This is a genomic window from Actinokineospora bangkokensis, assembly GCF_001940455.1.
GTDB classification, from domain to species: Bacteria; Actinomycetota; Actinomycetes; order Mycobacteriales; family Pseudonocardiaceae; genus Actinokineospora; species Actinokineospora bangkokensis.
Genome location: NZ_MKQR01000028.1, coordinates 602916 through 718258 on the forward strand (window position 1 = coordinate 602916; position 115343 = coordinate 718258).

Sequence of the window (115343 nt, forward strand, 5' to 3'; positions counted from 1 at the left end):
TAGCCCCCCAGCGCCCCCAACCCGCCCCACAGTCTTTTCCCACCGCACCCCCCAAGCAGCAGGCGGCCCGGCTACCCAGCTGCTCGATGGGGTGGTTGTGCTTGGTCGGGGGAGGCGATCATGTGCTACCCAACGGGACGGGCGGGCGTCTTTTCAGCCCGCCTTTTCCCCGCCCGCAGCGCATGATCGCCGTAGGGGCCCCGACCAAGCGCAACCACCGCATCGAGCCGCCCCCGAAAGACCGGAGATCGGGCGAAGCCCGATGCTCACCCCCCCGAAGCCGAAGGCGAGCCGAATCACACCCCAGGCACCCAGTACCGGTACCGGTGCGACTCCGAGTACCCCAATCCCGCGTACAACGCGTGCGCCGCCACGTTCCCCGTGGCCACCTGCAACACCCGCCACCGCACCCCCAACCCCCCGGCCCACGCGTCCAACGCGCCCAGCAACCGCCGCGCCACCCCCGCCCGCCGCCACCCCTCCCGCACCTGCAACGCCCCGATGTGCAGGTAGTCCTCCACCACGCACCCCCTGATCCCGCCCACCACCTCGCCGTCCACCTCGACCACCGCGAACCCCAGCCGCGGCCCCGAGGTCAGCACCGCGACGGCCGCGGGCTCCGCCGGTCCACCCAGGACGACCTCGAACCACCCGGCAGGCGGCTCCGCGCGCACCACCACGTCCGACCCCACACCTGCCTGCCCGGGTTCCAGCGCGGACACCAGCACCGACGACTCCGCCCCGCGCGGGTGCGCCAGGTTGACGACCCACCCCTCGCCGGGCAGCCGTTCGTCCCACTCCGACCCCACCACCACCTGCGCGGTCGGTCGGATGCCGTGCTCGGCGGAGAACTCGACCACCCGGCTCAGCGCCTCGGGCAGGGGGACGCCGGGAGATCCCGTGGTCAGGGCGCTGTTGGCCCGGCCGGTGTACCCGCCGGAGGCGCGCAGCAGCCACGAACCCAGGGGGCGGGTGCTGGTCGCGGGCCAAGCCTGGGCGCAGATGACCTCAAGGGCCTCGGTGGTGCTCACCCCGGCAGTCTCGCGGTGGTTTGTGAGCTATCCGGCACCGGGTGCGCCCGGGGTTGCCCAGCGCGGGATACTGTCGGTCGTCGCGCATCCTCCCGAAGTGCGCGCAGTACACCACGAAGGAGCAGGAGAGCGCAGTGACCTACGTGATCGCCGAGCCCTGCGTCGACATCCTCGACAAGGCGTGCATCGAGGAGTGCCCGGTCGACTGCATCTACGAGGGCGAGCGGATGCTCTACATCCACCCCGACGAGTGCGTTGACTGCGGTGCCTGCGAGCCCGTCTGCCCGGTCGAGGCCATCTACTACGAGGACGACGTCCCCGACCAGTGGACGAACTACACCAAGGCCAACTCGGACTTCTTCAACGAGATCGGCTCGCCGGGCGGGGCGTCGAAGGCGGGCAAGACCGCGGGCGACCCGGACTGGATCAAGGCCCTGGACCCGCGCGGCGAGTGAACGCCCCCGCGCTCCCGGACTTCCCCTGGGACACCCTGGCCGACCACGCCGCACGGGCACGGACGCACCCGGACGGCGTGGTCGACCTGTCGGTGGGCACCCCGGTGGACCCGGTTCCCCAGCAGGTCCAGCAGGCCCTCGCGGCGGCAGCGGGCATCCCCGGCTACCCGACCACGCACGGCACGCCGGAGCTGCGCCGGGCCGCGGTCGGCGCCCTGTCCCGCCGCTTCGGCGTGACCGGGGTGGACGAGGCCGCGGTGCTGCCGACCATCGGCTCCAAGGAGCTGGTGGCCTGGCTGCCGACCCTGCTGGGCGCCCGCGGCCGCGTGGTCGTGGTGCCGGAGCTGGCCTACCCCACCTACGACGTCGGCGCCCGCCTGGCGGGCGCCGAGGTGGTCCGGTCGGACAGCACGGTGTCGCTGGGCCCCCGGGCCCCGGCGATGATCTGGCTGAACTCCCCGTCCAACCCCACCGGCCGGGTGCTGCCCGCCGAGCACCTGCGCAAGGTGGTCGACTGGGCCCGCGAGCGCGGCACGGTCGTGGTCTCCGACGAGTGCTACCTGTCGCTGCACTGGGACGCCGAGCCGGTCTCGGTCCTGCACCCCTCGGTCAGCGGCGGCGACCCCACGGGCCTGCTGGCGGTCCACTCGCTGTCCAAGGTCTCCAACCTCGCGGGCTACCGCGCGGGCTTCGTCTGCGGCGACCCCGCCCTGGTCAAGTCCCTGCTGGAGGTCCGCAAGCACGCGGGCATGATCGTTCCCCACCCCGTGCAGTCCGCCATGCGCGCCGCCCTCGACGACGACACCCACGTCGCCGAGCAGAAGTCCCGCTACGCCACCCGCCGCGCGGTCCTCAAGCCCGCCCTGGAGCAGGCGGGCTTCCGCGTCGACCACTCCGAAGCGGGCCTCTACCTCTGGTCCACCCGCGGCGAACCCGCCGACGACACGATCGCCTGGCTGGCCGACCGGGGCATCCTCGCCGCCCCCGGCACCTTCTACGGCACCGCGGCCCCCGACCACGTCCGCATCGCCCTCACCGCCCCCGACGACCGCATCGCCACCGCCGCCGCCCGCCTCCTGACCTGACCTGCCTGTCCTGACCTGCTCAGCGGCGTTCGAGGAGGTCGGCCATGGGGGGTCGGTCGGTGAGCAGGACCGGGGTGTGGGTGGGGACCCACTCGTCGACCACCTGGGTGAACTGGGTGTAGTCGGCCGCGGCGGAGTCGATGCCGCAGCGGGAGAGGGCGGTGCCGAGGATCTGGCGGGACATCACGCCCAACTGCGCCAGCGACCGGTTGCGGTGCTTGCGGACGCCGAGGTTGACCTGGGCGAGGCCGTCGAGGCCGTAGCGGGCGTGGGCGTCGAGGAGCAGGCCGATCTCGACGCCGTAGCCGGGGGCGAAGGGGACGGTGGTGAGGAAGTCGCGGGTGGCCGCGTACTCGCCGCCGAGGGGTTGGACGACGCCGGAGAGGTCCGGGCGCAGGGCGTTGAGCAGGGGGCGGGCCATCAGCTCGGTGACCCGGCCGCCGCCGCCGCTCTCCAGGCGCAGGGGGCGGCGGTAGAAGCCCTTGACCAGGTGCACGCCGTCGACGGTCAGCAGCGGGCCGAGCAGACCGGGGGCGAAGGACGGGTCCGGGTCGACCAGGTCGGAGTCGAGGAAGACGAGCAGGTCGGCGTCGGTGGCCGCCAGCGAGCGCCACAGCACCTCGCCCTTGCCGGGGCGCACCGGCAGGTCGGGCAGCACGTCGTCGCGGTGGACCACCCTGGCGCCCGCGCGCGCCGCCGCGGCCGCGGTGCCGTCGGTGGACCCGGAGTCGACCACCACCAGGTCGTCCACCAGCACCCCGAGCAGCGGGCGGACGGACTCGACCACGGCGCCGACGGTGGCCTCCTCGTCCAGCGCGGGCAGCACGACCGCCACCGTGCGCGCGCCCTTGGCCGCCGCCAGCTCGCGCACCGACCAGTCCGGGCACTGCCAGGTGCGGGTGGCCAGCAGCCGGTCCACCGGGGTCACGCCAGCGCCCGCAGGGCCCGGGTGGGCGGGCGGGTGCCCGCGATCGAGGCGGCCATCTCCACCACCCGGCGGGTGGCGCGCACCTGGTGGGCGCGGAAGACCCGGGCGCCCGCCCTGGCCGCGATCGCGGTGGCGGCCAGGGTGCCCTCCACCCGGTCGGCCACGCCCAGCCCCAGCGCCTCGCCGATGAAGTCCTTGTTGGACAGCGCCATGAGCACCGGCCACCCGGTGCCGACCAGCTCGTCCACCCGGCGCAGCAGCTCCAGGCCGTGCCAGGTGTTCTTGCCGAAGTCGTGCGTCGGGTCGATGAGGACCCCCGACGGGGGAACCCCGATCGAGACCATCCGCTCCGCGCGGGTGACCAGCTCGTCAACCACCTCGGCCACCACGTCGGCGTAGCGGACCCGGTGCGGGTCGGTGCGCGGGGCCGCGCCGCCGGTGTGCGAGCAGACGATGCCCACCCCGAACTCCGCGGCCACCTCGGCCAACCGCGGGTCCGCGCCCGCCCAGGTGTCGTTGATCAGGTCGGCGCCCGCGGCGCACACCGCCCTGCCCACCTCGTGCCGCCAGGTGTCGACGCTGATCACCAGGTCGGGGTGGCGCTCGCGGACCGCGGCGACGAACGGCACCACCCGGCGGGCCTCCTCGGCGGCGTCCACCGGCTCGCCGTGCGAACCGGCGCGCACCCCGCCGATGTCGACGATGTCGGCACCCTCGGTGACCGCCCGGTCCACCGCGGCCAGCGCGGCGTCCTCGGCGAAGGTGGCACCGCCGTCGTAGAAGGAGTCCTTCGTCCGGTTCACGATCGCCATGACCAGCGCGCGGTCGGGGGCGACCGGGCGCGGGCCGAACCGCAGTGCGGGCATCACGGCTCCCGATCGTGCCACGAGCGCCGTCACCCGGGGTGGTGACCGGGGTCTCCGGTGCGCGGCGCGGCCCCCGCGCGGGACTACAGTGCTTGTCGGTGCCTGCCACCACGGGGCCGACCTACGGAGGGATCGCCGTGTTCTACCGCGCGCTGCGCTCGGTGCTGTCGTTCCTGGCGAAGCTGTACCTGCGCCCGACCGTCGTCGGGGCGAACCTGGTGCCCACCAGCGGCCCGGTGATCCTGGCCATCAACCACCTCGCGGTCGTCGACAGCTTCGTCGTGCCGCTGATGCTCGACCGCAAGGTCGCCTTCCTGGCCAAGTCGGAGTACTTCACCGGCACCTCGGTCAAGGGCAGGCTCGTCGCCACCCTGTTCCGGGCGCTGGGCGCCATCCCGGTTGACCGGGACAACAGCCGCGCGGCGCTGCACTCGCTGGAGGTCGCGGGGGCCGTGCTCGACCGGGGCGAGGCGTTCGCCATCCACCCCGAGGGCACCCGCTCGCTCGACGGCAAGCTGCACCGCGGCCGCACCGGCGTCGCCCAGCTCGCCCTGGAGCACAAGGCCCGCGTCGTCCCGGTCGCGCTCATCGGCACCGACCGCGTGCAGCCCGCGGGCACCCGCGTCCCGCGCCCGCACCGCATCCGGGTCGTCTTCGGCGAGCCGCTGGACTTCTCCCGCTACGAGGGCCTGGGCAACTCGCTGCCCATCCGCCGCGCGGTCACCGACGAGGTCATGTACGCGCTGATGGAGCTGTCCGGCCAGGAGTACGTGGACAGCTACCACAAGCGCCCGGCCGCCTGAGCTGTGTCCACTTCTCCCGCCACCCGCCCCCTCGTCCCCGCCCGGCATCGTTCCCGACCTGGCACCACGGCCGCCTGAGCTGGGTCGATCACTCCCGCCGCCGGCCCCTGTGTTGTCTTATCCCGCCGCCCGCCCCCTCGTCCCCGCCCGGCATCGTCCCCGACCTGGCACCACGGCCGTGCGTCGCCCACGGGGTTGACCCGTCACACCGGCTGGGCGGGGGCGACGGCGTCCAGGGCCTCCTCGACGTCGCGGGTCACCCGGAGGAAGTCCAGCGACTCCGGGGACACGAACCCCTTGGCCGCCAGCGACCGGCACCACTCCAGCAGCCCGGCGTAGTGGTCGTCCGGGTCGAGCACCACCACCGGCTTGGCGTGCATGCGCAGGTAGCCCGCCGTCCAGACCTCGAACAGCTCCTCCAGCGTGCCCAGCCCGCCGGGCAGCGCCAGGAACGCCTGCGCCCGCTCGTCCATGACCCGCTTGCGCTCGCGCATGGTGTCCACGACGACCAGCTCGTCGGCGCCCGGGTCCGCGACCTCCAGGTCCACCAGGCCCTGCGGGATCACCCCGAGGGTGTGCGCGCCGCCGCGGCGGGCGGCCCGCGACACCGCGCCCATCATCGCCACGCTGGCCCCGCCCCACACCAGCGACCAGCCGCGCGCGGCCAGCCCGGCCCCCACGTCGTCGGCGAGGTCGAGGTAGTGGCGCGGCACGCCGGAGTTGGACGCGCAGTAGACGCAGACGGCGTGGCTCAATGCGCGTCGCTCCACGCCTGGTACGCCTCCTCGACCACGCGCACCGCGTCGTCGACGTCGTCGGTCAGGTGCAGCAGCGCCATGTCCTTTTCCCCGACCTTGCCGCCCGCGAGCACCGAGTCGCGCAGCCAGTCGTAGAGGCCCTGCCAGTACTGGGTGCCGAAGAGCACCACGGGGAACTTCGTGACCTTCTTGGTCTGCACCAGCGTCAGCGCCTCGAACAGCTCGTCGAGGGTGCCGAAGCCGCCGGGCAGGCAGATGAAGGCCTGGCTGTACTTGATGAACATGGTCTTGCGGGCGAAGAAGTAGCGGAAGTTCACGCCCAGGTCGACCCACGGGTTGAGGCCCTGCTCGAACGGCAGCTCGATGCCCAGCCCCACCGAGAACCCGCCCGCCTCGGACGCGCCCCGGTTCACCGCCTCCATCGCCCCCGGCCCGCCCCCGGTGATCGCGGCGAACCCGGCGTGCGCGAGCGCCGCCCCGATCCGCATGCCGAGCTGGTACTCCTCGTGCTCGGGCTTGGTCCTGGCCGAGCCGAACACGGTCACCGCGCGCGGCACCTCGGCCAGCGCCCCGAAGCCCTCGACGAACTCGGCCTGGATGCGCAGCACCCGCCACGGGTCGGTGTGCACCCAGTCGCTGGGCCCGCGCGAGTCGAGCAGGCGCTGGTCGGTGGTGGTCGGCTCGTGCGACCGGTCGCGCCGCAGGGTCACCGGTCCGCGCTGGCGCTCGCGGGGCGTGCCGTTGTCGTTCAGGTCCGTGCTCACGGCCGCGAGTCTAGGGTGATCACGCCCGCCCCGTCGGCCGAGCGGCGGCGCACGGCGGGGGAACACGGGGCGAACTCGACGGGGCGGGGCTGGGTGCCCTGGCCCGCGCCGGGGGAGGGCTGGACGCGGCGACGGCCGCCACCGGGGGTCCGGTGGCGGCCGTCGCGCGGGTGCTCAGTTGGCGTGCAGGGCGGCGTTCAGCTCGATGCCGGTGCCGGTGCGCGGCACGGCCTCGACGGCGCCGGTGGTGGAGTTGCGGCGGAACAGGATGCCGGACTGGCCGGAGAGGTCCTTGGCCTTGGCGGTGGTGCCGTCGGGCAGGACCACCTTCGTGCCCGCGGTGACGTAGAGGCCCGCCTCGACCACGCAGTCGTCGCCCAGCGAGATGCCGATGCCCGCGTTGGCGCCGAGCAGGCAGCGCTCGCCCAGGGAGATGACCTCCTTGCCGCCGCCGGAGAGGGTGCCCATGATCGAGGCGCCGCCGCCGACGTCGGAGCCGTCGCCGACCACCACGCCCGCGGAGATGCGGCCCTCGACCATGGAGGCGCCCAGGGTGCCCGCGTTGTAGTTGACGAAGCCCTCGTGCATGACCGTGGTGCCCTGGGCCAGGTGCGCGCCCAGGCGCACCCGGTCGGCCTCGGCGATCCGCACGCCCGCCGGGAGGACGTAGTCGACCATGCGGGGGAACTTGTCGACCCCGTACACGGTGACCTGGCCGCGGGCGCGCAGCGCCATCCTGGTCCGCTCGAAGCCCTCCACCGGGCACGGGCCGTGGTTGGTCCAGACGACGTTGGACAGCAGGCCGAACACGCCGTCGAGGTTGGTGCCGTGCGGGCGCACCAGCCGGTGGGAGATCAGGTGCAGGCGCAGGTACACGTCGTGGGCGTCGGCGGGCGGGGCCTGGAGGTCCTCGACGTCGACCCGCACCGCGACGACCTCGACCCCGCGCGCGGCGTCCGGGCCGAGCAGCGCCGAGGTGCCCGCGCCCAGGTGCTCGACGGCCTCGTCCTCGGACAGCCTGCGCACGCCCGAGGGGCCCGCGCCGCCGAGCCTGGGGTCCGGGAACCACACGTCCAGGACGGTCCCGCCGCTGGTCACGGTGGCCAGGCCGACGCCGTGCGCGCCGGTGCTCTCAGTCGCTGCGCTGCTCACAGGCGCCACCGTAGCCGGTGCGGCGGGCGGGTAGCGTGCGCACCCGTGACCCCCGTGCTCGATCTCACCGCCGACCCGATCGACCTGACCGCCGCCCTGGTGGACGTGTTCAGCGAGTCCGAGCAGGAGGCGGAGCTGGCCGACGCGGTGCAGGCCGCGCTGACCGCCCAAGCCCCGCACCTGGAGGTGGTGCGCTCGGGCAACGCGGTGCTGGCGCGCACGGACCTGGGCAGGCCCACGCGGGTGGTGCTCGCCGGTCACCTCGACACCGTCCCGGCCAACGGCAACTGGCCGTCGCGCCGCGAGGGCGGGGTGCTGCACGGGCTGGGCACCGTCGACATGAAGGGCGGCGACGCGGTGCTGCTGCACCTGGCCGCGACCGCCACCGAGCCGGTGCACGACCTGACGTTCCTGTTCTACGACTGCGAGGAGATCGCCGCCGACCGCAACGGCCTCGGCCGGGTGGAGCGCGAGCTGCCGGAGTGGATGCGCGGCGACCTGGCGGTGGTGGCCGAGCCGTCCAACGGCGTGGTGGAGGCGGGCTGCCAGGGCACGATGCGGGTGGTGCTGGGCACCACCGGCGCCCGCGCGCACACCGCCCGCGCGTGGATGGGGCGCAACGCGATCCACGCCCTCGGGGAGGCGCTGCGCAGGCTGGAGGCGTACGAGGCGCGGGTGGTCGACATCGACGGCTGCACCTACCGCGAGGGCCTGCAGGCGGTGCACGTCTCGGGCGGGGTGGCGGGCAACGTGGTGCCGGACGCGGCCCAGCTCAAGGTCAACTTCCGGTTCGCCCCGGACCGCTCGCCCGCGCAGGCCGAGGAGCACGTGCGCGCGGTGTTCGACGGGTTCGACCTGCGGGTGGAGGACCTGTCGGCGGGTGCGCTGCCCGGCCTGTCCGCGTCCGCGGCCCAGCAGCTGGTGGCGGCGGCGGGCGGGCGGCCGGTGGCCAAGCTGGGGTGGACGGACGTGGCCCGGTTCTCCGCGCTGGGCATCCCCGCGGTGAACTTCGGGCCGGGCGACCCGACCCTGGCCCACACCCAGCAGGAGCACGTGCCGGTCGAGCAGATCACCCGGTGCCACGAGGTGCTGCGGCGCTTCGCCCTCGGCGACGCGTGAGCGGGGCCGGGAACCGGCGGCCGCTTTTTGCTCAGCATCACCGCAACACCGCCGCAAATGTGCTCCGACCATTGCCGCAGCTCTGGACACGCAGGTATTTCTAAGAGCCATGCGCATCGTCCGCGGCCTCGCCGCCCTGGCCGCCGCGGTGGCGGTGGTCCTCACGGTCTCGCCGTCGGGCGACGCTGCGCCCACGGGCACCTTCTGCAAGGCGCTGCACGTCTACGCGGTGCGCGGCAGCGAGGAGGCGGGCCCGTACGGCAGCCAGATCGGCCCGCTGGTCGCCGAGCTCCAGCGGCAGCGCCCCGGCGAGGTCAGCGCGCAGGGCAACGGCTACCCGGCGGTGGTCTGGGAGCTGAGCTGGGGCCGCCCCGACCTGGTGCACACCTACGCCGAGAGCGTGCGCGACGGGGTGAACCGGATGCTGTCCGACCTGGGCGCACTGCGGTCGTACTGCCCGAACAGCACCATCGCCATCGTCGGCTACTCGCAGGGGTCGGACGTGGTGCGCCGCGCGCTGCAGAACCAGCGGCCCGACCCGCGCATGCGGGTGCTGCTGCTGGCCGACCCCGACTTCACCAGCGAGGACCGCTACCTGCCGATGTTCAACGACGTCGGTGAGGGCCTGTCCAACCTGGTGTTCCCCACCTTCGGCATCAACCACCTGTACTTCGGGCTGTTCCCGGAGAACCCGATCGCGCTGAGCAAGATCCCGCCGTTCCCGCCCGGGTGGACGGCCAGCTCGCTGTGCTGGCGCAAGGACCCGGCGTGCGGGGGCGGGCAGGGCGGGCTGCCCTTCCGCTGGGGCCCGGACGGCGCGCACACCGACTACCACCTGGCCGCGCCCGCCCTCGCCCGCGACATCCTGCGCTGGTCGGACGGCGTGCGCGCGGCGGGCATCGTCCGCTGAGGCCCGGGGCTCGCCCAGGCCGGGGACGACGCCGGGTGGGGACGCGGTGGTGGGTGGCGGGTTCGGGTCGGCTCAGAGCGGCAGCGCCAGCTCCAGTTCGAGCTGGTCGGTGAACACCGGGTTGGGTTCGGAGAACCCGGTCGGGACGAAGCCGACCCGCTCGTAGAACCGCTTCGCGCGCTCGTTCTCCGCCCACACCCACGCCGTCACCGCGTCCACCCCGGTGCCGCGCGCGTGCTCGACCACGGCGTCGACGAGCTCCTGGGCGACCTTGCCGCCGCGGTGGGCGGGCGCCACCCACATCGAGATGAGCTCCAGCCGGTCGTCGTCCGGGCGCACCCCGGTGACCCCGGTGGACCCGACGGCGAAGACCGCCGCGTCGGCCAACCAGTCCCGCCAGTCCCGCTCGCTGAAGGCCAGCTCGCGGGCGTAGGTGGAGGCGAACGCGCGCGGGCTGTCGGCCAGGGCGGTGAGCCGCAGCGAGCGGAACCGCACCCAGTCGGCGGGGGTGAGTCTGTCGGCCATGTCCCCATCGTCCGGACCGGCGCGCTGTGTCGGCAACCCGGGGCGCCCGGGTCGTGCCACGATCAGGGTGTGACCACCGCACTCATCTACCTCGTCGTCATGGTGCTCGTGGCGGCGGTGGTGTTCCTGCTGGCCTCGGTCGTGTTCGGCCGGGGTGAGGAGCTGCCCCCGCTGCCCCCCGGCGCCTCGCCCACCCGCCTGCCCGCCGAGGCCATCACCGGCGACGACCTGCGCGGCGTCCGCTTCCAGCTGGCCCTGCGCGGCTACAAGATGAGCGAGGTCGACTGGGTGCTGCGCAGGCTGGGCACCGAGCTGGACGACCTGCGCGCCCGGGTCGCCGAGCTGGAGTCCGAGCGCGCGGGGGAGGTGGCCCAGTGACCGACGTCACCGAGCGCGTGGAGGTCGCGGCCCCGCCGGAGGTCACCTGGGAGGCCCTGGTCGACTGGGAGCGCCAGGGCGAGTGGATGCTCGGCACCCGCGTCCGCGTCACCGGCGGCGACGGCAAGGGCGTCGGCTCGTCGCTGAGCGCCTTCACCGGCGTCCTGGGCCTCGGCTTCACCGACACCATGCGCATCACCACCTGGCAGGCCCCCCACCGCGTCGAGGTCGAGCACACCGGCCGCGTCGTCCGCGGCACCGGCCTCTTCGAGGTCCAACCCCGCGGCACCGACGCCTCCACCTTCATCTGGCACGAACGCCTCGACCTCCCCCTGGGCAAGCTCGGCCAGTGGGGCTGGACCCTTGCGGGCCCCGCCTTCCGCCTCGGCGTCCGCCACTCCCTCACCCGCTTCGCCCGCTTCGCCGAGTCCCGCCGGTGACGGAGAAGCCCCGCTGCCCCTGGGCCGACTCCTCCGACCTCTACCAGCGCTACCACGACGAGGAGTGGGGAGTCCCCCTCCACGGCCGCGACGCCCTCTTCGAGCGCATCAGCCTGGAGGCCTTCCAGTCCGGCCTCTCCTGGATCACCATCCTCCGCAAGCGCGACAACTTCCGGAAGGCCTTCCAGGACTTCAACCCCGACCACGTCGCCACCTTCACCACCCCCGACATCGACCGCCTCATGGCCGACGAGGGGATAGTCCGCAACCGCGCGAAGATCGCCGCCACCATCACCAACGCCAAAGCGGTCCTCGCCCTCGAAGAAGACCTCGACACCCTCCTCTGGAGCTTCGCCCCCAACCCCCCACCCCCACCCCCACAACCCCCGCCGACGTCCCAGCCACCACCGACCAGTCGAAGGCCATGTCCAAAGCCCTCAAAAAGCGAGGCTTCACCTTCGTCGGTCCCACCACCTGCTACGCGCTCATGCAAGCCACAGGAATGGTCAACGACCACATCTCGACCTGCTGGCGCACCCCCACCCCCATCCCCTAACCCCTCTCCTTTCTCCTTTCTCCTTTCTCCCTTCTCACCTCCCTCCCACGAAGCCGAAGGCGAGCCCACTGGTCGTTAAAGCCGTCGTTCGGCCAACGCCACCCCCACCCCGCAACCCCACGCGCCCAGCCCCCACAACAGGCCGGCACCCCGACACCGCTCAACTGAGCCAAACAGTCACGGCGTTGCCTACACCCCGGCCTGACCCAGTCCTGGCCGCTCGTAGCTCGGGAGGTGGTGTGTCAAGGGTGGGCGCAGCCCATCGCGAAGCGACGCCGAAGGCGCCCTTGACGCGCCACCTCCCGAGTTACACACTCGCGGCCCCCGAGGACAGGCCCCCACTAAGCCCAGCAACCCCGTCCACACCAAGCCAAGATCAACTCCACACGCCCCCACGCGTCACCATCCGCAGCCCCCACCCACCCAAGGGGCTCTGGTCCCTTGCGGCCATTCTACCCGCTGACCAGCGCAAACAAAGCCGCAACGATCTTGCCTGTGGACAACTCCACCCGAAATGCCCGAAACAACCATCACTGAACCGGGTGATCTTCTCCAAGCGCCACCAAGCGCCACCAAGCGCGGCACACCGATCACCGCCCCAGGAACCGCGCCTCCCGCTTGGCCACGAACGCCTCCACCGCCTCCCGGTGGTCCGCGGTCGACCCCGCCCGCCGCTGCGTGTCGCCCTCCACGGCCAACCCCTCCGCCAACCCGCCCCCCGCGGAGGCCAGCATCGCCTCCTTGATCAGCCCGTACGCCGTGGTCGGCCCGGCGGCCATCCGGCCCGCGAGGGCGAGCGCCGCGGGCAGGACCTCCGCGGCGGGCAGGACCTGCCCCACCATGCCGATCCGGAGGGCTTCCTCCGCGGTGACCGGCTTGGCGAGCAGCATCATCTCCATGGCGCGGCCGTAGCCGATGAGGCGGGGCAGGGTCCAGGCCGCGCCGGAGTCGGCGGTGAGGCCGACGTTGGCGAAGGCCATGAGGAACTTGGCGGAGTCGGCGGCGATGCGCAGGTCGCAGGCGTAGGCGAAGGAGGCGCCTGCGCCCGCGGCCATGCCGTTGACCGCGGCGATGACGGGCTTGGGCATGGTGGTGATGGCCGTGACGATCGGGTTGTAGTGGCGCTCGACGGTGGAGAGCGGGGCGGGGTCGTCGGCGCGCAGCAGGGCGATGTGCTCCTTGAGGTCCTGGCCCGCGCAGAAGGCGCGGCCCGCCCCGGTGAGGACGACGGCGCGCACGGCGTCGTCGTCGGCGGCGCCCTCCAGCGCGGCGCGCAGGGCCTCCTTGAGCTCGACGGTGAGGGAGTTGAACGAGTCCGGCCGGTTCAGCGTCAGGGTGCGCACCCCGTCGGTGTCGGTGACCAGCAGCGGGTTCTCGGACATCGGGCCTCCTCGTCGAACGGCGTCGGGTGCCTGCATACCACCCCCGGCCGACCCCGCCCGACCGCCGCGCAGGGGGTGCGGGGGACGCGGACGGTGACCGGCCCGCCGGGGCCGGGGGCCCGCGACCACCCGGGCGGACCCATCCTGGCCGGTCACCCGACACGCGATGATCGGTTCGATTTCACCCGCCGCGACCGGATGGGGGACAATGTGGCTCGACCCCGCTGGTCCGCTGCGCGCGGTGCGGCGGCGGGTGGGCAGGCGATGACGGAGGGAGCACGCTATGGCGGCCATGAAGCCCCGGACCGGAGACGGTCCCCTTGAGGTGACGAAGGAGGGCCGGGGCATCGTGATGCGCGTCCCGCTGGAGGGCGGTGGGCGCCTGGTGGTCGAGATGACCCCGGAGGAGGCGGTCAACCTCGGCGAGGCGCTGAAGGCCGCTTCCGGCTGAGCCCCGCCCCAGCACCACCCCACGCCGCCGCCCCACCCCCGCCGCTCGGAGGAACCTTGTCCACGCCGGTGCCCACCCTGCCGACGACGCTGCCCGCCGTGGAGGTCGCGGCCTCGGCCAGGGCGGGGCACGCGCGCGTCGTGCTCAGCCGCGCCGCGCCGGAGGGCCCGCCGCTGCTCGGCCCGGGTGGCGACGACCTGACCGCGGACTGGGTGGGCGACGTGGCGCTCACCGGGTCCGCCGGTGAGGTGCGGGCCGCCCCGGCGGCGTCGGCGGCGGACTGGGTGCTCGGCGTCGGCGGGGGCACCCCGGCGGACTACCGCGCGGCGGGGGTGGCGCTGGTGCGCGCCGTGGAGGCCGACCGGGACGGCGACGGGCCCGGGCGCGGGCTCGCGCTGGCCCTGCCCCCCGACGCCGGACCGGACGAGGCCGCCCAGCTCGCCAGGGGGCTGGCGCTGGGCGGCTACCGGTTCACCGTCACCGCCGAGGAGCGGCCCGCCCGGCTGCGCACCGCCCGGCTGGTGGTGCCCGACGCCGAGCAGCGCGCCCTGGTGGCGGCCGCGGTGCACCGGTCGGTGGTGTTGGCCTCGGCCACCGCGTTCGCCCGCGACCTGGCCAACACCCCGTCCAACGTCAAGGACCCCGCCTGGCTCGCCCGCACCGCCGCCCGCGCGGCGGGCCGGGTGCCCGGGTTGACCGCCACCGTCCACGACGAGCGGTGGTTGACCGCCAACGGGTTCGGCGGGGTGCTCGCCGTCGGCGGCGGGTCGACCCGCCCGCCGCGGCTGCTGCACCTGACCTGGTCGCCCCCCGGTGCCACCGGCCCGCACCTGGGCCTGATCGGCAAGGGCATCACCTTCGACACCGGCGGCATCTCCATCAAGCCCGCCGACGGCATGCACCTGATGCGCACCGACATGTCCGGCGGCGCCGCCGTCATCGCCGCCACCCTCGCCGTCGCCCGGCTCGAACTGCCGGTGCGGGTCAGCGCGCTGGTGCCGTGCGCGGAGAACCACGTCTCGGGCAGCGCCTACCGGCCCGGCGACGTCGTGCGCCACCACGGCGGCAAGACCTCCGAGATCAGCAACACCGATGCCGAGGGCCGCATCGTGCTGGCCGACGCGCTGGTGCACGCGGTGGACACCCTCGGCGTGGACGTGCTGGTGGACGTGGCCACGCTGACCGGGGCGATGAAGGTGGCGCTGGGCCTGCGCACCGGCGGGCTGTTCGCCAGCGAGGACGCGCTGGCCGAGCGGGTCCGGGCGGCGGGGGAGCGGGCGGGCGAGGCGTGGTGGCGGATGCCGCTGCTCGACGAGTTCGCCGACGCCGTGGTCAGCGACCTCGCCGACGTCCGGCAGGGCCCGCCGGGGCCTGGGGGCATCACGGCGGCGCTGTTCCTGCGGGAGTTCACAGCGGGCCTGCCGTGGGCGCACCTGGACATCGCGGGCCCGGCGCGCGCGGACAAGCACTACGACGACGTCAGCCCCGGGGGCACCGGCTTCGCCGCGCGCACCCTGGTGGAGTTCGTCGCCTCCTACGCCGCCGAGTAGGTCCGCACGGCGGGCGGCTCGGGGGCGGGGGCGAACAACCGGTCCAGCACCGCGTACTTCGCCAGGAACACCGGCAACCCGCTCAGCACGTACGCGGCGTTGAGCACCAGGGCGCGCGCGTCCGGGTCGGCCACCAGCGGCCCCACCAACCAGTCCGCGCCCGCGGTCAGCGCGACCGACACCAGCCCGCCGAGCGCGGTGGTGACCGCGTACCCGGTGAGCTGGCCGGTCAGGTGCGCGCGGCCGTGCCGGTCCCAGGCCCACCAGCGCAGCAGCACGAAGCGCGGCACGGCGCCGACGACGAAGGCGACCAGCCCGGCCAGGGCGGCGTCGACGCCCGCCCACCGGTAGAGCGCGAACAGCACCAGCTGGCTGGTCGCGGTCGCGGCCAAGGACGCGACCGCGTACCGGGAGAACGCTGGTTTGCGCAGGTGGGGACGCACTCCTCCACCCTACGTCCGGCTCGCTGACGCCGTCCTCAGCCGCCGTGCGACGTTCGCGCCGCCTCGTAGACCGCCACCGTCTGCTCGGCCACCGACGCCCAGGAGAACTCGCGCACCGCGCGCTCCCGGCCCGCCTCGCCCATCGCCCGCGCCCGCTCCGGGTCGGCCAGCAGCTCGTTGACCGCGTCGGCCAGCCCGCTGCGGAACTGCGGCTCCGCGTCCGGCGCGTAGTGCACCAGCAGCCCGGTGCCGCCGTCCACGACCACCTCGGGGATGCCGCCCACGTCGGAGGCCACCACCGCCGTCGAGCAGGCCATCGCCTCCAGGTTCACGATGCCCAGCGGCTCGTACACCGACGGGCAGACGAACACCGCCGCGCGGCTGAGCAGCTGCCGCACCTCCGCGGGCGCCAGCATCTTCTGGATCCAGAACACCCCCGGCCGCGCCGCCGCCAGCTCCGCGACCGCGACCCTGGTCTCCTCGGCGATCTCCGGGGTGTCCGGGGCGCCCGCGCACAGCACGACCTGCGCGCCCGCGTCGATGTGGTGGGCCGCGGCGACCAGGTGGGCCACGCCCTTCTGCCGGGTGATCCGCCCGACGAACAGCACGATCGGCCGGTCCGGGTCGATGCCGTGCGCGCGCAGCGCGTCCACCTCGGTCACCGGGCGGTAGGCGGTGGCGTCGATGCCGTTGCGCACCACGTGCACCTTGGCCGGGTCCAGCGAGGGGTAGCAGTCGAGCACGTCGGCGCGCATCCCGTCGCTGACCGCGATGATCGCGTCGGCGGCCTCGTAGGCGGTGCGCTCCACCCAGGACGACAGCCGGTAGCCGCCGCCGAGCTGCTCGGCCTTCCACGGCCTGCGCGGCTCCAGCGAGTGCGCGGTGACCACGTGCGGGACGCCGTGCAGCAGCTGCGCCAGGTGCCCGGCGTGGTTGGCGTACCAGGTGTGCGAGTGCACCAGGTCGACCGCGTCCACCGCGGCCGTCATCGACAGGTCCGCCGAGAGGGTGCGCAGCGCGGCGTTCGCACCGTCCAACCCGGGCGCCGGGTTGTGCGCCACCGCCCCCGAGCGGGGGGCGCCCATGCAGTGCACGTCGACCTCCACCAGCTCCCGCAACCGGGGCACGAGGAACTCCACGTGCACGCCCGCCCCGCCGTAGACCTCCGGCGGGTACTCCCTCGTCAGCAGTCCGATCCGCACGCGCACACGGTAGCCGCTCGCCCCCGGCCCCGAACGCACTGCGGCTGCCGGGTGAACGCCTCGGCAATCGAGGCGATCACGTGTGGCACCGCACCCCCACCGCCCGTTAGGGTCAACGCTGTGAAGGGCCAGCCGCGGGTACTCGGGATCGTGTTGGCGGGCGGTGAGGGCAAGCGGCTGTGGCCCCTGACGGCGGACCGCGCCAAACCCGCCGTGCCGTTCGCGGGCAACTACCGCCTCGTCGACTTCGTGCTGTCGAACCTGGTGAACGCCGGGTTCCACCGGCTGTGCGTGCTGACGCAGTACAAGTCGCACTCGCTGGACCGGCACATCTCGACCACCTGGCGGCTGTCGAACGTCCTGGGCCAGTACGTCACCCCGGTGCCCGCCCAGCAGCGCCTGGGCCCGCGCTGGTACACCGGCAGCGCCGACGCGATCTACCAGTCGCTCAACCTCGTGCACGACGAGGACCCCGACTACATCGCCGTCTTCGGCGCCGACCACGTCTACCGGATGGACCCGGGCCAGATGCTGGAGCGGCACATCGAGACCGGCGCGGGCGTGACCGTCGCGGGCATCCGGGTGCCGCGCGCGGAGGCCCGCGCGTTCGGCTGCATCGACTCCGACGAGACCGGCAAGATCACCCGCTTCCTGGAGAAGCCCGCCGACCCGCCCGCGGTGCCCGACGACCCCGACGTCACCTTCGCCTCGATGGGCAACTACCTGTTCTCCACCGGCGCCCTGCTCGACGCGCTGCGCGCCGACGCGGCGAACAAGGACTCCGTGCACGACATGGGCGGCGACATCATCCCCATGCTCGTGTCCACCGGCGAGGCCTACGTCTACGACTTCGCCGACAACCAGGTGCCCGGCGAGACCGAGCGCGACCGCGGCTACTGGCGCGACGTGGGGACGCTCGACGCCTACTACGACGCGCACATGGACCTGGTGTCGGTGCACCCGGTGTTCAACCTCTACAACCAGAAGTGGCCGATCCGCACCGCCACCCCGCCGCTGCCGCCCGCCAAGTTCGTCAACAGCGGCAGCGCGACGGAGTCCATCGTCGGCCCGGGCACCATCGTCTCCGGCGCCCGCGTGGTCGACTCGGTGATCAGCGCCGACGTGACCATCGAGGACGGCGCCGTCGTCGAGGGCAGCGTGCTGCTGCCGGGCGCCCGCGTGGGCAAGGGCGCCACCGTGCGCCGGGCCATCCTGGACAAGAACGTCACCGTCGCCGACGGCACCACGCTGGGGGTCGACCTGGAGGCCGACCGCGCCCGCTACACCGTCAGCTCCAGCGGCGTCGTCGTGCTCGGCAAGGGTGCCAGTACGGCGTAGGATTTCTCCCGCCACCCGCCCCCTCGTCCCCGCCCGGCATCGTTCCCGGCCTGGTGTGACGGCTGGCGGTTGGGTGGGTGGTTACTCGCGGGGCGGGGTGGTGTTGTTGGGTGCCGCTTGCCCCCCGCGTCCCCGCCCGGCATCGTTCCCGGCTTGGTGTGACGGCTGGCGGTTGGGTGGGTGGTTGCTCGGTGGGTGGGGTTGGCGTTGTTGGCTGCCACCTGCCCCTGTGCGCATCTGGCGTCGTTCCCGGCTGGTGTGCCAGGAAGGTGGTGTGCAGGAGGGTGGGGTGGGTCAGGCCTTGGCGGCTACCAGGAGGCCTTCGCCCACGGGGAGCAGGAGGGGGACTAGGCGGGGGTCTTCGCGGATGGCCTTGGCCGCCTCGCGGACGCCCAGGGTGTCCGGGTCGCGGTGGGCTGCGGAGGCGATGCGGCCCTCCCACAGGACGTCGGCGAAGGCGAGCACCCCGCCCGGGCGCAGCAGCCGCACGCCCTGCTCGTGGTACTCGGGGTACTCGGGCTTGGAGCCGTCGACGAACAGCAGGTCGTAGCCGCCGTCGGTGAGCCGGGGGAGCACGTCCAGCGCCCGGCCCATGATCAGCCGGGTGCGGCCGGGGGCGATGCCCGCGGCGGTGAAGGTGCGCTTGGCCAGCCGCTGGTGCTCGGGGTCGAGGTCGATGGAGGTCAGCACCCCGTCCGGGGCCATCCCGCGCAGCAGGTACAGCCCGGACACGCCCAGCCCCGTCCCCACCTCGACAACGGCCTTCGCGCGCAGCACACTGGTGAGGAACCGCAGGACCGCGCCGGTGCCCGGGCTGGTCGGGACCGAGCCGAGCCGCAGGGCGGTGGCGCGCGCGGCGGACAGCGAGTCGTCCTCGGGCTGGAAGCCCCCGACGAACGCGCGCAGGTCCGCCGGGTCCACGGCGGGCGATTCCGGTCCCACGGGAACGCAGGTTAGCGCCGTCGGTGGGGAATTCGGGTGAACTCGACCGGAAGGTCACCCCGGGGTCGTTTTCTCAGGCTCTCCTCAGCCGGTTCTCACCGGGGGCACATGGGGGTACCCCACAGTGGAGGCCATGGCGAGGACGGGGTCGACCCGGGAGCGGGGGAACACGATGGCACGCGCGGGCGTTGTGAAGGACGAGGACACGTCACTGGAGGTGCGCATCCCCGCCACGAAGACCCCGGGCACCGCGGCCGCGGAGCCCGCCCCGGTCCAGATCGACGACGCGGCGTGGACGCCGCCGTCGTGGGACGAGGTCGTCCGCGAGCACGGCGACCGCGTCTACCGGCTGGCCTACCGGCTCACCGGCAACGCCCACGACGCCGAGGACCTCACCCAGGAGACCTTCATCCGGGTGTTCCGGTCGCTGGCGTCGTACAAGCCGGGCACCTTCGAGGGCTGGCTGCACCGCATCACCACCAACCTGTTCCTCGACATGGCCCGGCGCCGCTCGCGGCTGCGCATGGAGGCGCTGCCCGAGGACACCGACCGCCTCGCGGGCGACGACCCCAGCCCGGAGCAGGTCTACGGCGAGACCCACCTCGACCCCGACCTGCAGGCCGCGCTGGACGAGCTGCCCCCGGAGTTCCGCGCCGCCGTCGTGCTGTGCGACGTGGAGGGGCTGTCCTACGAGGAGATCGGCGCCACCCTCGGGGTGAAGCTGGGTACCGTGCGGAGCAGGATCCACCGGGGCCGCCAGGCCCTGCGCGCGTCGCTGGAGCGGCGCCGCGCCCTCTCCCAGGAGGCACTGGCATGACGTTCGGGCTGTCCGACCAGCACCTGATGCCGGACGCCGTCGTCGCCTTCGTCGACGGCGAACTCGGCCGCACGCCGCACGACCGGGCCACCGCCCACCTCGCCCGCTGCCCCTTCTGCGCCGCCGAGGTCACCGCCCAGCGCCAAGCCCGCGCCGCGGTCCGCACCGCCCCGGCCCCCAGCATGCCCGCGGGCCTGCTCGCCGCCCTCCAGGCCATCCCCCAGGAGGTCGACCTCCCCTCGGCCCCCGACAACCTCGCGGTCACCGACGACGGCCAGCTCGTCGCCGTCCAACGCCCCGAGGCCCTCCCCACCACCCCCGACAAGGTCCCCTTCGGCGCCTCCGCCCCCCTCGGCTCCTCCCCCCGCCTGGGCCAAGGCCCCACCGTCCTGGGCCGCAAGCCCAGCCGCCGAGCAGCCCAAGGCGCAGGCGTCGTCGTCTCCGGCCTCGTCCTGGGTGCGCTGGCCCTGGTCAACACCGGCCCCAGCACCCCACCCACCCCCGCCCAACCCCAGCCCGACATCGAACCCGCGGGCTTCCTCAGCACCCCCACCCCGCCCCTGGCCGCCCAAGCCCCCACCTTCGGCCTGGTAGCCGCCAGATAAGCCCCACCCCCAGCAGAAGCCGCCTCCTGCCCTCCGGAGGCGGCTTCTCGCGTACCCCCACCTATCCCCACCCCCTCACGACGCCGAAGGCGAGCCTCGGTCCCTAAAAGCCGTCGTTTGGCCAGCCTCACGCCCACCCCGCAATCCATGGTGCCCAGCCCCACCAACCCCCCGGCACCCCCAACACCGCTCAGCTGAGCCAGTGGTCATGGGCTGTGCTCACACCTGGGCCTGACCCAGTCCTGGCCGCTCGTAGCTCGGTGGAGGCGGTGTCAAGGGTGGGCGAAGCCCATCGCGAAGCGACGCCCGCAGGGCGCCCTTGATTCCGCCTCCACCGAGTTACACACTCGCGGCCCCCGAGGACAGGCCCCCACCGAACGGGCACCAACGCGAACGGGCCCAACGCACGCCCCAAGGACAAGCCCCACACCCACTTCACCAGCCATTTGGCACTGTTCACCCTTGATGACTCAGCAGAACCTCGACCCCGACCAGCAGCGGATCGGACCCAGGCCGGTGGACCGGCCCGCGGTCGACCCGGCTGCCGCGGCCGCGTTCGGGCGGCCTGCCGGGGTGTCCGGTGCCTTCTCCCCGCACGCGCCCGCCGCGCCCGCGCTGGGGTCGCTGCCCGCCGCCCCGCCCACGCCGGAGTCGCTGGCGTCGGCGTTCGGGCGCACGCCCGCCGACAGCGGTGTGCGGTTGCAGCGCCCGCCCGCCGCGGGGCACGGCGGTGCTGAGGACCCCGAGCACGTGTGGGGCGAGGACGAAGACCCGTGGCGCGACCCGTCCGCGGGCGCGGTCATCGGCCCGCCCGCGGTGCCGAAGGACCCCGACGCCCCCGACGGCGCGGCCGGCCCGGGCGGCGTCGGCACGCAGTTGAGCCTGCCGGAGGTGCTGTTCGGCAGGCGGGTCAAGCCGCTGGCGCTGGTGCTGCTGGGCGTCATCGCGCTGGTGGTGGGCGCCGCCGGTGGCCTGGTGGGGTGGGCGGTCGCCCGCGGCGGGGACGCGCTGACCAGCGACGTCACCCTGGCCCAGGTCGAGGAGAGCGTGGAGCGCGCGCCCGGCTCGGTGGCCGACATCGCCCAGCGGGTGCGGCCCGCGGTGGTGTCGATCGAGGTGCGGGTGGACCAGGGCGGCGGGTTCGGCTCCGGGGTCATGATCGACGGGTCCGGCTACATCGTCACCAACTGGCACGTGGTCACCCTGGAGGGCCGCGCGGACGGCAGCGCCAAGATCACCGCGCTGTTCACCGACGGCACCCGGGCCGAGGCGCGGGTGGTGGGCACCGACCCGAAGACCGACCTGGCCGTGATCAAGGTCAACGTCACCAACCCGACGGTGCTCCAGTTCGGCGACTCCGACCGGTTGCAGGTGGGCGACTCGGTGATCGCGATCGGGTCCCCGCTGGGCCTGGCCGACACCGTCACCCAGGGCATCGTCTCGGCGCTGCACCGCCCGCTCACCGCGGGCGGGGAGAACGGCGAGGCGCCGATCACCTACGACGCCATCCAGACCGACGCCTCGGTCAACCAGGGCAACTCCGGCGGCCCGCTGGTCGACTCCACCGGCGCGCTGATCGGCATCAACTCCGCGATCCGCTCCAGCGAGGGCAACACCGGCTCGGTGGGCCTGGGCTTCGCGATCCCGGGCAACGACGCCAAGCGCATCGCCGAGACGATCATCCGCGACGGCGCGGTCAAGCACGCCGACCTCGGCGCCAACGCCAAGTCGGTCTCCGCCGAGACCGCCGAGGGCGCCCAGGTCGTCAACGTCACCGACGGCGGCGCCGCCGCGGCGGCGGGCATCGCCGAGGGCGACGTCATCCGCAAGGTCGGTGACCGCCAGGTCCGCAACGCCGCCGAGCTCACCGTCGCGGTCCGCCAGCACCAGCCCGGCGACACCGTGCCGGTGGTGCTGGCCAGGCAGGGCCGCGAGCTGACCGTTCAGGTCACCCTGCGCTCGGACTGACCGGCTACCCTGGGGTCGGCGGCAAACCGGAAGGTGGAGCAGCGGTGTTCGAGAGCGTCGGCTGGGCCGAGATCCTGGTCCTGGGCATCGCGGGCCTGTTCATCCTCGGCCCGGAACGCCTGCCCTCCGCCGCGGCCTGGGTCGGCCGCACCATCCGCAAGGTCCGCGAGTACGCCACCGGCGCCCGCGACCAGCTCAAGAACGAACTGGGCCCGGACTTCGAGGAGCTGCGCAAGCCCCTCCAGGACCTCCAGCAGCTGCGCAACTTCGACCCCAAGCGCATCGTCACCAGCACCCTCTTCGGCGACGACACCAACGGCAACGGCGTCAAGCCCAACGGCTACGCCGCCACCCAACCCCCCCTCCCCCCGCGCCCCGCGGACCCCCTCAAGCCCGGCGAGACCCCCAAGGTCGACCCCGACGCCACCTGAGCACCCCGCGAACGCCGAAGGGGCGGTAGGACCGACGTGGTCCCACCGCCCCTTCCGCGTTGATCGGGTCTAGCGGCCCGCGGGTGAGACGGACAGCATGCGGCCCGCCAGGCCGCGGGCGCGGATGGAGAGCTTGCCCGCGACCTCGGTGAGGACCTTGGCCGCGGGGGCGTCGGGCTGGGCGACGACCAGCGGGGTGCCCTCGTCGCCGCCTTCGCGCAGGCGCGGGTCGAGGGGGACCTGGCCCAGGAGGGGGACGGTGGAGCCCACGGAGCGGCTGAGGGAGTCGGCGACGAGCTGGCCGCCGCCGGAGCCGAAGAGCTCCATGCGGGTGCCGTCGGGCATCTCCAGCCAGGACATGTTCTCGATGACGCCCGCGACGCGCTGGCGGGTCTGCAGGGCGATGGAGCCGGCGCGCTCGGCGACCTCGGCGGCGGCCTGCTGGGGGGTGGTGACGACGAGGATCTCGGCGTTGGGGATGAGCTGGGCGACCGAGATGGCGATGTCGCCGGTGCCGGGGGGCAGGTCGAGCAGCAGCACGTCCAGGTCGCCCCAGAACACGTCGGCGAGGAACTGCTGGAGGGCGCGGTGCAGCATGGGGCCGCGCCAGACCACCGGGGTGTTGCCGGGGGTGAACATGCCGATGGAGATGACCTTCACGCCGTTGGCCTCCGGCGGCAGGATCATCTTCTCGACCTTGGTGGGCTTCTCGCGGGAGCCGACCATGCGCGGGATGGAGTGGCCGTAGATGTCGGCGTCGACGATGCCGACCTTGACCCCGCGGCGGGCCATGGCCACCGCCAGGTTCACCGTGACGCTGGACTTGCCGACCCCGCCCTTGCCGGAGGCCACGCAGTACACCCTGGTCAGCGAGCCGGGCTCGGCGAACGGGATGCGCGGCTCCTCGGTGTCGCCGCGCAGCTGCTTGCGCAGGGCGGTGCGCTGCTCGTCGTTCATCACGTCCAGCTCGACCGCCACCGACGACACCCCGGGCAGCGCCGACACCGCGGCGGTCACGTCCTTGGTGATCTTGTCGCGGAGCGGGCAGCCCGCCACGGTGAGGTAGACGGCGACGTCGACCCGCCCGTCCGGGTGCACGGTCACGTCCTTGACCATGCCCAGGTCGGTGATGGGCCGGTGGATCTCGGGGTCCTGCACACCGGCCAGTGCCGTCCGCACGGCCTCGGCGCTGGGGACATGCTCGGTGGTGGTCACCGGTCCATGCTACGGGCGGGTAGCACGTGCCCGGGGACACACCCCGCGGCCGCGGTTGGCAATGGCCGTTGTCAATGCCGGGCGTGCGCGCGCCGATGCCGCTTCGTAACATTGTCAACCCGTGCGCACCGAGAGGATGGACCCGTGACAGCTCCGGACAGGTCTGTCCGCCCCTCCCGGGCGGAGCTCGCCGCGTGGCGCGCCTTCCTGCGCGCGCACGCCAGGGTGACCAGGGTCCTGGAGGCGGAGCTGGTGGCCGAGCAGCAGCTGTCGCTGGGCGGCTACGACGTGCTGGTGCAGCTGGCCGAGGCCCCCGACCGCAAGCTGCGGATGGCCGAGCTGGCCGACGCGGTGCTGCTGTCGCGCTCCGGGGTCACCCGGCTGGTCGACCGGCTGGAGCGCGCGGGCATGGTCGCCAGGGAGCGGGTGCCCGGCGACGGCCGCGGCGTGGTCGCCACCCTCACCGACCACGGCCTCGACGTGCTGCGCACCGCCTCCCGCACGCACCTGGCGGGGGTGTCGGAGCACTTCGTGGCCCGGCTGAGCCCGGAGCAGCTGGCCTACCTCGGTGAGCTCTGCGGCAAGCTCGTCGACTGAGCCGCCCCCGGCGCCGCCCCGTCGTCCCAGCGCGGGTCCTCGCGCAGCGCCTCGGCCTTGGCCTTCTTGCGCGGCTTGAGGTCGGCGCCGAGGTCGGCGCGCAGCCGCTCCAGCTCGCCGCGCAGGTAGTCGCGGGTGGCGACCTCGCCGACGGCCAGCCGCAGCGCGGCCAGCTCGCGGGCCAGGAACTCGGTGTCGGCCTTGGTCTGCGCCGCCCGCGACCGGTCCTCCTCCAGCGACACCCGGTCCCGGTCGTCCTGCCGGTTCTGGGCCAGCAGGATCAGCGGTGCGGCATAGGCGGCCTGGGTGGAGAACGCCAGGTTCAGCAGGATGAACGGGTACGGGTCCCACCGCATGTTGACGGCGACCAGGTTCAGCACGATCCAGGTCACCACGATCAGCGTCTGCCAGAACAGGAACGTCCCGGTGCCCAGGAACCGGGCCAGGTTCTCCGAGATCCGCCCGAAGCTGTCCGGGTCGATCGACAGCCGCAGCGCGCGCGGGCGCTTGGGCTGGTCGAGCCGCCTGCGGTTGCTCGGCTCAGGCACGGGTGCCCACCTCGGTGGTCTGCGGCCGCTCCCGCCAGCCCTCGGGCAGCAGGTGGTCGAGCACGTCGTCGACGGTGATCGCGCCGAGCAGGTGGTCCTCGTCGTCGACCACCGGCGCGCAGACCAGGTTGTAGTTGGCGAAGTACCGGGTGACCTCCAGCAGCGGCGCGGTCGGCGGCAGGCTCGTCAGCTCCTTGTCCAACGCCCCCGCCACCAGCTCGAACGGCGGCTCCCGCAGCAGCTTCTGGATGTGCACGCAGCCCAGGTACCGCCCGGTCGGTGTGGCGCTGGGCGGGCGGCAGACGAACACCATGCTGGCCAGCGCGGGGGTGATGTCGGGGTTGCGCACCCGAGCCAGCGCCTCGGCGATCGTCGAGTCCGGGGTCAGCACGATCGGCTCCGGCGTCATCAGCCCACCAGCGGTGTCGGCCGAGTACCCCAGCAACCGCTTGGCCTGCGCGGACTCCTCGGGCTCCATCAGCTCCAGGAACCGCTCCTTGTCGCCCTCGGACAGCTCGGCGAGCAGGTCGGCGGCGTCGTCGGGGTCCATCGCCTCCAGCACGTCCGCCCCGCGCTCCTCGTCGAGGTGCTTGAGCAGGTCCATCTGGTCGTCCTCCGGCAGCTCGGCCAGCACGTCGGCCAACCGCTCGTCGTCGAGGGCGTCGGCCACCTCGTGCCTGCGCTTGGCGGGCAGGTCCTGCAGCGCGGTGGCCACGTCAGCGGCCCGCATCCCCTCGAAGGAGGCGACGAGCTGGTGGGCGTCCTGCGGGCTCCCGTTCAGCTCCACCACCCCGGGCGCGGTGATCTCACCCCAGTCGACCACCCGCACCGGCCCCCGCCGCACCAGCCGCCCAGCCCGCTCCCGGACGGCCACCCGGTCCACCACCCAGTCCCGGCTCCTGGTCGGCTCCATGGCGGCGTCGACCACGACGGCCTGGGCCCCGCTCCCGCGCACCTGCACCCTGGCGTCGAGCAGCTGCCCGACCACCAGCACCTCGTTGGGCCGCTGGGTGAAGTGCCGCATGTTGACCGACCCGGTGGCCAACGTGATCCCGGCGGAGTCGATGGTGGTGACCCGCAGCATGGGCACGAACACCCGCCGCCGGGTCGCCAGCTCCACGACCACCCCCAGCACCCTGGGCGGTTGGCTGTCCACCCGGAGCCCGACGACCAGGTCCCTGACCTTCCCGATCGACTCCCCGTCCGGCCCGAAGACCGGCAACCCCGTCAACTGGGCGGCGAACACCCTGCTCCTACCCGGCACCCGGCCAGGCTAGTCGGAATGCGGGGGCGCCACCGCGCGGAAGCCGCCCAGGTGGGACCGGCCTCACGAGCAGGCGCCGCGAGGGCGCCTGCTCGTGAGGCCGGTGGGGTGAGCTGCGCGGCCATCGGGTTCGCGCACTTTGCGCCCCGAGCAAGCACCACCCGCCCACGCACGCAACGAGCGCCCGCCCAGGGCGAACGCGCTCGCTCAGGCCAGGACGCGGGCGTCCGCGCGCTGGTAGAACACGCGCCGCCCGTCGCGGTGGCGGGTGACCTGGCCGGACTCGTGGAGCACGGACAGGTGGTGGCTCACGGTCGCCGCCGCGAGGCTGTGGCGGGCCGCGAGCTCCCCGGTGCTCCTGGGGGTCTCCAGGTCGTTGAGGAGGCGGGCCCTGGTCGGGCCGATCAGGCGGTCGACGCCGCGGTGGGGGCGGGGGGTGCCCAGGCTCCTGGCGGGGGCGAAGAGCACCACGTCCGTGGGGTCCTGGGACTGGACCAGCAGGTCGGGCCAGCACATCGCCGAGGGGGCGATCACCAGCTCCTGGCCCGTGCTGTCGACGTGGACCTCCGAGCCGCACCGGACGAGGACCGCCTCGCCCGTCCAGGTGGCCCTGGTGTGCAGGGAGGAGAGCAGGGCTCCGACGCCGCCGGTGGCCATCTGGACCGCGCGGTCCCGGACGTCGCCCTCCAGCATGGTGAGGTGGGCGGGCCACTGGTCGGCCATCGCCACCGCGAAGAAGCGGGCGAGGCCCGCCGCCGCCCTGGCGGGGAAGCCGTCGGTGGGGATCCACCTGCGGAGCCGGTGCATGTCGGTGAGCTGGGCCTCGACCCGCGCCTCGTCCGTGGCGCGCAGGCGCTCGAGCTGGTCGGACAGGACGTCGCGGACCGGGAGCGGGCGGGGGGTGAGCAGGTCGGGGAAGTCCCAGGCGTCCTCGGTGCCCAGGGCCGCCGCCACCGCGCGGACGTCCGGGTCGCGCAGCGCGAAGCGGGCGGCGGCACCGGGGTCGCCGAAGATCGGGTGGGCGCGACCTGCCGCGGCGAGGCGGAGCAGGCCGACGGCCTCCATCACCGGGGACACCGCCACCCGCACCCGGCTGACGGCCGCGGCGTCCAGGCGGATCGTGATCACACCCCGAGGGTAGCCCCGATTCGACCCACGTCGAATGGATTGGTGGTGGCGGCCGCACCCGGTGGGATCGGTGGTGTGCGGGGCGGCCCGGCTGGGGGTCTGGCCGCCCCGCCCTCAGACCAGCGCGGTGGCGATGGTGGGGGCCGCGGCGACGGCCGGGTCGTCGTCCTGGCCCGCGCCCCACTCCAGCACCGCGCGCACGAACGTCCACTTGCGAGCCAGCGGCCAGTCCAGGCCCGCCGCGTCGACCACGCCGCGCAACCGGTCGGCGGGGTCCGAGCCCTCCCACCGGTTCCACAGCAGGGGGATCAGGCCGAACTCCTGGTCGCCCGCCAGTGGTTTGGGGTCGATCACCAGCCACGGTTCGCGCTCGGCGCGCAGGACGTTCTCGTAGTGCAGGTCCTCGTTGACCAGTCGGTCGCCCGCCCGCGGGCCCAGCTCCACGCAGTAGGCGACGGCCTGGGCCACCAGCTCGGGCGGGGCGGGGCGGTCGGGCAGCTCGCGCACCCAGCGCCCGGCCTCGGCGCGCAGCGACCGGAGCACCGGCGGCGCCGGGCGGTCGAGGCGGCGCAGCAGTCCCGCGACCACCGCCAGCGCCTCGTCGAGGGGCTCGTCGGCCAGCGAGTGGTGCGGGTCGAGGCGCTCCAGCAGCAGCGCCCACGGCTCGGCGGCCAGCAGCCGCACCGCGCCACCACCGGCCCAGGTGGACAGGCACAGCGCCTCGTGCTCGGCCTCGGGGTGCGGCCAGGTGATCTTCAGCACCGCCGGGTCGCCCGCGCTGGTGCGCACCGGGAGCACCAGCGCGCACCAGCCGTGCAGCGGCGGCCCGTCCACCACCAACGACCAGCGCGCGAGCAGGTCGGCGGCGGTGTCGGGCAGCGCGCGCAGCCAGGCCAGCTCGTCGGCGGTGTGGAAGCGGGCCGCGAACGCGGGTGGAACGATCAAGGGCGGCGGTGTCACGGACACCACAATGGCGCAAGCCCGGGGGCCGTGGTCGACTACAAGCCCGTCGTGGTTACCGGCCGGTTAACCTCGCGACCTGAACGGAGGATCGATGCGCTCACCGAAGGACTTCTTCCGCCCGCTCGCCGTCGGCGCGCCGGAGCCGGTGCGCGAGGTGCCGTTCCGGCCGTCCCGGATGATCCACTTCTTCGACCCGAGCAACGAGAAGATGGCCGCCAAGGTCCCGGACATGGCCGCGCAGGCCGACGTGGTCCTGGGCAACCTGGAGGACGCGGTCCGGGCCGACCGCAAGGAGGCCGCGCGCGAGGGCCTGGTGCGCATCGCCAAGGCCACCGACTTCGGCGACACCCAGCTGTGGACGCGGATCAACAGCCTCGACTCGCCGTGGGTGCTCGACGACCTGATCACCCTGGTCACCGAGATCGGTGACAAGCTCGACGTGGTCATGGTGCCCAAGGTCGAGTCCGCCGCCGACATCCACTACGTCGACCGGCTGCTGGCCCAGCTGGAGGCGCGCGCCGGGGTGCGCCGCCCGCTGCTGGTGCACGCCATCCTGGAGACCGCGTCCGGGGTGGCCAACGTCGAGGAGATCGCCACCGCCAGCCCGCGCATGCAGGGCATCTCGCTGGGCCCGGCCGACCTGGCCGCCTCCCGCCGGATGAAGACCACCCGCGTCGGCGGCGGCCACCCCGGCTACCTGGTGCGCCAGGACCCGACCGGCGAGGACATCACCACCGGCCGCGCCACCTACCAGCAGGACCTGTGGCACTACACCGTGGCGCGCATGGTCGACGCCTGCGCGGGCGCGGGGATCCTGCCCTACTACGGCCCGTTCGGCGACATCGCCGACGTGGTGGCCTGCGAGGACCAGTTCCGCAACGCCTTCCTGCTCGGCTGCGTCGGCGCGTGGAGCCTGCACCCCAAGCAGATCGCCATCGCCAAGCGGGTGTTCTCCCCGGCGCCGGAGGACGTGGCGTGGGCTCGGCGGGTCATCGCGGCCATGGGCGACGGCACCGGCGCGGTGATGATCGACGGCAAGATGCAGGACGACGCCACGGTCAAGCAGTGCAAGGTCGTCGCGGAGCTGGCCGACGCGCTCTCCGCCCGCGACCCGGAGCTGGCCGCGGCCTACGAGGCCGTCACGAAGGAGGCACTGGCCTGATGAGCGAGGACTACCGCCCCCGCCGCTCGGTGCTCTACATGCCCGGCGCCAACGAGCGCGCCCTGGAGAAGGCGAAGGGCCTGGCCGCCGACGCGCTGATCCTCGACCTGGAGGACTCGGTCTCCCCGGACAAGAAGGCCGAGGGCCGCGACCGGGTCTGCGCCGCGGTGGCCTCCGGCGAGTACGGCAACCGGGAGCTGACCATCCGGGTCAACGGCCTGGACACCGAGTGGCACGCCGAGGACCTGCGCGCCGCGGGCGCCGCCGGGCCCGCCGCCGTGGTGGTGCCCAAGGTCAACTCCGCCGCCGAGGTGCACCAGGTCGAGAAGGCCCTGGAGGCCGCGGGCGCCCCCGACCACACCGCGATCTGGGCGATGGTCGAGACCCCGGTGGCCATGCTGCACGCCGAGGAGATCGCCGCCGCCTCCGAGCGGCTCACGGTGCTGGTCATGGGCACCAACGACCTGGCCAAGGAGCTGCGCGCCGAGCACGTCCCCGGCCGCGCCCCGCTGCTGGGCGGGCTGTCGCTGGCCCTGCTCGCCGCCCGCGCCACCGGCAAGGTCATCCTCGACGGCGTCTACAACGACGTGAAGGACCTCGACGGCTTCGAGGCCGAGTGCGTGCAGGGCCGCCAGTTCGGCTTCGACGGCAAGACCCTCATCCACCCCACCCAGCTGGAGGCGTGCAACCGCGTCTTCGCCCCGTCCGAGGACGAGGTCGCCCACTCCCGCGTGGTCATCGAGGCCTTCGAGGAGGCCAAGGCCCAGGGCAAGGGCGTGGTCACCGTCAACGGCCGCCTCATCGAGAACCTGCACGTCGACATCGCCCGCCGCGTCCTCGCCGTCGCCGAGGCCATCGCCGCGCGCTGACCCCGCGGTCCCGGGGAGGCCCCGCCTCCCCGGGAACCCCGGCGCCCCGGGCCCCGTCCGCGGGGCATGAGCACCCCGCAGGACCCCTGGCACGTCCTCATCGAGGAGACGACCGGCCGCGCCAACGGCGCCACCTCCGCCTGGAACTTCCGCGTCTCCACCGTCTTCCATCTCGACGGTGCCCTGCACCAGCCCGGCTCGCCTCCGAACCCGGTGCGATCAGGCGTGACACCGCTGCGTCACCGGCCCGTTACCGGCATCGCTGGTCACGGGTTGGTCACGGTGCAGGTCAGGGACGTAACGGGGGGTGAAAGGTTGCGGTGACATAACGCACATGTCACGGCAAGGGGGTTGCAGTACGGGCGTCCTGCGGGTCTCCTGGTCGGCATGGGTAGACACCGACTCCCCTCCGAGTCCCGCGTGCTGGGTGTGCTGACCGGCCGCCGCCGCCGTCGGGACGACCTGTTCGACCGCAGCTTCCGGGAGTGCCACGACTGCGGGGCGGACGTCTACGTGCTCGCCGAGGACTGCAAGGACTGCGGCGCGCCGGTGGTGCAGCTCGTCGGGTAGCCCGGCGGAACGGTTCAGCGTGAGATGGACCCCACTCCGGGGGCGCGAACGGGCGTTGACCGGTGGATACTGGCCGGTAACAACGTCACCGCAGACAGGGAGCTCGGATGGCCCGCCTCGCCCAGACCGCCGGCTTGACCGACGTGCAGAAGGAGATCCTGTCCACCGTCAAGGACTTCGTGGACAAGGAGATCATCCCGAACGCCCAGGCGCTGGAGCACGCCGACGAGTACCCCAAGGACATCGTCGAGGGCATGAAGGAGATGGGGCTCTTCGGCCTCACCATCCCGGAGGAGTACGGCGGCCTCGGTGAGTCCCTGCTGACCTACGCGCTGGTCGTGGAGCAGATCGCGCGCGGCTGGATGAGCGTGTCCGGTGTGATCAACACCCACTTCATCGTGGCGCACATGGTCAAGCAGCACGGCACCGACGCGCAGAAGCAGCACTACCTGCCGAAGATGGCCGCCGGTGAGATCCGCGGCTCCTTCTCCATGTCCGAGCCGGACCTGGGCTCCGACGTGGCCGCGATCAAGACCCGGGCCAAGAAGGACGGCGACACCTACACCATCGACGGCGCCAAGATGTGGCTGACCAACGGTGGCAGCTCGAACCTCATCGCCCTGCTGGCCAGGACCGACGAGGGCGCGGAGAAGCCGCACCAGAACCTCACCACGTTCCTGGTCGACAAGACCGAGGGCTTCGGGGAGGTCGCCCCCGGCCTCACCATCCCCGGCAAGATCGACAAGATGGGCTACAAGGGCGTCGACACCACCGAGGCGGTCTTCGACGGCTTCCGCATCGGCGCCGACAAGGTCCTCGGCGAGGCCCCGGGCAAGGGCTTCTCGTACATGATGGACGGTGTCGAGGTCGGCCGGGTCAACGTCGCCGCCCGCGCCTGCGGCATCGCGATCCGGGCGTTCGAGCTGGCCGTGGAGTACGCCCAGCAGCGCAAGACCTTCGGCAAGGCCATCGCCGACCACCAGGCCATCGCCTTCAAGCTCGCGGAGATGGCCACCAAGGTCGAGGCCGCGCACCTGATGATGGTCAACGCCGCCCGGCTCAAGGACTCCGGCGCCCGCAACGACGTCGAGGCGGGCATGGCCAAGCTCATCGCCTCGGAGTACTGCGCCGAGGTCACCCAGGAGGCCTTCCGCATCCACGGCGGCTACGGCTACTCCAAGGAGTACGAGATCGAGCGCCTGATGCGCGAGGCGCCGTTCCTGCTCATCGGCGAGGGCACCAGCGAGATCCAGAAGACGATCATCTCCCGCGGCCTGCTGCGCGAGTACAAGTCCCGCGGCTGACCCGCCCCCGGTGGTCCCGCCCCCCGCGGGACCACCGGGTCAGTCCCCGCGCCCCTCGGCGCGGCAGGACCCGCCGCCTCCCCACGACGGGTGAGCTGCGAGATCGCCCACCCGCGTCAGGAGCGCCCAACCGCGAGCGCCCACTCCGGCGCCCGAGCCGTAAGCGGCGAACCGACCGGGAAACCGCAGCTCAGGCGCTTCGCGACCGCCGTTCGTCGCCCTCAGCGCCCCACTCCTGGCCAACCAGCCTGCGCGCTCCCGCCCGATCCACCCGGCCGCGCCACCTGACGGCATGCTGAGAGGTTGGCTGTCGGGTTCGCACCGTTCATCCGGCCTTGGCAGACTGGTGGCATGACCGGTGCGTTCTCCGGCCCTGGGCGAGCGAACCAGGGTCTGCCCAAGCTGCCGACACCGCCGAGCGGGTGGCCGATCGGCTCCTACGCCACCTACCAGGAGGCCCACCGCGCGGTGGAACACCTCGCGACCAGCGAGTTCCCCGTCGAGGAGGTGACCATCGTCGGGGTGGACCTGATGCTCGTCGAGCGGGTGATCGGGCGGCTGAGCTGGCCGAAGGTGCTGGGCACCGGCGCGCTGTCCGGCGCCTGGTTCGGCCTGTTCGTCGGGCTGCTGCTCGGGCTGTTCAACCAGCAGCAGGCCTCCTTCGCCCCGATCCTGGTCGGCCTGGTCGCCGGTGTGCTGTTCGGGCTGGTGTTCGCCGCCGTCGGCTTCGCCACCACCCGCGGCCGCGGCGGGCGCGAGATCGCCAGCGCCACCCAGCTCGTCGCGGGTCGCTACGACGTGCTGGCCCAGCCGCGCAACGCCGAGCGGGGCCGCGACCTGCTGGCCAAGCTGGCCATGCGCCCGAGCGGTGGTCTCGGCTAGGCCGTTCGCCCCGCCGAATTGCGGGCCGTGATCACCGGGCTTACCTTCCAACTCACCCGGTGCGCGGACGACACACGTGGGACCGCGCACCGCGGTGAGGCACGGCGAGGTGTCGGGTCGCGCGGAGCCCATTCCGGCGTGCCCTCGTCGCGCACTGCGGAATGGAGGGCACGGGTGAACCAGAATCCCGGCCGCCGCGGACGTCGGCTCCTCGCTGCGCTGGGCGCAGCCGTGGTGTCGACCCCGCTCGTGGCGGCGTGCGGTTCGGACGGCGGGGGCACCGTCGTGAACGTCTACTACCCCAGCGAGGAGAAGTTCGAGGACGTCGTCGCCGACTGCAACCGGGCGGCGGGCGGGCGCTACACGATCGCGCTGAACACGCTGCCGCGCGAGGCCGACGGCCAGCGCGAGCAGATGGTCCGCAGGCTCGCCGCGGGCGACACCGAGATGGACATCCTCGGCCTGGACGTGACCTGGGTGGCCGAGTTCGCCGAGGCGGGCTGGATCGCGGAGTGGACCGGCCAGGACAAGTCCGATGTGGAGCGGGGCACGCTGCCCGGCCCGCTGGACACCGCGAGCTGGCAGGGCAAGCTCTACGCGGCGCCGAAGAACACCAACGTCCAGCTGCTCTGGTACCGCGATGACCTCACCCCGAAGCCGCCGACCTCCTGGTCGGAGATGCTGTCGGTGGCCGAGCAGATGCGGGACAGGGGCCAGCCGTCGAAGGTGCTGCTCACCGGCGGCCAGTACGAGGGCCTGGTGGTGCAGTTCAACACCCTCGTCGCGGGCGCGGGCGGCAAGATCCTCTCCGACGACAGCAGCCGCGCCGAAGTGGACGACGGCGCGGTCAAGGCGCTGCAGGCCCTCAAGGACCTCGCGACCTCCCCCGTGGCCAGCCCGTCGCTGTCCAACGACAAGGAGGACCCGATCCGGCTGGAGTACCAGAAGGGCAACTCGCTCTTCATGCTCAACTGGCCGTACGTGTACTCCGCGATGAAGGACGCCAACCCCGAGCTGTTCCGGCACTTCAAGTGGGCGCCCTACCCCGCGGTCGACCCGGCCAGGTCCGGCACCGCGACCATCGGCGGGTTCAACCTCGCCGTCAGCGCCTACTCCACGCACAAGCCGGAGGCCTTCGAGGCCGCCAAGTGCCTGCGCAACGCCGAGCACCAGAAGTACTCGGCGATCAACTCCGGGGTGCCGCCGACGATCGAGTCGGTCTACGCCGACCCGGAGATGGCCGAGCCGTACCCGATGCGCGACACCATCCTGCAGGAGCTGAAGAAGCCCGCCGTGCGCCCGCTGACCCCGGCGTACCAGAACGTGTCGACGCTGATCTCCACCATCCTGTCCCCGCCCGCGGATATCGACCCCCGGGCCACCGCCGAGCGCCTGCGCAAGGAGCTGCAGGACGCCCTGGACTCGAAGGGGTTGCTGCCGTGAGCCAGACGCTCGACAAGCCCGCGGCCGCCGAGCCCGGCACGCCGACCAAGAAGCGGCTCAGCGAGGGCAAGCGCGCCGAGCGCAGGCTCGGGCTGTGGCTGTGCGCGCCCGCCGCGCTGGTGATGCTCGCCGTCACCGCCTACCCGATCATCTACTCGGTGTGGCTGTCGTTGCAGCGCTACGACCTGCGCTTCCCCGACCAGCGCGAGTTCGTCGGGCTGGGCAACTACGCCACCGTGCTCACCAACTCCTACTGGTGGACCGCCTTCGGCGTCACCGCCCTGATCACCGTCATCTCCGTGGTCATCGAGCTGGTGCTGGGCATGGCGCTCGCGCTGATCATGCACCGCACGCTGGTCGCCCGCGGCCTGGTGCGCACCGTCGCGCTGATCCCCTACGGCATCGTCACCGTGGTGGCCGCGTTCTCCTGGCGCTACGCCTGGACCTCGGGCACGGGGTACCTGGCCGACCTCGTCGGCGCCGACCAGGACCTGCTCACCCAGCGGGTCCCGGCGCTGGCCATCATCATCGGCGCCGAGGTGTGGAAGACCGTGCCGTTCATGGCGCTGCTGCTCATGGCGGGCCTGGCGCTGGTGCCCGACGACCTGCTCAAGGCCGCCTCGATGGACGGCGCGACCGCCTGGCAGCGGTTCACCAAGGTCATGCTGCCGGTGATGAAGCCCGCGATCCTGGTCGCGCTGCTGTTCCGCACCCTGGACGCGTTCCGGGTGTTCGACAACATCTTCGTGCTCACCTCCGGCGCCCAGCAGACCGGCTCGGTGTCGATGCAGACCTACAACAACCTGATCAAGGGCCTGAACCTCGGGATCGGCTCCACCATGTCGGTGCTCATCTTCCTCGCGGTGGCGGCGATCGCGTTCCTGTTCATCAAGGTGTTCGGCACCGCCGCGCCGGGCAGCGACAACGGGGGGAAGCGCTGATGGCCGTCATCGGAGCCACCTCGGGCAGCGGCGCCAAGGCGCGCTGGGCACTGCTCGACGTCGTGGTGGTCGTCTACGCGCTGGTGCCGGTGCTCTGGATCGTCTCGCTGTCGCTCAAGAGCAAGGACACCATCGCCGACGGGAACTTCATCCCCCGGTCGTGGACGCTGGACAACTACGCCGAGATCTTCCGGACCACCGAGTTCCTGCGGGCGCTGGTGAACTCCATCGGCATCGCCGTGATCGCCACCGCGATCGCGGTGGTGCTGGGCACCATGGCCGCCTACGCGATCGCCCGGCTGGACTTCCCCGGCAAGCAGGTGCTCGTCGGCGTCTCGCTGCTGATCGCGATGTTCCCGCAGGTGTCGCTGATCTCGCCGCTGTTCGAGATGGAGCGCGACCTGGGCCTGTTCGACACCTGGCCGGGCCTGATCCTGCCCTACATCACCTTCGCGCTGCCGCTGGCGATCTACACCCTGTCGGCGTTCTTCCGCGAGATCCCGTGGGAGCTGGAGAAGGCGGCCAAGATGGACGGCGCCACCCCCGCGCAGGCCTTCCGCAGGGTGATCGCCCCGCTGGCCGCGCCGGGCGTGTTCACCACGGCCATCCTGGTGTTCATCTTCTGCTGGAACGACTTCCTGTTCGCGATCTCGCTGACCTCCACCGAGGCCTCGCGCACGGTGCCCGCGGCGCTGTCGTTCTTCACCGGGTCCTCGCAGTTCGAGGACCCCACCGGGACGATCTCGGCGGCCGCCGTCGTGATCACCATCCCGATCATCCTGTTCGTGTTGTTCTTCCAGCGCCGCATCGTCGCGGGGCTGACGTCGGGCGCCGTGAAGGGCTGAGCCATGGCTGAGATCGTTCTGGAAAACGTCACCAAGCGGTACCCGGACGGCGCGCTGGCGGTGTCCGACGTCGACATCGAGATCGCCGACGGGGAGTTCATCATCCTGGTCGGCCCGTCCGGCTGCGGGAAGTCGACCACGCTGAACATGATCGCGGGCCTGGAGGACATCACCTCCGGGGAGCTGCGCATCGACGGGCAGCGGGTCAACGAGCGCGCCCCCAAGGACCGCGACATCGCCATGGTGTTCCAGTCCTACGCGCTCTACCCGCACATGAGCGTCCGGGAGAACATGGCGTTCCCGCTGCGCCTGGCGAAGGTGGACAACGCCACCGTCACCAAGAAGGTGGAGGAGGCCGCGCGCATCCTCGACCTGACCCAGCACCTGGACCGCAAGCCGGGCAACCTCTCCGGCGGCCAGCGCCAGCGCGTCGCCATGGGCCGGGCGATCGTGCGCAGCCCCAAGGCGTTCCTCATGGACGAGCCGCTGTCCAACCTGGACGCCAAGCTGCGCGTGCAGATGCGCACCTCGGTCTCCAAGCTCCAGCGCAGGCTGGGCACCACCACCGTCTACGTCACCCACGACCAGACCGAGGCGATGACCCTCGGCGACCGGGTCGTGGTCATGCGCGGCGGCCTGGTGCAGCAGATCGGCTCCCCGCAGTTCCTCTACGAGCAGCCCGCCAACCTGTTCGTCGCGGGCTTCATCGGCTCCCCGTCGATGAACTTCCTGCCGGGCGCCCTGGAGGACAACCAGCTCAACACCCCGCTGGGCACCTTCCCGCTCACCGACCGCGTGCGCCACCTGGTCGAGGCGGCGGGCGCCCCCCGCGAGGTCATCATGGGCCTGCGCCCCGAGCACTTCGAGGACGCCACCCTGCTCGACGACACCGCCAAGGCAGGCGGCGGCCGCTTCACCGCCACCGTCGACGTCCTGGAGTCCATGGGCTCGGACAAGTTCGCCTACTTCACCGTCGACGGCGACACCGCCACCTCGGCAGAACTCGACGAACTCGCCGCCGACGCGGGCACCCACGACACCGGCGACGACACCGGCTCCCAGATCGTCACCCGCCTCTCCGCCGCCTCCCCCGCCAAGGAAGGAGCCCAGACCGAGGTCTGGTTCGACGCCGACAAGGTCCTCCTGTTCGACCCCAAGGACGGCCGGAACCTCACCTACTCGGACTGATCCCATCCCCGGGGCCCGGTGTCAAGGCCCTGTGGACAACTTTTTGCGCCGGTCCGCGGACTGGTCCATCCTCGTCCCCGAGCTGCCCCCCGACTCCCGGGAGGCCTCGGGGACGAGGAGTTTTCCATGCGCAACAACAGGTTCCGGGCCGTCGTCATCGCCCTGCTCGCCATCCTGACCGCCCTCGGCGGCGCCACCGTCGCCTCCGCGTCGGGCACCACCCAGGACATAGCCTGCGAACGCGGCGAGGTCTGCCTCTGGACCGACCCGGAGTTCCGCGGAACCACCTACCGCCACACCCTCACCGACACGACGGTGGGCGAGTGCGTCCACCTCCCGGTGGCGGTGGACATCCGCTCGTTCGTCAACCTCATGAGCAGGCACGTGACGGTGTACCAGAGCCGGGAGTGCGCGACGGAAGGCGAGTTCGACACCTACCCGGGCGGGGGCACGTACGTGCCAGCGGCCCCGTACGTGGTGAGGGGGTTCCAGGTCTGGGACTGACGAGCCCCCGGCGCTTGGGCAGGGTGGTCAGGGGTGGATGCGCCTGAGCGGGCGCTGGCGGCCCCGGGCGGCGCAGCCGCCCGGGGGCGAGTAGACGCCGCTTCAGTGGCGCAACCACCAGCCAACCGCCGCCCGAAGACTGCTCGTGCAGCAGCGCAACCACCCCGCTGACGCAACACGCGCTGCGTGAACTGCTCGATGTGGTGGTCTTGTTTGGTCGGGGGAGGCGATCATGTGCTACCCACGGCCGGGGGGTGGGGCCGAAGGCCTCACCTTTTCCCCACCCCGAGCACATGATCGCCGCAGGGGCCCCGACCAAACGGGACCACCACATCGAGCACGCCTTTCAAGTCGCGGTCTTTCCTCCGGGGCGGAGCCCCGGGCACCGGCCTACGGCCGGTCTCAAAGAGCGCCAGATTTGAGAGAAGAGCCCGGCTGGGTGGACTTGCTTGACCGGGGCCCCTACGGCGATCATGCGCTGTCGGGCGGGAAAAGGCGGGCTGAAAAGACGCCCGCCCGTCCGCTCTGGGTAGCACATGATCGCCTCCCCCGGACAAGCAAGTCCACCCACCCGGGCACACCGTTGGCGGGTGCGGTTGCGTGGGTGGTTGCGTTGCTGTGAAAGCCGCTTGGGGGTGCGGTTTGACGGGTGGTTGCGTTGCTGCCAAAGCCGCTTGGGTGCGGTTTGGTGGGTGGCGCGCTGCTGCGAAGGCGGCTGCTGGATGCGGTTCGGGTGAGTGGTTGGCGTCCACGACCCGCAGCGCTGCTTGCTCGCTCCGCAGCCAGCCGTCCACCTAGCCTGCGAAGCCCCTGCGGCCTGGTGCTTGTGGGCCGGGGGCGCGCAGGTTGGCCAGCACCTCATCGTTCCAGGTGTGGGACCTGATGAGGCGGTAGCGCTCGCAGATGACCCACAGGTAGGCCTCCGCCTCGGTCTCGGTGGTGATCAGGCCCGCTTGGCGGACCATGGTGACCACGGGGATGAACTCCTCCTCGTACCAGCGGCGGGCGACCGTCGGGCGGTCGAGGAAGGTGCGTTCGTCCTGCATGAGGCGGTAGCCCCAGGCCTCGACGGCCTCGGACAGCTCGGCGTAGTCCCAGCCGTCGGTGAGGTGGATGGCGGCCCTGGCCTCGCCCTCCAGGGGGACGCGGTCGAGGAAGATGCGGCGGAAGTCCTTGACGAGCAGGTCGCCGCGGTACTGGATGCCCTGGGCGGAGATGCGGGTGACGATCTCGGTGACGTAGGCGTCGATGGTGGACAGGCCGAGGGCGTGGGCGACCGAGACGCGGTGGTGGCCGTCGACGACGAAGTGCAGGTCGCCGATGCGGTAGACCTCGATCGGGGGGACGGCCTCGCCGCGGCGCTGGGCGACGGCGAGGCGTTCCCAGCGCTGGCGGGACATGCCGGAGGTGGGGCGGAAGCGGCGGTCGAAGTCGCGGGTGCGGTCGACCGAGCCGATGACCGAGTCCAGCGGGATGACCTGCAGGCCCAGCCTGCGCTCGCCGACCTTGCCGAGGGCGGAGACGACCTCGTCGAACGGGAGCATGATGTTGACGTCGTCGGGTTCGCGGCGCAGCCAGGCGCCCAGGCGGGAGAGCACCTGCCTGCGGCGCATGCGCAGGAAGTCGTTCTCCGCGTCGGCCGCGGGGAAGCCGGTGTCCTTGGCCATCCTCACACCCCCCTGCTCGGCACCGGCACGTCCAGCAGCCGGTGGCCCACGGTGTTGACCACCCGGGTGACCCCGAGGTCCCGGTCCGGCACGGGTTCGCCGTGCGGGTGGATGTGCCCGTGCACCAGCAGCGCGGGCCGCAGCACCCGCACGGCGGCGTGCAGGCAGTCGAAGCCGCGGTGCGGGGGGTCCTCGCGGTCGCCGCAGCCGCGCGGCGGGGAGTGGGTGAGCAGCACGTCCACCCCCCGGCCGTCGCGCCAGCCGCGCACCCTGGCGCGGCGGCGGACCCGGCGGGCGCGCCGGGCCATCTGGTGCTCGGTCCACTGGTTCGCCCCGCCGTTGTAGCGGATCGACCCGCCCAGGCCCGCGATCCGCAGGCCAGCCACGTCGACCACCCGGCCGTCGGCGTTGACCGCCCCGGCCGGGCCCGGGTAGCGGGCGGGCATCCCGTCGCGCAGCCACAGGCCGCCGGAGTGCACGTAGCCGGACAGGTCGGCGTCGTGGTTGCCGGGGACGAACACGCACGGCCGGTCGAGGACGTCGACCAGCCGCTCCAGGTAGTCGAAGGGGAGGTCACCCGCGGCGAGCACGAGGTCGACGCCGAGGCCGCGCAGCCTGGCGGGGTCCAGGCCCTCGACCACCTCGTCCGACACAGCGAGCACCCGGGGCACCTGCCCGAGCGTACGTCCGATCGGGTATCGATGGGCGGGCGCGGGGCGATCCGTGCGCGGAAGGGAACGGTTTGCCCCCGGTCCCCGTCCGAGCGGCTAGGTTTATCGTCGGAAACGAGCGTTTCGGGGGCGCCGAACCGGTGTCCGCGGGGTCATGGGGTCCACGGGGCACGGCGGTCCGCCAAGGCCGCCGAGGGGAGTTCGCGAGATGGCAGCAGGGCAGGCCGGGGGCGCGCGGGGCGGTGCGCCGGGGCAGACCGACCAGGCGGGCACCGGCGCGGGGACGCCCCCCGCGGGCACGGCCGAGCCGGGCGCGACCGGCCAGGGCACCGGCGGCGACCTCTACGTGACCGGCGGCACCGAGTGGGAGTCCTACTCGCTGGAGGCGCTGGTCGCGATGGTGTCCGACAAGGCCAGCGTCCCCCAGCTCGAACGGCTGGCCGACGACTGGCGCGCGGCGGGCAACGAGGTCGTCGACGCCTCCGACGTGCTCACCAGCGCCCTCGACGAGCTCATGCGGTACTGGTCCGGCGCCGCCGCCGAGCAGGCCCGCCGCGACGTCGCCCTCAACGCCCAGTGGGTCTCCGACCTCGGGGAGACCGCCTACCGGATCGGTGACCCGATCCAGGAGGCGGCGGGCGCGCTCAAGGCCGCCCAGGACGCCATGCCGCAGCTGCCCGCGACGCCGGAGGTCGTGCCGCCCGCGCAGGCCGCCGACAGCGCCGCGCTGGCCGAGCGCACCGGCGGGTCGCTGGCCGCGGCCGTCAGCGGGGTGGCCGCGGGCTCGGAGAGCGCCTTCGCCGCGGACCAGAAGTCCGCCGACCTCAAGGCGGTCGCGGTCGAGGCGATGCGCCGGTTCGAGGGCGCGGCCATGGGCATCGACGCCGCCACCCCCCAGTTCGAGCAGCGCTCGACCACCCTGCACCCGCGCACCCCCGCGGGCCCGGAGACGCTCGTCCCCACCTCCCCGCAGACGCCCACCGAGCGGTGGGAGACCCTGACCGGCGGCGGCACCGGCACCAGCGCCTCCGCCGCGACCGCGGGCCGCACCTCCGACCGCACCCCCGTCCCGACGGCCACGACCGGCGGGTACGACGGCAGCGGCTACTCCGGCGGTGGTGCGGGCTTCGCGGGCGGCGGTTTCGGGGGCGGGGGAGCGGCGCCTGTCGACGGCCCCGACGCCCCGTACTCCCGGGGGCCGGTCGGCACGCCCCCCGGCGTCGGCGTGAACGAGTCCCTCGGTGGTGTGCGCGGCGGGGGCGCGATCGGCGCGCCCGCGGCCGCGGGCGCCGGGGGTGCCCCGCACGCGGGCGCGGGCATGGGCGGCATGCCGATGGGCGGTGCCATGGGCGGCGGCCCGGCGGGTGACCAGGGCGAGCACCGCAGGCGCTACCCCTTCGGCGAGGAGGACTCGTTCCTGCTCACCGACAAGAAGGCGTCCCCGCCGGTCATCGGCGCCTGACCGGCGCTCGGACCAGCGGGCACCCGGGAGCAGAAGGCAGAGGTAGAGCAGCAGCATGGAGATCACGGCCCTGACCGCCGAGCAGTCCGACGCCTCCTCCGTCGCGGCCACCGGCGAGACGACCCCGCCGCCGATGCCGGTGCCGGACCCGACCCCGCCGCCCCTCCCGGTGCCGGACCCGCCGCTGGTCGGCGGGACGGTGCCCGCCACCGGCCCCGTCGTCGTCGCGCCCCCGGTCGACGCCACCCCGCCGCCCGCCGAGGCACCCCCGGTGGCGCCTCCTGCGGCCACCGCGCCTCCCGTCGACGCGCCCCCGGCCCCGGCCCCGGCCACCCCGCCCATCAACGCGGCTCCGGCCCCCGCGGATCCGCCCGCGGCCACGACCCCGCCGCCCGCGAGCACCGACCAGGGCGCCGACGAGTCCGACGGCCAGGACGACCCCGCCGGGGACGCCGCGGCTGAGCAGCCCGCGAACGGCCCTGACCAGGGCGCCGTGGACAGCACCGACGTCCACACGATGCCCTACACCGGCACCCCGAGCAGCACCTCCGGCACGCCCGCCGACCAGCCGCCCCCGCAGTCCAAGGGGTACTGGGACATCGACCCCAGCAGGCTGGAGGGCTTCGGCGTCGCGGTGACCGCCGCCCGGTTCGGCTTGGCCGCGGTGCAGGCGCGGGTGGCCAGGATGCAGGGCGACGACTACACCCCGCAGCTGGGCACGAGCCCGGTGGGCAAGCAGCTGGCGAAGAAGTTCGACGACCGGCTCAACGGCGCCGAGGGCCTGCGCGGCCTGCTGGAGGAGGCCATGCGCCGGATGGACACCTTCATCGAGAGCGCCGAGAAGGTCCGCGACAACTACCGCGAGACCGAGCAGCTGGCCCAGGACGCGATCACCGCGGCAGAGCAGAAGACCCGGGGCTGATGGTCACCGAGCTGAACCTCGGGTTCGACCAGGGCGCGGACGTCGACGAGGCGGGGGCCTGGCTCGACCCGGTCGAGGTCGACCTGCTGTGCGCGTTCGCCGAGGTCAGCCCGCCCTTCCCGCTGAAGGTGGTGCCGCGCGGGGAGACGACCGAGCTGCGCAGGCAGGTGTTCGCCGGGGCGCGGGCGCGGCTGGCCGAGCGGGGCCTGGCCGACCGCCGCGGCCCGCGCGGGGTGGCCGCCGACCTGGTGCGCCTGCTCGGTGCGGACGTGGGCGCGGTCGACCTGCTGGTGGCCCGCCGCGGCCGGGCGCTGGGCGTGGTCGTGCTGGCCCTGGGCGCCGAGGCGCTGCTGGTGACCCAGGACGTGCGCGGCGACGGCGGCCGGGTGCACGTGCTGGCCGTGCCCGCGCACGAGGTGATCGAGCACGTGCTGGCGCTGGTCCCCGACCACCCGCCCGCGATGGTGTCGCCGTTCAGCCTCTCCCGGCGCGCGCTCGACGCCGCCCACCGGGCCGTGCTGGCCCGCGCCGCCGCGGGCGACCCGCTGAGCCCCCACGAGGTCGACCGGCTGATGGCCGAGCACGGCGTGGACGAGCAGTCCGCGCGCAGGCTCACCGCGAACCTCCAGCCGGTGTTGGGCAACGGGCAGGCGGGCACGGCGTACCGCAGCGCGCGCGGCCGGGGCTGGGAGCGGGCGGGCGAGGAGCTGCGGTGGCTGGACACCGCCCGCGGCCGGTTCCGCCTCGGCGGGGACCCCGGGTCCGACTGGATGAGCGTGAACCCCCTGTCGGGGGAGGAGCTGGTGGTCGGTCTGCGCACCCTGGCGGGTGGTCTGTGGTACCGCTGACCGTTCACCGATTGTTGACGCCCCGACCTGGGCGGAGGGCTCCCGGAGCGGGCGTGGGATCGGCTACCGTGACAGTCGGAAACGAGTATTTCCGGTACTCGGCCAATCAGCACCGGCGCCCGGCCCGCACCGCCCGGGGCCGCGCCGGAGGAGGGGTGCGGGGATGATCGCGAACGTCGAGCAGCTGTTCGGCAGGCTCGCCGAGGCCGCCGCGACGGCCGAGGCCGCGCGCCGGTCCGCCGAGGACGACCGCAGGCGCCGCCGCCAGGACGACGACCGCTACGTCACCGGCGGCGTCGACTGGGACGGCTACTCGCTCAAGTCCCTGCAGCGCATGGTCGGCGACAACGCCAGCGCCCAGCAGCTGGAGTACCTGGCCGACCAGTGGACGCGCAAGGGCGAGAAGATCGCCACCGCCTCCGAGGACCTGTCCCGCTCGCTGCACCGGCTGATGCAGTACTGGACCGGCGGCACCTCCGAGCAGGCCGCCACCACCGTCGTGCAGAACGCGGCGTGGTTGTCGCAGGTCGGCGCGACCTCCCGGGAGATGTCGGCCCCGGTCGAGGACGCGGGCGGCGCGCTGCGCTCGGCGCAGAGCACCATGCCCGGCGGCAACCCCTCGACCCCGTGGCTGGCCAACGCCGGGGGCGGCGCGGCGGCGGGCTTCGCCATCGGCGGCCCGATCGGCGCCGCGTTCGGCGCGGCCATCGGCGGCATCGCCAGCGCGTTCGGCTTCGGCAGCAACAAGAAGAAGATGAAGCGCAAGGCCGTGCAGACCATGCGCCGCTTCGAGACCGCCGTGCTGGGCATCGACGGCACCACCCCGCGCTTCGGCGCGCCGACCACGGGCATCAACCCCGGCACGAACCCGGCGTGGACCGCACCCCCGGTGACCGGTGTCCCCGGCCCCGGCGTGACCGTCCCCGGCGCCCCCGGGCACATCCCGGTCGCCACCAGCCCGCCGCCCTCCTACGGCGGTGGCCCCGGCTTCGGCACCAGCCCCTCGTTCGTCCCCAGCATCACCGACAACGCCCCGGGCCGGTGGCAGGACCTCACCGGCGCGGGCAACGGCACCGGCCGCCCCGGCGGCGGTTCGGGCACCCCGGGTGGCATCGGCGGGATCGGTGGCATCGGTGGCCTCGGCCCCGGCGGCGCCCTGCCGCGCACCCCCGGCGGTGGGCGCGGCGGCGCCCCGGGTCTCGGCCGCGGTGGTGCCACCGGCCCGCGCGGCGGTGCCCGCACGCCCGGCGGCGGCACCGGCGCGGGCGGCCCCCGCGGCGGCGCGGGTGCGGGCCGCGGCGGCAAGCTCGGCTCGGGCGCCGGTCGCGGCGGCTCGGGCAGGCTGCGCGGCGGCAGCGGCCTGTTCACCGACGAGGAGGAGCTGCGGCGGCGGACCGGCCGCGGCGCCGGGGTGCGCGGCGGCACGCTGCTGCCCGAGGACGAGGACACCCGCCGCACCGGTCAGCGGCCCGGTGCCCGCACCGGTGCGTTGACCCCGGAGGAGGAGGCGCGGCGCAACGGTCAGCGCCCGGGCTCCCGGGCCGGTGCGTTGACCCCGGAGGAGGAGGCGCGGCGCAACGGCCAGCGCCCCGGCTCCCGGACCGGCGCGCTGTCGGCTGAGGAGGAGGCCCGCCGCCGCGGCGGTGCCCCCCGCCCCGGCGCGCTGACCCCCGAGGAGGAAGAGGCCCGGCGCCGCGCGGGCCGCGGTGGTCGCGCCGCCGCCTTCGCCGAGGAGCACGGCCGCTCCGGCCAGGGCTACGGCGGCCGCGGCGCGGGCGCGGAGAAGGAGGAGGACGGCGAGCACCGCCGCCGCGTCCCCATCGAGGAAGACCCGTTCACCACCTCCGACCTCCGGTCGGCCCCGCCGGTCATCGGCCTGTAAGGGAGGACCCCCGTGTACGTCGACGACCCGAACGCCGCGGGCCCCGGTGCGCCCAGGGGCGCCCAGGGCTGGCAGGTCGACCCGGCGATGGTCGGTGAGTTCGCCGCCGCGGTCGCGGAGGTCCGCGCCGACCTCGACGCGATCTTCGCCGACGTGGCCGAGCTGAGCTCCCCGGCCTACCTGCCGATGCTGGGCACCAGCCCGGTCGGGCAGGAGCTGGCGGAGAAGTTCACCGAGCGCCTCGGCGGCGAGTCCGGGCTCAAGGGCCAGCTGGAGCAGGCCCTGGCCAGGATGCAGGAGTTCGTCGCCAGCGCCGAGCAGTCCGCGGCCGCCTACCAGCAGAGCGACGACAGCTCCGAGCACCGCTTCACGAACTGAGGTGGAGCTGCCCGAGCTGGACCTGCTCAACCCCGCGGGGGTCGCGCTGCACCCGGTGGAGGTGCACCTGCTGTGCACCTTCGCCGAGGTGGAGGCGCCGTTCCCGCTGGAGGTCGCGACGGCGTCGACCTCCGACGAGGAGCGCGCCGTGCTGTTCCACCACGCTGCGGCCACCCTCATCGAGCGCGACCTCGCCGACGAGCAGGGTCCGCTGGGCGTGGCGGAGGAGTTCGCCTACCTCCTCGGCCACTGCAGCGGTGTCGTCGACTTGGTGGTGGACCGCGGGGGTGCGGGGCGCTTGGGCGTGGCCATGCTGGTCGCGGGCAACGACGCGCTGCTGGTGACCCAGGACGCCGCGGACCCGCACGGCGCCCTGCGCATGCTGGCCGCGCCGTTCGACGACGCGGTGTCGCGGCTGTGCCGGGTGCTGCCGACGGCGGAGGCCCCGCGCACGGCGCCGTTCAGCATCCCGAAGAAGTCCGCGCAGGCGATCTTCGAGGTGATGGTGGACCGGATGCCCGACGACGACGGGGAATCCCCGCGGGAACCCCGGCCGCTGACCCAGCAGGAGCTCGACCGCCTGCTGGCCGACCACGGCATCGACGAGCAGGTGCTGCGCCGGATGACGACGGCGCTGCACCCGGTGGAGGGCAGCGGGCAGGTCGGCCTGGCCAGGCGTTCACCGTCCACTGAGGACCAGTGGCAGCGGGTGGGCGACGAGCTCGCGTGGGTGGACACGCCCAAGGGGCGGTTCCGGCTCGCCACCGAGGACGACAGCTGGATCAGCGTGAACCCGTTGGCGCAGGACGATTTGCGCTCGGCCGTGCGCGGGCTGGCCCAGCGCGCCAGGTGATGCGGCGGGGGAGGCGGCCGCGCTGCCGCCCCCCACCGCTCTTCTGTCCTCAGTGGACGGTTTTCGCCCGTTCGTCGCGCTGGGCTGCCGTGCGCGTTGCCCGCGGTCGTGGTGCCCGGTCGGGGACGGTGCCGGGCGGGGACGAGGGGGTGGGGGGTGGGCGGAGTTGGTTCAGTGGTTCGGCATGGTCGCGACGATCACGGTCACCACCGAGATCCACGCGATGATGATGGTCATCAGCCAGAACTTGAGGTTCGTGAGCAACCTGGTCATGTCGGGGCAACCTCCCTCAGCGGGCGGGACGGGGACAGGCGGAGCAGCGGGGCGGGGCCCCGCTAGAGCCATCGGTTCTTGCGGAAGATGCGGTAGAGCACGAAGCAGGCCGTGAAGATGACGACCATGAGCAGCGGGTAGCCGAAGCGCCACTCCAGCTCGGGCATGTAGGTGAAGTTCATGCCGTAGATGCCCGCCATCATCGTGGGGATGGCCAGGATGGCGGCCCACGAGGTGATCTTGCGCATGTCGGTGTTCTGCTGCAGCGAGATCTTGGCCAGCGTGGCGTCGACCAGGGTGGTGAGCAGCTCGTCGAAGCTGGTCACCCGCTCGGAGACGGTGACGAGGTGGTCGTCGACGTCGCGGAAGTAGGAGCGGACCTGGTCGGGGATGAGCGGCGAGCAGCCCTCGGCGAGGCGCCGCAGCGGGTTGGCCAGCGGGGCCACCGCGCGCCGCAGCTCCAGGATCTCCCGCTTCATCAGGTACATCTGCTCGGCGCTGACCGGGCTGCGCGGGGCGAACACCGCCTTCTCGATCTCGTCGATGTCGACCTCGAAGGCGTCGGCCACCGCCAGGTAGCTGTCGACCACCTGGTCGGCGATGGCGTGCAGCACCGCGGCCGGGCCGCCGCGCAGCCGGTCGGGGGCGCGCTCGAGCTCCTCGCGCAGGCGGTGCAGGGCGGAGTGCTTGCCGTGCCGGACGGTCACGATGTAGTCGGCGCCGAGGAAGGCCATGATCTCGCCGGTCTCGACGATCTCGTTGGCCGAGGTGGGCGACTCGTGCTCGACGTAGCGCACGGTCTTGACGACCATGAACAGGTTGTCCTCGTAGCGCTCCAGCTTGGGGCGCTGGTGGGCGTGCACGGCGTCCTCGACGGCCAGCTCGTGCAGCCCGAAGGTCTCCGCGACGCCCTGGATCTGCCGCTCGTCCGGCTCGTGCAGGCCGATCCAGACGAAGCCCTCCCCGCGCTTGCGGACCTCGTTCACCGCGGCGATGTGGGTCCAGCGTCCGGGCAGCCGCGAGCCGTCGACGTACACCGCGCAGTCGACGACGTAGGCCGACAGCGGCACCGCGATGGGCGCCTGCGCGACGGGCTGGGCCTTGGCGCCACGACCGCGCAGTCCGGCGAAGGAGGGGATGGAAGGCATGCTCGGGACCTCCAGGCAGCGCCACCCGCCCCCGGTGGGGACGTGTGGATCCGGCTCTACGGACTCCGGGGGCCGCGCGCCGCGCGCGCCGGGCCCCGGGCTGAGCGTCCCTGCCGTGGATCAGGCGCGGTGGGCGCCGTCGGAGGGGACGCGGGTACTACTGGAACCGGTAGCGCACTCATGACCAGCCGGGTCGCCCATGCGTCCTCACCTCCTCGGATCGGGGCAGCCACCACCGCATGTGGGTCCTGCCGCGAACCCAGGGTACTCCACACCGCCCGCGCGGTGGGGCCGGGCCGGTGGAACACCGCGTGACCACCTGGTCAATGCACTCCCTCACAGACCAGTTGCGCGCCAGGCGCACCGCCGCCACAGTGCGGGTTACCCGCCGGTCACTTAGCGGTCCGGCCACCCGTCGTTGGAGGAACAGTGCAGTTCGGGCGGTACTACGAGGAGTTCGAGGTCGGAGCGGTCTACAAGCACTGGCCCGGCAAGACGGTGACCGAGTACGACGACCACCTGTTCTGCCTCATCACGATGAACCACCACCCGCTGCACCTGGACTCCCACTACGCGGAGGAGACCACCGACTTCGGCAAGAACGTCGTCGTCGGCAACTACATCTACTCGCTGCTGCTGGGCATGTCGGTCGCCGACGTCTCGGGCAAGGCCATCGCCAACCTGGAGGTGGAGTCGCTCAAGCACATCAAGCCCACCTTCCACGGCGACACCATCTACGGTGAGACCGAGGTGCTCGACAAGACCCCGTCCAAGTCCAAGGACGACCGCGGCGTGGTCTACGTCGAGACCCGCGGGTACAAGCAGGACGGCACGGTAGTTTGCACCTTCCGCCGCAAGGTGATGGTGCCCAAGCGCTCCTACGGTGACACCCGCGGCGGTGAGCAGCCGGGCCGCCCGGAGCCCAAGGCCTGACACGACGACGGAGGAAGCGCCGTGACCGCATCCCTGGACGACATCAGGACCCGGTTGCGGCGCTTCGCCGAGCAGGAGGCGGCGGGCGTGTCGCCGCTCTACGAGCACCTGGCCGCCCGCGCCGCGGACGACGACGACGTCGCGTCCCTGCTGACCGCCGCGCCCGCGGGTTTCGGCTTCCCCACCCTGCTGCTGGCCGCGGTGCACCGCGTGGTGCAGACCGAGCCCTTCCACGAGCTGGTGGACTACTACCCGTCGATGGGTGGTGCGAACGGCGTCGACGCCCGCACCTGGCCGCTGTGGCGGGAGTTCGTGCTGGAGCGCGCCGACAAGGTCCGCGCGCGCATCGCCGAGCACACCACGCAGACCAACGAGGTCCGCCGCGCGGCCCTGCTGTACCCGGCCGTCGCCCTCGCCGCGAAGCAGGCGGGCGCCCCGGTGGGGCTGCTGGAGGTCGGGTGCAGCGCGGGTCTGCTGCTCAACCTCGACAAGTACGCCTACCGCTACCAGACCCAGGCCTCCGGCCAGGTCGCCGCTGGCCCGCCGAAGGCCGCGCTGGGCCTGCACTGCGCGCTGGAGCTGGCCCCCGGCGCCACCCTGCCCGCCATCCCCAAGAAGCTCGCCGTGGCCGCCAAGGTGGGCCTGGACCGAGCGCCCGTCGACCTCGGCGACGAGGACGCCGCCGCGTGGCTGGAGGCCTGCATCTGGGCCGACCAGCCCGAGCGCCAGCGGTTGTTCAGCACCGCTGCGGCCGTGCAGCGCAAGTCCGGCGCCCCCGAGCTGGTCCGCGGCGACGCCGTGGGCGGGCTCGCGGAGGCCGCCGCGCGGGTGCCCGCCGACGTGCCGCTGGTCGTGCTCACCAGCCACGTGCTGTCGTACCTGCCCGCCGAGCAGCGGTTGGCGTTCGTCGCCGGGCTGGCCGCGCTGGCCGCCGAGCGGCCGCTGTGGTGGGTCAGCCAGGAGTCGTACCGGGCGGGGCTGCACCTGGTGCTGCCCGACCGCGACGACCTCGTCCCCCGCGCGGGCACGCAGGCCTCCGGTGTCCTCGGCCTGGTGTCCTGGCGGGGCGGGTCGGCCGACGCGGTGGCCCTGGCGCGCACGGCCATGCACGGCGAACGGATGACCTGGCTGGTCTGATCAGCGGCGACGCGCGGGGGCGGGCAGTTCACCCCACTGGCGCAGCGTGTCGAACAGGTCCTCGATCAGGGCGTTGCTCCGATCCAGTGTGGTGAACATCGCAAGGTCGGCCCACCGCACGTCAGCGGCGTCGTCCCCGGCGCGGAGATCACCGCCCGTGACGGCGCAGGCGTAGTCGTGGATGTGGAAGACGCCGTTCGGGGCGTCCCGCAGGACCGACCCCACCAGCCGCCCCGGCCGCACGCGCAGGCCCGTCTCCTCGGCCACCTCGCGCACCACGGCCTCGGCGTCGGACTCCCCGGGCTCGACCTTCCCACCAGGCACGGACCAGAGCCCCCGGCCCGGCTCGCGGCCCCGCCGGACCAGGAGTAGCTTGCCGTGCACATCGCGCACCAGGGCACCGACACACCTGATCCGCCGAACGTGAGCCGCCGTCATGATGACGCAGCGTAGCAATGGGCCCGGTGCGGGTGGGTGTGTTGCCCCATGCGCTTGACTACCCTCCCGAACCGCCGCCGAGTGCGGTACAACGGTTTTCAACAGGGGCTCGCCTTGCGGCGCGCGTACACGGAACGGGGTAGGTCGCAGTGGACGTCAAGAAGGTTCTGATCTTGACTGGAGCAGCGTTGCTCATCTTCTTCCTCGTGACGCAGCCGGTCCAGTCGGCGGGGATCGTCAACGGCATCATCCAGTGGCTGCGCGACGGCGCCGAAGCGGTGATCACGTTCGTGCGCACCGTTTTCAACGGCTGAGCGCGGTAAAGTCACCCCATGTTCGCACCCAGGGACCCAGACGAGTACCTGCTCGACTCCGAACGCCGGGTCATCCGGGTGCGCAGGCACTGGGCCTACCTGGCGTGGGAGACGTTCGAGGCCGTCGCCCTCCTCGCGGTGTGCGTGATGATCTCCTACATCATGCCGCCGTCGATGTGGGTGGTGCAGAACATCCTCTGGTACGTCGCGCTCGCCGTGCTGCTGCGGTTCACCTACCAGGTGATCTCGTGGTGGGTCGAGCGGATCGTGGTGACCGACAAGCGGTTCATGATGACCACCGGCGTGTTCACCACGAAGGTGCTCATGATGCCGATCGGCAAGGTCACCGACCTGACGTTCCGCCGCACCGTGACCGGGCGCATGCTCGGCTACGGCACGATCGTGGTGGAGTCCGCCGGTCAGATCCAGGCGCTGAACCAGATCGACTTCCTGCCCCGGCCCGAGCAGGTCTACGACGCCATCTCCGAGCTGGTCTTCGGTGACAAGAAGGCCCAGGCGGAGCGGTTCTCGATGATCAAGGCCCAGCGCGCGGCCCGCTTCGGCAAGAAGAAGGCCACCACCACCTGAGCGACCCGCCCGCGCTCCCCCGGCAGCACCGGGGGAGCGCGGGCGCGCGTGGTCTTGCCCGCACTGGTGTCCGCCGCCGCGGCGGCATCAGCGAGACTGGATCGGTGCGGATCGACCTCCACTGCCACTCCACCGCCTCCGACGGCACCGACAGCCCGGCCGAGCTGGTGTCGGCCGCGGCGCGGGCGGGCCTGGACGCGGTCGCCATCACCGACCACGACACCACCGCCGGGTGGGACGAGGCCGCCGGGGCGCTGCCCCCGGGGCTGACCCTGGTGCGCGGCGCCGAGCTCACCTGCACGTCCCCGGACGGGCGGGGCGGGCACTGCACGGTGCACCTGCTGGCCTACCTGTTCGACCCGCTGGCCGAGGCGGTGGTGGCCGAGCACGCCCGCACCCGGGCCGAGCGGCGCAGCAGGCTGCACGCCATCGCGGGCAAGATGGCCGCCGACGGCTTCCCGGTCGACGCCGACACCCTGATGGCGGACCTGCCCGCCGACGTCCCCGCGGGCCGCCCCCACCTGGCCCAGGCCCTCGTCCGCGCGGGCGTGGTCTCGTCGGTGACCGAGGCGTTCGCCTCCGTGCTCAGCGGGCGCGGCGGCTACCACGTGCCCAGCCGCAAGACCCCGGTGCACGAGGCCATCGCCATGATCGCGGCCGCGGGCGGGGTGACGGTCCTGGCGCACTCCTTCGCCCACCGGCGCGGCCCGACGGTCAGCCCGGGCGTCATCGGGGAACTGGCCAGGGCGGGGCTGGACGGGGTGGAGGTCGACCACCCCGACCACGACCAGGACGCCCGCGCCCGGCTGCGCGCCCTCGCCGACCGCCACGGGCTGCTCACCACCGGCTCCAGCGACTACCACGGCACCAACAAGACGACCCCCATCGCGGTGGAGACCACCGCACCGGACGTGCTCGACGAGATCGCCACCCGGGCCACCGGCGCGCGGCTGGTGCGCGGGTGAGCGGCGCGCTCGCGGTCTTCACCGAGGCCGTCATCACCCTGGTCGTCATCATGGACCCGCCGGGCACGGTGCCGGTCTTCCTCAGCCTCACCGGCCGCCAGTCCAAGGCCACCAGGACGCGCGCCGCCCGGCAGGCGGTGCTGGTGTCGCTGGGGGTCATCTCGCTGTTCGCCATCGGCGGCGAGGCGATCCTGTCCTACCTGGGCATCGGCATCCCGGCGCTGCAGGGCGCGGGCGGGCTGCTCCTGCTGCTCATCGCGCTCGACCTGCTGACCGGCAAGGGCACCACCGAACCGGAGGCGGTCGAGGACGTCAACGTGGCGCTGGTTCCGCTGGGCACGCCGCTGCTGGCGGGGCCGGGCGCCATCGCCGCCACGATCGTGTTCGTCCGCCAGGCCGACGGGCACTTCTGGTCCTACGCCGCGCTGGCGGCCGCGATCGTGGTCGTGCACCTGGTGCTGTGGCTGTGCCTGCGCTACTCCGGGGTGATCATCCGGGTGGTGCGCGACAGCGGCATCCTGCTGCTGGCCAAGATCGCGGGCCTGCTGCTGGCGGCCATCGCGGTGCAGCTGGTGGCCGACTCCGTCCGCGGGTTCATCGCGGGCGCGCACTGAGCGGGCTCAGGCCCACCAGAAGAACCAGACCACCACGCCGGTCAGCACCCACACGAGCAGCACCGCCAAGCCCGCCTGGGGGCCGCGCCGCCGGTCGGCCTGCCGCTGGAGCAGCAGCGCGCCGATCGCGCAGGCGAAGTGCGCGACCACGGCGAACAGGCCCGCGCCGGGCATCCCCTGCGTCCAGTCGAGGACCTGCACACCCAGCACCACCAGGGCGAGCACCAGCAGCCCCAGCGCCAGCGCGCCGCTCAGCTCGCGCCAGAACCCCGAGGGCGGCGGGGGCGGCTGCACGGGGGCGGGGTCGGCGGGGACGCGCGGGATCTCCACCGTGGTGACGTCCTCGCGGGTCGGTCGATCGGTCGGGCCGGTCACGGGGCAAGCATCGCCCATGGGTCCAGCGCCGGTCCAGCCGCCTGCCCCTCGGCGCAGCTGCGGCGGAAGTCGCACCACCCGCACTGGCGGCCGGGTGCGGCCGGGAACAGCACGTCGGCGTCGCCCCCGGCCTTGTGCGTGTCGATCGCCAGCTGGAACTCGTCGGCGCTCTCCTCGGCCCGCGCCAGGTGCCTGGCCAGCGACTCCTCGGTGTGCTCCCACGCCGCGACGGTGCCGGTGGGCAGGTGGTGCAGCTCCACCTTCGTGCACGGCCTGCGCAGCGTGCGCCGGGCGGCCAGCGCGTAGAGCGCCAGCGCCTGCGACCCGCGCGCGTCGTCGGTGGTCAGCGCGTGCCGCCCGGTCTTGTAGTCGATGATGACGACCTCGTCGCCGCGCTGGTCGATGCGGTCGACCCGGCCCTCGGCCACGATCGTGCCGACCGGCGCCGAGACCCACCGCTCCAGCCCCACCGGGTCGGCGGTGACGTCGGAGTCGGCCACGTAGTCGCGCACCCACCCGGCCGCCCGCTCGCGGAACTGCCCGGACTGCTCCCGGTCGGCGAAGCCCTCGTCCTTCCAGTGCGTGCCCACCAGCGCCGCGGCCGCCTCCGGCGACCGCCGCTCCACCGGCAGGTCGAACAGCGCCTTGAGCGCGTTGTGCACCACGGCGCCCAGGGTGCTGTGCGCCCACGCCCCGCCCCGCGGCGGCGTCGGCCGGTCGACGTAGGCCATCCGGAACCGCCGCGGGCAGTCCTGCCAGGTGGCCAACCGCGACGGCGTCACCTTGATCAGCTTCCGCGGCATCATGTCGAACCCCAACTGATCTTGCACCCGCCCCACGGTACGCAACCCCACCGACAACCCGCCGCGCGGGCACAATCGCGGGGTGGAGATCTGGCACAACCCCCGCTGCTCGAAGTCCCGCACCGCCAAGTCCGCGCTGACCGGGACCCACCCCGACCACACCGAACGCCGCTACCTCGACGACCCGCCCACCCCCGAGGAGCTCTCCGACGTCTGCGACCGCCTCGGCCTCCAGCCGTGGGAGATCACCAGGATGAAGGAGCCCCGGGCCAAGGAGCTCAACCTCGCGGAGCAGCCCAGGGACCGCGCCACCTGGCTGCGCACCCTCGCCGACAACCCCGTCCTCATCGAACGCCCCATCGTCCTCACCGACGACGGCCGCGCCCACATCGCCCGCACCCCGGAAGCCCTCGACGACGCCCTCGGCTGACCCGCGGAGGTGGTGATCCCCAGACGGCAGGCCGGTGGGGGTCGGGGGGCGAAGGTGGTCGGCCGGTGCGCCCCGGCCGACCACCTTCACACCCCCACTCCCCGGACAGCTCCCCGCACCACCACCCTAACCCCTGTGTACAACCCCGTACGCAAATCCGCCGCTACCCTCGTCCGGTGAGCCAGCGCGAGTACCCCGCCCTGCCGAGGGGGCGACACCGCCTCAGCCGTGACGACGTGCGCAGCGCGCAGCGCGACAAGCTGATCCGGGGCATGGCCGACGTGGTGGGGGAGAAGGGGTACGCCAAGGCCACCATCGCGGACGTGCTGCGGCGGGTGCACGTGTCGCGGGAGACCTTCTACCAGCAGTTCGCCGACAAGGAGGACTGCTTCCTGGCGACCCTCGACCGGTGCGCGGACGCGATGCTCGCGCTGATCGCGGAGTCGACCCGGGGGTCGGTGGCCGTCGAGCCGTTCGACCGGTTCGCCAGGGGGCTCACCGCCTACCTCACCGCGCTGGCCGACCAGTGGGCGCTGACCAGGACGTTCTTCCTGGAGTGCTACGCCGCCGGGCCGGTCGCCCAGCAGCGGCGGTTCGCCGCCCAGGAGCGGTTCGCGCTCGGGCTCGACGCCGGGTTCGCCGACCACCCGGGGTGGCGGGCGCTGCCGGACCGGGACTTCGCCGCCCGGTTCCTCGCCGCCGGGCTCAGCTCGCTGGTGGCCGCCGCGGTCGCCGCCGACACCCCCGAGCGGCTGCCCGACCTGGAGCAGCCGGTGATCGACCTGGTCCGCTACCTGCTCAGCGCCGGTTCGGCGCGCTAGGGCTGTCCTCAAAGCCACGCCCAGCGATAGCCGCGTCCCCGCCCGGCACCGTCCCGAAGCTGCCTGTCCCGCGCGAGGCAACCCGGAACAACGACGAAGGCCCTGCCGTCAGGCCCAAGCGCACTGGCTCACCCCGGGGGGCGACCCAACCACTCCTGCCAGGTCGACAGCAGCACGTCCAGCAGGTCGTCGCGCTTCTCCAGCGCGGGGGAGTGCGCGGCGCCGGGGATGGTCACGACGCGCGCGCCCAGCCGCTGCCCCATGAGCTCCTGGGTCGCGGGCGGCCACGCGTCGTCGGCGTCGCCGAACACCACCAGCGAGGGCACCCCGCCGAGCGCCCGCGCCGTCTCGTCGACCAGGTCGGGTTCGTCGCGCAGACCGCGGCCCATGCCCAGCAGCGCCTCGGCGCGGTTGCGCAGGAAGCGCTCGCGCAGGAACGCCCGCTGCTCCGGCGACATCGCCCGCCAGCGCGGCGTGGCCGAGTTGAGCTGGTCGAGCAGCTTCTGCACCTCGGCGACGCCCTTGTCGCGCAGCAGCGGCTCGCCCGCGTCGAGCAGGAACCGGCGGGGGCCCTCCGGCAGCGCGGACGGGCCGCTGCTCACCAACGTCAGCCCGGCGACGGGCGCACCGGCGAGCACGGCGTGCCTGGCCACGACGCCGCCGTAGGAGTGCCCGGTCAGCAGCACCGGGCGGCCGTCGGCGGCGAGCTTGCCGACCAGCTCGGCCAGGAAGCCGCCGAGCGGGCCGGGCAGGTAGCCCCGCTCGTCCTCCGGGCCCGCGGAGCCCAGCTGCCCGGGCAGGTCGATGGCCAGCACCTCGTACCCCGCGGCCGCGATCGGGTCGAGCAGCGGGGCGAAGTCCTCCTTGGACCCGGTGTAGCCGGGGACGAGCAGGGCGATCGGCCCGGGGCCCGCGGCGCGCAGGGCGCTGACCGGCCCGAACCGCCCCGCCAGGACGACGGGTTCGGCGTGGTGCGGGGTGACCTGGGAGTGCATGGGTCGAGTTTCCCCCGGGGGCGGACCGGATGTCACCGGATCGAGTGTTGGCACCGGGTGTCCGGCGAGTGCACCATCGAACACATGAACGAGAACGTCATCGCATCGACGACGACAACCTTCCGGATCCGCGGCGCCGGCGCGCGGACGCGCTGGTCAGCGCAGCGCCACCACCTGCTCGCCGCGCTGCTCCAGCACCACCGGTCCGGCGGTCGTGGGCATCACCACACCCGAGTAGCCGTCCCTGGGTACGGGGATCGTGGTGATCCGGGCCCCGCTCGCCTGGTCGACCACGGCCAGGCCTTCCTCGACCGGGACCAGGGCCCGCCCGGCCATCGTGGTCGCGGGCCCGCGCGCGCCGTCGACCACCCACAGCGGGCGCAGGTCGGCGGCGGAGAGCGCGATCGTCCGGGTCCCGCTGAACCAGGTGAACGAGCCCGTCGCCGTGGTCGTCCACGGCACCGGCGCCGGGTCGCGCACGCCCAGCGGCAGGGGGTGGCTCGCCTGCTCGATGCCGTCCTCGTCGTACACCGCGATGCGGTCCGGGGCCGGCAGCGCCACCGCGAACCGCTGGTCGGTGACCGCGACCAGGGTCGCGCCCGCGCTGGGCAGGATGCGGCTGGTCACCACCTCGGGGGTGTCCGACTCCTTGGGCACCGTCCGGTAGACGGTCAACCGGTCGGCGGACTCGTCCGGGCAGCGCTCCAGCACGGCCACCACCGACGGCGCGGCCAGGGTGGACCGGTACGCGCAGCCCGTGCGCGGCTGGCGGTCCGGGTTCACCGGGGTGGGGACGGCGCCGTAGTCGGCCGTCTTCACCAGGTCCGACCGCCAGCTGGTGAGCAGGCGGGTGCCGGTCGCGGTGAGGAACGAGCCGCCGCGCACCAGGCGGGTGCCGGGCTCGGCGTCGGTGTTGCGCGTGTCCTGGAGCGCGCCGCTGCTGCCCTCCAGCGAGGACACCTCGCTGCACCCGCCCTCGCTGCGCGGGTCCACGCTCGGCAGCCCGCCCCCCTCGGTGCGGTAGACGGCCACCGCGCGCGACCACGCCGTGCTGACCGCGCAGAGCGGCAGGTCCCGGTGGTAGCGCCACCGGACCTGCCCGGTGAGCGGGTCCCGTCCCTCGACGGCCCCGTCCGCGCCGGTGACCACCGAGGGGCCCGCGACGACGGGCTCCCAGGTGGCCGGGCTGGGCGCCCGCCACGCCTCGGTGAGCGCCGCGGGCACGTCCGCCCGGGCGGGGGGCGGCCCGGTGAGCGCGTCCTGGGGCGCGGTGGTGGACGAGGTGGCGCGGAAGTCGCTGCCCAGCCACACCAGCAGCCCGGCCACCAGCGGCACCACCAGCAGCAGCGCGCCGAGCGCGTACTCGGCGGGGTGGCTGAACCGGGTGCGGCGGGGCCGGGCGGGGGCGGCGGGCACGTCGCCGTCGAGGACGTCCTCGACGGCGACGGCACCGCCGCGCTCGACCACGGGGTTGCCTCCGATCACGGGATCGGGTTCAACCACGGGGTTGCGTTCGACCATGGTGTGCGGGGGTGGGTGCGCGGGGTGCTGCGGTGCGGCCGGGGCCTACTCCGCGTCGCCCCCGGACGGGGCCGACTTGCCCGCGTCGCTGGACGCGGTCGCCTCCGAGCCCGCGCCACCGCCGCCACCGCGACGGCGCCGCCGCCGCGGCCGGGCGGGCTTGTCGGACTTCTCGGCCCGCTCCGCCTGCTCGGCGGGCGGGGCCTCGGGGGCCTGCTCGCCCCCCTGCTCGCCCGCGGTCTCGACGCCGGGACCCTCGCCCCCGGCGGCGTCGACGCCACCGCGGCGGCGGCGCCTGCGGCGCGGCCTGCTGTCGTCCTCGCCACTGTCGTCGGCGGGGCGCACCGGCTCACCGGCCGCACGCCGGGCCGCGCCCGTCGAGCGGGTGCGGCGGGTGCGCTCGGTGCCCGCACCGGCGCCGCGCTTGCGGCGGCCGCCGAAGTCCTCCTCCGGCTCGGCGTCCAAGCCCGCCCTGGTGCGCTGCGACAGCGGCAGCCTGCCGTTCGAGCCCTCGGGGATGTGCAGGTCGCTGAACAGGTGCGCGGAGGTGGAGTAGGTCTCCACCGGGGTGGGGCGGTCCAGGCCGAGCGCGTCGCTGATGGCCTTCCAGCGCGGCTCCTCGTCCCAGTCGACCAGGGTGATCGCGACCCCGGTCTTGCCCGCGCGGCCGGTGCGGCCGATCCGGTGGACGTAGGTCTTCTCGTCCTCCGGGCACTGGTAGTTGATCACGTGCGTGACGTCGGTCACGTCGATGCCGCGGGCGGCGACGTCGGTGCAGACCAGCACGTCGACCTTGCCGGAGCGGAACGCGCGCAGCGCCTGCTCGCGGGCGCCCTGGCCCAGGTCGCCGTGCACGGCGCCCGCGGCGAAGCCGCGCTCGACCAGCTCGTCGGCCACCTTCTGCGCGGTCCGCTTCGTCCTGGTGAAGATCATCGTCAGGCCGCGGCCCTCCGCCTGCAGCGACCGGGCCACCACCTCGACCTTGTCCAGCGAGTGCGCCCGGTAGACGAACTGCTCGGTGCGCTCGTGCACCGCCGAGGCGTCGTTCTCCTCGGCGCGGATGTGGGTCGGCCGGGTGAGGAAGGTGCGGGCCAGGGTGATGATCGGGCCGGGCATGGTGGCCGAGAACAGCATCGTCTGCCGCTCGTCGGGCACCATCCGCAGGATGCGCTCGATGTCGGGCAGGAAGCCCAGGTCGAGCATCTCGTCGGCCTCGTCGAGCACCAGCGCCCGGACCTTGCCCAGCACCAGGTGCTTCTGCTCGGCCAGGTCCAGCAGCCTGCCCGGGGTGCCCACGACCACGTCGACGCCCTTGCTGAGGGCGGCGACCTGGGGCTCGTAGGGGCGCCCGCCGTAGATGGCGAGCACCCGCGCGCCCAGGTGCTTGCTCGCGTCCCGCAGGTCGGCGGTGACCTGGAGGCACAGCTCGCGGGTGGGCACCACGACCAGCGCCTGGGGGGTGCCGTCGCCGGGGGCGGTGACCCGCTGGAGCAGCGGCACGCCGAAGCCCAGCGTCTTGCCGGTGCCGGTGCGGGCCTGCCCGATGAGGTCCTCGCCCGCCAGCGCCAGCGGCAGGGTCAGCTCCTGGATGGCGAAGGTGCGCTCGATGCCCGCCTCGGCCAGGGCGCGCACGATCTCCTCGCGCACCCCCAGCTCGGCGAAGGTCGGCGCGTCCGTGCTCACCCGCGCGGTGGCGGTGAGCGGGTGGGAGGTGTCGGTGTCCGGGACACCGACCTCGCTGTGCTCCAGCGTGGTCGGGTCCGCGTCGGTGTCCTGCGTCAGGGTGATCAGCCTCTCTCGTACCAGCGCGCTCCCGCCCTGGTCGGCCGCTCGACCGCACCGCCGTGCGGGGCGCGGGAGGGCCTGCGAGGTAGCGCGCACCCTGTGTGTTCCGGGTCGCGGCGCGTGCTGCGCTGCGTTTCCCGAGGTCTCCAGCCCGCCCTCGGAGTGCGCTCCGGGGCCGGGCGTCCTGGCGAGTCTACCCGTGACCACCGCCGGATACGCTGCCAACCATGGAGAGCGCTGAGGCCCGCGTGTCCGGGGGGCCGTCCGAGGGCGAATCCGGCGGTCCGCTGCCGGACGGCGTGGTCGACCTGCTGGGGGTCCTGGCCTACGGCGAGCTGTCCGCCTTCGACCGGCTGTCGGAGGACGCGCGGTCCGCCCCCACGGTCTCGGGCCGGGCCGCGCTGTCGGAGATGGCCGCCGCCGAGATGGGCCACTACGGCGAGATCCGGCAGTACCTGGGCGCGCACGGGGTCGAGGTGGAGGCGGCGATGCTGCCGTTCATCGGCCACTTCGACACCTTCCACGCCTCGACCGCCCCGCGGTCCTGGCTGGAGTCGCTGGTCAAGGCCTACGTGGGCGACGGGCTGGCGGCCGACTTCTACCGGGAGATCGGGTCCTGGCTCGACGACCCGACCAAGGAGCTGGTGCTCAGCGTGCTGGCCGACACCGGCCACTCCGCCTTCGCCGAGCGGGAGGTGACCGCCGCGATCGAGCGCGACCGGGCCGTGCGCGACCGGCTGGCGCTGTGGGGCCGCAGGCTGCTGGGCGAGGCGCTGACCCAGGCGCAGTACGTGGTGGCCGAGCGCGACGGGCTCGCCGAGCTGATCGTGGCGGGCACCGGCGACCTGTCCGGGATCGCCGCGCTGTTCCGCAGGCTCCAGCAGCAGCACGGCAAGCGGATGTCCACCCTGGGCCTGGGCTGACCCCGCGCCCGGCGCCCGGTTTCGCGCGTGGTGAAACCGCCCGCCCCTTCGAGCGGCCGCCCGCCGCCGCGTACTAGCCTCACAGCGTGGTGGTTGCGGCCCCCACGTCCAGCAAGTCCGATCCATCTGATGCCCGGAGGTCCGCGTGGAGGTCAAGATCGGTGTCGCCGACACCGTGCGGGAGCTCGTGCTGAACAGCACTCAGACCCCTGACGAGGTCGAGGCCCTGGTCACCGCCGCCTTCCAGGACCAGTCCGGCACCCTGTCCCTGGTCGACGACAAGGGCCGCCGCTACGTCGTGGCCGCCGCCAAGGTCGCCTACGTCGAGATCGGTGGCGCCGACGCCCGCAAGGTGGGCTTCGCGCCCTGATCGGCCGTGCCGACGTCGACGAGGGCCACCGCGGATCGCGGTGGCCCTCGCCACGTCCGGGGGTGGGTGCGCCCGCCGGTCCCAGCCCTGCCGGGCGGGTGCCGCTCAGACGTCGCGGGCGTGCAGTGCCGTTTGGACGACGAACGGGGGGCGGCTGCTGCCCATGACGCGGTAGCGGCCCCAGGGGTCCGGATCGGACAGCTCGCCGGGGGACTCGCCGCCGGGGGTGCGCAGCACGCAGGCGGTCTTGCGGCCCTGCACGGCCTCGGTGAGGGCCTGGTCGGTGGCGATGCGCCCGTACCAGCGGTAGCGGCCGTCGATGGGCTGGAAGTGGCCGCGCAGTTCCACCTGGACGGGGAACTCCTGGTCGTTGACGAGCAGGACGGCCTGGCCGGTGTAGCCGTCGTCCTCGGGGTGGTCAGCGCTCACGCCTCACGCTCCTGGGTGGCGGGGATGGCCGAGGGGTCGGGGGTGCCCAGCTTGACGACCTTGTTCACGTCGAGGGGCTTGTGCGGGTCGAGCACGTAGCCGTTCATCCGCATGGTGCCGTCGATGGCGGCCCAGATGGTCATGGTCAGGTACTCCACCACCGCGTCGCGGCTCATGGTGCGGCGCTCCAGCCACCAGTCACCGACGTTCTGCACCATGCCGACGATGCCGTGGCCCCAGACCTCGGCGCCGCCGGAGTCGAGGTGGAAGGCGCGCAGGTAGTCCCCGAGCAGGGCGGACAGCGCGTTGGCGATGACCTCCTTGTCCTCGGCCACGATGTCGGCGTCGATGCGCCGGTCGCCGAAGGTGCTGCGGACCAGCAGCCGGTAGAGGTTCGGGTACTCCTCGATGATCTCGAAGAAGGCGCTCAGGCTCTTGCGGATGCGCGGCAGCGGCGCCTCCTCCCGGTTCATCGCCGGGATCAGCCGCTCGAACAGGATCTCCGTGCCCCGGTGGCCCAGCGCCACGAACAGGTCGGCCTTGTCGGTGAAGTGCCGGTAGAGCACCGGCTTGGTCACCCCGGCCTCCGCGGCCACGTGCTCCATGCCCAGGTCAGGACCGTGCTCGTTGAGCGCGCGCAGGGCGGCCTCGACGAACTCCTCGCGCCGCGCCGCCCGGTGCGACTTCCACCGGTCCCGCCGGGCGTCGCCCGAACTCGGTTCGGCCGGGTCGGACCGGTCCCGCCCGGACCGGCCCGAGGTCGACGACCTGTGGCGCTTGACACGATCCGTCATGCGAATCATGCTACCAGAGGTAACTGTTACCGGAAGTTACGCACGTCTGGACGGAACGGGTCCGACGGCGCGGACGAGCCTGGAGGGGTGACTCACCGATGAGCCGCGCGACGCAGGTTGCCAAGGTAGCGGACCGGGACCGCACAGCGGCCCGGCTGCTCAAGTCCTCGGCGGACAAGTTCTACGACCCGGACGTCGACATCGACTGGGCGGCCCCCGTCGTCGACGGGCTGGCCTACCACCCCGAGCACCGGGTGTCGCTCTACGGCACCGAGCTGTGGGACCGGATGACCCCTGAGCAGCGCCTGGAGCTGGGCAAGCACGAGATCGCCAGCATCGCCAGCAACGGCATCTTCTTCGAGGTGCTGCTGATGCAGCTGCTGCTCAAGCAGGTCTACAAGAACGACCCGACCAGCGACCACGTGCACTACATGCTGGCCGAGATCGCCGACGAGTGCCGCCACTCGACCATGTTCGGCAAGGCGTGCAGGCGCTTCGGCGTGCCCGCCTACGGGCCGCGGCCCTGGGTGAAGCAGCTGGCCAAGCTGCTGCCCGCGCTGGCCCCCGGCGTCTCGGCCTACGCCGCGATCCTGGTCGCGGAGGAGGTGCTGGACCGGATGCAGCGGGAGAACATGTCCGACGAGGCGCTCCAGCCGCTGATCCGCATGGTCAACCGCATCCACGTGCTGGAGGAGGCCCGGCACGTCACCTTCGCCCGGCAGGAGGTGGTGCAGGGCATGGCCAAGGCGGGGCGGGTCGCCCGGCAGTACCACCGGGTGCTCACCGCGGTGGTGTCCTACTTCGTCATGCTGTGCCTGATCAACCCGCGGGTGTACGCCGCCGTCGGCCTCAACCCCCGGCAGGCGCGGCGGGCGGCCAAGGCGAACCCGCACTTCCGGGCGACGCTGCTGTTCTGGGGGGAGCGGATCATGGGCTTCCTCGACGAGGCGGGCCTGGTCGGCGGCCCGGCGATGCCGCTGTGGCGGGCCGCGGGGCTGGTCAAGTGACCAAGTCCACCGCCAAGTCCACCGCCAAGTCCACCGCCACCGGGTCCACCGCCGAGCCCTCCGCGACCCCGCCGAGCGCGATCGAGTCGATCACCACCTCCGACGGCGTCCGGCTGCACGTCGTGGTCGACGGGCCCGAGTCCGCGCCCGCGACGCTGGTCCTGCTGCACGGCTGGACGATGGACCACCACTCCTGGGACGACGCCGTCGAGCGGCTGCCCGGGCAGCGCGTGGTCCGGTTCGACTTCCGCGGCCACGGCGAGTCCGCCGCCGCGCCCCCCGGCACCGCCAAGATCTCCCGGCTGGCCGACGACCTGGCCGAGGTGATCGAGCGGTTCGCCCCGAGCGGCCCGCTGGTGCTCGCCGGGCACTCCATGGGCGGGATGACGCTGATGGCCTTCGCCGACCAGCACCCGCGGGTGGTCGAGCAGCGGGTGCTGGGCGTGGGGTTCGTCGCGACCACCTCCGGCGGGCTGTCCAAGCTGCGCCTGGGCCTGCCGCGCTGGGTGGCCGCGCCGGTGCTGTTCGGGGAGAAGGTCGTCAACCTGGGCCTGGCCAGGGTGCGCAAGCCCCGGCTGCTGGGCCGCTGGGCCGCGATCGCCCGGCCCGGGGTGCGGTGGCTGGTCTTCGGCCGCAAGCCGGTGCCCGGCCACATCGCGGAGACCGCGGCGGCGGTGGGCCGGTGCAACCCGGCGAACATGGTCGCCTTCCGCAACGACCTGAACCTGCACGAGCGCCTGCGGGCGCTGGGCACCTACCGCGGCGTGCGCGCGGTGGTGATGTCCGGCGGCCGCGACCGGCTCTGCCCGGTGCGCGACGGCAGGGTGATCGCCGACGCCCTGCCCGACGCGGAGTTCGCCGTCTACCCGGACGCGGGCCACATGCTCAACTACGAGCGGGTGGACGAGGTGGCGTCGCGGCTGTCGCGGCTGCTGGCCGCCGCGGTCGACACCCCGGCGCGCGCCACGGCCTGAGCGGGACCCGGTCCACCCCTCGTGGGGCGGGGTGGACCGGGACTACTCGCCGGTAGGTTTGCTGGCTACCTCGTAGTAACCTCGTGGGCGTGGCTGACATCTTCCGCACGTCCGACGGGGTGGCGCTGCACGTGGCCGACAGCGGCCCGGCCGGTGCCCCGCTCACCGTCGTCCTGGCGCACGGCTGGACCAGCGACCTGCGCGTCTGGGACGAGGTCGTCCCGCTGCTCACCCCGCACGCCAGGGTCCTGCGCTACGACCACCGCGGCCACGGGCGCTCCGGCCCGGCCCCGCGCGGCTCGGCCACCCTGCCCCGGCTGTCCACCGACCTCGCCGAGCTGCTGGCCGAGCGCGTGCCCACCGGCGAGGTCGTGCTCGTCGGGCACTCCATGGGCGGCATGACGATGATGTCGCTGGCCGAGACCCACCCCGACGTGGTGGCCTCGCTGGCGGGGGCGGTGTTCGTCTCCACCTCGGCCGCGGAGATGGACCAGCTCACCTTCGGCCTGCCCCGCCCGCTGGTGCGCGCGGTGATGAAGCGCCGCGGCAAGCCCCGCGCGCACGCCTCGGCCGCCGCGGTGGTCGAGGGCATGAACACCCGGGTCGACCACGACGCCGCCACCCCCGACACCGCTACCCCCGAGGTCGCCGCGCCGGAGATCGCCGGGGAGCCGGTGCTGGTCGACCGCGCCGCGCCGCGGGTCGGCAAGGTCCAGGAGGTCGCCAACCTGGCGTTCCTGCGCTGGCTCGTCTTCGGCTCGGTGTTCCGCATGGTCGACGTGCGCGCCGTGGCCGACCAGCTCGGCCGCTCGCACCGGGGCACCATCGGCGGCCTCCAGCGCGACATCCTGCGCCACCACTCCCGCGTCCCCGCGCTCGACGCCTACCAGGCGGTGCGCACCCAGGTGCTCGTCGGCGAGGCCGACCGGGTCACCCCGCTGGAGCACGCGCACGTCATCGCCAGGGCCCTGCCCGACACCGAGTTCGTCCGCTACCCCGGCGCGGGCCACATGCTCCCCTACGAGCGCGCCCCCGAACTGGCCAACCGCGTCCTGCGCCTGGTCCGCTCGGCCACCCGGGCCCCGCAGCACACGGTCTGAGACCCGGCGACGACAACGCCCCCCGGACCCTGGTCCGGGGGGCGTCGCTCGGTTGTCAGGGCGCGGTGCTCACTCCGGGCTGTGCAGCGGGAAGCCGCCGCCGATGCCGCGCCAGGCGAGGCTGGAGATGAGGTTGACCGCCTCCTCCTTGGGGAGCTTGCGGTTGTCGGAGAGCCACGCCATCGCCGCGACCTGGCTCACGCCCACCAGCCCCACGGCGAGCAGGCGCGCCCGGGGCTCGTCGAGGCCCGCGTCGGCGGTGATGGTGGTCGTGATGGCGTCGACGGCGGAGGAGGTGGCGCGGTCCACCGCGTCCTCGACCAGGGGCTCGCCGCGCAGGTCGGACTCGAAGACCAGGCGGAAGGCCTGGCTCTCGTTGTCGACGAAGTCGAAGTAGGCGCTGACGGCGTTGCGCACCCGGACCTTGTTGTCCGAGGTGGAGTCCATGGCCTCGGTGACCCGGCGGGTCAGCTCGTCGACGTGCTTGTCGAGCAGCGCCATGTACAGCTCGAGCTTGCCGGGGAAGTGCTGGTAGAGGACCGGCTTGCTGACCCCGGCGCGCTCGGCGATCTCGTCCATGCCCGCTGCGTGGTAGCCGTTGGCCGCGAAGACGTCCTGGGCGGCGGCGAGCAGCTGGGCGCGCCGCGCCGTGCGGGGGAGCCGGGCCCCTCGCCCCGCTCCGTTCTGCTGGACCGTCTCTGACATGCGCCTCCACCCTCGCTCACGTGCAGTCCTCCGGGCGGGCTGCCGACCCGAACGGGTGGCACGAGCTTACTCGTCAGTAACACAATCCGGGGAGCGGGGACCGGAAAAGTTCCCCCGGGGAGTGTGCCGTGCGCGGCACGCGCGCTCGCGGCGGGGGTGTGCGATCGCGGGCAGACTGGGGGGATGAACGCCCCCGCCACCAGCAGACCGACCCGGGCGCAACCGCTGACCCGGGTCCCGCTCTCCACCGCCGAGCTGCCGCCGGTCGACCCGTCGCTGCCCGCCTGGCCCGGCGAGGACGTGGAGTCCGCGGGCATCACCCTGCACGTGCGCCGCACCCCGGGCGAGGGACCCACCACAGCGGTGTACGTGCACGGCCTCGGTGGCGCCGCGGCCAACTGGACCGACCTGGCCGCGCAGCTGGCCGGGTACGCCCCGGGCATCGCCGTCGACCTGCCCGGCTTCGGCCGCTCCGCGCCCCCGGAGGGCTACCCGTACACCATCCAGGCGCACGCCGACGCGCTCGCGGACTGGTTGCGCGGCCTCGACCTGGGCCCGGTGCACCTGCTGGCGAACTCCATGGGCGGCACCATCACCGCCCACCTCGCCGCCCGCCACCCCGACCTGGTGCGCACCCTCACGCTGATCTCCCCGGCGGTGCCGGACCTGCGCCCCGACCCGCGCAGGCTCTCCGACCCGCGGATGGCCCTGGCGCTGCTGCCCGTCGTCGGCACCCGCGCGCGCCGCGAACTGGCCCGCACCACGCCGCGCCAGCGCGTGATGCAGATGCTCGACCTGTGCTTCGCCGACCCGGCCGGGGTGTCGCAGGAGCGGGTCGAGGAGACCGCCGCCGAGTACGCCGAGCGGGCCAAGCTCGCCTGGGCGAACCCCGCGCTGGCGCAGAGCACCCTGGGGCTCATCCGCTCCTGGCTGGCGCCGGGCACCCGGTCGATGTGGCGGGTGCTGCCGCGCATCACCGCCCCCTCGCTGGTGATCTGGGGCACCGAGGACAAGCTGGTCAGCGTCCGCAAGGCGCCGCGCACCGCCCGGCTGCTCGGCCGCGCCCGCCTGCTGGTGCTCCCGCGCACCGGGCACGTGGCGATGATGGAGCGGCCCGCCACCGTGGCCCGGGCCGTCCTCGGCCTGTGGGAGGGCGCGGAGTCCGACACCTGGTAGCCGCGCCTCCCCGCTCGCCCCAAACCCCTGATCGGCGCGAAACCCCTGATCGGGTGGTGCCGCTGCGGACGGCGGGTGGTGTGGCACAGTTGGTCGGGTGAGCCGAACGACGACGGGCGGGCTGGGTCCCGCGGACACGCCGTCCCGCTCCACCGACAGCGACCCGGACGGGGAGAGCGGGGCGACCGCGGCCGGGGGCGCGGACCGGCACCGCCGGGGCGGGCGCCGCTCGGCGGGTGAGCCGCTGGCCGCCTCCTGGCGCCCGGACCGCCCCGAGCGCCGTGAGCGGCCGCGGGGGGTGCGCGGTGTGCTGACCACCTACGGGTGGCGCGTCTACGCGCTGCCCGCGCTGGTCGCGGTCACCGCCCTGGTCGTCGTGCAGACGGCCGGGGACAAGGGCGGGGACGCCGCCGCGGCCACCCCCGGTCAGCAGGCACTGGTCACCGACGACGGGTCCACCGTCGACGCCGGGCCCCCGGTGGCCACCGAGCAGCCCGCCAAGCCGGTCGACGCGGGCGTGCCCACCGCCGACCTGCCCGCGGGCGGCCCGTTCACCCAGGCCGGGGCGGGCCGGTGGCACGGCGTGGCCGGGGAGACGGCCAAGGTCGGCGGCGCGGCCACGGTCTACACCTACACCGTCGAGGTCGAGGACGGCATCGACCCGTCCTCCTACGGCGGCGACGACGCGTTCGGCAAGCTCATCGACAGCACCCTGGCCGACCCGCGCGGGTGGACCAGCGGCGGGCAGATCGCGGTGCAGCGGGTGCAGCCCGGCTTCGCCAACCCGACGATGCGGATCAGCCTCACCTCGCCGGAGACCACCCACCGGATCTGCGGGTACTCCATCAAGTACGAGTCCTCGTGCTGGCAGTCCGACGAGGACCGGGTGGTGGTCAACCTGGCCCGGTGGGTGCGCGGCGCGGTGGTCTTCGACGGCGACATGCTCACCTACCGGCAGTACGCCATCAACCACGAGGTCGGGCACGCCTTCCGCAACAAGCACGTGGGCTGCGCGCAGGCCGGGGCGCTGGCGCCGGTGATGATGCAGCAGAGCTTCGGCGTGGCCAACGACTACGTCGCCGCGCTCAACCGCGCCGTGGGCCTCACCGACGCGGTCAAGTCCGACGGGCTGGTCTGCAAGCCCAACGCCTGGCCGAACCCGACGGCGCGCGCGGCGGGCTGACCTGCCGGGACGGCCGTCCCGGATCGTGGGAGGCGGGGAACAGCGCGTGGGATGCTGGTGTTGAGCCAGGCGTGTCAGCCCGCGCGCTGACCCGGACCCGGACCGCGTTCGAGGAGGAGCCGATGTCAGGCAGTTTGCCGCCGCTCGTTGAGCCAGCGGAGGAGCTGACGAAGGAGGAGGTGGCGCGCTACAGCCGCCACCTCATCATCCCCGACGTCGGGGTGGACGGGCAGAAGCGGCTGAAGAACGCCAAGGTGCTCGTGGTCGGCGCGGGCGGGCTGGGCAGCCCGGCGCTGCTGTACCTGGCCGCGGCGGGCGTGGGCACGCTGGGCATCGTCGACTTCGACGTCGTCGACGAGTCCAACCTCCAGCGCCAGGTCATCCACGGCCAGTCCGACGTCGGCAAGCCCAAGGCGGTCTCGGCCAAGGAGTCGATCGCCGAGATCAACCCGTTCGTCGCGGTGAACCTGCACGAGGAGCACCTGAACTCCACCAACGCGCTGGACATCTTCCGCGACTACGACCTGATCCTGGACGGCACGGACAACTTCGCCACCCGGTACCTGGTCAACGACGCCGCGGTGCTGCTCGGCAAGCCCTACGTGTGGGGCTCGATCTTCCGGTTCGAGGGCCAGGTCAGCGTCTTCTGGGAGGACGCCCCCGACGGCCGCGGCCTGAACTACCGCGACCTCTACCCGGTGCCGCCGCCGCCTGGGATGGTGCCCTCCTGCGCCGAGGGCGGCGTGCTGGGCGTGCTGTGCGCCTCCATCGGCTCGATCATGGTCACCGAGGCGATCAAGCTGCTGACCGGCATCGGTGAGCCGCTGCTGGGCCGCCTGATGGTCTACGACGCGCTGGAGATGTCCTACCGGACCATCAAGATCCGCAAGGACCCGGAGACCAAGCCGATCGAGGGCCTGATCGACTACGACGCGTTCTGCGGCGTGGTGTCCGACGACGCGCAGGCCGCGGCGGCGGGCAGCACCATCACCGCCCGAGAGCTCAAGGAGAAGTTCGACCGCGGCGACGACTTCGCCCTGATCGACGTCCGCGAGCCGCACGAGTACGAGATCGTGCGGATCGAGGGCTCCACGCTCATCCCCAAGGACCGGATCCTCTCCGGCGAGGCGTTCGCCGAGCTGCCCCAGGACAAGCCGATCGTGCTGCACTGCAAGTCCGGCGCGCGCTCGGCCGAGGCGCTGGCCGCCCTGCACAAGGCGGGCTTCAAGGACGCCGTGCACGTCGGCGGCGGCGTGCTGGGCTGGGCCCACGACGTCGACCCGAGCCTGCCGACCTACTAGCGCGACGACGCCCGACCGCGGCGCCCGGGTGCACGGCACCCGGGCGCCGCGGCGCGCCCGGGGCCCTCCCCGTGGTCTCGTTCGGGTGATCGAGGCCGCGACCGGGACACCCCCGGTGGGCCGGGTGGCGCGGTCCCGACCACCGCCACCTGCGAAGATCAACGCATCGGGCGCCGTGTCGCCGCCGTCTCAGCGGGGGTGGGACGGGTAGCGTCCAGCGCCGTGAGCACTCCGCCGCCGCCGCACGTCTGCGCCGCCTTCGGGGCCCGTGGGGTCGAGCCAGAGCTGGTCGACCTGGGGCCGGTGTGGCGCGCGGGGGACGTGGCGCTGCGGCAGGCGGTCAGCCCGGCCGAGGCCAGCTGGGTGGCCCAGACCCTCGGCGACCTCACCGTGCCGGACCTGCGGGTGGCCCGGCCGGTCCGCTCCAGCGACGGGCGCTACGTCGTCGGCGGCTGGATGGCCCACCGGTTCCTCGCCGGGCGCCCCGAGCCCCGCTACGACGAGGTGATCTCCGCCTCGCTGCGGCTGCACAAGGCCACCTCGCACCTGGCCCGCCCGCGCTTCCTGGGCACCCGCGCGGACGTGTTCGCCACCGCCGACCGGGTGGCCTGGGACGAGGAGCGCGGCGTCCGGCTGACCCCCGAGCTCGGCGGCAGGCTGTTCGACCTGTTCGCCGAGTACCGCCGCGACACCGACCTGACCCCGCAGGTGGTGCACGGCGACCTGTTCGGCAACGTGCTCTTCGACGGCGACGAGCCGCCCGCGATCATGGACTTCACCGCCTTCCACCGGCCGCCGGAGTGGGCGGCGGCGGTGGTCGTGGTCGACGCGATGGCCTGGGGCGGCGCCGACGACGCGCTGGCCAAGCGCTGGGCCCACCTGCAGGACTGGTCGCAGGCGCTGCTGCGCGCGCTGCTGTTCCGCTTGGCCGTGCACGCCCTGCACCCCAAGAGCACCTCGCGCTCGATGCGCGGGCTGGAGCGGGCCGCGCACCGCATCAGCCAGTTCGTCTGAGGTCACGGGGGATCCCCACCACCGCGCGGTGGTTCCCGTCGCCCCGCAACGCCCTCACACGCCCTGCCGCGCCGAGGTGCGCAAGACGTGCCACCGCTGTCACCCGGCGCCACGCGCGGGCAAAACGGGCTCCTTACGGTTCGCCCGACAGGCCAGCAGGAGGCCCGGAGGAGGACCGCATGAGTCTCACCGTCGACCCGCCCAGGAGCGCGGAGCAGGTGGCGCCGCGCACGGGGCGGTGGATCGAGCACTGGGAGCCGGAGAACGCCGAGTTCTGGGAGCGGACCGGGCGCAAGGTCGCCCGGCGCAACCTGGTGTGGTCGATCCTCGCCGAGCACCTGGGGTTCTCCATCTGGGTGCTGTGGTCGGTGGTGGTGCTCAACCTGTCCAACGCGGGCTTCGGCGGCGGCACCCCGTTCACCGCCAGCGAGCTGTTCTGGCTCACCGCCCTGCCCAACCTGGTCGGTTCCGCGCTGCGCATCCCCTACACCTTCGCGGTGCCGCGCTTCGGCGGCAGGCTCTGGACGATGATCAGCGCCGCGCTGCTGTTCGTGCCCACCGCGGCGCTGGCGGCGATGGTGCACTTCGACTTCGTCCGCGAGCAGTCGCACGACACCCAGTTCGCGATCATGCTGGTGCTCGCCTCGCTGGCGGGCGTCGGCGGCGGCAACTTCTCCTCGTCGATGGCCAACATCTCCTTCTTCTACCCGGAGAAGCAGAAGGGCCTCGCGCTCGGCCTCAACGCCGCGGGCGGCAACCTCGGCGTCGCCGTCGTGCAGCTGCTGACCCCGCTGGTGGTGATCATCGGGGTGCCCTACGCGGTGGCCAAGAACCCGGTGCACCCGGTGCACCTGGCCTACGCGGGCATCATGTGGATGCCGTTCATCGTGCTCGCCGTGCTGGGCGCCTACTTCCGGATGAACTCGCTGGTGGTGGCCAAGTCCGACAGCCGCTCGTACCTGTCGTGCCTGCGCGAGCGGCACACCTGGGTGATGTCGGTGCTCTACATCGGCACCTTCGGCTCGTTCATCGGGTTCTCCTTCGCGCTGCCGCTGGTGATCAAGCTGACCTTCCCGGAGTTCCTGGCGCAGAACCCGTTCATCGGCACCTACCTGGCGGGCCTGGGCTTCCTCGGCGCGCTGGTCGGCTCGGTGACCCGGCCCTTCGGCGGGTGGCTGTCGGACCGGCTCGGCGGCGCCAGGGTGACGCTGGGGGTGTTCGTGGCCATGGCGGGGTTCACCGCGCTGGCCCTGATCGGGGTGAACCAGCGCAGCTTCCCGCTTTTCTTCGCCTCCTACCTGGTGATCTTCGCGCTCTCCGGCGCGGGCAACGGCTCCACCTACCGGATGATCCCGGTGATCTTCGGTGAGGTCGGCCGCAAGCGCCTGCCCACCAGCGGGCTCTCCGCGCAGGAGAGCGCGCTGAAGTACAAGCGGATGTCGGCGGCGGTCATCGGCATCGCCGGGGCCATCGGCGCCTTCGGCGGCTTCCTCATCCAGCAGATCTTCCGGTTGGCCAGCCTGCCGGTGAGCAGCGCGGTCACCGCGGCCAAGACCCCTGAGGCCAAGGCCGCCGCCGCGGAGGCCAACGCCACCTGGTCGACCTCCGCGCTGTGGGTGTTCATCGCCGCCTACGCCGTCTTCGCCGTGATGACCTGGTTCTTCTACCTGCGCAAGGCCGACGCGGACAGCATCGCCCACGCGCGCATCTGAAGCCCCCCGCGCGTCCCCGGTCGGGTGGCCAGCGCCACCCACCGGGGGCCCGCACAGGTCGCTGACCTGGGCGGGGAGGGCCATGTAACAGCTGTGACACCGATCGGACGCCCGTGCGACACGGGCCGATCGGACCATCGTGACGAGCAGTCAGCGGGCGGCGCGACCGCCCGGACGCCGACAGTGGAGGGAGCACCCGGGATGCCGCGCACGCTCGTGGTCATCGGGAACGGGATGGTCGGGCACCGGGTGGTGCAGGCGCTCCGCGACCGCGACACCGCCGGGGGGTGGCGCGTGGTCGTGCTCGCCGAGGAGGCCAGGCCCGCCTACGACCGGGTCGCGCTGACCTCCTACGTCGACGGGTGGGACCCGCTGTCCTTGCAGCTCGACGGCGCGGAGTTCACCGGCGACGCCGCGGTGGAGCTGGTGCTGGGCGACGCGGTGACCGCCGTCGACCGGGCCGGGCGCACCGTGACCACCGCCGCCGGGCGCACCGTGGCCTACGACGCGCTGGTGCTGGCCACCGGCTCGGCGCCGTTCGTGCCCCCGGTGCCCGGCCGCGACCTGCCCGGCTGCCACGTCTACCGCACCATCGACGACCTCGACGCCATCCGCGCCGACGTCGAGCGGGCCAGGGTGGGCCGCGGTCGCGGCGCGGCGATGGTCGTCGGCGGCGGCCTGCTCGGGCTGGAGGCGGCCAAGGCGCTGCGCGACATGGGCGTGTCCCCGCACGTGGTGGAGCTGGCGCCGCGGCTGATGCCGCTGCAGGTCGACGAGGGCGGCGGCGCGCTGCTCAAGCGGCTGGTGGAGGGCCTGGACGTCACCGTGCACGCGGGCACCTCCACCGCGGCCATCGAGCCCGACCGGGGGCGGCTGCTGGCCAAGCTGGCCAACGGCACCGAGCTCGACCTGGACCTGGTGGTGTTCTCCGCGGGCATCCGCCCCCGCGACCAGCTCGCCCGCGACTGCGGACTGGCGGTGGGCGAGCGCGGCGGGGTCGTGGTGGACGAGGGCTGCCGCACCTCCGACCCGCACGTCTACGCGGTGGGCGAGTGCGCGAGCCTCGACGGCCGCGTCTACGGCCTGGTCGCCCCCGGCTACTCGATGGCCGAGGTGGTGGCCGACCGGCTGCTCGGCGGCTCGGCCACCTTCCCCGGCGCTGACCTGTCCACCAAGCTCAAGCTGATGGGCGTGGACGTGGCCTCCTTCGGCGACGCGCACGCCACCACGGAGGGCGCGCTCGAGGTCGTCGTGAACGACGCCGTGCGGGGCACGTACAAGAAGCTCGTGGTCTCCGACGACGCCAAGACGCTGCTCGGCGGCGTGCTCGTCGGCGACGCCGCCGACTACGCCCTGCTGCGCCCGCTGGTGGGCCGCGCGCTGCCCGGTGACCCCGGCGCGCTGCTGGCCCCGGCGGGCGGCGGTGGCGGTGGGGTCGGCGTGGACGCGCTGCCCGACGAGGCCCAGGTCTGCTCCTGCAACGCCGTCACCAAGGGCGACATCCGCACCGCGGTGCACGAGCAGGGGTGCGCCGACGTCCCGGGGCTCAAGGCGTGCACCAGGGCGGGCACCTCGTGCGGGTCGTGCGTGCCGATGCTCAAGCAGCTGCTGACCTCTTTCGGCGTCGAGCAGTCCACGGCGCTGTGCGAGCACTTCACCCAGTCCCGCGCCGAGCTGTTCGAGGTCGTGCGGGTCACCGGGATCACCACGTTCAGCAGGCTGGTCCAGGAGCACGGCCGGGGCAGGGGGTGCGACATCTGCAAGCCCGCGGTGGCCTCCATCCTGGCCTCGCTGGGCGGCGGGCACATCCTCGACGGCGGCCAGGGCGCGTTGCAGGACACCAACGACAAGTACCTGGCGAACATGCAGCGCAACGGCACCTACTCGGTGGTGCCGCGCATCCCCGGCGGCGAGATCACCCCGGAGAAGCTGATCGTCATCGGCCAGGTGGCGCGCGACTTCGGGCTCTACACCAAGATCACCGGCGGGCAGCGGATCGACCTGTTCGGCGCCACGGTCGACCAGCTCCCGCTGATCTGGCGGCGGCTGGTCGACGCCGGGTTCGAGTCCGGGCACGCCTACGGCAAGGCGCTGCGCACGGTGAAGTCGTGCGTGGGCAGCACGTGGTGCCGCTACGGCGTGCAGGACTCGGTGGGGCTGGCCGTGGAGCTGGAGCTGCGCTACCGCGGCCTGCGCTCGCCGCACAAGCTGAAGTCCGGTGTCTCCGGGTGCGCCCGCGAGTGCGCCGAGGCGCGCAGCAAGGACTTCGGCATCATCGCCACCGACAACGGTTGGAACCTGTACGTGGGGGGCAACGGCGGCACCATGCCCCGGCACGCCGACCTGCTCGTGTCCGAAGTGGACAAGGAGACGCTGCTGCGGGTGATCGACCGGTTCCTGGTGTTCTACATCCGCACCGCCGACCGCCTCCAGCGCACCTCCGCCTGGCTCGACGCGATGGAGGGCGGCCTCGACCACCTCCGCGACGTCGTGGTGCACGACAGCCTCGGCCTGTGCGCGGAGCTGGAGGCGCAGATGGCGGCGCACGTCGACGGCTACGCCGACGAGTGGGCCGCGGTGCTCGACGACCCGGAGAAGCTCGCCCGCTTCTCGTCTTTCGTCAACGCGCCCGGCGCGCCGGACCCGACGATCTCCTTCCGCGAGGAGCGGGGGCAGCGGGTCCCGGTGCTGCTGGGCGTCCCGGAGGTGAGCTCGCGATGACCGCGGTGGACAGCGCCACGGCGACAAGCACGGGGAACGGCACGGGGATCGACGCGTGGACCGAGGTGTGCCCGCTCGACGCCGTCCCGGTGGAGGAGGGCCGGGCGGTGCTGCTGCCCGACGGCACCCAGGTCGCCGTGTTCCGAACGCATGACGACCAGGTTCACGCCCTGTGCAACGTCGATCCGTTCAGCGGCGCCGCGGTACTCTCCCGCGGCATCGTCGGGGACCTCGGCGGCGTCCCCGTCGTCGCGTCGCCGATGCACAAGCAGCACTTCGACCTGCGCACCGGGGCGTGCGTCGAGGACGCCTCGGTGGTCGTCGCCACGTACCCGGTGCGGGTCCGGGGTGGCACCATCTGCCTGGGGCGAACGTGACCGCGCTCCTGGAGGTTCGCGACGTGACAGACCCGCAGACCGCTCCGCTCGCCGGGTACACCGTGGGGGTGACAGCGGCCCGCCGGGCCGACGAGCTCGGCGCGCTGATGGAGCGCAAGGGCGCCACCGTGGTGCACGGCCCGGCCATCCGCATCATCCCGCTGGCCGACGACAGCGAGCTGCTGGCCGCCACCACCCGGCTGGTCGAGGACCCGGTGCCGGTGGACGTGGCGGTGGCCACCACCGGCATCGGCTTCCGCGGCTGGGTGGAGGCCGCCGAGGGCTGGGGCCTCGGCGACCGGCTCATCGCGGCGCTGGGCCGCTCCCGGGTGCTCGCCCGCGGCCCCAAGGCCAAGGGCGCGGTGCGCGCGGCGGGCCTGACCGAGGACTGGTCGCCGGAGTCCGAGGCCAGCGCCGAGCTGCTGGCGCACCTGCTGGAGGGCGGCGTGGCGGGCAAGCGGATCGCGGTGCAGATCCACGGCGAGCCGCTGCGCGAGTTCATCGACGCGCTGCGCGCCGCGGGCGCCGACGTGGTCGAGGTCCCGGTGTACCGGTGGACCGGCCCGGCCGACCCCGGCCCGCTGGAGCGGCTCATCGAGGCGGTGCTGGGCGGCCAGGTCGACGCGCTGACGTTCACCAGCGCCCCGGCCGCGGCCAGCGTGCTGGAGACCGCCGACCGGCTCGGCCGCTTCGACCAGCTCGTCACCACCCTCACCGACCGGGTGCTGGTGGTCGGCGTCGGCCACATCACCGCCGCCCCGCTGACCCGGCTGGGCATCCCGGTGGTGTGCCCGGAGCGGGCCCGCATCGGCGCCCTGGTGCGCGAGCTGGCGGTGGCCCTGCCCGCCCGCGCCCAGCGGTTCACCGTCTGCGCCAGCGAGGTGGAGCTGCGCGGGCAGGCGGTGGTGGTCGACGGCGACCTGCGGCCCGTGCCGCCCGCCCCGATGGCCCTGCTGCGCGCGCTGGCCGCCGACCCGGGCCGGGTGCTGTCGCGCCCCGCGCTCGTCGGCGTGCTGCGCCGCCACTCCGGGCGGGAGGTCGGCGTCGACGAGCACGCGGTGGAGACGGCCGTGGGCAGGCTGCGCGCCGCCCTGGGCGCGCCGGGGCTGGTGCAGACCGTGGTCAAGCGCGGCTACCGGTTGGCGGTGCCGGTCCCGTGACCCTCGTGCTCGTCGCGCACGGCACCCGCGCGCCCGGGGGCGCCCAGGTCGTGCAGGCGGTGGCCGACCAGGTCCGCGACCTGCTGCCGGAGGTCCCGGTCAAGGTCGCCTTCGCCGACGTGCGCGCCCCCGACGTGACCGCCGTGCTGCGGGCGGTGCGCGGCCCGGCCGTGGTCGTGCCCGCCTTCCTCGCCTCGGGCTACCACGTGCGGGTGGACGTGCCGGAGCAGGTCGCCCGGTCCGGGGCCGGGGCGGTCACGATCGCCCCCGCGCTGGGCCCGGCGCCCGCGCTGGTGCTGGCCATGCACGAGCGGCTGGTGGACGCGGGCTGGCGGCCCGGGGACACCGTCGTGCTCGCCGCCGCCGGGTCCTCCGACCCGCGCGCGCTCGCGGACGTGCGCCGGGCGGCGGTGCTGCTCGGCGCACGCACGGGGTCGGTGGTGCGCGTCGGGTACGCGGCCACGGCCCAGCCGTCGGTGGCCGAGGTCGTCGCCGCCGCGCGCGGGCGCGTGGCCGTCGCGTCGTGGTTGCTGGCGCCCGGGTTGTTCCACCGCGCGGTCGCCTCGTGCGGGGCGGACGTGGTGGCCGAGCCCCTCGGTGACCACCCGCGGGTGGCGGACCTGGTCGTGCGCCGCTACCTGGAGGCGGTCGTCTACCGCGGTGGACGCAACCAGGGCTGGGGTCTCGCCGTCTGAGTGCGGTGTGGGGCGCGGGCCCCAGCCGGACGGAGGTCGTGGACGTGAGCGGGAAGCGTTACCGGTTAACGGGTTTGATCGCGGTCGCGTTAGGACTGTGCACTGTCGCGGCGTGCGGGCCGGGGTCGGCCAACGTCGCCCCGACGCCCTCGTCGTCGGCCGCGGCGAAGACCTCGGAACGGCCGGTCGCGCAGACCGAGGAGTCCGAGGCGTCGGAGGCGTCGGGGGAGCCGGAGACCACGACCAAGCGGCCCAGGGCCACGATGGCGCTGCCGCCGCGCACGACCACCGCGGCGCCGGTGGACCCGGGCATCCCCGACGTCGACCAGTCCTTGCCCGCGCAGTACTGCGACCGGCGGTTCAAGGGCGCCCTGGGCAAGCCGATGCTGGCGGTGGTGGTGGAGACGCCCGGCGGGGTCCTCGACTGCGAGGAGGCCGCGTCGATCCTGTTCGACTACTACGCCGCCCGGCGCGAGCCCGAGACGGGCCTGCCGCCGTTCGAGATCGGCCCGCTGCGCTGCAACCAGGTCGCCGAGCCGGACCTGCCGCAGGTGGTGTGCGCCGACGCCGACAACCTCATCTACTCGATGTGGCCGCAGGGCGAGTAGCCGCGCGGAATAGCCGCCGCGACCGCGCGGTTGACACGGGCGCACACCGCGACCAGGGAGGTGCCCCGTGCAGGACGTGTTCTCGATGCTCGACCTCGCCCGCTTCCACCAGGACAGCGGCGACCACATCGCGGCCACCCGGCTGCTGGCGCGAGCCGCCGAGCTGGAGCCCGCGGCGGTGTCGATCCTGACCGAGCTGACCCGCTCGCAGCTGCGCACCGCGGCGCTCACCGCCGCCGAGCGCACCGCCCGCCGCATCGTCGAACTGGCCCCGGCCGACGCCTACGGGCACGTGCTGCTCGGCCGCGCGCTGGCCAGGCAGGGCAAGCACCGCGAGGCGCTGCCGCACCTGCGGCTCGCCTCGACGATGAGCGGCGAGTGGCAGGAGCTGGTCGAGGCCAGCGAGGAGCGGATGCGCTCCGCGGCGGCCTAGTCGGTGCCCTCGGTTTCCGCTGCTTCTTCTGTCTCCGCTGTTTCTCCTGTCTCCTCGGTGAAGACGCAGAACGGGTGGCCGTCCGGGTCGTAGCAGACCCGGACGTGCTCCTGCGGCTGGAAGTCCGCGACCGCGCCGCCCGCGGCGCGCACCCGGGCCACCGCGTCGTCCAGGTCGTCCACCTCGATGTCCAGGTGCGTCTGCATCTGCTGACCGTCCTCGGTGGACGGCCAGGACGGCTTGCGGTGCAGCGGTTCGAACTGGAACGACAGCCCCGCGCCGCCGCCCGCGGGCCGCAGCGTGACCCACTCCGGGTCGTCCTTGCCGATCGACCAGCCCAGCAGCGCGGCGTAGAAGCGGGCGAGGGCGCGCGGGTCCCGCGAGTCGAGCACGGTGGCGGTCAACTCCACGGCCACACCACCTTCGCGGGCGCCAGCATCGCCAGCGAGGCCTCCCACAGCCGGGCGGCGAGGTCGGCGTCGCGGGCGGCCTTGCTCGGCACCTCCGGCACCGCGGGCCCGAAGGTGATCCGCAGCGGCCCGTACAGCGCGCCCTGGAAGGCGTCCGGGTCGGTGGCCGCGCGCAGCGTCGGCACCGCGCCCGCCGCGGCCGACTGCGAGAAGAAGGTGTCGCCCACCCGGGTCAGCAGCGCCGAGAAGCCCGGCTCGTCCTTGCCCAGCTCGGTCTTGGCGTACCCGGGGTGCGCGGCGGTGGACAGGGTGTCGTGCCCGGCGGCGCCGAGCCTGCGGCCGAGCTCCTGGGTGAACAGGATGTTGGCCAGCTTGGACTGGAAGTAGGCGGGCCAGCGCCGGTAGCCGCGCTCGAAGTTGACGTCGTCGAAGCGGATGCGGCCCGGCCGGTGCGCCATGCTCGTCACCGTCACCACCCGCGCGCCGGGCGTCGCCACGAGCTGGGGGAGCAAACGCAGCGTGAGCGCCATGTGACCCAGGTGGTTGACGCCGAACTGGGTCTCGAACCCGTCCGCCGTGCGCCCCTCGCCCACCGCCATCAGGCCCGCGTTGTTGATGAGCAGGTCCAGCCGGTCGTGGGCGAAAGCGCTGGCGAAGCCCTCCACCGACGCCTGGTCGGCCAGGTCCAGCTCGGCCAGCTCCAGCTGCTCGGCGGGGACGCCCAGGCCCACCAGGCGGTCGCGGCCCGCGGCGGCCTTGCGCTGGTCGCGGCAGGCCATGACCACCGTCGCGCCGCGCTGGGCCAGGATGCGCGTGGTCTCCAACCCGAGGCCGGTGTTGGCCCCGGTGACCACCGCGAGCGCGCCGGGCACCCGGGGGACGTCCTGCTCGTGCCACGCGCTCATGCGGTCATCTCCTTCGACGGGCGGCGGACGCCACCCATCGTCCCCCACCCGCCGCCCGGGCGCGGTCCGGCCCTCTGGTGACGGTCCGAGCGCGGGGGGTCACGTAGCTTCGTCGTAACACAATGCAACCATTCGGGTCCTTGTGACCATGAAACTCGGCTGAAAGAGTGAATCGCACTGCAAGCGACGCCGGTTCCCGCGCGGGCCCACCCGCCCGGCGCCGCGATCCCCGATCAAGCAGAAGGTGACCCCTGATGACGCTCGCCCACGAGGCCCCTGCCGTCTTCGGCCGCATCGCCGCAGCCAAGGAACTCGAGCACGCGCACAACACCGAGCAGGCCAGCCGCGCCACCCGCACCGTCGCCGACCACGCCAGCGACGCCGCCGACTGCCAGTTCCTCCTGGAGATGCTGGGCCTGGACCCCGCCCTCGGCAAGCGCTGCTGACACCCGGCCGTGACGGCACTGGGGGCCGTCACCGCCGAACCCGCTGCGGCCGCGCGCCGGGCGGGTCGAACACCCCGCGTGACGACGCCGCGGCCCCGCTTCACCGCCAGCGGTACTGCCCGAGGTCCACCTTGCCGTCGTCGGCGAGCACGCCCTCGGCACGCAGCAGCTCCAACTGGCGGCGCGCCACCGGCTCGGCCGGGCGCCCGGTGGCCCGGATGACCCGGTGCCAGGGCAGGTCGTGCCCGTCCTCGGAGAGCACCTTGCCCACGATCCGCGGCGACGACGCCCCGGTGCGCGCGGCGATGTCGCCGTAGGTGGCGACCCGGCCGCGCGGCACGGAGCGCACGGCCTCGCGGATCAGCTCGTGCAGGCGCTCATCCACCGAGGAACCCCCGCAGCAGCGCCCCCACCTCGGCGGGCGCCTCCAGGGTCACCATGTGCCCGGAGTCGACCTCGGCCAGCTGGAAGGAGTCCAGCGCGGCGCAGGCGCGCACGAACTGGGTGCCGACGAAGTCCTCCCGCGTGGCGCGCACCAGCAGCGTCGGCGTGCCCGCCGGGGGCAGCGGCACCGGGCGGCACATCTCGCTCCAGGCCGTCGCCACGGCCGCCGGGCTGTACTTCGGGCGCCAGCGGCCGTCCTCGCCCTCGACCCAGTTCAGGTCCACCTCGCGCTCCACCACCGCGTCGGCGGCGGTGGGCCAGTCGAAGCGCTGGGTGCCCACGGCGTCCGCGCGCGTCTGCCGCACCACCCACGCCCCCTCCGCCCACACCAGGGCCTGCTCGGGGGCGATGCCCGTGGCCGGGTCGAGCAGGGCCAGCCCGCTGACCCGGTCCGGGGCCAGGGCGGCGGCGTGCAGGGCCACCAGGGCGCCGAAGGAGTGGCCGACGACCGGCGCCGACCACAGCCCGTGCGCGTCCAGCACGCCGAGGAGGTCCTCGGCCAGCTGCTCCAGGGTCCACGGCGGCTCGTGCGGGGCGTCGCCGTGGCCGCGCAGGTCCGGGCACAGCACCCGGTACCCGGCCAGCTCCGCCGCGCAGAAGTCGGTGAAGCGGCGGCCGTGGCCGCAGACGCCGTGGACGAGGAGGACGGGGGGCGCGTCGGGGGCGCCGTGCTCGTGCACCGGCATGCGCGTGATCCTCGCACGCGACCGGTGTGCCGGTGGTGGGGCGGGCGGGCGCGCGTGGTCCAATCGGCGGATGGCCCCCGGGAAGTCACCGCTGGCGCCGCGCCTGGTCAGGAGACCGGCGGCGCCCCGGCCGGTGTCCCGGTGGGCCGAGGGCGCGCGGCGGGTGCTGCTCGGGGCCGCGGGCGGGGTGCGCGTGCTGGGCGGTCCGGGCTCCGGCAAGACCACGCTGCTCGCGGAGGTGGCCGCGCACCGGATCCTGCGCGGGGGCGTCGACCCGGGGCAGTTGATGGTGCTGACCGCGAGCAGGCGCGCCGCGGTCGACCTGCGGGCCCGCGTCACCGACCTGCTCAGCCTGCACGACCCCGACACCGACCTGCGCACGGTCCGCGAACCCCTGGTGCGCACCGTGCACTCCTACGCCTACGGGGTCCTGCACGCCCAAGCCGCGCTGCGCGAGGAACCCGGGCCCCGGCTGCTGTCGGGCCCCGAGCAGGACCAGGTGTTCCGCGACCTGCTCGACGGCGACCTGGCCGCGGGCGCCCCGCGCTGGCCCGAGCGGCTGCGGCCCGCGCTGTCGGTGCCCGGCTTCGCCGAGGAGCTGCGCGACCTGCTGCTGCGCGCCGCCGAGCGCGGGTTCGGCCCCGAGGACCTGGCCGAGCTGGGCAGGCGCGAGGGCCGCGACGAGTGGGTGGCCGCCGCGCGGTTCGGCAGGCAGTACGAGGAGGTCATGCTGCTGCAGGGCCGCGCGGACAGCGCCGTCGCCCTCACCAGCTCACCCGCCCTCGACGCCGCGGAACTGGTGGCAGGCGCGGTGATCGCCTTCGAGACCGACCCCGACCTGCTCACCGCCGAGCGCGACCGGGTGCGCTACCTGCTCGTCGACGACGCCCAGCACCTCGACCCGTTGCAGTACCGGCTGATCTCCGCGCTCGGCGGGGCGGCCAAGGAGTTCGTCATCGCGGGCGACCCGGACCAGGCGGTGTTCTCCTTCCGCGGCGCCGACCCGGCGATCCTGCGCGGGGTCGACCCGCCCGGCGGCACCGTCGTCCTCGACCGCGGGCACCGGATGTCCCCGGCGGTGCGGCGGGCGGTGTCGCACCTGGCGGCCCGGCTGCCCGGCACCGGCAAGCGCAAGCCGGACAAGGACAAGGCCAAGGGCGGCACCGTCACCGTGCGGCTGCACCCCAGCGCCGCCGCCGAGGCCGCGTGGGTGGCCGACCAGCTGCGCCGGGCCCACCTGCTCGACGGCGTCGCCTGGCGGGACATGGCCGTGCTGGTGCGCTCCGCGACCCGCTCGGTGCCGGTGCTGCATCGCGCGCTGGCCGCCGCCGGGGTGCCCGTGGCCGCGCCGGGGGAGGAGCTGCCGCTGTCCCAGCAGCCCGCGATCCGGCCGCTGCTGGGCGTGCTGCGCTGCGCCGCCGAACCCGCGCAGCTGGACGTGGAGCTGGCCGAGATGCTGCTGTCCTCGCAGCTCGGCGGCGCGGACCCGTTGGCGCTGCGGCGGTTGCGCCGCGGCCTGCGCAGGCTGGAGCTGGCCGCGGGCGGCGACCGGTCCAGCGACGAGCTGCTCGTCGAGGTGCTGCGCGACGAGGACCGGCTCACCGCCCTGGGCGACGCCGAGGCGGGCCCGGTGCGCCGGGTGTGGACCCTGCTGCACACCGCCCGCGAGGGCGTGCTCCAGCGGCACGCCGTGGAGCGGGTGCTGTGGGACGTCTGGCACGCCAGCGGGTTGGAGAACCGGTGGGTCGCCCTGGCCGCGCGCGGCGGACCCGTGGGCGCGCAGGCCGATCGCGACCTCGACGCGGTGGTGCGCCTGTTCTACGCCGCCGAGCGCTACACCGAGCGGCTGCCCGGGGCGAGCGCCGCGGCGTTCGCGGACTTCCTGATCGGGCAGCGCATCGCGGGCGACACGCTCGCCCGCTCCGCGCCGCAGGGCGACGCCGTGGCGGTGCTCACCGCCCACGCCGCCACCGGTCGCGAGTGGACGGTCGTGGCGGTGCCCGGCGTGCAGGAGGGCGCGTGGCCGGACCTGCGGCTGCGCGGGTCGCTGCTGGGCGTGGAGCGGTTGGTCGACCGGCTCGCCGGGGTGGGCGAGGAGGAGCGGCTGTCCGCGACCGCGCCGCTGCTGGCTGAGGAGCGCAGGCTGCTGCTCGTGGCCGCCTCCCGGGCCAGGGCCAAGCTGCTCGTCAGCGCCGTGCGCGGCGAGGAGGAGCAGCCGTCGCGGTTCCTCGCCGAGCTGGCGGGCGCCGAGGAGGCCGACGACCCCGACGCCGCGGTGCCGATGGCCGAGCCGCAGCGCGCGCTGGTGCTGGCCGACCTGGTGGGGGAGCTGCGCCGGGTCGTCTGCGACCCCGGCGCCGCCGCCGAGCACCGCGGCCAGGCCGCCCGCCAGCTGGCCAGGCTCGCCGACGCGGGCGTCCCCGGCGCCGACCCGGCGGGCTGGTACGGCCTGTCGGAGGTCTCCACCCTGGAGCCGCTGCGCGCGGTGGGCAGCCCGGTGTCGGTGTCGCCGTCGAACGTCGAGCTGATCGCCAAGTGCCCGCTGCGCTGGGTGGTGGAGAAGCACGGCGGGCAGGACCCCGCGCAGCTCGCCGCCATCACCGGGACCCTGGTGCACGCGCTGGCCCAGGCCGCGGCCTCCGGCGCCTCCCGCGAGCAGCTGATGGCCGAGCTGGACACCGCGTGGACCCGGGTCGACGCGGGCGCGCCCTGGTTCTCCCGGCGCGAGCGGCAGCGGGTGCGCGGCATGGTCGACACCTTCCTGACCTGGTTGCACGCCACCCGCGCCACGCTCACCGAGGTGGGCGTCGAGCGCGACGTGTCAGTCGACCTGGGCGACGGCATCACCGTGCGCGGCCGGGTCGACCGGGTGGAGGTGGACGAGGAGGGCCGCCCGGTCATCATCGACATCAAGACCGGCAAGAGCCCCGTCACCGCCAGGGAAGCGGGTGAGCACCCGCAGCTGGCGGTCTACCAGCTCGCCGTCGCCTACGGCGCCTTCGAGGGCCGCAGCAAGGTGCCCGGGGGCGCGCGCCTGGTGTACGTGGCCAAGCCCGCGCGGGACGGCAACCCCACCGAGCGCGTCCAGGACCCGGTGGAGGGCGAGGTGCTCGACCACTGGCTGTCCATCGTGCGCGAGGCGGCGGCCAACACCGTCGGCCCGCACTACGACGCCTTCGAGAACCCGGACTGCCCGCGCTGCCCGGTGCGCACCGCCTGCCCCCTGCACCCCAGCGGCCGACAGGTGACCGAGTGAGCCTGCCGCTGCCCGGCCTCGCCCTGGTGTCCCCGCGCGAGCTGGCCCACGAGCTCGGCCTGCCCGCCCCCACCGACGAGCAGGTCCGGGTGATCGCCGCCCCGCCGGAGCCGTCGCTGGTGGTGGCGGGCGCGGGCGCGGGCAAGACCGAGACGATGGCGGGCCGCGTGGTGTGGTTGGTGGCCAACGGGTTGGTGACCCCCGAGCGCGTCCTGGGCCTGACCTTCACCCGCAAGGCCGCCCGCCAGCTCGCCGACCGGGTGCGCGCCCGGCTGCGCCGCCTCGCCGGGTCCCCCCTGCTCGACCGCCTCGACCCCTCCGGTGAGCGCCGCGCGGCGGTGTACGCGGGCGAGCCCACCGTGCTGACCTACCACGCCTACGCGGGCAGGCTCGTCGGTGAGCACGGCCTGCGGCTGCCCGTCGAACCGGGTGCCCGGCTGCTTACCGAGACCGGCTCTTGGCAGGTGGCGCACGGGGTGGTGGCGAGCTGGGCGAACGACCTGGAGACCGACTGGGTGCCCGCCACCGTCACCGCCCGGCTGCTGGCGCTGGCGGGCGAGCTGGCCGAGCACCTGGTGGACCCCGACGCCCTGCGCGCGCACGCCGAGGCGGTGTGCGCGGCGGTGGAGAACGCGCCGCGGGCCAAGCGGCAGGCCGAGAAGCTGCCGGAGAAGCTGCGCGACGTGGTGCTGGCCCAGCGGTTCCGGGTGGCGCTGCTGCCGCTGGTGGAGGCCTACGCCGCGCGCAAGCGCAAGGAGGGCGCGATCGACTTCGGCGACCAGATGGCGCTGGCCGCGCAGCTGGCCGCCGGGTCGGCGGAGGTGGTGGTGGGCGAGCGCGAGCGGTACGGGGCGGTGCTGCTCGACGAGTACCAGGACACCGGGCACTCCCAGCGGGTGCTGCTGCGCTCGCTGTTCGGCGCGTCCCTGGAGCACCCGGACGCCGAGCCGATGCCGGTGACCGCGGTCGGGGACCCGGCCCAGGCCATCTACGGCTGGCGCGGCGCGTCCGCGGCGAACCTGCCCCGGTTCACCACCGACTTCCCCCGCCGCGACGGCGGCCGCAAGGTCCCCGCCGCCCGCTACGGGCTGCTCACCAGCTTCCGCAACCCCGAGGAGGTGCTCGACCTCGCCAACGCCGTCTCCGCCCCGCTGCGCGCCGCGGGCCTGGAGGTCGACGAGCTGCGCGCCCGCGACGGCGCCCCGCCCGGCGACATCAAGCTGGCGCTGCTCGACGACGTTGACGCCGAGGTCGGCTGGGTCGCGGACCTGGTGGCCGACCGCTGGGGGTCGGTGCTGGCCGAGCGCGGCACCCCGCCGACCGCCGCCGTGCTGGTGCGCCGCCGCTCGGACATGGCCGACCTCGCCGCCGCCCTGCGCGCCAGGGGGCTGCCCGTCGAGGTCGTGGGCCTGGGCGGGCTGCTCGACGAGCCGGAGGTGCGCGACCTGGTCAGCGCACTGCGCGCGCTGATCGACCCGCTGGCGGGCACCGCGGCCGCCCGGCTGCTCACCGGCGCGCGCTGGCGGGTGGGGGCGGCGGACCTGGCCGCGCTGTGGCGGCGGGCGCGGGTGCTGGCGGGCGCGTACGCGGTGAAGCCGGACGCCGCGGGGGCGGCCGACGCCATCCCCGGCGAGGGGGCCGAGCAGGCCGGGCTCCTCGACGCCATCGACGACCCCGGCCCGGCCGAGCAGTACTCCGAGCAGGGGCACGCCCGCATCCGCGCCTTGGGCCACGAGCTGACCGCGCTGCGCCGCCGCCTCGACCAGCCGCTGCCGGAGCTGGTGGCCGACGTCGAGCGCACGATGCTGCTCGACATCGAGGCCACCGCCCGCCGCGGCGGCGCGGGCCGGGCGCACCTGGACGCCTTCGCCGACGTGGTGGCCGACTACGCCAGGGCCAGCCCGGCCGCCGGGCTGGCCGCCCTGCTGGACTACCTGGCCACCGCCGAGGAGGCCGAGGACGGGCTCGAACCCGGTGAGGTGGAGGTCGCCGAGGACCGGGTGCAGATCCTCACCGTGCACTCGGCCAAGGGCCTGGAGTGGGAGGTCGTGGCCGTCCCGCACCTGGTGGAGAAGGTGTTCCCGAGCGGCCAGCGCGGCGGCAGCTGGCTGACCAACGTCACCGAGCTGCCCGCGGCCCTGCGCGGCGACTCCGCCGACCTGCCGGTGCTGCGCCTGGAGTCGGCGCAGGACCGCAAGGAGGTCCAGGAGCTGCTGGAGGAGCACAAGCAGGCGTTCGCGGAGCGGGGCCTGGTGGAGGAGCGGCGGCTGCTCTACGTCGCGCTCACCCGGTCCGAGCGCACGCTGCTGCTGTCCGGGCACTGGTGGGGGCGCACGTCCCGCAAGGGCCCGTCCCCGTTCCTCACCGAGCTGTCGGAGTACGTCGCGGGCCGCCGGTGGGCGTCGGGGGTGATCGACGTGTGGGAGCCGGAACCGGCCGAGGACGCCGAGAACCCGCTCGCCGCAGCGGTGAAGTCCGCGTCCTGGCCCGCCGACCCGCTGGGGGAGCGGCGGTTGCCGGTGCTGGAGGGCGCCGCGCTGGTGCGCGCGGAGCTGGCGGCGCTGCGCGCGGGGGAGGAGCCCGTCGAGGAGCACGACCCGTTCGGCTGGGTCCGCGACACCGAGGTGCTGCTGGCCGAGCGGGCCGCGGCGGGCAGGCGCCGCGAGGAGGTCGCCCTGCCCGAGCACCTGACGGTGAGCCAGCTGGTCGAGCTGGCCACCGACCCCGACGCCCTGGCCCGCCGCCTGCGCAGGCCCCTGCCCTTCCCGCCCAACCCCGCCGCCCGCCGCGGCACCACCTTCCACACCTGGCTGGAACGCCGCTTCGGCTCCTCCGCCCTGCTCGACCTCGACGAGCTCCCCGGCGCCGCCGACGCCGACGCCGCCCCCGACGACGACCTGCTGGCCCTGCAGGAGGCCTTCGAGCGCAGCCAGTGGGCCCACCGCACCCCCCACCAGGTCGAGGTCCCCTTCTCCACCGAGGTCGACGGCATCAACATCCGCGGCCGCATGGACGCCGTCTTCCCCGACCCCGACGGCGGCTGGACCGTCGTCGACTGGAAGACCGGCGCCATCCCCCCCGACGACCACCTCACCCCCATCGCCACCCAGCTCGCCGCCTACCGCCTCGCCTGGGCGGCCCTCCAGGACGTCCCCCCCACCAAGGTCCGCGCCGCCTTCCACTACGTCCGCCACAACCACACCCTCCACCCCACCGACCTCCTCGACGCCGAAGGCCTCCGAGCCCTCCTCCGCGCCGTCCCCCACCCCACCCCCGACTAGCTTCACCCCCCCAACCCCCCACCCCCACAGCCTTTCCGCCTTTCCCCTCAAACCAGCGCAACCCCCTAAGCAGCAGGAAGCCCGGCCAAGCCCCTGCTCGATGGGGTGGTTGTGCTTGGTCGGGGGAGGCGATCATGTGCTACCCAACGGGACGGGCGGGCGTCTTTTCAGCCCGCCTTTTCCCCGCCCGCAGCGCATGATCGCCGTAGGGGCCCCGACCCAGCAAAACCACCCCATCGAGCCCGCCCCCCAAATCCCGAAAGATCCGGGCGAAGCCCGATGCCCCCCAGCATCACCCAGGAACCAGCCCCGCCAACGCCTCAGGCAGCTCCCCCGAGTGCACCACCCCCAACCGCTGCGTGGCCCGCGTCAACGCCACGTACAACTCCGCCTGCCCCCGCGCCCCCTCCGCCAGGATCCGCTCCGGGGCCACGACCAGCACCGAGTCGAACTCCAACCCCTTCGTCTGCGCCGCGGCGACTGCGCCCGGCACGCACGCAGGCCCGATCACGACGCTGGTCCCCTCCCGACCGGCCTCCTCCCGCTGGAACTCGGCCACCGCCGCCGCCACCTCGTCCTCGGGCACCCGGCGGGCCCACGGCCGCACGCCGCAGGCGCGGACGGACTCCGGGGGTTCGGTGCCGGGGGAGAACCCGGCCAGCACGCGGGCGGCGACGGCCATGATCTCGGCGGGGGTGCGGTAGTTGACGGTGAGGGCGCGGTAGACCCAGCGGCCAGGGACGTAGCGGTCGAGCACGGACGACCAGGAGCGGGCGCCCGCGGGGGAGCGGCGCTGGGCGAGGTCGCCGACGATGGTGAAGGAGCGGTTGGGGCAGCGGCGCATGAGGACGCGCCAGTCCATCTCGGACAGTTCCTGGGCCTCGTCGACCACCACGTGCCGGTAGGTCCAGGACCGGTCGGCGGTGGCGCGCTCGACCAGGTCGCGGGTGTCGCGCTCGACGAAGCGGTCGGCCAGGTCCGCCGCGTAGACCATGTCCTGCGGGAGCAGGTGGTCCTCGTCGTCCATGAGGTCGTCGCGGCGGTCGACGGCCAGGATCTCCAGCACGCCCGCGGCGTACTCGGCCTCCGCGCGCCACTCCCGCTCGGCGGTCCTGTCCTCGGGGCCGGTCGGGCCCAGCAGGTCGAACAGCTCGTCGAGCAGCGGCACGTCGGACACCGTCCACGCCTCGCCGTCGGCGCGCAGCAGCGACGCGGGCGCCCCCGCGGCGCGCAGCCGCTCGGGGGAGGACAGCAGCTCGCCCAGCAGCTCCTGCGGGGTCAGCACCGGCCACAGCTGGTCGAGGGCGGCGGTGAACGCCTCGTCGTCGGCCAGCTCCGCCAGCAGGTCGGCGCGCAGCTCCTCCCAGGCCGCCTTGTCGTCGCGGCTGACCCAGCCGCGCCCGACCCGCGGGATCGCCCGCTCGGTGAGCACGTAGGTGATGACCTCGGTGAACACCGCCCGCGCCTGGTTGTGTGGCAACCCGCTGTCGCGCGCCTCCTGCCTGGCCCACTCGGCGGTGGCCGCGTCGATGCGCAGCGCCACGTCCGACAGCTCGACCGGCAGCGGCTCGGCGGGCAGGGACTGCCGGTCGGCGATGGCCGCCCGCAGCACGTCCAGCACCCCCAGCGACCCCTTGACCGCCGCCGCCCCCTGGTCGTCCTCCGCGGTGGCGCGCAGCCCCGGCACCAGGCCCCCGGTGGTCGTGAACACCACGTCGGACTCGCCCAGCGACGGCAGCACCCGCCCGATGTGGTGCAGGAAGGCCGGGTTGGGCCCGACCACCAGCACCCCGTGCCGCTCCATCTGCTCGCGCTGGGTGTAGAGCAGGTACGCGACGCGGTGCAGCGCCACCACCGTCTTGCCCGTCCCCGGCCCGCCCTCGACCACCAGCACCCCGGGGTGGTCGAGCCGGATCACCTCGTCCTGCTCGGACTGGATGGTGGCGACGATGTCGCGCATGCCCTCCCCGCGCGGCGCGTTCACCGCCGCCAGCAGCGCGGCGTCGCCCCGCGCGCCCCCGCCGGGCCGCGCGAAGTCCTCGTCGGTGAACTCCACGACCCGCCGCCCCCGCGTGAGGAACTGCCGGCGCCGCCGCACGCCCTCCGGGTGCGCCCCGGTGGCGGTGTAGAACGCGCGGGCCGCGGGGGCGCGCCAGTCCAGCAGCACGGGCTCGTAGTCGTCCTCCTCGTCGAACAACCCGATCCGCCCCACGTACTGCCTGCCCCCGCCCACCGCGTCCAAGCGGCCGAAGCACAGCCCGCTGTCCGCCACGTCCAGCCGCCGCACCTCCCGCCCCGCGATGCGCACGGCGTCGTCCCGCTGCACGATCGGCACACCCTCGTCCCGCAGCGCGCCCGCCAGCACCCCCCGTGCCCGCGCCCGCTCCGCGTCCAGCCGCGCGTAGAGCCCCCGGACGTGCTCCCGCTCCGCCCGCAACTCGTCCTCGTACACCTCGGTAGCCACGCGCTCCCCACTTGCTCCTGCCACGGGGCACCCCCATCCGGCACCCGCTTCGGCGGGCGATTCTGGGGCACGCACGGGGTCTTGCGGCAAGACCCCCGGTGCGCTATACGTTGAAGTGGGAGGACGTGGTTCCTCTACTCCTTGGGCGATCGCCCGCGTGACCAGGCCCCGTTCGCTTCACGCCCGGCGCGGTGCGCGTCCGCCGCCACAGCTCCACGAGCCCGGCGCCGCCGATGCCCGCGAACACCATCAGCACCACGCCCACCGGTCGCGCGTCGAAGGTCGACCCCGCGTTGGCCGACAGCAGGTGAACCACGTCCCCGGTCCCCACCGCGATCTCCACGACCTCGCCCTCGGAGTGCCCGCACGCGTCCAGCGAGGCCGTCCGCTCCCCGGCGCCGTCGGTCCAGCGCACCTGCTCGGGTTCCGGGGACGAGCAGCCCGCGGCGCGCACGACGGTGGCCGAGGCGGGGGTCAGCGCGGCCTCGGACGTGGACCAGTGGCCCAGGGCGCCGAGGAGGGCGAGCACCAGGGCGACCACGATGCTGAGTGCCGCGACGGCCGCCGCGGTGAGCAGCGGGTGGGGCGGCGCGGGGCGGGCGCGCACTGCTCGATGGTCGCAGACGGGGGTCGGGGCGTCAGTCGTCCGCCGGGGTCACCTTGCGGATGTAGAGCAGCCGGTCGCCCGCCTCGATGGCGTCGGCCTCGCTGGAGTCGACCCGGTGCAGCTTGCCGCCGCGGACCAGGCCCAGGACGATGTCGGACAGGTGCCGGGGGGAGCCGCCGACCTCGGACTGCTCGACCTCGCGCTCGGAGATGGCCAGGCCCTCGTCGGGGGTGATCAGGTCCTCCACCATGTCGACCACGGTGGGGGTGTGGGTGGCCATGCCCAGCAGCCTGCCCGCGGTCTCGGAGGACACGACGACCTGGTCGGCGCCGGACTGGCGGAGCAGGTGCACGTTCTCGGTCTCGCGGACCGCGGCGACGATCTGGGCGTTCGGGGCCAGTTCGCGGGCGGTGAGGGTGATCAGCACGGCGGAGTCGTCGCGGCTGGCGGCCACCACCACCGACTTCGCCCTGGGCACGCCCGCCACCCGCAGCACGTCCGAGCGGGTGCCCGAGCCGTGCACGGTGACCAGGCCGAGCAGCGACGCCGCGTCGAGCATGCCCTGGTCGGTGTCGACGACGACGATGCGGCTGGGCTCGACGCCGTCGGAGAGCACCGCGCTCACCGCCGAGCGGCCCTTGGTGCCGTACCCGACGACGACCACGTGGTCCCGCACCTTCGACCTCCACCGTTGGATCTTGAACGCCTGCCGCGAGCGCTCGGTCAGCACCGCCAGGGTGGTGCCGACCAGGATGATCAGGAAGAGCACCCGCAGCGGGGTGATGACCAGGATGTTCACCAGCCGCGCGGAGTCGCTGGCCGGGGTGATGTCGCCGTAGCCGGTGGTCGAGAGCGACACCGTGGCGTAGTAGAAGGCGTCGAGCAGCGACACCCCGTCCTCGTTGACGTCGCGGTAGCCGTCGCGGTCGAGGTAGACGATGACCACGGCCAGCAGCAGCGCCAGCACCGCCCACAGCACCCGGCGCGCGATCGAGGTGACCGGGCTGACGTTGCTCTCCGGCATCCGGATGACGCCGACGAGGTCGTGCTCGGCCCGGTCCGCGAGGCTGTCGAACACCCGCTTCGGCCTGATCACCGGCGCCTCCCCCCAGGACTGCTGGCCCCGCGCGGAGCCTCGCGCGGAAGGGTAGCCGCACCAGGTGGAACCCGTGTGGTGAGGCTCATCGCCCGTCGCCGGGCGCGCGCGTGGCAGGGTGTGCTGGTGGCCACCACCGACTCCCGCCGCGCGATCGCGCTGTCCGTGCTGCTCGGCACCGCGGGCACCCTGCACTTCGCCGTCCCGAAGCAGTTCGACGCCCTGGTGCCCCGGCAGCTGCCCGGCGGCAAGCGGCTGTGGACGCAGCTGTCGGGGGTGGCCGAGGTGGGGGTGGCGCTGGCGGTGGCCGTGCCCCGCACCCGCCGCCTGGGCGGGCTGCTCGCGGCGCTGCTGTTCGTCGCGGTGTTCCCCGGCAACGTCAAGATGGTCGTCGACTGGGAGCGCAAGGGGGTGCCGCCGGTGCGGCGGGCGATCGCGTGGGGGCGGCTGCCGCTCCAGTGGCCGCTGGTGGCGTGGGCGCTCAACGTCCGCGACGCCGCCCGCCGCTGACCCTCAGCTGACGTCGGCCGCGGCCGCCGCCCAGGTGTTGCAGGGGCCGGTGCGGTTGTTCTTGTACCCGTGCTCCTGCCAGGCCCCGTAGTGCTGCGGCGAGCCGTGGTCGCGGGGGACGTTCTGGTTCCAGTCGCCGCGGTTGTAGCCGTCGGCGAGCATGTCGCGGACCACCGGGTCGGTGATCGAGCCGCCGCCGTTCCACCCGCCCGCGAACCACATGCCGCCGAAGCACTGCGCTTGCAGCTCCGAGCGCCGGGACAGCTCCAGGCCCTGCGCGGTCTGGTCGCCCGCCTCGTAGCGGGTGTCCCAGTACGCGTCGAGCACCCCGGACAGCGCCTGGATGTGGTGGCCGAACTCGTGGGCGAACACCGCGAGGTAGACCCCGCTCTTGGTGCCGTTCTGGTCGGTCTGCAACCCCTCGAACGGCATGTAGATGGTGTTGTTCTGCGGGCAGTAGAACGCCGCCCAGGACGCCCCGCTGGCCGAGCCGCACGGGCTCTCCCAGGTGGAGCCGGAGGGGAACTGCAAGCCGGGGGTGGAGTAGGGCAGGCCCGCGCGCTGCATCGCGGGCGCCCACGCCTGCTCCAGGCACGGCAGCGCGGCCGTGAAGAAGGCTTGTGAGGAAGCGGGGTCGTTGCGCCACGCGGGCAGGTTGCAGGTGACCTCGTTGACGCCGTTGGACGCGGAGAACAGCGGGTTGTCCGCCAGCGTGTAGACGGGCTTGGGGCCCGACTGCGTCGTCGTGGTGGTGGAGCGGGTCGTGGTGGTGGTGCGCGTGGTGGTGGCGCCCGCCCGGGTGGTGGTCGTGGTGGTCCGGGTGGTGGTCGTCGTCGGGTCCTCCGGTGCGGAGTACGTCGGCGCGGCGGGCGGGCGCTGGTAGCCGACGTCCGCCGTGCGGCTGTGCCGCTGGTTCGCGGCTATGAACCCGAACAGCGCCACCCCCGCGAACAGCAGCAGCACGAGGCTGATGGCCACGATCGGACCGGCGTTCGACCGGCGCGGCGGCGGGTGCGGGGGGCGCCACATCGGCGGGGGGCCACCGAAGTGCGGCGGGTAGCCGGGCGGTGGCGGTCCGTAGCCGGGGGCGGGGTACTGGCCCGACGGTGCGGCGTGCTGCCCTGGCGGGGCCGGGTACCTGGCGGTCCCTTGTGGACCCTGCGGGTACCCCGGCGCGAGGGGCATCGGCCGCGCGACGGGCGGCGGGGCCACCGGCATCGGCGGGGGGAACTGCGGGGGGCGCGGGGGGAACTGCCCGCTCGGGTACCCCTGGTGGGGCGGGAACTGCCCGGGGCCGTGCGGCCCCTGTGGACCCCACGGGCCCGGTGGTGTCTGGGTCATGCGTCCCCCCGAGTCGTGCGCACCGCGCCCCGGCCGTTTTCGCCGGAACGGCCGTGAGCATAGGAGCCCTGGGCTATCGTTCGCTGCCGTGTTGACGAAATGGGCCGTCGCCGCCGCGGTGGCCGGCATCGCGCTGGGGGCGGCGCAACCCTCCTTCCCGTCGCCGCCGAGCGACGCGCCGTCCCTCGACTTCCCGGTGCCCTCGGCGGGCCCGGCGCCGAGCCGGGGCGGTGTCCCCACGGTCAACCCGGTGCCGCCCACGGGCACCGACAAGCCCACGCACCCGCCGGGGGTGCCCCAGCCGCCGCTGCCGCGCAGCGTCAACGTGCAGCTGAAGGTGGAGCGCGACGGTCGGCTCACCGTCCGCGAGCAGGTCATCGTGCAGGCCAGGCAGACGATGACCCGCACGGCCCCGCTGCGCATCGGTGACCGGGTGTTCACCGTGCGCGACCCCAGGGTCGAGGGCAACGGCACCGCCGCGGTCGAGGGCGACTCCCTGGTCCTGCGGCTCGGCGAGGGCGCGTCCACGGTGGACTACACCGTGGACGGCACCGTCGAGGACCTCGGGGACCGCCTGCGGTTCCGCTGGCAGATCGCCAGCGGCTGGGACACCGTGCTGGTCTCGGTGCGCGCCTCCCTGCTCACCCCGCAGCGCGGCTCCGACTTCGCCTGCCTCGCCGGGCCCGCGGGCACCGAGGACAAGTGCGACTCCGCGCTGACCGACGGCGGCGCCGTGCTGCGCGTCGTGCAGTCCAACCTGGACCAGGGCGCGCGCGTCGACCTCTCCGCCGACCTCCCGGCGGGGTCGGTGCCCGCCACCGCGCGGTTCGAGGCCGCGTCGGCCGCGTCGGCCGCGTCGGCGTTCGCGCTGTCCCCGCTCAACGGCGTCGGGTTGGGCGCGGGGTTCCTGCTGCTGCTGGCCGGATTCGCCGTGCTGTGGCGCGCCCGCGCCCGAGACGGCCGCGCCCTGGGCGGCGAGGTGGAGCCGGTCGCGCTGCTGGACGACCGGGGCGGCGAGGTCGTGTTCGCCTCACCCGACGGCATCCTCCCCGGGCAGGTGGGGGCCGTCGTCGACGAGCGGGTCGACGCCCGCGACCTCAGCGCCACCGTCGTCGACCTGGCCGTGCGCAACTACCTGTGGGTCACCGAGGTCGACGGCGACTGGCAGGTGGTGCGCCGCAACCCGGCTGATGACGCGCTCACCGCCTACGAGAAGGCCGTCTACACCGCGCTCCTGCCGGAAGGGGTCGAATCCGTTCGGCTTTCCCGGCTGCGCGCCGAACCGCCGTCGATCGCCCCCGCGCGGGACGCGGTGTACCGGGACGCGGTGTCGCGCGGCTGGTTCACCCGCAGGCCCTCGGCGTTCGGGCCGCTGGGCATCGCGGGCGCTGTCCTGCTGGTGCTCGGCGTCGGCGGCACCGTGCTGTTCGCGGTGCTCGGCGGACCCGCGCTCATCGGCGTCGCCGTCGCGATCGTCGGCCTGGCGGTGCTCGCGGGCGGGCGGCTCCTGCCCCTGCGCACTGAGCGCGGCAGCGTCCTGCTCCAGCAGGTGCGCGGCGTGCAGGGCTTCCTCAACACCGCCGACCCGGGGTCGGTGCCCGCCGCCCAGCGGGAGATGGTGTTCTCCCGCGCGTTGCCCTACGCCGTCGCCCTCGACGACGTGGAGCAGTGGTTGCAGCGGTTCGGCGGGCTGGACCCCGCGGCCGACGGCACCCCGGGGCTGTACTGGTACGCCACCCAGGACCCGGCCGCCGCGGGCGACCAGCAGCGCTTCGGCCAGCAGTTCCGCGCGTTCCTCGACGGGCTCGACGAGGTGTTCGCCACGGCCTGACGCGGGGTGTCCACGGCCCCCCGGGACGCCCGCCACCGAGTTATCCACAGGCGAACACGGCTGCGGCGCCCCGCGGCCCCGGCTCCCGTAGGCTCGTCTCGTGACCGATCCCGAGCTGCACCGCTACACCCTGGCCAACGGTCTGCGCGTGGTCCTCGCCCCGGACACGACCTCCCCGGTCGTGGGCGTGAGCGTGCACTACGACGTGGGCTTCCGCTCCGAGCCGGAGGGGCGCACCGGGTTCGCCCACCTGTTCGAGCACCTGATGTTCCAGGGCAGCGAGAGCCTGGAGAAGCTGGCGCACTTCCGCCACGTGCAGTCCTCCGGCGGCACCTTCAACGGGTCGACGCACCCGGACTACACCGACTACTTCGAGGTGCTGCCCTCGGCGGCGCTGGAGCGCGCGCTGTTCCTGGAGGCCGACCGGATGCGCGCCCCCAAGATCACCGCGGAGAACCTCAAGAACCAGATCGACGTGGTGAAGGAGGAGATCCGCCTCAACGTGCTCAACCGGCCCTACGGCGGGTTCCCCTGGATCACCCTGCCGCCGGTGCTGTACTCCACCTTCCCCAACGCGCACAACGGCTACGGCGGGTTCGAGGACCTGGAGCAGGCCTCGCTGGAGGACTGCGCGTCCTTCTTCGACACCTACTACGCCCCGGCCAACGCGGTGCTCACCGTCACCGGCGACTTCACCGTCGAGCGGGCCAGGGAACTGGTGGACCGGCACTTCGGCGACGTCCCGGCGCGCGAGCGCCCGCAGCGGCCCTCCTTCGCCGAGCCCGCCCCCGACGGCGAGGTGCGCGCCGACATCGTCGACCGGCTCGCCCCAATCCCCGCGGTCGCGGTCGGCTACCGGATGCCCGACCCGATCGCGGACGTCGACGGCTACCTCGCCTACCTGGTGCTCGCGGGCGTGCTCACCGACGGCGACGGCTCCCGGTTGCAGCAGCGGCTGGTCTACGGCGACCAGATCGTCAACGACATCAGCGCGGGCGCGGGCATGTTCGGCCCGTTCGAGGCCCGCGACCCGGACACCTTCATCCTCACCGCCATGCACTCGCCGGAGGTCTCGGTCGACACCGTGCTCAAGGCGGTCGACGAGGAGCTGGCGCGGCTGGCCAGCACCCCGCCCTCGGCGCAGGAGCTGGCGAAGGTGACCGCCCGGTGGGCGGCCTCGCTGCACAAGGAGCACGACCGGCTGGTCAGCCGCACCCTCGCGCTGGGCTCCTTCGAGCTGCTCTACGGCGACCCCGGCCTGGTGCACGCGCTGCCCGACCGCATCTCCCGGGTCACCCCGGAGGCGGTGTCGGCGGCCGCGGCGGCGCTGCGCCCGGACTCGCGCGCCGTGCTGACCATCACCCCCGCGGGCGGTGCCGGGTGATCACCCACGCGCACGCCCACCACCAGAACAGCCACGACCAGGACCACCCGGAGGAGACCCCGTGAGCCGCACCGCCGAGGAGATCGGGCGCACCGAGCTGGGGCCGCGCCCGCTCCCGCCGCTGGGGGAGCACCGGGCGGCCACCGACCTGTCCTACCTGGACACCGAGCTGGACAACGGCCTGCGGGTCATCGCCGTCCGGCAGAGCACCGTGCCGATGGTGGAGGTGCGGCTGCGGGTGCCGTTCGCCGGTGACGACCCCGCGCACGCCGCGCGCGCGGAGGTGCTGGCCGCCACCGTGCTCACCGGCACCGCCGAGCGCGACCGGGTGGGCGTCGACACCGAGCTGGCCCTGGTCGGCGCCGAGCTCAACGCCGGGGTCGACCCGGAGGTGCTGGCCATCGGCGGCAACGGCCTGGCCTCCGGCCTCGACACCCTGCTCGCCGTGCTGGCCGACGCGCTGACCGGCGCGGTGCACCGCGACGACGAGGTGGCGGGCGAGCGGGCCCGGCTGATCGAGCGGATCACCGTCGCGGAGTCCCAGCCCAGCGTCATCGCCCGCAAGGCGTTGCAGCGCCACCGCTACGGCGACCACCCGTTCACCCGGGAGATGCCCACCGCCGCGGACGTCGCCGAGGTCACCGCCGAGGACGTGCGCGCGCTGCACCGGGCCGCCGTGCTGCCGCGCGGGTCGGTGCTGGTGCTCGTCGGGGACGTCGAGCCGCAGGCCGCCGTGGACGCGGCCGCGCGCGCGTTCGCGGGCTGGGTGGGGGAGGGGTCGGCGGTGGTGCTGCCGCCGCTGCCCGCGCTGGTGCCCGGCGACCTCGCGCTGGTGAACCGGCCCGGTGCCGTGCAGTCGCAGTTCCGGCTCTCGGCGCAGGGCCTGGTGCGCACCGACGACCGCTACCCGGCGCTGCAACTGGCCAACCTGTCCTTCGGCGGGTTCTTCTCCTCCCGCCTGGTGGAGAACATCCGCGAGGACAAGGGCTACACCTACCACGCCCGCTCGTCCTCGGAGTTCACCCCGGGCGGGGCGACGCTGCTCGTCGACACCGACACCGCCTCCGACGTCACCGCGGGCGCGCTGCTGGAGATCCGGCACGAGCTGGGCCGGATGGTGGTCAGCCCGCCGACCGAGGCGGAGGTGGAGGTGGTGCGCGAGTACGCCATCGGCACCCTGCTCATCGCCACCTCCTCGCAGGGCGGGCTGGCCTCGCAGCTGGCCGCCACCGCCGTGCTGGGCCTGGGCGTGGAGTACCTGCTCGCGCACCCGGGCAGGCTCAAGGCCGTCACCCACGAGCAGGTGGTGGCGGCCGCGCGCGAGTTCTTCGCCCCCAGCCGCTTCACCGGTGTCATCGTCGGCGACGCGGAGAAGGTCGGCGACCTGCGCGCGCTCGGCGGGGTGAGCTTCCCCTGACGGGCCCGGCGGGCGCGGCGCCCGCACCCCGCGCCCCCGGGACCACCGCCCCGGGGGCGCCCCCACCCGCGTCACGAGGCGAGAGATGACCACGCACCCCTTCCAGCTGCACGGCCTGCCCGCGCTGTCCCGGTCGACCGTCCAGCGCGACGAACTGCTCCGCAAGGACGACCGACGGCTCGACGAGCTGTGGCGGACGGGTCAGGTCGTGCTCGTCGACCGTCAGGGCCGCACCCCGGTCCGCGACGGCGCCACCGGCCTGGCCACCCGCCCCACCGCCACCGTCGCCGACGAGCGCCCGGCGGACGCGGTGCTGCTGGGCCTCGACGGCGACACCTCCTACTGGGCCGTCACCGCCGAGGAACCCATGCGCGAGGGGCTGATCGCCCCGCCGGGCAACTCCTGGGGCATGGCCACCGGCGGGGTGTCGCAGGCGGGGGAGGAGTGGCACGACCTGCGCGCGGTGGGCGACCTGCTCGACGACACCGCGGCGGGCCTGTTCACCACCGCCTCGGGCCTGACCAACTGGCACGGCCGGGCCCGGCACTGCGCCAAGTGCGGCGCCGCGGTGCTCCCGGTCGCGGCGGGCTGGGCCACGCACTGCACCGGGTGCGGGCGCGAGGAGTACCCGCGCACCGACCCGGCGGTGATCTGCCTGGTGCACGACGGCGCCGGGGTGGACGGGGAGAACGTGCTGCTCGCCCGCCAGCCGATCTGGCCGCCGCACCGCTACTCGGTGCTCGCCGGGTTCGTCGAGACCGGGGAGAGCCTGGAGGCCTGCGTCGAGCGGGAGATCGCCGAGGAGGTCGGCGTGCCGGTCTCCGGCATCCGCTACCTGGGCAGCCAGCCCTGGCCGTTCCCACGCTCGATCATGATCGCGTTCGCCGCGGTGGCCGACCCGGACCACCCGCTGGTGCCCGCCGACGGCGAGATCGAGCAGGCCCGGTGGTACTCCCGCGCCCGGGTCCGGGAGGCGGTCGCGGCGGGCGGGCAGCTGCCGGACCTGATCCTGCCCGGCCCCACCTCGATCGCCCACCAGATGCTCACCGCCTGGGCGGCGGCCTGATCGTCGCCCGGCGGGACCCGCCCCCGTGGTGTGCACTGGAGGGGTGAGCGCGCACACCGTGGTGGTCGTGATGGGGGTGTCGGGGTCGGGCAAGACCACCGTCGCCGCGGGGTTGGCCCAGCGCCTGGGGGTGCCGCTGGCGGAGGCGGACGAGTTCCACTCCCCGGCGAACATCGCCAAGATGACCTCGGGCAGACCGCTCGACGACGCCGACCGCGCCCCCTGGCTGGCCGCGATCGCCGGGTGGATCGCGGAGCGGGCCCGCGACGGCGGCGGGGTGGTGACCTGCTCGGCCCTCAAGCGCCGCTACCGTGACACGCTGCTCGCCGCCGCCCCCGGCCACGTGCTGTTCCTGCACCTCGACGGGGACAAGGAGCTGCTGGCCGAGCGGATCGGGCGGCGCAGCGGGCACTTCATGCCGCCCGCCCTGCTCGACTCGCAGCTGGCCGACCTGGAACCGCTGGAGCCCGGGGAGCCGGGCGTGCGGCTCGACATCGCGCTGACCCCCGACGCCCTCGTCGACGCGGCCGCGGCGGCGGTCGAGGGGGACCGGTGACCACCGCGGCGGCCGCGTGGACCGGCACCGACACCCGCCTCATCGCCGCCGCGCTGATCGGCATCGCGCTCATCGTCGTGCTGATCACCCAGCTCAAGGTGCACCCGTTCCTGGCGCTGATCCTCGGCTCCGGCGTGCTCGGCCTGGTCGCGGGGATGCCGGTGGGGTCGCTGGTGAAGAGCTTCAGCGACGGCGTGGGCGACACCGTGGCGGGCGTCGGCGTGCTGATCGCCCTCGGGGCCATGCTCGGCAAGCTGCTCGCGGACTCCGGCGGCGCGGACCGCGTCGTCGACACCATCGTCGGCCGGGCGCGCGGGCCCCTGCTGCCGTGGGCGATGGCGCTGGTGGCCGTCCTCATCGGACTGCCGATGTTCTTCGAGATCGGCCTGGTGCTGCTGATCCCGGTGGTGCTGCTGGTCGCCAAGCGCTCCGGGCAGCGGCTCATGCTGCTCGGCATCCCCGCGCTGGCCGGGCTCTCGGTGCTGCACGGGCTGGTCCCGCCGCACCCCGGTCCGCTGGTGGCCGTGGACGCGCTGGGCGCCGACCTGGGCATCACCCTGGGCCTGGGCATCCTCGTCGCCATCCCGACCGTGGTCGTCGCGGGGCCGCTGTTCGCCAGGGTGGCCGCGCGCTGGGTCGACGTGCCCGCCCCGGAACCCGAGCCGACCCCGCGGGTCGAGCGCAGGCCCGGGTTCGGCGCCACCCTGGCCACGGTGCTGCTGCCGGTGGTGCTGATGCTGGGCAAGGCCCTGTCGGACATCCTCGCCGCGGAGGGTTCCGCCGTGCGCCGGGTGTTCGACTTCGTGGGCAGCCCGCTGGTGGCGCTGCTGCTGGCGCTGCTGGTGGCGATGTTCACCCTCGGCCGCGCGGCGGGGTTCACCCGCGAACGCCTGCGGGACACGCTGTCGGACTCGCTGCCGCCGATCGCGGGCATCCTGCTCATCGTCGGCGCGGGTGGTGGGTTCAAGCAGACCCTGGTCGACGCGGGTGTCGGCAACGTGATCACGACCCTGGCGCAGGGGGCGAACTTCTCCCCGGTGCTGCTGGGCTGGCTGATCGCCGTCGCCATCCGGCTCGCCACCGGGTCGGCCACGGTGGCCACCACCACCGCGGCGGGCATCATCGCCCCGCTGGCCGCCGCGCTCGACCCCGCGCAGGCCGCGCTGGTGGCGCTGGCCGTCGGCGCCGGGTCGCTGTTCTTCTCGCACGTCAACGACGCCGGGTTCTGGCTGGTCAAGGAATACTTCGGGCTGACGGTCGGGCAGACGGTGAAGACGTGGTCGCTGATGGAGACGGTGATCTCGGTGTTCGCGCTCGCGCTGATCTTCCCGCTCAGCCTGCTGCTGTGACCGCAGGGCCCGCCCTCCCCGGGGGAGGACGGGCCCGGTCCGCCAGGTCAGGACGCGTAGGGCGCCGCGGCCTTCTGCGCGGCCAGCACCAGGGCGGGCAGCAGCTTGGGGAAGTAATAGGAGTCCTGGCAGGAGTAAGGGGGCAGGAACCCGCCGCAGCCCCGGCCCTCGTTGTCGCCCACCTCGATGGTGTAGGCGGCCACGCCCAGCTTGTCGTAGACCCAGTCCTCGGTGCCGCCCGCCGAGTCGTACAGGATCTCGCCCGCCTGCCCGGACTCGTAGCCCAGCACGTCGCCCATCTCGGCGCCGAAGGCGCGCAGCGCCGCGTCGTTGCCGGTGTGCACGGCGGCGTCGTGGCCCCACGGGAAGATCACCTGGGCGGCGTCGGCGTGCAGGGTGATGAACATGCCGGTGGTGTCGGCCGGGGCGGCGGTGGCGTCGCCGTCGGCGCGCCGGTCGGCCCACAGGTCGGAGAACAGCGACTCCAGCGCGGAGTTCTCCACCTCGGAGTCCGGCGCCGGGCCGAGGAACACCTCGCTGCACGGGTCGTCGGAGGTGCCGCTGTAGCCCCAGTGCGAGTCGGCGTTGCGGTTGAGGTCGACCCCGGTGCTGCCGGTGCCGCAGTCGCCGTGGGAGTCGTTGGCGTTCTTGCGCTGCAGGATCGGGTCGTCCCCGCCGGAGGCCACGATGTCGACCCCGTCCGGGTTGGCGACCGGCACCACCCACATCTCGGTGGAGTCCATCAGCGCGGTGACCGCGGGGTCGGTGCCGTAGCCGTCGACGAGGTGGTCGACCCAGCGGTAGGCGACCTCGCCGGTGGAGATCTCCCGGGAGTGGACCTGCGCCATGAGGAAAAACTTGGGCTTGCCGCCCGCGCTGCGCGAGCAGTCGGCGCCGGTGATCTTCGTCAGGCAGATCGCCCTGAGGTCGTTGCCGCCGCGGCCCTGGGTCTTGAGCCAGGACTGCCCGTAGGTGACGACAGCGGCGAGGTCGGGGTGCGCGGCGGCGACGGAGTCCAGGTGCGCGTACTGCCCGGCGACGGTCCGGTACCCGCCGTAGTAGGTGCCCGCCGCCGCGGAGCGGGTCGTCACGGGGGCGGCGGCCGGGCCCTGCGGGGTGGCGGTGAGCCCCAGCGCGGCCACCCGCTCGACGTCCCCGCCGAGCACGTAGAGGTCGTCGCCGGTCCGCCGCTCCAGCAGGTCCACGCCGCGGGCGACCAGCTCGGCGGCGCGCGGGGCGGCGCCCGCGACCCGGTAGACGGTGGACGGGTCGGCCGCCGCCGCGGTCGCGGACGGCGCGCCCAGCAGCGGCGCGGCGCCCAGCGCCAGCGCCGCGGCGGCTGCGGTGAATCGGCCTCGGGTCATGCCCTGGACGGTAGGGCGGGGAACCGGTTCACCAACAGCCGACGGAAGTCGGGAATCGTCACCCGACCCGGTGACCGCGTCAGACCAGGTCGGGGATGAGCAGGTCGAGCAGCATCTCCTCGGGCACCGCCCAGCCCGCCTTCAGCGCCTCCTGCAGCACCGGGTCCCACGGCGTCTCGGGCGGCTCGGCGCCCAGCGGCGGCAGGTCCAACCCCTCCGAGCGGGCCAGGTCCAGCGCCGCCCGGTAGTCGTCGGCGGCCATCCGCCACGGGGTGCCCCCGGTCAGCCGCAGCGCCTGCCCCACCACCAGCAGGCCCGCCGCGTCGAAGTCGCCGTGCACCATGAACGACGCCTTGAGCGAGGCCAACCGCGCCAGCAGCATCCGCGACGCCACCGACAGCCGCGACGACAGGCACAGCACGTCCGCCGTCCCGGTCAGCTCCGCCAGCCGCGGCGACGTGCACACCCACACCCGCCCGCCGCGCGGCACCACCGGCACCGACGCCACGTCCCGCAGCGCCACCACCTGACCGCGCCAGATCACCGTGGACGACACCCCGTCCACCGCGACCCCGCAGCGCTCCCACAGCCGCTGCTCCTCCAGGGTCGTGCGCGGCAGCGGCACCCCGTGCGCCAGCGCCGCCGCGCGCAGCACCAGCGCGGCCACCTTGCGCCCCCGGTCCAGGTCGACCCCGGCCAGCTCCGCGCGCGGCACCCACACCGTCGGCACCACCCGGGGGTCGAGGTTGATCCTGGCCAGCACCGACGCGGCCACCGCGGCGGGCCCGTCCAGCTGCTCGGGGGCCACCTTGGAGTACCGGCGCACCTGGTCGACCCACGGCCCCGCCCACGGCCGGTCGGCCAGGCCTACCGCCGCCAGCGCCGAGCGCAGCAGGTCGTCGACCCAGGTGTCGCGCGCCGCCGGGGCCGACCCGGGCAGCACCGGCGTGCCGTGCACCGACTCCAGCACCGCGCGCAGCCCGCCCGCGCCCGCCAGCCGTTCGTCCAGTTCGGACACCCCGAAGGTCAGCCCGACACCCGCGGTCACCGGCACCCCGAGCAGTGCCGCCGCCGCGGCGGCGGCCGCCTCGTCCGGGGCCTTGTAGCCGAAGCGCCGCTGCCCGCGCTGCACCGCCGCCCTGGCCTGCTTCCACAGCACCACGTACTCGGGGCGGCCGAAGTCCCGCGCCCCGGTCACGGGTCGTCCCGGTCGAGCGCGGCGCCGTCCCAGGTGGTGTGCGTGCACGCCACGCCGTGCCCGGACTTGGGCCGCAGCACGTCGTAGATGTGCATCCGCGGGATCCGGTCGGACACCCCCCACCCGGACGGCCAGGTGATCACCCAGTCCATGTCCAGGTCCACCAGCAGGCCCAGCATGCGCGCGATCGTCGGGTCGTCGAGCCGCTCGAACGCCTCGTCGAGCAGCACCAGCCGCAGCGGCGAGACCCGCGAGGAGGCCGCCACCCCCGCCGAGATCGCCCCGTAGAACGCCGCCGCGGCCGCGAACAGCGTCACGTAGGAGATCAGCCGCGTCTCACCGGAGGACAGCTGGCGCAGCCGCCGCGAGCGCGGCTTGCCGTCCGGGCCGCTGTCGCGCACCCGCACGGTGAAGGCGAACCACGACCGGTAGTCCAGCGCCCGGGCCAGGATCTCGGTGAACCCGCCGGTCGCGGTGTCCCGCTCGGCCTCGATCCGCTCGGTGAACACCTGCTGCAACCGGGTGTCCTGCTCCTCGGTGCGCTCGGCGAAGGGCAGCCGCAGCAGCGCGAGCGCCTCCTGCGTCGGCTCGTCCAGCCACGCCGCGGGCTGCCACTCCAGCTGCACGTGCACCCCCTGCGACGAGCGGGCGCCGTCGAGCACCTCGTTCATCCGCCGGGTCAGGTCCTCGGCCACCGAGATCTGCGCGGACAGCCGCTCGGCCAGCTCCCGCACCAGGTGCAGGGCGAAGATCCCCTGGTACTGCTCGGACAGGAACCCGCGCCGCTCGGCCAGCCGCTCGGCCACCCGGCGGGCGGCCACCGCCACCGGGGCGGGCCCCTCCTCCCCGGAGACGACCACGGTGAGGATGCCCGCGTGCCGCTCGGGCAGCACGTTGTGCGTGCCCGCCAGCGACGCCTGCAACCCCTGCAACCGGGTCAGCGCGCTCTCCTCGCCCGGCAGCCGCCCGCCCTCGGCCACCGCGGCGGCCAGCACCTCGAAGGCCTCCCGGTCGGTGCCCGGGCGCGGCTCCGGCGTCGCCGCCGCCCACACCCCCGGCGCGGCCAGCGCCTCGGCGAACGCCCGCGCGGCCGCGTCCGCCGCCGCCCGCTTGCCGTCCAGCTCGCCGTCGCGGGTGTCGAGCAGCGTCTGCGCCTTCACCACCCGGTTCGACAGCTCGACCGCGGCCTTGCGCGCCTCGGGCAGCCGCTGCCTGCCCGCCCTGCGCTCGCGCTCCAGCTCGGCCAGCCTGCGCGCGACCTCCTCGGCCTCGCCGCCGACCGCCGAGGTCAGCTCGGCCAGCGCCGCGGCCTCGCGGTGGAACACCTGGCACCGCTCGTCGGCCACCCGCTCGGCGGTCTCCCGGTCGTCCACCGCGGCCCGGTGGTCGTGCAGGGCCTCCACCAGGTCGCGCACCGTGCCCGCGCAGCGCTTGGCCAGCGCGTCGCGCAGCGCGGCCGCGGCGTCGCGGGCGGCCCCGGCCGAGCGCTGCGCGTGCCGCAGCGCCTCGGTGTCGGCGGTCAACCCGGCCGCGCCCGCGTCCCTGGCCAGCTCCGCCGCCGCGGCCTTCACCCGGCCGTCGGCGGCGGCCTGCTCGGCCCGGCGCCGCTCGGCCTTGCGGCCCGCCTCCCGCGCCTGCGCGGCGGCCTGCTCGGCCGCCGCCCGCGCCCCGATGACCTCCCGGTCGTCGGGGAAGGCGTCGAGGTGGGCGTCCCACACCTGGACCGCCGCCGCCCGCCGCGCCACCTCGGCCTCGGCCGCGGCCCGCTCGGCGTGCATGCCCTCCAGCGCCGCGGCCAGGTCCGCGCTCGCGCGCCGCCGGGTCGCCTCCCGGGCGCCCGCGCCGACGAACTCCGCGTCCGGCTTGGCCAGCGCGCCGCGCAGCACCCCCGCCTGCCAGCGCCCGTCCGACCACACCGCGAGCCCGGGGCCCGCCTGCTCGAACGACACCGACGCCAGCAGCCCGGCCACCACCGCGGCGGGCACCGGCGAGCCCGGGTCCACTGCGGGCACCAGCGCCGCGCCCAGCGGCGAGGGCACCGGGTCGCCCGCGGCGGCCAGCACGTCCCCCACCGCCGCGTCCACCGACCCGTCCGCGGCCACCCACGCCGTCAGCAGCCCCGACGCTTGCAGCGCCGCCTCCACCCCCGCCCGCGCCGCCTTGGGCAACCCGGGCGCGAAGTCCACCAGGCGGTAGAACGGCGCGCCCGCCGCCGGGTCCCGCTCCGCGTGCGCGTGCGGCGGCAGCGGCGGGGCCGCGTCCACCCCGCCGCGCAGCTCGATCAACCGCGCCTCGGCCGCCTGCACCCGCCCCACCAGGTCGTCGACCACCTGCCGGGCCGCCACCACCCGCTGCCGCAACCCGGCCAGGTGCGGGGCCGCCCACGCCCGCGCCGCGTCGCGCGCCGCCCGGGTCGCCTCCGGCCCGGCCTGCACGTCGGCACCCGACGGCGGCTGCGGCGGGCGGGCGGCGTGCTCCTCGGCGAACGGCCCGGACGCCGCCCACCGCCGCGCCCGCTCGCACCACACCTGCGCGGCGTCGGCGAAGCGCTGCGCGGCCTCGTTGCGCCGCCCGGAGGCCTCGGTGGCCTCGATCTGGGCGTCGCGGGCCCCGGCCACCAGCTTGTCCAGGTCCTGCCGCTCGCGGTCGAGGCGCAGCGCCCGCTCGTGCAGCGCCAGCGCCAGCGCCGCCCGGCCGCCCACCTGCGCGCCGATCGCCTCCACCTGGTCGGCCGCAGCGGCCAGCGCGTCGGCCAACCGGTCCGGGGCCACCTCCGGCGGGGTGCGGCGCTGGATCTCCAGCGGCTCGGCCTCCGGGTCCGGCTTGGCCCGCACCCGGTCGGTGCCCAGCAGCGCCACCGGCTCCGGCGCGGCGGGCACCGGCGGGCACAGCCCCGGGTCCAACCCGGCCGCCACCAGGCCCGCGGTGGTGCTGCGGGCCAGCTCCACGGCGTCCTCGACGTCCCCGCCCAGCCGCCGCAGCACGGTCAGCACCGCCTCCACCGCCCGGTCGGCGTGGTTGCGCTGCACCCCGGCGGTGTCCAGCGCCGCCGCCGCGGCCTCGCGGGTGCGCTCGACCAGCTTCTCCCGGTCCTGCAGGTCGCGCAGGCCCTGGTAGGCGGGCATCGACTTGAGCGAGTCGATGCCGTCCTCCAGCTCCGCCTCGCGCTCCTCCAGCGCCACCACCGCCGCCTCGGCCTCGGCGTGCGCGGCGGTGTCGGAGCCCAGCCGGGCCCGCAGCCGGTGCAGCTCGGCGTGCGCGCTGTCGAGCGCCTTGCCCGCGGCCTCGGCCTTGGTGCCCGCCGCGTGCAGCGCGCCCAGGGCGTACCCGGCGTACCCGGTGAGGAAGGTGCCCATCGCCGCGTCGGCGGTGCTCAACCGGCCGATGTTCTCCCGGATCGACTCCAGGTCCTCGAACGAGGTCGCCAGCTGCTCGACCACCGAGGCGTCCAGCGGCGGCAGCGCGTCGGTGAGGATCTGCTCCAGCTGCCCGTCCTGCACCTTCAGCCCGATGTCCGGGTTGCGCAGCGTCCGCTGCAGGTGCAGCAGGTCGCCGTAGCGCCCGGCGGGCACCCCGTAGACGGTCTCGGCCACCTTCGCCCGGAACGCCGCCTCGTCGTAGACCCGGTCGGCGCCCAGCACCTCGCGCAGCGCCGCGGGCCCCAGCGGCACCCGGTCGGCCGAGGCGAGCGCGAAGTGCACGCCCACCCGCGACGGGGTCACGAACCGCCACGAGTCGCTGACCTGCTGCGAGGTCGCCGACGCCTTCACCCCGACCCCGCAGGTCAGGTACTCCTCGCCGCCGGTGCCCGACACCCGGCGCAGCTCCACCCAGGCGTAGCCGATGCGGTTGGGCCCGCCGTCGTAGTCGTCGAGCATCAGCCGCCGGATCGACACCGTGCCCGCGCCCTTGGACCCCAGGTGCCGCAGGTCGCCGTCGAGGCACAGCGGCAGCAGCAGCTCCAGCGTCCGCGACTTGCCCGAGCCGTTGGTGCCCTGGAAGATGGCGCGGCCACCGGAGAAGTCGAACACCTGCTCGCGGTACTGCCAGATGTTGACGATGCCGCCGCGGTGCAGCCGCCAGCGGCCGGAGACCGGATCAGCGGAGGTCACAGGGTGCCTTCCTCAGCGCTCGGGGTGGCCGGGGCGGGCGGCGGGTCGAACAGCGACCAGCCCGGCTCCGGCGGGGGTTCGGGGGCCTGCGGCTTGGCCGGGGTGTCGTCGGGGCGCGGCAGCCAGCGGTGCGCGGCGGGCGAGAGCAGCAGCCCCGCCCCGTCCTCGACCAGCAGCCCCAGCCGCTTGAGCAGGTCGATCACCGCGTCCACCAGGTCGTCGGCGTTCTCCGTGGCCTGCCGCGACCACGCCGCCGGGTACTCCTCGACCAGCCTGCCGCACACCTCGCGCAGGTCGGCGGTGCCGATCCGCACCCGGCCGTCGCGGCGCGGCTCGTGCGCCACGGCCAGCAGGTCCGGCAGCGCCAGCAGGGTGATCCTGGCGACCGTGCCGGTCGAGGGGAACACCACGTCGGTCAGGTACTCCTCCGGGTCGGTCACCGCCACGCCCTCGGCCCGCACCTCGGTCACCAGCCCGAAGCAGCGCTCCAGCAGCTCCGACTCCCGCCGCTGGCCCCGGCGCAGCCAGTCGGCCTGCTCCGGGGTCAGGTCCGCGTGCAGGGTCACCGGGTTCTCCACCAGCTTGCGCCGCACCACGTGCTCGGTGGTCGCCCCCGCCCGCTCGCCCGCCCCGCCCAGCAGCTGCCCCAGCAGGTCGGTGTGGATGGTGATCAGCGCCTCGGCCTCGCCGATCGCCCCGTCGGTCTCGGTGATCACGCCCAGCCCGATCAGGTGCCGCAGCGCCGCGGTCAGCGCCCGCCGGTCGGACAGGTCGTCGACCAGGGTGATCCCGGCCTCCGCCGCGGTCGAGCGGACGTCGGCCACCAGCCGCGACAGCAGCACCTGCCTGCCCACCCCGGTCAGCGCCGCCATCGTCAGGCACAGGTAGGCGTACCCGCGCGGGGTCAGCGACGGCTCACCGCGGCTCGCGTCGTCACCCGCCCCCACCTTGTGCAGCCGGGCGAACCGGCGCTCGACCACCAACCGGTAGCCCAGCAGCGCCGCGAACACCTCCTGCAGCACCACCCGGTGCCGGTACACCAGCGGCAGCAGGTCCCCGTCCGGGCCGCCCACGCGCAGCAGCGGGTGCCGCAGCAGCACCTTCGCGCAGCGGGCGACGTTCGCCGCGTCGATGTCGGACAGGTCGTCGAGCACCGAGGGCACCCGCGACCGCGCGTCAGCCCGCACCGCGCACCCGCGTCCGCGCCCTGGCGATGTCGAGCACCGCGTCCCGCAACGTCAACGTGCCGCCCTCGCTGCGGATGTTCGTGGTGTGCCCGACCGAGGGGGTCAACCGCAGGGTCAACCCCCGCACCTGGTCGGTGGCCTCACCGGGGTCGGCGGCGCCCTCGCGCTGCGCCATGGCCAGCGTCAGCAGCTCGCACAGCGCCGCGAGCGCGGGCGCGGACAGCACCGCCGCGCCCAGGTCCGCCGCGGCCGCCACCAGCTCCGCCGAGGCCGCCTCCCGCCGCTCGTCGGCCTCCCTCGCCGCGGCCAGCAGGCCCTGCTCGGTGATCGGGTCGTCCATGATCCGCGACGTCCGCCCGCGCGCGCCCCGGTCACCCCGGCCGCGCACGCTCACCGACACCTCCACCGCCGGGCCGTCCGCCCACGGGGTGCGCTCGTCGTCGCCGTCGTGCTCCGGGGCGGGCAGCAGGTTGCGCGCCGAGTGCAGCCCGAACGCCCCCGCGTACAGCTCGTGCGCCTCGTCCGGGGTCGCCCGGTCGAACCGGGCCGCCAGCGCCACCAGCTCCCCGCGCCTGCTCGGCAGCAGCCCGCCCCCGGTCGTCGCCCGCCGCACCGTGGCCAGCAGTGCCCCGATCGCCCGGGTCGTCGCGTCCCGCAGCGCGGTCACCTGGCTCGGCTTGCCCGGCCGGTCGGCGAACCAGTCGGTCAGCTCCTGCCAGTCGGCCCCCGCCCGGCCCCTGGTGCGCTCCACGGTCGCCCCCAGCTGCTCGGCCGGGCGCAGCAGCCGCACCAGGTCCGCCCGCCGCGGGGCCAGCGCCGCCAGCGACGCCGCGATCGTCGGGGTGTGCCGCAGCACGTCCTCCACGACCAGCTGGATGTACTCCACCAGCAGGTTGCGGAACCCGGAGATCTCCTCCGGCGCGAGGTGGTGGCGGGTCAGCACCTGGCCCAGGTAGGCGTAGAAGTCGCGCACGGTCGCCGCCAGCTCCGCGTGCTGCAGGAACAGCGTCGTCACCCGCTCGGCCAGCTGCTCGCGGGCCCGCCGCGCGGGCAGCGACCCCGGGTCCCGCTCGGTCCGCGAGGTCGCCAGGTCCAGCGTCTCGCCCAGCTCCGCCAGCCCCCGCTCCACCGCGGGCAGCAGCTCCCGGGACACCTCGCGCGCGCCCTCGGGCACCCGCAGCAGCTCGTCGACGTCGCGCTGCACCCGCACCGCGAGCTTGCCCACCTGGTAGCGCATCGAGCCCTGCTGGAACTCCGCGATGCTGGCCGCGATGGTCTCCCGGCGCCCGTGCACCAGGTTCCCCCACTCCACCAGCTGCCGCAGCCGCGGGATCACCACGTCGATGTGCGACTCGCCGGTGTCGACCTCGCCGTCGCGCTCCGCCGCAGCCAGCGCCGAGGCCACCTCGCCCGCGGACAGGTCGGCCAGCAGCGTCGAGGTGAACAGCCGCATGATCGCCAGGTAGGTGCGGTGGTGCTCGCGCGGCTGCAGGTAGGCGTAGAGCTGGAGCCTGCGCTGGGCGTCGGCCCCCGGCCCGGTCCCCTGGTCTGACTCCACGGCGGGCCACGATAGCCGCCGGGGTCGGTGCGCGCGCAGTCCGGGGCGAGCCCCGCGATACGGTGCCACCTGCACGGGGGACCCCCACGCGGTGGGTCACGAGGAGGGGGACATGACGGCGGCGCGCGCACTGGGGCTGCTGCTCGGCTTCGCCGCCGACGCCGCGCTCGGCGACCCCCGCCGCCACCACCCGGTCGCGGGCTTCGGCACCCTCGCGGGCAAGCTCGAACGGGTCCTCTACGCCGACTCCCAGACCCGCGGCACCGCCTACACCGCCGTCCTCGCCGGTGGCGCGGTCGCCCTGGGCGCGCTGGCCGAGCGCGCGGGCCGCGACCGGCCCCTGCTGCGCGTGGCCACCACCGCCGCCGCCACCTGGGTCGTGCTCGGCGGCAAGTCCCTGGCCACCGAGGGCGCCCTGATCGGCAAGCACCTCGACGCAGGCGAACTGGCCGAGGCCCGCACCCGGCTGCCGCACCTGTGCGGCCGCGACCCGCACTCCCTCGACGGCCCGGCCATGGCCCGCGCCACGGTCGAGTCGGTCGCGGAGAACACCTCCGACGCCGTGGTCGCCCCCCTGGTGTGGGGCGCGCTCGCGGGCGTCCCCGGCCTGCTCGGCTACCGCGCGGTCAACACCATGGACGCGATGGTCGGCCACCGCTCACCCCGCTACCAGCGCTTCGGCTGGGCCTCCGCCCGCCTCGACGACCTGGTCAACCTGCTGCCCGCCCGGCTCGCCGCCCTGCTCACCGTCGTCGGCGCCCCCGTCGTCGGCGGCAACCGGCGCAGCGCCTGGCTGGCCTGGCAGCGTGACGCCGACGCCCACCCCAGCCCCAACGCGGGCCGGGTCGAGGCGGCGTTCGCGGGCGCACTGGAGGTCCGCCTCGGCGGCCGCACCGTCTACCCCTACGGCGTGGAGGACCGCCCGGTGCTCGGGGACGGCCGGATGCCCGACGCGGGCCACGTCACCCGGGCGGTGGAGCTGTCCAGGGTCGTCGGCGTGCTGACGGCCGCGCTCGCGGTGGTCGTCGGCTTCTTCACCCGCCGCTGACCAGACCCCGTACTCGTCCGGTAGCGCCTTGGCGAGCGCTAGGCGTTGACCCCTTCGTCCTTGGCCAGTTCGTCCTGGGCCAGCTGCTCGGCCACCGACAGCTTGCGCGGCCGGGGCTGGGCCAGCGAGCCGCCGGGCTGCACCTCGCGCCAGCTGAAGTAGAGGAACCCGATCAGCGCCATCGCCCCGAACGCGATCCACTGGAGCGCGTAGGAGAAGAACGGCCCCGTCTCCAGCTGCGGCAGCGGCAGCGCCGCCAGCACCCCGGGCGACCCGTCCTCCAGCGCGAAGTACCCGGGCCGGATCGCCAGCCCCGCGGCCGCCGCCACCGCCCGCGAGTCCACCGCGTACACCTGCAGGTGCCCGTCCCGGCCGTCCCGGAACGCCTGCCGCCCGCTCGGGTCCCGCTCGTCGACGTGCACCCGGGCCGTGACCTCCACCTGCCCGCGCGGCGCGTCGGCGTAGTCCGGCACGTCCCCGTTCACCGGCCGCACGTACCCCCGGTCCACCAGCACGGTGTCCCCGTCCACCGTCCGGAACGGCGTCAACACCTCGAAGGCCGCATTGCCCTGCACGGTCCGCAACCGCGCCACCGCCTCGGCCTCCGCCAGGAACTCCCCCCGCATGGTGACCCGCCGCCACTCGGTCCCCTGGTCCGGCGCGGCCCCCCCGGGCAGCACCCGCGCCAGCGGGACCGGCGCCGCCCCCGTCGACGCCTCGATCGCGCTGTTCGTCGCCTCCCGCTCCGCGGCCCGCCCGAACTGCCAGGGTGCGAGCAGCCCGAAGCACGCCCCGGCGAACACCACCACGACGAACGCCAGCAGCAACCACCCGGGCCGCAGGAGCAACCTCAACCGCACACCCCCACGGTAAGCCCACCCGGCCCCGACCACCCCCACCGCCCCAACTCGGCCCGCCCGCTCCCGTCAACGCTGCCGCACCTGCGCGCGGACGGGCCCTGGGCGGGGGAGGGCGGTGTGCCAACGCTTTCACCCGCTGCTGGTGGTCGCGGCGGCCGAGGTGCGCGTGGCTCGCGGACAGACCCATCGTGAGCACCGGCACACCTCCCTGGTGCAGGCGTGCGCCGGTGGTGAGAACACCCTCCGCTTTCCCGCTTGTGCGCGGGGGTGCACCGCTTGTCGCGCGACCTGCGTCAACCCGGATCGCTCCTGCGCACTCCGGGGGCGTGAGCGCTCAGCCCAGTGCCGCCCGCGCCGCGGCCGTCGCCTGCCGCGCGTAGCCACCTCCAAAGAGCACGACGTGCACCAGCAGGGGGAACAGCTGGTGCAGCGGCACCCGCTCCCGCCAGCCGTCTGCCAGGGGCCGGTGCTCGTCGTAGGCGGCCAGCACCACGTCCAGGTGCGGGCAGCCGAAGAGGGCGAGCATCGCCAGGTCCGACTCCCGGTGCCCGCCGTGCGCCGCCGGGTCGATCAGCCACACCCGCTCGTGGCGGTCCCACAGCACGTTCCCGCTCCACAGGTCCCCGTGCAGCCGAGCGGGCGGCTCACCCGGCCCGGCCAGCTCGGCGATCCGGTCCAGCACCGCCTCGAACGGCCCCGCCGCCAGCAGCCCCCGGTCGACCGCCTCCCGCAGGTAGGGGCGGACCCTGTGCTCGGCGAACCACCCCGGCCACGCCGCCCCCGCCTCGTTGCGCATCGGCGCCAACCCGATCCACGCGTCGGCGGGCCCCTCCCCGAAAGCGCTTGCGCCCGTCGCGTGCAGGTCCGCCAACCCGCGCCCGAACCGCTCCGCCGCCACCCGCGACGGCCCACCCGGCTCCACCTGCTCGGTCACCAACCACCGGTCGTCCACCGCGAGCACCTGCGGCACGGCCACGCACCCCGGCTCACCCAACCACCGCAACCCCCACGCCTCCGCCGCCACCCGCCCCGGCCCGTGCTTGGCCACGACGAACCCGCCGTCGTCCAGGTCCACCTCGAACACGTCGGCCCCGAGCGCGTGGGCACCGGTGGCGGCCACCCCCAACAACCCGGCCACGGCCTTCCGCGCGTTCACAGCCGCTCCCGCACCCACCCCAACAACCCGGGCACGGCGGCCTCCACCATCGCCAACACCTCGTCGAACCCCTCGTCCCCGCCGTAGTACGGGTCCGGCACGTCCCGGTCCTCCCCCGCGTCGGGATCGAAGTCCCGCAGCAACCGCACCCGGTCACCGCCCACCAACCGCCGCAACTCCCGCGCGTGCCCCGAGTCCAGCGCCACCAACAGGTCCGCGTCCAGGTGCTCCTCGTCCAACAACGCCGCCACGTGCTCCACCGGGTACCCCTCCCGCGCCAACACCCGCACCGTCCGCTCGTCCGCCCCGTCCCCCACGTGCCACGACCCAGTCCCCGCACTGCTCACCTGGACAACCCCGGCCAACCCCGCCCGCCGCACGTGCTCCTCGAACACCAGCGCAGCCATCGGCGACCGGCAGATGTTCCCGGTGCACACGAAGCACACCCGCAAACCCGATTCCCGCATGCGCGGAGTGTGCCCAACAACCGCCCCCCGCGAAAGCCGCTGCCAGCACCTGTGTCCCCCGCCTCAACCTGCACACCCCCTCACCTTGCCCCGCCGCCCCGATCCACCAGAACTGTCGTTCTCCCGCCCTAAGCTCGACACCGCTGTCTTGGTTGGGCTTTCTCTTGGGGGGCTCCCGGTGAGCGCAGGACGAGGTTCACTCGAACAGGTTGTGGATAACTGCTTCGGAGGCTCCGGAACTGTCGGTCCCCCCGATTAGGCTTGAGCAATAGGAACGGCGCGCGGGGGCGACCTCACTCCACCCGCGCCCCCGCCACCTCCTCCTCCACCGCACCCCCGCAGTCGACCACCCCTCCATCCCCGACCCAGCCGCCCGACCGGCCCACCCCGGCCCGACCGCCCACCCGGCCCGGCCGCAGGGCCCGGCCCGACCTGACCCGGCCGCAGGGCCCGGCCCGGCCCTGCCCGCTCCCGACCACAGCCGCGCCGACCGCGCCGCCGCCCGGTGCAAGCGAGC

110 protein-coding genes and 1 pseudogene are annotated in these 115343 nt (G+C 74.2%); 67 read left to right on the forward strand and 44 right to left on the reverse strand.

Annotated features, from left to right (window positions below; all coding sequences use genetic code 11):
• Positions 1-296: 296 nt before the first annotated feature.
• Positions 297-1031 carry a GNAT family N-acetyltransferase gene (locus BJP25_RS29760; RefSeq protein ID WP_075978301.1) on the reverse strand — a complete coding sequence of 245 codons (735 nt, stop codon included), beginning with the start codon at positions 1029-1031 and terminating at the stop codon, positions 297-299.
• Positions 1032-1165: 134 nt separating this feature from the next.
• Between BJP25_RS29760 and fdxA the strand changes: the two genes are divergently transcribed.
• Positions 1166-1486 carry a ferredoxin gene (gene fdxA, locus BJP25_RS29765; protein WP_075978302.1) on the forward strand — a complete coding sequence of 107 codons (321 nt, stop codon included), beginning with the start codon at positions 1166-1168 and terminating at the stop codon, positions 1484-1486.
• Positions 1483-2571 (forward strand): succinyldiaminopimelate transaminase, encoded by a 1089-nt coding sequence (dapC, locus tag BJP25_RS29770; RefSeq protein WP_075978303.1) that lies wholly within the window; start codon positions 1483-1485, stop codon positions 2569-2571. Before fdxA ends, dapC begins: the two co-directional genes overlap by 4 nt.
• 19 nt (positions 2572-2590) lie before the next feature.
• Here dapC and BJP25_RS29775 read toward each other — a convergent pair whose 3' ends face one another.
• A complete protein-coding gene (locus BJP25_RS29775; RefSeq protein WP_233158333.1) occupies positions 2591-3499 on the reverse strand; it encodes a glucosyl-3-phosphoglycerate synthase in 909 nt (302 codons plus the stop codon).
• Positions 3496-4365 (reverse strand): dihydropteroate synthase, encoded by an 870-nt coding sequence (folP, locus tag BJP25_RS29780; RefSeq protein WP_075978304.1) that lies wholly within the window; start codon positions 4363-4365, stop codon positions 3496-3498. Before folP ends, BJP25_RS29775 begins: the two co-directional genes overlap by 4 nt.
• A 137-nt stretch (positions 4366-4502) precedes the next feature.
• Between folP and BJP25_RS29785 the strand changes: the two genes are divergently transcribed.
• Positions 4503-5168, forward strand: a complete 666-nt coding sequence (locus BJP25_RS29785; protein WP_075978305.1) for a lysophospholipid acyltransferase family protein — start codon at positions 4503-4505, stop codon at positions 5166-5168.
• Between the two features lie 203 nt (positions 5169-5371).
• Here the strand turns inward: BJP25_RS29785 and BJP25_RS29790 are convergent, their stop codons facing one another.
• The 3 genes from BJP25_RS29790 to dapD all read right to left on the reverse strand — a co-directional run bounded on the left by BJP25_RS29790 (position 5372) and on the right by dapD (position 7851).
• Positions 5372-5938, reverse strand: a complete 567-nt coding sequence (locus BJP25_RS29790) for an LOG family protein (RefSeq protein WP_198943628.1) — start codon at positions 5936-5938, stop codon at positions 5372-5374.
• Positions 5920-6690 (reverse strand): LOG family protein, encoded by a 771-nt coding sequence (locus BJP25_RS29795; protein ID WP_075978307.1) that lies wholly within the window; start codon positions 6688-6690, stop codon positions 5920-5922. The genes BJP25_RS29790 and BJP25_RS29795 overlap by 19 nt, the downstream gene beginning before the upstream one ends.
• Positions 6691-6864: 174 nt before the next feature.
• Positions 6865-7851, reverse strand: coding sequence for a 2,3,4,5-tetrahydropyridine-2,6-dicarboxylate N-succinyltransferase (gene dapD, locus BJP25_RS29800; protein WP_198943629.1), 987 nt, complete (start codon positions 7849-7851; stop codon positions 6865-6867).
• A gap of 36 nt (positions 7852-7887) precedes the next feature.
• Between dapD and dapE the strand changes: the two genes are divergently transcribed.
• Positions 7888-8961: a succinyl-diaminopimelate desuccinylase gene (gene dapE, locus BJP25_RS29805; RefSeq protein WP_084794698.1), complete on the forward strand. Its 1074-nt coding sequence runs from the start codon at positions 7888-7890 to the stop codon at positions 8959-8961.
• A gap of 109 nt (positions 8962-9070) precedes the next feature.
• The gene (locus BJP25_RS29810) at positions 9071-9871 is read left to right on the forward strand and encodes a cutinase family protein (RefSeq protein ID WP_075978309.1); all 801 of its coding nucleotides are present in this window, start codon (positions 9071-9073) and stop codon (positions 9869-9871) included.
• 72 nt (positions 9872-9943) lie between these two features.
• Here BJP25_RS29810 and BJP25_RS29815 read toward each other — a convergent pair whose 3' ends face one another.
• Positions 9944-10396, reverse strand: coding sequence for a GNAT family N-acetyltransferase (locus BJP25_RS29815; protein WP_075978310.1), 453 nt, complete (start codon positions 10394-10396; stop codon positions 9944-9946).
• Between the two features lie 69 nt (positions 10397-10465).
• Between BJP25_RS29815 and BJP25_RS29820 the strand changes: the two genes are divergently transcribed.
• From BJP25_RS29820 to BJP25_RS29830, 3 genes and pseudogenes are all read left to right on the forward strand, one after another.
• Entirely contained in the window at positions 10466-10774 is a 309-nt protein-coding gene (locus tag BJP25_RS29820; RefSeq protein WP_075978311.1) for a DivIVA domain-containing protein, read from the forward strand.
• Positions 10771-11214, forward strand: a complete 444-nt coding sequence (locus BJP25_RS29825; RefSeq protein ID WP_075978312.1) for an SRPBCC family protein — start codon at positions 10771-10773, stop codon at positions 11212-11214. Before BJP25_RS29820 ends, BJP25_RS29825 begins: the two co-directional genes overlap by 4 nt.
• Positions 11211-11770 (forward strand): annotated as a pseudogene (locus tag BJP25_RS29830) (DNA-3-methyladenine glycosylase I). The gene BJP25_RS29825 and the pseudogene BJP25_RS29830 overlap by 4 nt, the downstream one beginning before the upstream one ends.
• A gap of 590 nt (positions 11771-12360) precedes the next feature.
• Here BJP25_RS29830 and BJP25_RS29835 read toward each other — a convergent pair.
• A complete protein-coding gene (locus tag BJP25_RS29835) occupies positions 12361-13152 on the reverse strand; it encodes an enoyl-CoA hydratase-related protein (protein ID WP_075978313.1) in 792 nt (263 codons plus the stop codon).
• Between the two features lie 283 nt (positions 13153-13435).
• Here BJP25_RS29835 and BJP25_RS29840 point away from each other — a divergent pair, with 283 nt between their 5' ends.
• Positions 13436-13603, forward strand: coding sequence for a DUF3117 domain-containing protein (locus tag BJP25_RS29840; protein WP_075978314.1), 168 nt, complete (start codon positions 13436-13438; stop codon positions 13601-13603).
• A gap of 56 nt (positions 13604-13659) precedes the next feature.
• The gene (locus BJP25_RS29845; RefSeq protein ID WP_075978315.1) at positions 13660-15153 is read left to right on the forward strand and encodes a leucyl aminopeptidase family protein; all 1494 of its coding nucleotides are present in this window, start codon (positions 13660-13662) and stop codon (positions 15151-15153) included.
• Here the strand turns inward: BJP25_RS29845 and BJP25_RS29850 are convergent.
• Positions 15138-15596 carry a GtrA family protein gene (locus BJP25_RS29850; RefSeq protein WP_084794700.1) on the reverse strand — a complete coding sequence of 153 codons (459 nt, stop codon included), beginning with the start codon at positions 15594-15596 and terminating at the stop codon, positions 15138-15140. The genes BJP25_RS29845 and BJP25_RS29850 overlap by 16 nt on opposite strands.
• A gap of 35 nt (positions 15597-15631) precedes the next feature.
• Positions 15632-16798: a glycogen synthase gene (gene glgA, locus BJP25_RS29855; protein WP_075978540.1), complete on the reverse strand. Its 1167-nt coding sequence runs from the start codon at positions 16796-16798 to the stop codon at positions 15632-15634.
• Between the two features lie 120 nt (positions 16799-16918).
• Here glgA and glgC point away from each other — a divergent pair, with 120 nt between their 5' ends.
• Positions 16919-18136, forward strand: a complete 1218-nt coding sequence (gene glgC, locus BJP25_RS29860) for a glucose-1-phosphate adenylyltransferase (protein ID WP_075978316.1) — start codon at positions 16919-16921, stop codon at positions 18134-18136.
• A 294-nt stretch (positions 18137-18430) separates the two neighbouring features.
• Here glgC and BJP25_RS29865 read toward each other — a convergent pair whose 3' ends face one another.
• The gene (locus BJP25_RS29865; protein WP_075978317.1) at positions 18431-19078 is read right to left on the reverse strand and encodes an O-methyltransferase; all 648 of its coding nucleotides are present in this window, start codon (positions 19076-19078) and stop codon (positions 18431-18433) included.
• 223 nt (positions 19079-19301) lie between these two features.
• Here BJP25_RS29865 and sigE point away from each other — a divergent pair, with 223 nt between their 5' ends.
• The 4 genes from sigE (at position 19302) to tatB (ending at position 22899) form a co-directional block, all read left to right on the forward strand.
• The gene (gene sigE / locus BJP25_RS29870; RefSeq protein ID WP_198943649.1) at positions 19302-19895 is read left to right on the forward strand and encodes an RNA polymerase sigma factor SigE; all 594 of its coding nucleotides are present in this window, start codon (positions 19302-19304) and stop codon (positions 19893-19895) included.
• Complete coding sequence (locus tag BJP25_RS29875) at positions 19892-20500, forward strand: anti-sigma factor family protein (protein WP_075978318.1); 609 nt, start codon at positions 19892-19894, stop codon at positions 20498-20500. The genes sigE and BJP25_RS29875 overlap by 4 nt, the downstream gene beginning before the upstream one ends.
• A gap of 465 nt (positions 20501-20965) precedes the next feature.
• Positions 20966-22468 (forward strand): S1C family serine protease, encoded by a 1503-nt coding sequence (locus BJP25_RS29880; RefSeq protein ID WP_075978319.1) that lies wholly within the window; start codon positions 20966-20968, stop codon positions 22466-22468.
• 44 nt (positions 22469-22512) lie between these two features.
• Positions 22513-22899, forward strand: coding sequence for a Sec-independent protein translocase protein TatB (gene tatB, locus BJP25_RS29885; RefSeq protein WP_075978320.1), 387 nt, complete (start codon positions 22513-22515; stop codon positions 22897-22899).
• Positions 22900-22968: 69 nt separating this feature from the next.
• On the opposite strand, the gene BJP25_RS29890 is transcribed toward tatB, so the two are convergent.
• A complete protein-coding gene (locus BJP25_RS29890; RefSeq protein ID WP_075978321.1) occupies positions 22969-24114 on the reverse strand; it encodes an Mrp/NBP35 family ATP-binding protein in 1146 nt (381 codons plus the stop codon).
• A gap of 144 nt (positions 24115-24258) precedes the next feature.
• Between BJP25_RS29890 and BJP25_RS29895 the strand changes: the two genes are divergently transcribed.
• Positions 24259-24711, forward strand: coding sequence for a MarR family winged helix-turn-helix transcriptional regulator (locus BJP25_RS29895; RefSeq protein WP_075978322.1), 453 nt, complete (start codon positions 24259-24261; stop codon positions 24709-24711).
• Here the strand turns inward: BJP25_RS29895 and BJP25_RS29900 are convergent.
• From BJP25_RS29900 to BJP25_RS29915, 4 genes are all read right to left on the reverse strand, one after another.
• Positions 24675-25259 (reverse strand): DUF1003 domain-containing protein, encoded by a 585-nt coding sequence (locus tag BJP25_RS29900; protein WP_075978323.1) that lies wholly within the window; start codon positions 25257-25259, stop codon positions 24675-24677. The two genes, BJP25_RS29895 and BJP25_RS29900, sit on opposite strands and share 37 nt — an antisense overlap.
• Positions 25252-26523, reverse strand: a complete 1272-nt coding sequence (locus BJP25_RS29905) for a magnesium transporter MgtE N-terminal domain-containing protein (protein WP_075978324.1) — start codon at positions 26521-26523, stop codon at positions 25252-25254. Before BJP25_RS29905 ends, BJP25_RS29900 begins: the two co-directional genes overlap by 8 nt.
• Before the next feature lie 207 nt (positions 26524-26730).
• Positions 26731-27651, reverse strand: coding sequence for an ArsR/SmtB family transcription factor (locus BJP25_RS29910; RefSeq protein WP_075978325.1), 921 nt, complete (start codon positions 27649-27651; stop codon positions 26731-26733).
• Positions 27652-27765: 114 nt separating this feature from the next.
• Positions 27766-28596: an aminoglycoside phosphotransferase family protein gene (locus BJP25_RS29915; RefSeq protein ID WP_075978326.1), complete on the reverse strand. Its 831-nt coding sequence runs from the start codon at positions 28594-28596 to the stop codon at positions 27766-27768.
• Between the two features lie 109 nt (positions 28597-28705).
• Between BJP25_RS29915 and BJP25_RS29920 the strand changes: the two genes are divergently transcribed.
• The 10 genes from BJP25_RS29920 (at position 28706) to BJP25_RS29965 (ending at position 38322) form a co-directional block, all read left to right on the forward strand.
• Entirely contained in the window at positions 28706-29776 is a 1071-nt protein-coding gene (locus BJP25_RS29920) for an HpcH/HpaI aldolase/citrate lyase family protein (protein ID WP_075978327.1), read from the forward strand.
• A complete protein-coding gene (locus BJP25_RS29925; protein ID WP_075978328.1) occupies positions 29776-30645 on the forward strand; it encodes an HpcH/HpaI aldolase/citrate lyase family protein in 870 nt (289 codons plus the stop codon). The genes BJP25_RS29920 and BJP25_RS29925 overlap by 1 nt, the downstream gene beginning before the upstream one ends.
• A gap of 387 nt (positions 30646-31032) precedes the next feature.
• Entirely contained in the window at positions 31033-31215 is a 183-nt protein-coding gene (locus BJP25_RS33840; protein ID WP_143219375.1) for a hypothetical protein, read from the forward strand.
• Positions 31216-31322: 107 nt separating this feature from the next.
• Positions 31323-32519 carry an acyl-CoA dehydrogenase family protein gene (locus BJP25_RS29935; RefSeq protein ID WP_075978330.1) on the forward strand — a complete coding sequence of 399 codons (1197 nt, stop codon included), beginning with the start codon at positions 31323-31325 and terminating at the stop codon, positions 32517-32519.
• A gap of 351 nt (positions 32520-32870) precedes the next feature.
• Positions 32871-33401: a general stress protein gene (locus BJP25_RS29940; protein WP_075978331.1), complete on the forward strand. Its 531-nt coding sequence runs from the start codon at positions 32871-32873 to the stop codon at positions 33399-33401.
• Positions 33402-33575: 174 nt separating this feature from the next.
• Positions 33576-34844, forward strand: a complete 1269-nt coding sequence (locus BJP25_RS29945) for an ABC transporter substrate-binding protein (protein WP_075978332.1) — start codon at positions 33576-33578, stop codon at positions 34842-34844.
• Complete coding sequence (locus BJP25_RS29950) at positions 34841-35785, forward strand: carbohydrate ABC transporter permease (protein ID WP_075978333.1); 945 nt, start codon at positions 34841-34843, stop codon at positions 35783-35785. Before BJP25_RS29945 ends, BJP25_RS29950 begins: the two co-directional genes overlap by 4 nt.
• A complete protein-coding gene (locus BJP25_RS29955; protein ID WP_075978334.1) occupies positions 35785-36630 on the forward strand; it encodes a carbohydrate ABC transporter permease in 846 nt (281 codons plus the stop codon). The genes BJP25_RS29950 and BJP25_RS29955 overlap by 1 nt, the downstream gene beginning before the upstream one ends.
• Positions 36631-36633: 3 nt before the next feature.
• A complete protein-coding gene (locus BJP25_RS29960; protein WP_075978335.1) occupies positions 36634-37818 on the forward strand; it encodes an ABC transporter ATP-binding protein in 1185 nt (394 codons plus the stop codon).
• A 126-nt stretch (positions 37819-37944) separates the two neighbouring features.
• Positions 37945-38322 (forward strand): peptidase inhibitor family I36 protein, encoded by a 378-nt coding sequence (locus tag BJP25_RS29965; RefSeq protein WP_075978336.1) that lies wholly within the window; start codon positions 37945-37947, stop codon positions 38320-38322.
• Between the two features lie 794 nt (positions 38323-39116).
• Here the strand turns inward: BJP25_RS29965 and BJP25_RS29970 are convergent.
• Together BJP25_RS29970 and BJP25_RS29975 are read right to left on the reverse strand one after the other, a co-directional pair.
• Entirely contained in the window at positions 39117-39989 is an 873-nt protein-coding gene (locus BJP25_RS29970) for a ParB N-terminal domain-containing protein (RefSeq protein ID WP_075978337.1), read from the reverse strand.
• Positions 39990-39991: 2 nt separating this feature from the next.
• Positions 39992-40660, reverse strand: coding sequence for a metallophosphoesterase family protein (locus BJP25_RS29975; protein WP_075978338.1), 669 nt, complete (start codon positions 40658-40660; stop codon positions 39992-39994).
• Positions 40661-40868: 208 nt separating this feature from the next.
• On the opposite strand from BJP25_RS29975, the gene BJP25_RS29980 reads away from it, so the two are divergent.
• The 6 genes from BJP25_RS29980 to BJP25_RS30005 all read left to right on the forward strand — a co-directional run bounded on the left by BJP25_RS29980 (position 40869) and on the right by BJP25_RS30005 (position 47005).
• Positions 40869-42122: a WXG100 family type VII secretion target gene (locus BJP25_RS29980; RefSeq protein WP_075978339.1), complete on the forward strand. Its 1254-nt coding sequence runs from the start codon at positions 40869-40871 to the stop codon at positions 42120-42122.
• A gap of 55 nt (positions 42123-42177) precedes the next feature.
• Positions 42178-43044, forward strand: a complete 867-nt coding sequence (locus BJP25_RS34445) for a hypothetical protein (RefSeq protein WP_075978340.1) — start codon at positions 42178-42180, stop codon at positions 43042-43044.
• The gene (locus BJP25_RS29990; protein ID WP_075978341.1) at positions 43044-43892 is read left to right on the forward strand and encodes an ESX secretion-associated protein EspG; all 849 of its coding nucleotides are present in this window, start codon (positions 43044-43046) and stop codon (positions 43890-43892) included. Before BJP25_RS34445 ends, BJP25_RS29990 begins: the two co-directional genes overlap by 1 nt.
• A 163-nt stretch (positions 43893-44055) precedes the next feature.
• Positions 44056-45774 (forward strand): hypothetical protein, encoded by a 1719-nt coding sequence (locus BJP25_RS29995; protein WP_075978342.1) that lies wholly within the window; start codon positions 44056-44058, stop codon positions 45772-45774.
• 12 nt (positions 45775-45786) lie between these two features.
• Positions 45787-46152 (forward strand): hypothetical protein, encoded by a 366-nt coding sequence (locus BJP25_RS30000; RefSeq protein WP_075978343.1) that lies wholly within the window; start codon positions 45787-45789, stop codon positions 46150-46152.
• A 1-nt stretch (position 46153) separates the two neighbouring features.
• The gene (locus BJP25_RS30005; RefSeq protein WP_075978344.1) at positions 46154-47005 is read left to right on the forward strand and encodes an ESX secretion-associated protein EspG; all 852 of its coding nucleotides are present in this window, start codon (positions 46154-46156) and stop codon (positions 47003-47005) included.
• Between the two features lie 335 nt (positions 47006-47340).
• Here the strand turns inward: BJP25_RS30005 and BJP25_RS30010 are convergent, their stop codons facing one another.
• Positions 47341-48426, reverse strand: coding sequence for a magnesium and cobalt transport protein CorA (locus tag BJP25_RS30010; RefSeq protein WP_075978345.1), 1086 nt, complete (start codon positions 48424-48426; stop codon positions 47341-47343).
• Between the two features lie 429 nt (positions 48427-48855).
• Here BJP25_RS30010 and BJP25_RS30015 point away from each other — a divergent pair, with 429 nt between their 5' ends.
• Together BJP25_RS30015 and BJP25_RS30020 are read left to right on the forward strand one after the other, a co-directional pair.
• Entirely contained in the window at positions 48856-49359 is a 504-nt protein-coding gene (locus BJP25_RS30015) for a MaoC family dehydratase (protein WP_075978346.1), read from the forward strand.
• 21 nt (positions 49360-49380) lie between these two features.
• A complete protein-coding gene (locus tag BJP25_RS30020; RefSeq protein WP_075978347.1) occupies positions 49381-50496 on the forward strand; it encodes a DUF2332 domain-containing protein in 1116 nt (371 codons plus the stop codon).
• Here BJP25_RS30020 and BJP25_RS30025 read toward each other — a convergent pair whose 3' ends face one another.
• Positions 50497-50934, reverse strand: a complete 438-nt coding sequence (locus tag BJP25_RS30025) for an NUDIX hydrolase (protein ID WP_075978348.1) — start codon at positions 50932-50934, stop codon at positions 50497-50499.
• A gap of 149 nt (positions 50935-51083) precedes the next feature.
• Here BJP25_RS30025 and BJP25_RS35140 point away from each other — a divergent pair, with 149 nt between their 5' ends.
• The 4 genes from BJP25_RS35140 (at position 51084) to BJP25_RS30040 (ending at position 53415) form a co-directional block, all read left to right on the forward strand.
• Entirely contained in the window at positions 51084-51248 is a 165-nt protein-coding gene (locus BJP25_RS35140; RefSeq protein WP_198943630.1) for a hypothetical protein, read from the forward strand.
• 18 nt (positions 51249-51266) lie between these two features.
• Positions 51267-51836 carry a PH domain-containing protein gene (locus BJP25_RS30030; RefSeq protein WP_075978349.1) on the forward strand — a complete coding sequence of 190 codons (570 nt, stop codon included), beginning with the start codon at positions 51267-51269 and terminating at the stop codon, positions 51834-51836.
• A gap of 104 nt (positions 51837-51940) precedes the next feature.
• On the forward strand, positions 51941-52801 hold the full coding sequence (locus BJP25_RS30035) for a PHP domain-containing protein (RefSeq protein ID WP_075978350.1): 861 nt from the start codon (positions 51941-51943) through the stop codon (positions 52799-52801).
• A complete protein-coding gene (locus BJP25_RS30040; protein ID WP_075978351.1) occupies positions 52798-53415 on the forward strand; it encodes a MarC family protein in 618 nt (205 codons plus the stop codon). The genes BJP25_RS30035 and BJP25_RS30040 overlap by 4 nt, the downstream gene beginning before the upstream one ends.
• 6 nt (positions 53416-53421) lie before the next feature.
• Here BJP25_RS30040 and BJP25_RS30045 read toward each other — a convergent pair whose 3' ends face one another.
• Together BJP25_RS30045 and BJP25_RS30050 are read right to left on the reverse strand one after the other, a co-directional pair.
• The gene (locus BJP25_RS30045; RefSeq protein WP_084794709.1) at positions 53422-53790 is read right to left on the reverse strand and encodes a hypothetical protein; all 369 of its coding nucleotides are present in this window, start codon (positions 53788-53790) and stop codon (positions 53422-53424) included.
• On the reverse strand, positions 53787-54596 hold the full coding sequence (locus BJP25_RS30050; protein ID WP_143219396.1) for a RecB family exonuclease: 810 nt from the start codon (positions 54594-54596) through the stop codon (positions 53787-53789). The genes BJP25_RS30045 and BJP25_RS30050 overlap by 4 nt, the downstream gene beginning before the upstream one ends.
• 79 nt (positions 54597-54675) lie before the next feature.
• Here BJP25_RS30050 and BJP25_RS30055 point away from each other — a divergent pair, with 79 nt between their 5' ends.
• Complete coding sequence (locus tag BJP25_RS30055) at positions 54676-55023, forward strand: ArsC/Spx/MgsR family protein (protein ID WP_075978352.1); 348 nt, start codon at positions 54676-54678, stop codon at positions 55021-55023.
• Positions 55024-55199: 176 nt separating this feature from the next.
• The gene (locus tag BJP25_RS30060) at positions 55200-55844 is read left to right on the forward strand and encodes a TetR/AcrR family transcriptional regulator (RefSeq protein ID WP_143219377.1); all 645 of its coding nucleotides are present in this window, start codon (positions 55200-55202) and stop codon (positions 55842-55844) included.
• Positions 55845-55972: 128 nt separating this feature from the next.
• On the opposite strand, the gene BJP25_RS30065 is transcribed toward BJP25_RS30060, so the two are convergent.
• From BJP25_RS30065 to BJP25_RS30075, 3 genes are all read right to left on the reverse strand, one after another.
• A complete protein-coding gene (locus BJP25_RS30065; protein WP_075978353.1) occupies positions 55973-56839 on the reverse strand; it encodes an alpha/beta fold hydrolase in 867 nt (288 codons plus the stop codon).
• A 156-nt stretch (positions 56840-56995) separates the two neighbouring features.
• Entirely contained in the window at positions 56996-58324 is a 1329-nt protein-coding gene (locus tag BJP25_RS30070; protein ID WP_075978354.1) for an Rv3212 family protein, read from the reverse strand.
• A gap of 81 nt (positions 58325-58405) precedes the next feature.
• The gene (locus BJP25_RS30075; RefSeq protein WP_084794713.1) at positions 58406-60241 is read right to left on the reverse strand and encodes a DEAD/DEAH box helicase; all 1836 of its coding nucleotides are present in this window, start codon (positions 60239-60241) and stop codon (positions 58406-58408) included.
• A gap of 131 nt (positions 60242-60372) precedes the next feature.
• On the opposite strand from BJP25_RS30075, the gene BJP25_RS30080 reads away from it, so the two are divergent.
• Both BJP25_RS30080 and BJP25_RS30085 read left to right on the forward strand, forming a co-directional pair.
• The gene (locus tag BJP25_RS30080) at positions 60373-61068 is read left to right on the forward strand and encodes a ferritin-like fold-containing protein (RefSeq protein WP_075978355.1); all 696 of its coding nucleotides are present in this window, start codon (positions 60373-60375) and stop codon (positions 61066-61068) included.
• Positions 61069-61213: 145 nt separating this feature from the next.
• A complete protein-coding gene (locus BJP25_RS30085; RefSeq protein WP_075978356.1) occupies positions 61214-61438 on the forward strand; it encodes a DUF3107 domain-containing protein in 225 nt (74 codons plus the stop codon).
• 105 nt (positions 61439-61543) lie between these two features.
• Here BJP25_RS30085 and BJP25_RS30090 read toward each other — a convergent pair whose 3' ends face one another.
• Positions 61544-61867: a DUF4873 domain-containing protein gene (locus BJP25_RS30090; protein WP_075978357.1), complete on the reverse strand. Its 324-nt coding sequence runs from the start codon at positions 61865-61867 to the stop codon at positions 61544-61546.
• Entirely contained in the window at positions 61864-62670 is an 807-nt protein-coding gene (locus tag BJP25_RS30095) for a TetR/AcrR family transcriptional regulator (RefSeq protein WP_075978358.1), read from the reverse strand. Before BJP25_RS30095 ends, BJP25_RS30090 begins: the two co-directional genes overlap by 4 nt.
• A gap of 89 nt (positions 62671-62759) precedes the next feature.
• Here BJP25_RS30095 and BJP25_RS30100 point away from each other — a divergent pair, with 89 nt between their 5' ends.
• The 3 genes from BJP25_RS30100 (at position 62760) to BJP25_RS30110 (ending at position 65742) form a co-directional block, all read left to right on the forward strand.
• Entirely contained in the window at positions 62760-63668 is a 909-nt protein-coding gene (locus BJP25_RS30100; RefSeq protein WP_075978359.1) for an AurF N-oxygenase family protein, read from the forward strand.
• Entirely contained in the window at positions 63665-64642 is a 978-nt protein-coding gene (locus BJP25_RS30105; RefSeq protein ID WP_233158336.1) for an alpha/beta fold hydrolase, read from the forward strand. Before BJP25_RS30100 ends, BJP25_RS30105 begins: the two co-directional genes overlap by 4 nt.
• Positions 64643-64731: 89 nt before the next feature.
• The gene (locus BJP25_RS30110; RefSeq protein WP_158075730.1) at positions 64732-65742 is read left to right on the forward strand and encodes an alpha/beta fold hydrolase; all 1011 of its coding nucleotides are present in this window, start codon (positions 64732-64734) and stop codon (positions 65740-65742) included.
• Positions 65743-65811: 69 nt separating this feature from the next.
• Here BJP25_RS30110 and BJP25_RS30115 read toward each other — a convergent pair whose 3' ends face one another.
• Positions 65812-66447, reverse strand: a complete 636-nt coding sequence (locus BJP25_RS30115) for a TetR/AcrR family transcriptional regulator (RefSeq protein ID WP_075978361.1) — start codon at positions 66445-66447, stop codon at positions 65812-65814.
• Positions 66448-66630: 183 nt separating this feature from the next.
• Between BJP25_RS30115 and BJP25_RS30120 the strand changes: the two genes are divergently transcribed.
• The 11 genes from BJP25_RS30120 to BJP25_RS30175 all read left to right on the forward strand — a co-directional run bounded on the left by BJP25_RS30120 (position 66631) and on the right by BJP25_RS30175 (position 78827).
• Positions 66631-67623: an alpha/beta fold hydrolase gene (locus BJP25_RS30120; RefSeq protein ID WP_075978362.1), complete on the forward strand. Its 993-nt coding sequence runs from the start codon at positions 66631-66633 to the stop codon at positions 67621-67623.
• Positions 67624-67720: 97 nt separating this feature from the next.
• A complete protein-coding gene (locus BJP25_RS30125) occupies positions 67721-68806 on the forward strand; it encodes a DUF3152 domain-containing protein (RefSeq protein ID WP_198943631.1) in 1086 nt (361 codons plus the stop codon).
• A gap of 122 nt (positions 68807-68928) precedes the next feature.
• A complete protein-coding gene (gene moeZ, locus BJP25_RS30130; RefSeq protein ID WP_075978549.1) occupies positions 68929-70107 on the forward strand; it encodes an adenylyltransferase/sulfurtransferase MoeZ in 1179 nt (392 codons plus the stop codon).
• 222 nt (positions 70108-70329) lie between these two features.
• Positions 70330-71121 (forward strand): TIGR02569 family protein, encoded by a 792-nt coding sequence (locus BJP25_RS30135; RefSeq protein ID WP_075978363.1) that lies wholly within the window; start codon positions 70330-70332, stop codon positions 71119-71121.
• Positions 71122-71300: 179 nt separating this feature from the next.
• Positions 71301-72833, forward strand: a complete 1533-nt coding sequence (locus BJP25_RS30140; RefSeq protein ID WP_075978364.1) for an MFS transporter — start codon at positions 71301-71303, stop codon at positions 72831-72833.
• A 201-nt stretch (positions 72834-73034) separates the two neighbouring features.
• Positions 73035-75554, forward strand: a complete 2520-nt coding sequence (gene nirB, locus BJP25_RS30145) for a nitrite reductase large subunit NirB (RefSeq protein WP_075978365.1) — start codon at positions 73035-73037, stop codon at positions 75552-75554.
• Positions 75551-75931 (forward strand): nitrite reductase small subunit NirD, encoded by a 381-nt coding sequence (gene nirD, locus BJP25_RS30150; RefSeq protein ID WP_075978366.1) that lies wholly within the window; start codon positions 75551-75553, stop codon positions 75929-75931. The genes nirB and nirD overlap by 4 nt, the downstream gene beginning before the upstream one ends.
• Positions 75932-75954: 23 nt before the next feature.
• Positions 75955-77091 (forward strand): uroporphyrinogen-III synthase, encoded by a 1137-nt coding sequence (locus BJP25_RS30155; RefSeq protein WP_075978550.1) that lies wholly within the window; start codon positions 75955-75957, stop codon positions 77089-77091.
• Positions 77088-77786, forward strand: coding sequence for a sirohydrochlorin chelatase (locus BJP25_RS30160; RefSeq protein ID WP_075978367.1), 699 nt, complete (start codon positions 77088-77090; stop codon positions 77784-77786). Before BJP25_RS30155 ends, BJP25_RS30160 begins: the two co-directional genes overlap by 4 nt.
• 263 nt (positions 77787-78049) lie before the next feature.
• Entirely contained in the window at positions 78050-78394 is a 345-nt protein-coding gene (locus tag BJP25_RS30170; RefSeq protein WP_075978369.1) for a hypothetical protein, read from the forward strand.
• Positions 78395-78461: 67 nt separating this feature from the next.
• A complete protein-coding gene (locus BJP25_RS30175) occupies positions 78462-78827 on the forward strand; it encodes a hypothetical protein (protein WP_084794714.1) in 366 nt (121 codons plus the stop codon).
• Here the strand turns inward: BJP25_RS30175 and BJP25_RS30180 are convergent.
• Together BJP25_RS30180 and BJP25_RS30185 are read right to left on the reverse strand one after the other, a co-directional pair.
• The gene (locus tag BJP25_RS30180) at positions 78824-79237 is read right to left on the reverse strand and encodes a VOC family protein (RefSeq protein WP_075978552.1); all 414 of its coding nucleotides are present in this window, start codon (positions 79235-79237) and stop codon (positions 78824-78826) included. The two genes, BJP25_RS30175 and BJP25_RS30180, sit on opposite strands and share 4 nt — an antisense overlap.
• Entirely contained in the window at positions 79228-80142 is a 915-nt protein-coding gene (locus BJP25_RS30185; protein WP_075978370.1) for an oxidoreductase, read from the reverse strand. The genes BJP25_RS30180 and BJP25_RS30185 overlap by 10 nt, the downstream gene beginning before the upstream one ends.
• Before the next feature lie 254 nt (positions 80143-80396).
• Between BJP25_RS30185 and BJP25_RS30190 the strand changes: the two genes are divergently transcribed.
• Entirely contained in the window at positions 80397-80588 is a 192-nt protein-coding gene (locus BJP25_RS30190) for a hypothetical protein (RefSeq protein ID WP_075978371.1), read from the forward strand.
• Between the two features lie 100 nt (positions 80589-80688).
• On the opposite strand, the gene BJP25_RS30195 is transcribed toward BJP25_RS30190, so the two are convergent.
• Entirely contained in the window at positions 80689-80973 is a 285-nt protein-coding gene (locus tag BJP25_RS30195) for an MGMT family protein (protein WP_075978372.1), read from the reverse strand.
• Positions 80966-81718 carry an alpha/beta fold hydrolase gene (locus BJP25_RS30200; RefSeq protein ID WP_075978373.1) on the reverse strand — a complete coding sequence of 251 codons (753 nt, stop codon included), beginning with the start codon at positions 81716-81718 and terminating at the stop codon, positions 80966-80968. Before BJP25_RS30200 ends, BJP25_RS30195 begins: the two co-directional genes overlap by 8 nt.
• A gap of 70 nt (positions 81719-81788) precedes the next feature.
• On the opposite strand from BJP25_RS30200, the gene BJP25_RS30205 reads away from it, so the two are divergent.
• Together BJP25_RS30205 and BJP25_RS30210 are read left to right on the forward strand one after the other, a co-directional pair.
• A complete protein-coding gene (locus tag BJP25_RS30205; RefSeq protein WP_075978374.1) occupies positions 81789-84974 on the forward strand; it encodes an ATP-dependent helicase in 3186 nt (1061 codons plus the stop codon).
• Positions 84971-88255, forward strand: coding sequence for an ATP-dependent helicase (locus BJP25_RS30210; protein WP_233158337.1), 3285 nt, complete (start codon positions 84971-84973; stop codon positions 88253-88255). Before BJP25_RS30205 ends, BJP25_RS30210 begins: the two co-directional genes overlap by 4 nt.
• Positions 88256-88547: 292 nt before the next feature.
• On the opposite strand, the gene helR is transcribed toward BJP25_RS30210, so the two are convergent.
• The 3 genes from helR to BJP25_RS30225 all read right to left on the reverse strand — a co-directional run bounded on the left by helR (position 88548) and on the right by BJP25_RS30225 (position 92422).
• Entirely contained in the window at positions 88548-90719 is a 2172-nt protein-coding gene (gene helR / locus BJP25_RS30215; RefSeq protein WP_198943632.1) for an RNA polymerase recycling motor ATPase HelR, read from the reverse strand.
• A gap of 103 nt (positions 90720-90822) precedes the next feature.
• The gene (locus BJP25_RS30220; RefSeq protein ID WP_075978375.1) at positions 90823-91326 is read right to left on the reverse strand and encodes a hypothetical protein; all 504 of its coding nucleotides are present in this window, start codon (positions 91324-91326) and stop codon (positions 90823-90825) included.
• 31 nt (positions 91327-91357) lie between these two features.
• A complete protein-coding gene (locus tag BJP25_RS30225) occupies positions 91358-92422 on the reverse strand; it encodes a potassium channel family protein (protein ID WP_233158338.1) in 1065 nt (354 codons plus the stop codon).
• A 126-nt stretch (positions 92423-92548) separates the two neighbouring features.
• Here BJP25_RS30225 and BJP25_RS30230 point away from each other — a divergent pair, with 126 nt between their 5' ends.
• Entirely contained in the window at positions 92549-92932 is a 384-nt protein-coding gene (locus BJP25_RS30230; RefSeq protein WP_075978557.1) for a DoxX family protein, read from the forward strand.
• A 3-nt stretch (positions 92933-92935) separates the two neighbouring features.
• Here BJP25_RS30230 and BJP25_RS30235 read toward each other — a convergent pair whose 3' ends face one another.
• Positions 92936-93910, reverse strand: coding sequence for a neutral zinc metallopeptidase (locus tag BJP25_RS30235; RefSeq protein ID WP_143219378.1), 975 nt, complete (start codon positions 93908-93910; stop codon positions 92936-92938).
• 451 nt (positions 93911-94361) lie between these two features.
• Here BJP25_RS30235 and BJP25_RS30240 point away from each other — a divergent pair, with 451 nt between their 5' ends.
• From BJP25_RS30240 to BJP25_RS30265, 6 genes are all read left to right on the forward strand, one after another.
• Complete coding sequence (locus tag BJP25_RS30240; protein WP_158075731.1) at positions 94362-96104, forward strand: DUF2207 domain-containing protein; 1743 nt, start codon at positions 94362-94364, stop codon at positions 96102-96104.
• Between the two features lie 100 nt (positions 96105-96204).
• Positions 96205-97488, forward strand: a complete 1284-nt coding sequence (locus tag BJP25_RS30245; protein WP_075978376.1) for a M16 family metallopeptidase — start codon at positions 96205-96207, stop codon at positions 97486-97488.
• A gap of 61 nt (positions 97489-97549) precedes the next feature.
• Positions 97550-98905, forward strand: a complete 1356-nt coding sequence (locus tag BJP25_RS30250) for a M16 family metallopeptidase (RefSeq protein WP_075978377.1) — start codon at positions 97550-97552, stop codon at positions 98903-98905.
• A gap of 85 nt (positions 98906-98990) precedes the next feature.
• A complete protein-coding gene (nudC, locus tag BJP25_RS30255) occupies positions 98991-99971 on the forward strand; it encodes an NAD(+) diphosphatase (protein WP_075978378.1) in 981 nt (326 codons plus the stop codon).
• Between the two features lie 70 nt (positions 99972-100041).
• Positions 100042-100527 (forward strand): gluconokinase, encoded by a 486-nt coding sequence (locus BJP25_RS30260; RefSeq protein ID WP_075978559.1) that lies wholly within the window; start codon positions 100042-100044, stop codon positions 100525-100527.
• Complete coding sequence (locus BJP25_RS30265) at positions 100524-101876, forward strand: GntT/GntP/DsdX family permease (RefSeq protein WP_075978379.1); 1353 nt, start codon at positions 100524-100526, stop codon at positions 101874-101876. Before BJP25_RS30260 ends, BJP25_RS30265 begins: the two co-directional genes overlap by 4 nt.
• A gap of 47 nt (positions 101877-101923) precedes the next feature.
• Here the strand turns inward: BJP25_RS30265 and BJP25_RS30270 are convergent, their stop codons facing one another.
• The 5 genes from BJP25_RS30270 to BJP25_RS30290 all read right to left on the reverse strand — a co-directional run bounded on the left by BJP25_RS30270 (position 101924) and on the right by BJP25_RS30290 (position 111295).
• On the reverse strand, positions 101924-103240 hold the full coding sequence (locus BJP25_RS30270) for a M14 family zinc carboxypeptidase (RefSeq protein WP_075978380.1): 1317 nt from the start codon (positions 103238-103240) through the stop codon (positions 101924-101926).
• Positions 103241-103319: 79 nt separating this feature from the next.
• Positions 103320-104438, reverse strand: coding sequence for a TIGR02679 domain-containing protein (locus BJP25_RS30275; protein ID WP_075978381.1), 1119 nt, complete (start codon positions 104436-104438; stop codon positions 103320-103322).
• Entirely contained in the window at positions 104435-108550 is a 4116-nt protein-coding gene (locus tag BJP25_RS30280) for a TIGR02680 family protein (RefSeq protein ID WP_075978382.1), read from the reverse strand. The genes BJP25_RS30275 and BJP25_RS30280 overlap by 4 nt, the downstream gene beginning before the upstream one ends.
• Complete coding sequence (locus BJP25_RS30285; RefSeq protein ID WP_233158339.1) at positions 108547-109737, reverse strand: TIGR02678 family protein; 1191 nt, start codon at positions 109735-109737, stop codon at positions 108547-108549. Before BJP25_RS30285 ends, BJP25_RS30280 begins: the two co-directional genes overlap by 4 nt.
• On the reverse strand, positions 109727-111295 hold the full coding sequence (locus tag BJP25_RS30290) for a DUF2397 domain-containing protein (RefSeq protein ID WP_075978383.1): 1569 nt from the start codon (positions 111293-111295) through the stop codon (positions 109727-109729). Before BJP25_RS30290 ends, BJP25_RS30285 begins: the two co-directional genes overlap by 11 nt.
• A 112-nt stretch (positions 111296-111407) precedes the next feature.
• Here BJP25_RS30290 and BJP25_RS30295 point away from each other — a divergent pair, with 112 nt between their 5' ends.
• Positions 111408-112343 (forward strand): cobalamin biosynthesis protein, encoded by a 936-nt coding sequence (locus tag BJP25_RS30295; RefSeq protein WP_075978384.1) that lies wholly within the window; start codon positions 111408-111410, stop codon positions 112341-112343.
• A 38-nt stretch (positions 112344-112381) separates the two neighbouring features.
• On the opposite strand, the gene BJP25_RS30300 is transcribed toward BJP25_RS30295, so the two are convergent.
• The 3 genes from BJP25_RS30300 to BJP25_RS30310 form a co-directional block, all read right to left on the reverse strand.
• Entirely contained in the window at positions 112382-113203 is an 822-nt protein-coding gene (locus tag BJP25_RS30300) for an SURF1 family cytochrome oxidase biogenesis protein (RefSeq protein WP_075978385.1), read from the reverse strand.
• 334 nt (positions 113204-113537) lie between these two features.
• Entirely contained in the window at positions 113538-114359 is an 822-nt protein-coding gene (locus BJP25_RS30305; RefSeq protein ID WP_075978386.1) for a fructosamine kinase family protein, read from the reverse strand.
• Positions 114356-114826 carry a low molecular weight protein-tyrosine-phosphatase gene (locus BJP25_RS30310; protein WP_198943633.1) on the reverse strand — a complete coding sequence of 157 codons (471 nt, stop codon included), beginning with the start codon at positions 114824-114826 and terminating at the stop codon, positions 114356-114358. Before BJP25_RS30310 ends, BJP25_RS30305 begins: the two co-directional genes overlap by 4 nt.
• Positions 114827-115343: the final 517 nt, after the last annotated feature.

Coding starts and splice junctions, on each gene's coding strand:
- BJP25_RS29835 (WP_075978313.1), bottom strand. CDS start 13,152: ATGTCCGAGAACCCGCTGCTGGTCACCGACACCGACGGGGTGCGCACC.
- BJP25_RS29925 (WP_075978328.1), top strand. CDS start 29,776: ATGAGCGAGGACTACCGCCCCCGCCGCTCGGTGCTCTACATGCCCGGC.
- BJP25_RS29955 (WP_075978334.1), top strand. CDS start 35,785: ATGGCCGTCATCGGAGCCACCTCGGGCAGCGGCGCCAAGGCGCGCTGG.
- nudC (WP_075978378.1), top strand. CDS start 98,991: ATGACCACGCACCCCTTCCAGCTGCACGGCCTGCCCGCGCTGTCCCGG.
- BJP25_RS30200 (WP_075978373.1), bottom strand. CDS start 81,718: ATGCCGGTGCACGAGCACGGCGCCCCCGACGCGCCCCCCGTCCTCCTC.
- BJP25_RS29810 (WP_075978309.1), top strand. CDS start 9,071: ATGCGCATCGTCCGCGGCCTCGCCGCCCTGGCCGCCGCGGTGGCGGTG.
- BJP25_RS29940 (WP_075978331.1), top strand. CDS start 32,871: ATGACCGGTGCGTTCTCCGGCCCTGGGCGAGCGAACCAGGGTCTGCCC.
- nirB (WP_075978365.1), top strand. CDS start 73,035: ATGCCGCGCACGCTCGTGGTCATCGGGAACGGGATGGTCGGGCACCGG.
- BJP25_RS33840 (WP_143219375.1), top strand. CDS start 31,033: ATGGGTAGACACCGACTCCCCTCCGAGTCCCGCGTGCTGGGTGTGCTG.
- BJP25_RS30025 (WP_075978348.1), bottom strand. CDS start 50,934: ATGACGGCGGCTCACGTTCGGCGGATCAGGTGTGTCGGTGCCCTGGTG.
- BJP25_RS30140 (WP_075978364.1), top strand. CDS start 71,301: ATGAGTCTCACCGTCGACCCGCCCAGGAGCGCGGAGCAGGTGGCGCCG.
- BJP25_RS29995 (WP_075978342.1), top strand. CDS start 44,056: ATGATCGCGAACGTCGAGCAGCTGTTCGGCAGGCTCGCCGAGGCCGCC.
- BJP25_RS29970 (WP_075978337.1), bottom strand. CDS start 39,989: ATGGCCAAGGACACCGGCTTCCCCGCGGCCGACGCGGAGAACGACTTC.
- BJP25_RS29815 (WP_075978310.1), bottom strand. CDS start 10,396: ATGGCCGACAGACTCACCCCCGCCGACTGGGTGCGGTTCCGCTCGCTG.
- BJP25_RS29875 (WP_075978318.1), top strand. CDS start 19,892: ATGACGTTCGGGCTGTCCGACCAGCACCTGATGCCGGACGCCGTCGTC.
- BJP25_RS30095 (WP_075978358.1), bottom strand. CDS start 62,670: ATGATTCGCATGACGGATCGTGTCAAGCGCCACAGGTCGTCGACCTCG.
- BJP25_RS30185 (WP_075978370.1), bottom strand. CDS start 80,142: ATGAGCGCGTGGCACGAGCAGGACGTCCCCCGGGTGCCCGGCGCGCTC.
- BJP25_RS30030 (WP_075978349.1), top strand. CDS start 51,267: ATGTTCGCACCCAGGGACCCAGACGAGTACCTGCTCGACTCCGAACGC.
- BJP25_RS34445 (WP_075978340.1), top strand. CDS start 42,178: ATGGAGATCACGGCCCTGACCGCCGAGCAGTCCGACGCCTCCTCCGTC.
- BJP25_RS30310 (WP_198943633.1), bottom strand. CDS start 114,826: ATGCGGGAATCGGGTTTGCGGGTGTGCTTCGTGTGCACCGGGAACATC.
- BJP25_RS29965 (WP_075978336.1), top strand. CDS start 37,945: ATGCGCAACAACAGGTTCCGGGCCGTCGTCATCGCCCTGCTCGCCATC.
- BJP25_RS30050 (WP_143219396.1), bottom strand. CDS start 54,596: ATGATGCCGCGGAAGCTGATCAAGGTGACGCCGTCGCGGTTGGCCACC.
- BJP25_RS29935 (WP_075978330.1), top strand. CDS start 31,323: ATGGCCCGCCTCGCCCAGACCGCCGGCTTGACCGACGTGCAGAAGGAG.
- BJP25_RS30205 (WP_075978374.1), top strand. CDS start 81,789: ATGGCCCCCGGGAAGTCACCGCTGGCGCCGCGCCTGGTCAGGAGACCG.
- BJP25_RS29920 (WP_075978327.1), top strand. CDS start 28,706: ATGCGCTCACCGAAGGACTTCTTCCGCCCGCTCGCCGTCGGCGCGCCG.
- BJP25_RS30010 (WP_075978345.1), bottom strand. CDS start 48,426: ATGCCTTCCATCCCCTCCTTCGCCGGACTGCGCGGTCGTGGCGCCAAG.
- BJP25_RS30120 (WP_075978362.1), top strand. CDS start 66,631: ATGAACGCCCCCGCCACCAGCAGACCGACCCGGGCGCAACCGCTGACC.
- BJP25_RS30065 (WP_075978353.1), bottom strand. CDS start 56,839: ATGCACTCCCAGGTCACCCCGCACCACGCCGAACCCGTCGTCCTGGCG.
- BJP25_RS29880 (WP_075978319.1), top strand. CDS start 20,966: ATGACTCAGCAGAACCTCGACCCCGACCAGCAGCGGATCGGACCCAGG.
- BJP25_RS30080 (WP_075978355.1), top strand. CDS start 60,373: ATGGAGAGCGCTGAGGCCCGCGTGTCCGGGGGGCCGTCCGAGGGCGAA.
- BJP25_RS30260 (WP_075978559.1), top strand. CDS start 100,042: ATGGGGGTGTCGGGGTCGGGCAAGACCACCGTCGCCGCGGGGTTGGCC.
- BJP25_RS29990 (WP_075978341.1), top strand. CDS start 43,044: ATGGTCACCGAGCTGAACCTCGGGTTCGACCAGGGCGCGGACGTCGAC.
- BJP25_RS30190 (WP_075978371.1), top strand. CDS start 80,397: ATGACGCTCGCCCACGAGGCCCCTGCCGTCTTCGGCCGCATCGCCGCA.
- BJP25_RS29960 (WP_075978335.1), top strand. CDS start 36,634: ATGGCTGAGATCGTTCTGGAAAACGTCACCAAGCGGTACCCGGACGGC.
- BJP25_RS30270 (WP_075978380.1), bottom strand. CDS start 103,240: ATGACCCGAGGCCGATTCACCGCAGCCGCCGCGGCGCTGGCGCTGGGC.
- BJP25_RS30295 (WP_075978384.1), top strand. CDS start 111,408: ATGACGGCGGCGCGCGCACTGGGGCTGCTGCTCGGCTTCGCCGCCGAC.
- BJP25_RS29840 (WP_075978314.1), top strand. CDS start 13,436: ATGGCGGCCATGAAGCCCCGGACCGGAGACGGTCCCCTTGAGGTGACG.
- BJP25_RS29980 (WP_075978339.1), top strand. CDS start 40,869: ATGGCAGCAGGGCAGGCCGGGGGCGCGCGGGGCGGTGCGCCGGGGCAG.
- moeZ (WP_075978549.1), top strand. CDS start 68,929: ATGTCAGGCAGTTTGCCGCCGCTCGTTGAGCCAGCGGAGGAGCTGACG.
- folP (WP_075978304.1), bottom strand. CDS start 4,365: ATGCCCGCACTGCGGTTCGGCCCGCGCCCGGTCGCCCCCGACCGCGCG.
- BJP25_RS30115 (WP_075978361.1), bottom strand. CDS start 66,447: ATGTCAGAGACGGTCCAGCAGAACGGAGCGGGGCGAGGGGCCCGGCTC.
- nirD (WP_075978366.1), top strand. CDS start 75,551: ATGACCGCGGTGGACAGCGCCACGGCGACAAGCACGGGGAACGGCACG.
- BJP25_RS30170 (WP_075978369.1), top strand. CDS start 78,050: ATGGCGCTGCCGCCGCGCACGACCACCGCGGCGCCGGTGGACCCGGGC.
- BJP25_RS30100 (WP_075978359.1), top strand. CDS start 62,760: ATGAGCCGCGCGACGCAGGTTGCCAAGGTAGCGGACCGGGACCGCACA.